The sequence below is a fragment of the Shewanella waksmanii genome (assembly GCF_043643685.1).
Lineage (GTDB): Bacteria > Pseudomonadota > Gammaproteobacteria > Enterobacterales > Shewanellaceae > Shewanella > Shewanella waksmanii_A.
The window spans coordinates 1-115,343 of sequence record NZ_JBHZSN010000009.1; the positions used below are offsets into that span (position 1 = coordinate 1).

General features: G+C 43.6%; 97 protein-coding genes, 3 tRNA genes and 1 other RNA gene (1 of these 101 running past the window's edge). 57 read left to right on the plus strand and 44 right to left on the minus strand.

Features of this window, described 5'->3' with window-relative positions; genetic code table 11:
- Positions 1 to 86: 86 nt before the first annotated feature.
- Positions 87 to 683 (minus strand): Yip1 family protein, encoded by a 597-nt coding sequence (locus tag ACHUFW_RS14155; RefSeq protein ID WP_394203995.1) that lies wholly within the window; start codon positions 681 to 683, stop codon positions 87 to 89.
- Between the two features lie 254 nt (positions 684 to 937).
- On the opposite strand from ACHUFW_RS14155, the gene miaE reads away from it, so the two are divergent.
- The gene (gene miaE / locus ACHUFW_RS14160) at positions 938 to 1,705 is read left to right on the plus strand and encodes a tRNA isopentenyl-2-thiomethyl-A-37 hydroxylase MiaE (RefSeq protein WP_394203996.1); all 768 of its coding nucleotides are present in this window, start codon (positions 938 to 940) and stop codon (positions 1,703 to 1,705) included.
- 105 nt (positions 1,706 to 1,810) lie between these two features.
- Here miaE and ACHUFW_RS14165 read toward each other — a convergent pair whose 3' ends face one another.
- Both ACHUFW_RS14165 and ACHUFW_RS14170 read right to left on the minus strand, forming a co-directional pair.
- On the minus strand, positions 1,811 to 2,527 hold the full coding sequence (locus ACHUFW_RS14165) for a UDP-2,3-diacylglucosamine diphosphatase (RefSeq protein ID WP_394203997.1): 717 nt from the start codon (positions 2,525 to 2,527) through the stop codon (positions 1,811 to 1,813).
- A 6-nt stretch (positions 2,528 to 2,533) separates the two neighbouring features.
- The gene (locus tag ACHUFW_RS14170) at positions 2,534 to 3,028 is read right to left on the minus strand and encodes a peptidylprolyl isomerase (protein ID WP_394204141.1); all 495 of its coding nucleotides are present in this window, start codon (positions 3,026 to 3,028) and stop codon (positions 2,534 to 2,536) included.
- A gap of 247 nt (positions 3,029 to 3,275) precedes the next feature.
- Here ACHUFW_RS14170 and cysS point away from each other — a divergent pair, with 247 nt between their 5' ends.
- The gene (gene cysS / locus ACHUFW_RS14175; protein ID WP_394203998.1) at positions 3,276 to 4,655 is read left to right on the plus strand and encodes a cysteine--tRNA ligase; all 1,380 of its coding nucleotides are present in this window, start codon (positions 3,276 to 3,278) and stop codon (positions 4,653 to 4,655) included.
- A 64-nt stretch (positions 4,656 to 4,719) separates the two neighbouring features.
- Here the strand turns inward: cysS and folD are convergent, their stop codons facing one another.
- Positions 4,720 to 5,574, minus strand: a complete 855-nt coding sequence (gene folD, locus ACHUFW_RS14180) for a bifunctional methylenetetrahydrofolate dehydrogenase/methenyltetrahydrofolate cyclohydrolase FolD (protein WP_394203999.1) — start codon at positions 5,572 to 5,574, stop codon at positions 4,720 to 4,722.
- Between the two features lie 346 nt (positions 5,575 to 5,920).
- Between folD and ACHUFW_RS14185 the strand changes: the two genes are divergently transcribed.
- From ACHUFW_RS14185 to ACHUFW_RS14225, 9 genes are all read left to right on the plus strand, one after another.
- Positions 5,921 to 5,997 (plus strand) — tRNA-Pro (locus tag ACHUFW_RS14185).
- Between the two features lie 63 nt (positions 5,998 to 6,060).
- Positions 6,061 to 6,137: transfer RNA gene (locus ACHUFW_RS14190), tRNA-Arg, on the plus strand.
- A 9-nt stretch (positions 6,138 to 6,146) separates the two neighbouring features.
- A tRNA-His gene (locus tag ACHUFW_RS14195) sits at positions 6,147 to 6,222 on the plus strand.
- Between the two features lie 254 nt (positions 6,223 to 6,476).
- Positions 6,477 to 7,781 carry a trigger factor gene (tig, locus tag ACHUFW_RS14200; RefSeq protein ID WP_394204000.1) on the plus strand — a complete coding sequence of 435 codons (1,305 nt, stop codon included), beginning with the start codon at positions 6,477 to 6,479 and terminating at the stop codon, positions 7,779 to 7,781.
- Positions 7,782 to 7,870: 89 nt separating this feature from the next.
- A complete protein-coding gene (gene clpP, locus ACHUFW_RS14205) occupies positions 7,871 to 8,482 on the plus strand; it encodes an ATP-dependent Clp endopeptidase proteolytic subunit ClpP (protein ID WP_028772353.1) in 612 nt (203 codons plus the stop codon).
- 84 nt (positions 8,483 to 8,566) lie between these two features.
- Positions 8,567 to 9,844, plus strand: coding sequence for an ATP-dependent protease ATP-binding subunit ClpX (clpX, locus tag ACHUFW_RS14210; RefSeq protein WP_394204001.1), 1,278 nt, complete (start codon positions 8,567 to 8,569; stop codon positions 9,842 to 9,844).
- Positions 9,845 to 9,972: 128 nt separating this feature from the next.
- The gene (lon, locus tag ACHUFW_RS14215) at positions 9,973 to 12,330 is read left to right on the plus strand and encodes an endopeptidase La (protein WP_394204002.1); all 2,358 of its coding nucleotides are present in this window, start codon (positions 9,973 to 9,975) and stop codon (positions 12,328 to 12,330) included.
- Positions 12,331 to 12,592: 262 nt separating this feature from the next.
- On the plus strand, positions 12,593 to 12,865 hold the full coding sequence (locus ACHUFW_RS14220; protein ID WP_028772356.1) for an HU family DNA-binding protein: 273 nt from the start codon (positions 12,593 to 12,595) through the stop codon (positions 12,863 to 12,865).
- A 221-nt stretch (positions 12,866 to 13,086) separates the two neighbouring features.
- The gene (locus ACHUFW_RS14225; RefSeq protein ID WP_394204003.1) at positions 13,087 to 14,952 is read left to right on the plus strand and encodes a SurA N-terminal domain-containing protein; all 1,866 of its coding nucleotides are present in this window, start codon (positions 13,087 to 13,089) and stop codon (positions 14,950 to 14,952) included.
- Between the two features lie 67 nt (positions 14,953 to 15,019).
- On the opposite strand, the gene ACHUFW_RS14230 is transcribed toward ACHUFW_RS14225, so the two are convergent.
- From ACHUFW_RS14230 to pspF, 8 genes are all read right to left on the minus strand, one after another.
- On the minus strand, positions 15,020 to 15,229 hold the full coding sequence (locus ACHUFW_RS14230; RefSeq protein WP_394204004.1) for a TOBE domain-containing protein: 210 nt from the start codon (positions 15,227 to 15,229) through the stop codon (positions 15,020 to 15,022).
- A gap of 162 nt (positions 15,230 to 15,391) precedes the next feature.
- Positions 15,392 to 16,594 (minus strand): enoyl-ACP reductase FabV, encoded by a 1,203-nt coding sequence (gene fabV / locus ACHUFW_RS14235; RefSeq protein ID WP_394204005.1) that lies wholly within the window; start codon positions 16,592 to 16,594, stop codon positions 15,392 to 15,394.
- A gap of 105 nt (positions 16,595 to 16,699) precedes the next feature.
- A complete protein-coding gene (locus ACHUFW_RS14240; RefSeq protein ID WP_394204006.1) occupies positions 16,700 to 17,485 on the minus strand; it encodes a peptide ABC transporter ATP-binding protein in 786 nt (261 codons plus the stop codon).
- Positions 17,460 to 18,473, minus strand: coding sequence for a peptide ABC transporter ATP-binding protein (locus tag ACHUFW_RS14245; protein ID WP_394204007.1), 1,014 nt, complete (start codon positions 18,471 to 18,473; stop codon positions 17,460 to 17,462). Before ACHUFW_RS14245 ends, ACHUFW_RS14240 begins: the two co-directional genes overlap by 26 nt.
- A gap of 12 nt (positions 18,474 to 18,485) precedes the next feature.
- A complete protein-coding gene (locus ACHUFW_RS14250; RefSeq protein WP_394204008.1) occupies positions 18,486 to 19,376 on the minus strand; it encodes an ABC transporter permease subunit in 891 nt (296 codons plus the stop codon).
- Positions 19,363 to 20,394, minus strand: coding sequence for an ABC transporter permease subunit (locus ACHUFW_RS14255; RefSeq protein ID WP_394204009.1), 1,032 nt, complete (start codon positions 20,392 to 20,394; stop codon positions 19,363 to 19,365). Before ACHUFW_RS14255 ends, ACHUFW_RS14250 begins: the two co-directional genes overlap by 14 nt.
- Positions 20,391 to 22,025: an ABC transporter substrate-binding protein gene (locus ACHUFW_RS14260; protein ID WP_394204010.1), complete on the minus strand. Its 1,635-nt coding sequence runs from the start codon at positions 22,023 to 22,025 to the stop codon at positions 20,391 to 20,393. Before ACHUFW_RS14260 ends, ACHUFW_RS14255 begins: the two co-directional genes overlap by 4 nt.
- A gap of 82 nt (positions 22,026 to 22,107) precedes the next feature.
- The gene (gene pspF / locus ACHUFW_RS14265) at positions 22,108 to 23,175 is read right to left on the minus strand and encodes a phage shock protein operon transcriptional activator (protein WP_394204011.1); all 1,068 of its coding nucleotides are present in this window, start codon (positions 23,173 to 23,175) and stop codon (positions 22,108 to 22,110) included.
- Between the two features lie 180 nt (positions 23,176 to 23,355).
- On the opposite strand from pspF, the gene pspA reads away from it, so the two are divergent.
- The 6 genes from pspA (at position 23,356) to ACHUFW_RS14295 (ending at position 28,539) form a co-directional block, all read left to right on the plus strand.
- The gene (gene pspA, locus ACHUFW_RS14270) at positions 23,356 to 24,045 is read left to right on the plus strand and encodes a phage shock protein PspA (protein ID WP_394204012.1); all 690 of its coding nucleotides are present in this window, start codon (positions 23,356 to 23,358) and stop codon (positions 24,043 to 24,045) included.
- A gap of 20 nt (positions 24,046 to 24,065) precedes the next feature.
- The gene (gene pspB, locus ACHUFW_RS14275) at positions 24,066 to 24,302 is read left to right on the plus strand and encodes an envelope stress response membrane protein PspB (RefSeq protein ID WP_394204013.1); all 237 of its coding nucleotides are present in this window, start codon (positions 24,066 to 24,068) and stop codon (positions 24,300 to 24,302) included.
- On the plus strand, positions 24,292 to 24,687 hold the full coding sequence (gene pspC, locus ACHUFW_RS14280; protein ID WP_394204014.1) for an envelope stress response membrane protein PspC: 396 nt from the start codon (positions 24,292 to 24,294) through the stop codon (positions 24,685 to 24,687). The genes pspB and pspC overlap by 11 nt, the downstream gene beginning before the upstream one ends.
- Before the next feature lie 49 nt (positions 24,688 to 24,736).
- On the plus strand, positions 24,737 to 26,173 hold the full coding sequence (locus ACHUFW_RS14285) for a YcjX family GTP-binding protein (RefSeq protein ID WP_394204015.1): 1,437 nt from the start codon (positions 24,737 to 24,739) through the stop codon (positions 26,171 to 26,173).
- Positions 26,174 to 26,201: 28 nt separating this feature from the next.
- The gene (locus ACHUFW_RS14290) at positions 26,202 to 27,254 is read left to right on the plus strand and encodes a YcjF family protein (RefSeq protein WP_394204016.1); all 1,053 of its coding nucleotides are present in this window, start codon (positions 26,202 to 26,204) and stop codon (positions 27,252 to 27,254) included.
- 112 nt (positions 27,255 to 27,366) lie between these two features.
- Positions 27,367 to 28,539 carry a trans-sulfuration enzyme family protein gene (locus ACHUFW_RS14295; protein WP_394204017.1) on the plus strand — a complete coding sequence of 391 codons (1,173 nt, stop codon included), beginning with the start codon at positions 27,367 to 27,369 and terminating at the stop codon, positions 28,537 to 28,539.
- A 44-nt stretch (positions 28,540 to 28,583) separates the two neighbouring features.
- Here ACHUFW_RS14295 and ACHUFW_RS14300 read toward each other — a convergent pair whose 3' ends face one another.
- Positions 28,584 to 29,972 carry an SLC13 family permease gene (locus tag ACHUFW_RS14300; protein WP_394204018.1) on the minus strand — a complete coding sequence of 463 codons (1,389 nt, stop codon included), beginning with the start codon at positions 29,970 to 29,972 and terminating at the stop codon, positions 28,584 to 28,586.
- A gap of 385 nt (positions 29,973 to 30,357) precedes the next feature.
- On the opposite strand from ACHUFW_RS14300, the gene ACHUFW_RS14305 reads away from it, so the two are divergent.
- The 3 genes from ACHUFW_RS14305 (at position 30,358) to ACHUFW_RS14315 (ending at position 31,518) form a co-directional block, all read left to right on the plus strand.
- Positions 30,358 to 30,654 carry a ComEA family DNA-binding protein gene (locus tag ACHUFW_RS14305; RefSeq protein WP_394204019.1) on the plus strand — a complete coding sequence of 99 codons (297 nt, stop codon included), beginning with the start codon at positions 30,358 to 30,360 and terminating at the stop codon, positions 30,652 to 30,654.
- Between the two features lie 166 nt (positions 30,655 to 30,820).
- An RNA gene (gene ffs / locus ACHUFW_RS14310) (signal recognition particle sRNA small type) lies at positions 30,821 to 30,917 on the plus strand.
- 412 nt (positions 30,918 to 31,329) lie between these two features.
- Complete coding sequence (locus tag ACHUFW_RS14315; protein ID WP_394204020.1) at positions 31,330 to 31,518, plus strand: hypothetical protein; 189 nt, start codon at positions 31,330 to 31,332, stop codon at positions 31,516 to 31,518.
- A 69-nt stretch (positions 31,519 to 31,587) separates the two neighbouring features.
- Here ACHUFW_RS14315 and ACHUFW_RS14320 read toward each other — a convergent pair whose 3' ends face one another.
- The 6 genes from ACHUFW_RS14320 to dinG all read right to left on the minus strand — a co-directional run bounded on the left by ACHUFW_RS14320 (position 31,588) and on the right by dinG (position 37,215).
- Positions 31,588 to 31,863, minus strand: coding sequence for a late competence development ComFB family protein (locus ACHUFW_RS14320; RefSeq protein WP_394204021.1), 276 nt, complete (start codon positions 31,861 to 31,863; stop codon positions 31,588 to 31,590).
- Positions 31,864 to 32,050: 187 nt separating this feature from the next.
- Positions 32,051 to 32,965: a histone deacetylase family protein gene (locus tag ACHUFW_RS14325; protein WP_394204022.1), complete on the minus strand. Its 915-nt coding sequence runs from the start codon at positions 32,963 to 32,965 to the stop codon at positions 32,051 to 32,053.
- 1 nt (position 32,966) lies between these two features.
- Complete coding sequence (locus ACHUFW_RS14330; protein ID WP_394204023.1) at positions 32,967 to 33,692, minus strand: DUF2057 domain-containing protein; 726 nt, start codon at positions 33,690 to 33,692, stop codon at positions 32,967 to 32,969.
- A 9-nt stretch (positions 33,693 to 33,701) separates the two neighbouring features.
- Complete coding sequence (locus ACHUFW_RS14335) at positions 33,702 to 34,364, minus strand: primosomal replication protein (RefSeq protein ID WP_394204024.1); 663 nt, start codon at positions 34,362 to 34,364, stop codon at positions 33,702 to 33,704.
- Complete coding sequence (locus tag ACHUFW_RS14340; RefSeq protein WP_394204025.1) at positions 34,361 to 35,134, minus strand: sulfite exporter TauE/SafE family protein; 774 nt, start codon at positions 35,132 to 35,134, stop codon at positions 34,361 to 34,363. Before ACHUFW_RS14340 ends, ACHUFW_RS14335 begins: the two co-directional genes overlap by 4 nt.
- An 8-nt stretch (positions 35,135 to 35,142) precedes the next feature.
- Positions 35,143 to 37,215: an ATP-dependent DNA helicase DinG gene (gene dinG / locus ACHUFW_RS14345; protein ID WP_394204026.1), complete on the minus strand. Its 2,073-nt coding sequence runs from the start codon at positions 37,213 to 37,215 to the stop codon at positions 35,143 to 35,145.
- A gap of 142 nt (positions 37,216 to 37,357) precedes the next feature.
- Between dinG and ACHUFW_RS14350 the strand changes: the two genes are divergently transcribed.
- The 11 genes from ACHUFW_RS14350 to ACHUFW_RS14400 all read left to right on the plus strand — a co-directional run bounded on the left by ACHUFW_RS14350 (position 37,358) and on the right by ACHUFW_RS14400 (position 52,039).
- Positions 37,358 to 39,784, plus strand: coding sequence for a DNA polymerase II (locus ACHUFW_RS14350; RefSeq protein ID WP_394204027.1), 2,427 nt, complete (start codon positions 37,358 to 37,360; stop codon positions 39,782 to 39,784).
- 231 nt (positions 39,785 to 40,015) lie between these two features.
- Positions 40,016 to 41,233, plus strand: coding sequence for a porin (locus tag ACHUFW_RS14355; RefSeq protein ID WP_394204028.1), 1,218 nt, complete (start codon positions 40,016 to 40,018; stop codon positions 41,231 to 41,233).
- Positions 41,234 to 41,907: 674 nt separating this feature from the next.
- A complete protein-coding gene (locus tag ACHUFW_RS14360; protein ID WP_394204029.1) occupies positions 41,908 to 44,805 on the plus strand; it encodes a TonB-dependent receptor domain-containing protein in 2,898 nt (965 codons plus the stop codon).
- Positions 44,806 to 44,864: 59 nt separating this feature from the next.
- Positions 44,865 to 45,113 carry a hypothetical protein gene (locus ACHUFW_RS14365; RefSeq protein WP_394204030.1) on the plus strand — a complete coding sequence of 83 codons (249 nt, stop codon included), beginning with the start codon at positions 44,865 to 44,867 and terminating at the stop codon, positions 45,111 to 45,113.
- A gap of 634 nt (positions 45,114 to 45,747) precedes the next feature.
- Complete coding sequence (locus ACHUFW_RS14370) at positions 45,748 to 46,029, plus strand: hypothetical protein (protein WP_394204031.1); 282 nt, start codon at positions 45,748 to 45,750, stop codon at positions 46,027 to 46,029.
- A 1,054-nt stretch (positions 46,030 to 47,083) separates the two neighbouring features.
- Entirely contained in the window at positions 47,084 to 47,866 is a 783-nt protein-coding gene (locus ACHUFW_RS14375; RefSeq protein ID WP_394204032.1) for a DUF3450 domain-containing protein, read from the plus strand.
- Positions 47,866 to 49,221 carry a MotA/TolQ/ExbB proton channel family protein gene (locus tag ACHUFW_RS14380; RefSeq protein WP_394204033.1) on the plus strand — a complete coding sequence of 452 codons (1,356 nt, stop codon included), beginning with the start codon at positions 47,866 to 47,868 and terminating at the stop codon, positions 49,219 to 49,221. Before ACHUFW_RS14375 ends, ACHUFW_RS14380 begins: the two co-directional genes overlap by 1 nt.
- The gene (locus ACHUFW_RS14385; RefSeq protein WP_394204034.1) at positions 49,221 to 49,748 is read left to right on the plus strand and encodes a MotA/TolQ/ExbB proton channel family protein; all 528 of its coding nucleotides are present in this window, start codon (positions 49,221 to 49,223) and stop codon (positions 49,746 to 49,748) included. The genes ACHUFW_RS14380 and ACHUFW_RS14385 overlap by 1 nt, the downstream gene beginning before the upstream one ends.
- 14 nt (positions 49,749 to 49,762) lie before the next feature.
- Positions 49,763 to 50,167, plus strand: coding sequence for an ExbD/TolR family protein (locus tag ACHUFW_RS14390; RefSeq protein ID WP_028773523.1), 405 nt, complete (start codon positions 49,763 to 49,765; stop codon positions 50,165 to 50,167).
- Between the two features lies 1 nt (position 50,168).
- Entirely contained in the window at positions 50,169 to 50,789 is a 621-nt protein-coding gene (locus ACHUFW_RS14395) for an energy transducer TonB (protein ID WP_028773524.1), read from the plus strand.
- Positions 50,790 to 50,791: 2 nt separating this feature from the next.
- Positions 50,792 to 52,039 (plus strand): tetratricopeptide repeat protein, encoded by a 1,248-nt coding sequence (locus ACHUFW_RS14400; protein ID WP_394204035.1) that lies wholly within the window; start codon positions 50,792 to 50,794, stop codon positions 52,037 to 52,039.
- Between the two features lie 87 nt (positions 52,040 to 52,126).
- Here ACHUFW_RS14400 and ACHUFW_RS14405 read toward each other — a convergent pair whose 3' ends face one another.
- Positions 52,127 to 52,636: a diguanylate cyclase domain-containing protein gene (locus ACHUFW_RS14405; RefSeq protein ID WP_394204036.1), complete on the minus strand. Its 510-nt coding sequence runs from the start codon at positions 52,634 to 52,636 to the stop codon at positions 52,127 to 52,129.
- 80 nt (positions 52,637 to 52,716) lie between these two features.
- Here ACHUFW_RS14405 and ACHUFW_RS14410 point away from each other — a divergent pair, with 80 nt between their 5' ends.
- The 6 genes from ACHUFW_RS14410 to ACHUFW_RS14435 all read left to right on the plus strand — a co-directional run bounded on the left by ACHUFW_RS14410 (position 52,717) and on the right by ACHUFW_RS14435 (position 58,220).
- A complete protein-coding gene (locus tag ACHUFW_RS14410) occupies positions 52,717 to 54,546 on the plus strand; it encodes a DUF885 domain-containing protein (RefSeq protein ID WP_394204037.1) in 1,830 nt (609 codons plus the stop codon).
- Between the two features lie 79 nt (positions 54,547 to 54,625).
- Entirely contained in the window at positions 54,626 to 54,904 is a 279-nt protein-coding gene (locus ACHUFW_RS14415) for a peptidylprolyl isomerase (RefSeq protein ID WP_394204038.1), read from the plus strand.
- A gap of 13 nt (positions 54,905 to 54,917) precedes the next feature.
- Positions 54,918 to 55,454 (plus strand): GNAT family N-acetyltransferase, encoded by a 537-nt coding sequence (locus ACHUFW_RS14420; protein WP_394204039.1) that lies wholly within the window; start codon positions 54,918 to 54,920, stop codon positions 55,452 to 55,454.
- Positions 55,455 to 55,513: 59 nt separating this feature from the next.
- Positions 55,514 to 55,741 carry an RNA-binding S4 domain-containing protein gene (locus tag ACHUFW_RS14425; RefSeq protein WP_394204142.1) on the plus strand — a complete coding sequence of 76 codons (228 nt, stop codon included), beginning with the start codon at positions 55,514 to 55,516 and terminating at the stop codon, positions 55,739 to 55,741.
- Between the two features lie 10 nt (positions 55,742 to 55,751).
- A complete protein-coding gene (locus ACHUFW_RS14430; RefSeq protein WP_394204040.1) occupies positions 55,752 to 56,138 on the plus strand; it encodes a ribonuclease E inhibitor RraB in 387 nt (128 codons plus the stop codon).
- A 111-nt stretch (positions 56,139 to 56,249) separates the two neighbouring features.
- Positions 56,250 to 58,220 (plus strand): NERD domain-containing protein kinase family protein, encoded by a 1,971-nt coding sequence (locus ACHUFW_RS14435; protein WP_394204041.1) that lies wholly within the window; start codon positions 56,250 to 56,252, stop codon positions 58,218 to 58,220.
- A 39-nt stretch (positions 58,221 to 58,259) separates the two neighbouring features.
- On the opposite strand, the gene ACHUFW_RS14440 is transcribed toward ACHUFW_RS14435, so the two are convergent.
- Positions 58,260 to 59,147: a LysR substrate-binding domain-containing protein gene (locus tag ACHUFW_RS14440; protein ID WP_394204042.1), complete on the minus strand. Its 888-nt coding sequence runs from the start codon at positions 59,145 to 59,147 to the stop codon at positions 58,260 to 58,262.
- A gap of 132 nt (positions 59,148 to 59,279) precedes the next feature.
- Between ACHUFW_RS14440 and ACHUFW_RS14445 the strand changes: the two genes are divergently transcribed.
- Complete coding sequence (locus ACHUFW_RS14445; RefSeq protein ID WP_394204143.1) at positions 59,280 to 60,059, plus strand: TSUP family transporter; 780 nt, start codon at positions 59,280 to 59,282, stop codon at positions 60,057 to 60,059.
- 97 nt (positions 60,060 to 60,156) lie between these two features.
- Here the strand turns inward: ACHUFW_RS14445 and ACHUFW_RS14450 are convergent, their stop codons facing one another.
- Positions 60,157 to 62,139 carry a TonB-dependent copper receptor gene (locus ACHUFW_RS14450; RefSeq protein WP_394204043.1) on the minus strand — a complete coding sequence of 661 codons (1,983 nt, stop codon included), beginning with the start codon at positions 62,137 to 62,139 and terminating at the stop codon, positions 60,157 to 60,159.
- Between the two features lie 341 nt (positions 62,140 to 62,480).
- On the opposite strand from ACHUFW_RS14450, the gene ACHUFW_RS14455 reads away from it, so the two are divergent.
- From ACHUFW_RS14455 to ACHUFW_RS14475, 5 genes are all read left to right on the plus strand, one after another.
- Positions 62,481 to 62,879 carry a hypothetical protein gene (locus ACHUFW_RS14455; protein WP_394204044.1) on the plus strand — a complete coding sequence of 133 codons (399 nt, stop codon included), beginning with the start codon at positions 62,481 to 62,483 and terminating at the stop codon, positions 62,877 to 62,879.
- Positions 62,880 to 62,935: 56 nt separating this feature from the next.
- Positions 62,936 to 64,081, plus strand: coding sequence for an exonuclease SbcCD subunit D (locus ACHUFW_RS14460; protein WP_394204045.1), 1,146 nt, complete (start codon positions 62,936 to 62,938; stop codon positions 64,079 to 64,081).
- On the plus strand, positions 64,078 to 67,134 hold the full coding sequence (locus ACHUFW_RS14465) for an AAA family ATPase (RefSeq protein ID WP_394204046.1): 3,057 nt from the start codon (positions 64,078 to 64,080) through the stop codon (positions 67,132 to 67,134). Before ACHUFW_RS14460 ends, ACHUFW_RS14465 begins: the two co-directional genes overlap by 4 nt.
- Before the next feature lie 683 nt (positions 67,135 to 67,817).
- Positions 67,818 to 69,077 (plus strand): peptidoglycan DD-metalloendopeptidase family protein, encoded by a 1,260-nt coding sequence (locus ACHUFW_RS14470; RefSeq protein WP_394204144.1) that lies wholly within the window; start codon positions 67,818 to 67,820, stop codon positions 69,075 to 69,077.
- A gap of 390 nt (positions 69,078 to 69,467) precedes the next feature.
- On the plus strand, positions 69,468 to 72,053 hold the full coding sequence (locus tag ACHUFW_RS14475) for a glycoside hydrolase family 3 C-terminal domain-containing protein (protein ID WP_394204047.1): 2,586 nt from the start codon (positions 69,468 to 69,470) through the stop codon (positions 72,051 to 72,053).
- A gap of 44 nt (positions 72,054 to 72,097) precedes the next feature.
- Here ACHUFW_RS14475 and ACHUFW_RS14480 read toward each other — a convergent pair whose 3' ends face one another.
- On the minus strand, positions 72,098 to 73,129 hold the full coding sequence (locus ACHUFW_RS14480) for a helix-turn-helix domain-containing protein (protein ID WP_394204048.1): 1,032 nt from the start codon (positions 73,127 to 73,129) through the stop codon (positions 72,098 to 72,100).
- A gap of 712 nt (positions 73,130 to 73,841) precedes the next feature.
- On the opposite strand from ACHUFW_RS14480, the gene ACHUFW_RS14485 reads away from it, so the two are divergent.
- Entirely contained in the window at positions 73,842 to 74,615 is a 774-nt protein-coding gene (locus tag ACHUFW_RS14485) for a substrate-binding periplasmic protein (RefSeq protein ID WP_394204049.1), read from the plus strand.
- Between the two features lie 9 nt (positions 74,616 to 74,624).
- On the opposite strand, the gene ACHUFW_RS14490 is transcribed toward ACHUFW_RS14485, so the two are convergent.
- The 3 genes from ACHUFW_RS14490 to ACHUFW_RS14500 form a co-directional block, all read right to left on the minus strand.
- Entirely contained in the window at positions 74,625 to 75,134 is a 510-nt protein-coding gene (locus tag ACHUFW_RS14490) for a M48 family metallopeptidase (protein WP_394204050.1), read from the minus strand.
- A 45-nt stretch (positions 75,135 to 75,179) separates the two neighbouring features.
- Positions 75,180 to 75,620, minus strand: a complete 441-nt coding sequence (locus ACHUFW_RS14495) for a DUF3010 family protein (RefSeq protein WP_394204051.1) — start codon at positions 75,618 to 75,620, stop codon at positions 75,180 to 75,182.
- Positions 75,621 to 75,752: 132 nt separating this feature from the next.
- A complete protein-coding gene (locus ACHUFW_RS14500; protein ID WP_394204052.1) occupies positions 75,753 to 77,093 on the minus strand; it encodes a DEAD/DEAH box helicase in 1,341 nt (446 codons plus the stop codon).
- Positions 77,094 to 77,373: 280 nt separating this feature from the next.
- Here ACHUFW_RS14500 and rssA point away from each other — a divergent pair, with 280 nt between their 5' ends.
- From rssA to ACHUFW_RS14535, 7 genes are all read left to right on the plus strand, one after another.
- Positions 77,374 to 78,312: a patatin-like phospholipase RssA gene (gene rssA / locus ACHUFW_RS14505; RefSeq protein WP_394204053.1), complete on the plus strand. Its 939-nt coding sequence runs from the start codon at positions 77,374 to 77,376 to the stop codon at positions 78,310 to 78,312.
- A gap of 100 nt (positions 78,313 to 78,412) precedes the next feature.
- On the plus strand, positions 78,413 to 79,087 hold the full coding sequence (locus ACHUFW_RS14510; RefSeq protein WP_394204145.1) for a hypothetical protein: 675 nt from the start codon (positions 78,413 to 78,415) through the stop codon (positions 79,085 to 79,087).
- Positions 79,088 to 79,383: 296 nt separating this feature from the next.
- Positions 79,384 to 81,501: an anaerobic ribonucleoside-triphosphate reductase gene (gene nrdD, locus ACHUFW_RS14515; protein WP_394204054.1), complete on the plus strand. Its 2,118-nt coding sequence runs from the start codon at positions 79,384 to 79,386 to the stop codon at positions 81,499 to 81,501.
- Positions 81,502 to 81,585: 84 nt separating this feature from the next.
- A complete protein-coding gene (gene nrdG / locus ACHUFW_RS14520) occupies positions 81,586 to 82,047 on the plus strand; it encodes an anaerobic ribonucleoside-triphosphate reductase-activating protein (protein WP_394204055.1) in 462 nt (153 codons plus the stop codon).
- A gap of 95 nt (positions 82,048 to 82,142) precedes the next feature.
- Positions 82,143 to 82,499, plus strand: coding sequence for a YibL family ribosome-associated protein (locus ACHUFW_RS14525; RefSeq protein WP_394204056.1), 357 nt, complete (start codon positions 82,143 to 82,145; stop codon positions 82,497 to 82,499).
- A gap of 227 nt (positions 82,500 to 82,726) precedes the next feature.
- Positions 82,727 to 83,353, plus strand: coding sequence for a GTP cyclohydrolase II (gene ribA, locus ACHUFW_RS14530; RefSeq protein ID WP_394204057.1), 627 nt, complete (start codon positions 82,727 to 82,729; stop codon positions 83,351 to 83,353).
- Between the two features lie 99 nt (positions 83,354 to 83,452).
- On the plus strand, positions 83,453 to 84,262 hold the full coding sequence (locus ACHUFW_RS14535) for a hypothetical protein (protein ID WP_394204058.1): 810 nt from the start codon (positions 83,453 to 83,455) through the stop codon (positions 84,260 to 84,262).
- A 63-nt stretch (positions 84,263 to 84,325) separates the two neighbouring features.
- Here the strand turns inward: ACHUFW_RS14535 and ACHUFW_RS14540 are convergent, their stop codons facing one another.
- From ACHUFW_RS14540 to ACHUFW_RS14605, 14 genes are all read right to left on the minus strand, one after another.
- A complete protein-coding gene (locus ACHUFW_RS14540; protein ID WP_394204059.1) occupies positions 84,326 to 84,661 on the minus strand; it encodes a VF530 family protein in 336 nt (111 codons plus the stop codon).
- Between the two features lie 208 nt (positions 84,662 to 84,869).
- Positions 84,870 to 85,259, minus strand: a complete 390-nt coding sequence (locus ACHUFW_RS14545) for a rhodanese-like domain-containing protein (RefSeq protein WP_394204060.1) — start codon at positions 85,257 to 85,259, stop codon at positions 84,870 to 84,872.
- 202 nt (positions 85,260 to 85,461) lie between these two features.
- The gene (locus ACHUFW_RS14550) at positions 85,462 to 86,178 is read right to left on the minus strand and encodes an SIMPL domain-containing protein (RefSeq protein WP_394204061.1); all 717 of its coding nucleotides are present in this window, start codon (positions 86,176 to 86,178) and stop codon (positions 85,462 to 85,464) included.
- Between the two features lie 90 nt (positions 86,179 to 86,268).
- Positions 86,269 to 86,661, minus strand: a complete 393-nt coding sequence (locus ACHUFW_RS14555; protein ID WP_394204062.1) for a VOC family protein — start codon at positions 86,659 to 86,661, stop codon at positions 86,269 to 86,271.
- Between the two features lie 119 nt (positions 86,662 to 86,780).
- On the minus strand, positions 86,781 to 88,091 hold the full coding sequence (locus ACHUFW_RS14560; RefSeq protein WP_394204146.1) for an OmpP1/FadL family transporter: 1,311 nt from the start codon (positions 88,089 to 88,091) through the stop codon (positions 86,781 to 86,783).
- Between the two features lie 365 nt (positions 88,092 to 88,456).
- On the minus strand, positions 88,457 to 89,908 hold the full coding sequence (gene putP, locus ACHUFW_RS14565) for a sodium/proline symporter PutP (RefSeq protein ID WP_394204063.1): 1,452 nt from the start codon (positions 89,906 to 89,908) through the stop codon (positions 88,457 to 88,459).
- Between the two features lie 136 nt (positions 89,909 to 90,044).
- Positions 90,045 to 90,749 carry a DUF3379 family protein gene (locus tag ACHUFW_RS14570; protein ID WP_394204064.1) on the minus strand — a complete coding sequence of 235 codons (705 nt, stop codon included), beginning with the start codon at positions 90,747 to 90,749 and terminating at the stop codon, positions 90,045 to 90,047.
- Positions 90,742 to 91,305 (minus strand): sigma-70 family RNA polymerase sigma factor, encoded by a 564-nt coding sequence (locus ACHUFW_RS14575; RefSeq protein ID WP_394204065.1) that lies wholly within the window; start codon positions 91,303 to 91,305, stop codon positions 90,742 to 90,744. The genes ACHUFW_RS14570 and ACHUFW_RS14575 overlap by 8 nt, the downstream gene beginning before the upstream one ends.
- A 248-nt stretch (positions 91,306 to 91,553) precedes the next feature.
- A complete protein-coding gene (locus ACHUFW_RS14580) occupies positions 91,554 to 93,179 on the minus strand; it encodes a BatD family protein (RefSeq protein ID WP_394204066.1) in 1,626 nt (541 codons plus the stop codon).
- Positions 93,173 to 95,152 (minus strand): vWA domain-containing protein, encoded by a 1,980-nt coding sequence (locus tag ACHUFW_RS14585; protein ID WP_394204067.1) that lies wholly within the window; start codon positions 95,150 to 95,152, stop codon positions 93,173 to 93,175. The genes ACHUFW_RS14580 and ACHUFW_RS14585 overlap by 7 nt, the downstream gene beginning before the upstream one ends.
- Positions 95,152 to 96,150, minus strand: a complete 999-nt coding sequence (locus tag ACHUFW_RS14590; RefSeq protein WP_394204068.1) for a vWA domain-containing protein — start codon at positions 96,148 to 96,150, stop codon at positions 95,152 to 95,154. Before ACHUFW_RS14590 ends, ACHUFW_RS14585 begins: the two co-directional genes overlap by 1 nt.
- Positions 96,143 to 96,622, minus strand: a complete 480-nt coding sequence (locus tag ACHUFW_RS14595) for a DUF4381 domain-containing protein (RefSeq protein ID WP_394204069.1) — start codon at positions 96,620 to 96,622, stop codon at positions 96,143 to 96,145. Before ACHUFW_RS14595 ends, ACHUFW_RS14590 begins: the two co-directional genes overlap by 8 nt.
- On the minus strand, positions 96,623 to 97,552 hold the full coding sequence (locus ACHUFW_RS14600) for a DUF58 domain-containing protein (RefSeq protein WP_394204070.1): 930 nt from the start codon (positions 97,550 to 97,552) through the stop codon (positions 96,623 to 96,625). It lies immediately after the preceding gene.
- A gap of 3 nt (positions 97,553 to 97,555) precedes the next feature.
- Positions 97,556 to 98,512 carry an AAA family ATPase gene (locus ACHUFW_RS14605; RefSeq protein ID WP_394204071.1) on the minus strand — a complete coding sequence of 319 codons (957 nt, stop codon included), beginning with the start codon at positions 98,510 to 98,512 and terminating at the stop codon, positions 97,556 to 97,558.
- A gap of 400 nt (positions 98,513 to 98,912) precedes the next feature.
- Here ACHUFW_RS14605 and fadI point away from each other — a divergent pair, with 400 nt between their 5' ends.
- Complete coding sequence (fadI, locus tag ACHUFW_RS14610) at positions 98,913 to 100,223, plus strand: acetyl-CoA C-acyltransferase FadI (RefSeq protein ID WP_394204072.1); 1,311 nt, start codon at positions 98,913 to 98,915, stop codon at positions 100,221 to 100,223.
- Positions 100,224 to 100,227: 4 nt separating this feature from the next.
- Entirely contained in the window at positions 100,228 to 102,348 is a 2,121-nt protein-coding gene (fadJ, locus tag ACHUFW_RS14615; RefSeq protein ID WP_394204073.1) for a fatty acid oxidation complex subunit alpha FadJ, read from the plus strand.
- A 629-nt stretch (positions 102,349 to 102,977) separates the two neighbouring features.
- On the opposite strand, the gene ACHUFW_RS14620 is transcribed toward fadJ, so the two are convergent.
- The 3 genes from ACHUFW_RS14620 to ACHUFW_RS14630 form a co-directional block, all read right to left on the minus strand.
- Positions 102,978 to 103,706, minus strand: coding sequence for a hypothetical protein (locus tag ACHUFW_RS14620; protein WP_394204074.1), 729 nt, complete (start codon positions 103,704 to 103,706; stop codon positions 102,978 to 102,980).
- Between the two features lie 117 nt (positions 103,707 to 103,823).
- Entirely contained in the window at positions 103,824 to 108,128 is a 4,305-nt protein-coding gene (locus ACHUFW_RS14625) for an EAL domain-containing protein (protein ID WP_394204075.1), read from the minus strand.
- Positions 108,129 to 108,410: 282 nt separating this feature from the next.
- Positions 108,411 to 111,200, minus strand: a complete 2,790-nt coding sequence (locus ACHUFW_RS14630) for an insulinase family protein (RefSeq protein WP_394204076.1) — start codon at positions 111,198 to 111,200, stop codon at positions 108,411 to 108,413.
- A gap of 446 nt (positions 111,201 to 111,646) precedes the next feature.
- Between ACHUFW_RS14630 and sixA the strand changes: the two genes are divergently transcribed.
- A complete protein-coding gene (sixA, locus tag ACHUFW_RS14635; RefSeq protein WP_394204077.1) occupies positions 111,647 to 112,117 on the plus strand; it encodes a phosphohistidine phosphatase SixA in 471 nt (156 codons plus the stop codon).
- A 35-nt stretch (positions 112,118 to 112,152) separates the two neighbouring features.
- On the opposite strand, the gene smrB is transcribed toward sixA, so the two are convergent.
- Entirely contained in the window at positions 112,153 to 112,674 is a 522-nt protein-coding gene (gene smrB / locus ACHUFW_RS14640; protein WP_394204078.1) for an endonuclease SmrB, read from the minus strand.
- 81 nt (positions 112,675 to 112,755) lie between these two features.
- Here smrB and prmB point away from each other — a divergent pair, with 81 nt between their 5' ends.
- The 3 genes from prmB to ACHUFW_RS14655 form a co-directional block, all read left to right on the plus strand.
- The gene (prmB, locus tag ACHUFW_RS14645) at positions 112,756 to 113,703 is read left to right on the plus strand and encodes a 50S ribosomal protein L3 N(5)-glutamine methyltransferase (protein WP_394204079.1); all 948 of its coding nucleotides are present in this window, start codon (positions 112,756 to 112,758) and stop codon (positions 113,701 to 113,703) included.
- Positions 113,704 to 113,826: 123 nt separating this feature from the next.
- Positions 113,827 to 114,921, plus strand: coding sequence for a chorismate synthase (gene aroC, locus ACHUFW_RS14650; RefSeq protein WP_394204080.1), 1,095 nt, complete (start codon positions 113,827 to 113,829; stop codon positions 114,919 to 114,921).
- A gap of 78 nt (positions 114,922 to 114,999) precedes the next feature.
- Positions 115,000 to 115,343 carry the beginning of an MFS transporter gene (locus ACHUFW_RS14655; RefSeq protein WP_394204081.1) on the plus strand. Its footprint extends 817 nt past the window's final position, so the window shows 344 of its 1,161 coding nt (coding positions 1-344); it begins with the start codon at positions 115,000 to 115,002; its stop codon lies beyond the right edge, outside the window.

Sequence of the window (115,343 nt, forward strand, 5' to 3'; positions counted from 1 at the left end):
TTAAAATACAAAACGCCCGATGAAGTTCATCGAGCGTTTTAAACTGAAAAAGTGTCAACCTATTTCAGGACTAGTCATCATTAAAGCTATTGATACATCGGGCCGAAACCCCAGCTCCATAAAATAACGCTTGATGCCATCAAAGCAACCAGCAGCACAAGCCCGGCAGTAACCACAGAGCTTGCATAAATAAAGCCTTTCTCTTCTGGAATGTTCATGATAATCGGAACGCCAGTGTATAACAGATACACAGAATATGATAAGCCGGCTAGGCCAACGACCATAATAAACCAGAGTGAAGGATACAGTGCGGCAAATCCGACCATAAACAGTGGTGTTGCGGTGTAAGCGGCTAACTCAAGCGCTTGAGTAAAGCTAGGTGTGGCATCGAATGTTTTTGCCATCCAAAACGCGAGGTAAGCTAGGCCAAAGACTCCGGCTATCAAGCCAAAGTACATACCAACCGACATCATTGCGGCGCTATTAGTGGTTAAAAACAGTGGGTCAGAAACTCCTAAATCCCAACCAAATTGTGTTGATGCAAAATAGGTACATACAGCAGGAATAAGCGCAATTAACAGGATATGACTGAGACTGCTCTTTACTGCTTCATGGTTTTGCTCAATAGTCTGCCACTCTTCTTTAGGATGAGTGTATAACCCCATTAAGTGATTCAATATCATTATTGTTATCCTTGTTTAGCTTGATCTTGTGCTCGCCAAACTTCAGACGAACCTCTTGTGCCTTTTGGTCATGTCCCAAATAGACCAGTTAGGCTCCCTACAGTTACAAAATTGTTAACTGTTATGGTTTATTTATTGAACAAAAAAGCACCCTAGTCAAGCTAACTTTGTAACAACGCGCGTTATTAATGGGGCTAAAGCGTAAAAAACTGATAAAATAACTCGCTAAATCAGATTAATACCTTGGGTTTTTTATGCAGCAACTTTTAGCCCCAATCGAGCAGTTTTTGGCCTGTTCAACCCCTGAACGGTGGATAGATAAGGCGAAGCAGAACGAAAGTCTAACGACTTTACTGATCGATCATTGCAACTGTGAGCTTAAGGCAGCACAGACAGCGATGTTTTTAGTGCGTAAATATGCGGTGGATAAAGCCAGTGGTGAACAGCTATTGCAATGGGCTAAGCCTTTTGAGGATTTTGTCTATAAAAAAGATCGCGATATTGAAGCATTTTTAAATAGGGATGTGAAAAAGAATGATTTGATAGGCGAGCTTGTGTGTAAACCTGGTTTTGCTCATGGCGCTGATCTTGTCGATAAAATGGTGCGTCTGATTAAAGAAGAGTTTCATCATTTCGAGCAAGTTTTAGCCATCATGCATCAACGGGGCATTGTCTACGAGAATAGACGGGCAGGGCGCTATGCTAAAGGGTTGATGAGACAAGTACGCACTCACGAACCTGCCACTTTAGTTGATAAGCTAATTGTTGGTGCGTTTATAGAGGCTCGTTCATGTGAGCGTTTTGCTAAGTTAGCGCCATACTTAGATGATGAGTTAAATCGATTTTACGTGTCACTATTGCGCTCAGAAGCTCGCCACTATCAAGATTATTTAACCTTGGCTGAGAATATTGCCAATGCTGATATCAGTGAAAGAGTGGCGCACTTCGCAGCTATTGAGGCTGAATTGATTTCAAGTGAAGATAGCGATTTTCAGTTTCACAGTGGTGCTCCTGCACAATGAGTTTTTGATGAGTAAACATCAAAGAAAGTGACAACTTCGCAGTGATAACCTTTGTTGTTACGGTCGCAGCGATTTCAACACGCAGGTGTTTTTCACAAATTATAGTTATTCAAATGCGCTGGCGATCAGTTCTACGCCTTGAGGGGTGACCCTTAATACACTGCTTTGTTCATACCAATCACCGACGACAATACGTTGTTTATCATTGGCGAGATGGTGAATATAAGGGCGATGGGTGTGGCCGTGAATCATTTGCTTGCATTGAGACTGGGTCAGTAGCTTATCGACCGCGTCGCCTTCGACATCCATGATGGTATAGCTTTTTTGTTGATTGCTTTGCTGGCTTTTAGCTCGAAGGTTTTTCGCTATATTAAGCCGGGTTTTTCGAGGTAGTTGTCGATACAGGAATTTCACCCATGACCAGTTTCGAAACCGTCTGAAGCGCTGATAACTCTTATCGAGTGTGCAAAGGCTATCACCGTGCAATACAACCGTTTTTGTTTGATATAAGTCAATTACTGTAACTTCAGGCAAAAGCACCATGCCTGCGCGATCTGCAAATGCTTGGCCTAACAAAAAGTCGCGATTCCCATGTATAAAGTACACTGGGAAACCAGCGGTGTGATAGTTGATCTTATCTGCAACTTCGAGCGCAAAAGGCTCTGCGATATCGTCACCAACCCAGACTTCAAATAGATCGCCGATAATGTACAGCGCGTCGCATTCGTCCAGTTGTGTGGCTAAGAAATGATAAAAAGCTTGGGTGATATCAGGGCGATCTGCACTTAAATGCAGATCGCCAATAAACAAGGTTTGTGTCACTAGTGGTTATTCAGCAATGATAGCTTTTTCAATGATAACAGCTTCTAGTGGTACATCTTGGTGCATACCGCGATTACCAGTGCTAACCGCTTTAATTTTATTGACTACATCCATGCCTTCGGTCACTTTACCAAATACACAGTATCCCCAGCCTTGGCTTGTTTCCGATTTGAAATCAAGGAAGGTGTTGTCGTTTACATTGATAAAAAACTGTGCGGTTGCAGAGTGTGGATCAGAAGTGCGCGCCATGGCGATGGTGCCAACTGTGTTAGATAAACCATTATTAGCTTCGTTTTTAATGGTTTCTTTGGTGGTTTTTTGCACCATATCTTCGGTGAATCCGCCGCCCTGAACCATAAAGCCATCGATGACACGGTGGAAAATAGTCCCATCGAAGAACCCGTCTTTTGCGTAGCTGATAAAGTTTTCAGCGGTAACAGGGGCGTTCTCTGTATCAAGTTCTAGGATGATATTACCGTGGTTGGTTTGCAATGTGATCATGTTTTGTATTCTCAACATAGTTGTCTTTCAAGATTGCAGGCGATTTTAGCTTAAATGTGCCATAGCTTAAAGCGCTAACTGGGTCTCGCTATAGTTTGCTGCTTAGCAGACAGGATATTTAACTATTTTCCAAGCCTGTGAACTTAGGTTAAAAAAACGCTGACAACATGGCTGTAGCCCCTAGCAGAGTCTATTTTCAGGTGATAGACTGTTCTTTTTTATTAATGTAAAACAATAGAGAACATCAATGTTGAAGATCTACAACAGTCTTACCCGCCAAAAAGAGGAATTTAAGCCATTAGTGCCTGGTAAAGTCGGCATGTATGTGTGCGGGGTAACCATATATGACTTGTGTCATATCGGCCACGGACGTACGTTTGTATCTTTTGACATGATTGTCCGTTATTTGCGCTATCGTGGATACGAGGTTAACTTCCAGCGCAATATCACCGACGTTGACGATAAAATTATTAAACGCGCTGCAGAAAATAATGAAACCTGTGAAGCGTTAACAGAGCGCTTAATCGGTGAAATGCATGCTGATTTTGACGCGTTGAACATGAAGCGTCCAGATTTCGAGCCCCGTGCCACTTTGCACATTGCTGAAATCATCGAAATGGTAGAGCTACTGTTAGCGCGTGGTCACGCTTACGTTGCCGCTGATGGAGATGTGTTGTTCAGTGTGTCGTCGTTTCCAGAGTATGGTCAGTTGTCAGGCCAAAACTTGGAACAGCTACAAGCAGGTGCCCGAGTTGAAGTGGACGAAAACAAGCGCGATCCAATGGATTTCGTATTGTGGAAAATGTCTAAACCCGGAGAGCCTACATGGGATTCGCCATGGGGACCTGGACGCCCAGGTTGGCACATTGAATGTTCTGCAATGAACTCTAAACATTTGGGTAAACATTTTGATATTCATGGTGGTGGTTCAGATCTGCAATTCCCACACCATGAAAATGAAATCGCCCAGTCTTGCTGCGCCCATGACACGCCATATGTTAATTACTGGATGCATACCGGTATGGTGATGGTTGATAAAGAAAAGATGTCAAAGTCGTTGAATAACTTTTTCACTATCAGAGATGTGCTAAGCCACTATGATGCAGCGACCGTGCGTTATTTCTTATTGTCTGGTCATTATCGCAGTCAACTTAACTATTCAGAAGATAACCTGAAACAAGCGCGTTCAGCACTTGAGCGACTCTATACAGCGCTTAAAGGTTTAGATTTATCTGTTGCAGCTGCGCCTGCTGAAGCTTTTGTGGCAAAATTCAACCAAGCCATGGATGATGATTTTAACACCCCAGAAGCCTATTCAGTGCTATTTGATATGGTACGCGAAATCAATCGTCTTAAAGTTGATGATGTCGCAGCAGCTTCAGCACTAGGCGTGGCACTTAAACAGCTAGCTGATGTCTTGGGCATTTTAGAGCAAGATGTGGACGCATTCTTCAAAGGGGAAGGCAGTGATGATGAGGTCGCGCAAATCGAAGCATTAATCGCTGAGCGTAATCGCGCCCGTGCTGAAAAAGATTGGCCTGCGGCTGATGTTGCCCGTGACGGGTTAAATGCCTTAGGTGTGGTGCTTGAGGATGGCCCAGAAGGAACCACTTGGCGTAAGAAGTAGTGACTCATGTTTGAAACAAAAATGCCTGCTAATTAGCAGGCATTTTTTTGGACCACGATATGCGCTAGTCGTGATATTGCTCAGCAGCATATAAAGTGTTTTCTAGCAGGCTAGCAATTGTCATTGGGCCAACACCACCGGGAACTGGCGTAATATGGCTAGCATTTTGCTCTGCTATATCATATTGCACATCACCAACCAGTTTGCCATCGTCTAAGCGGTTGATGCCGACATCAATCACAATTGCACCGGGTTTGATCCATTCACCGGGAATAAAACCGGGCTTACCGACAGCCACGACAACCAAGTCAGCTTGGCGAACTTTCTGCTCTAAATTCTTGGTAAATCGGTGACAGGTTGTAGTTGTACAGCCGGCAAGTAGTAACTCAAGCGTCATCGGTCTGCCAACAATATTAGATGCACCAACCACGACGGCATCTAATCCATAAGTATCAACCCCTGTTGACTTAATTAGTGTCATGATGCCCATTGGTGTGCAAGAACGTAACACTGGGATACGTTGTGCAAGGCGACCCACATTATAAGGGTGGAAGCCATCAACGTCTTTATCGGGGCGGATACGCTCAATCACTTTTGACTCTTCAATGTGATCGGGCAGAGGCAGTTGCACTAAGATGCCATCGATTGTGTTGTCTTCATTGCATTTATCAATTAACGCTAAAAGATCACTTTCACTGGTGTCACTCGGTAAATCAAAAGACTGGGAAAGAAAACCAACTTCTTCACAAGCCCGTCTTTTGCTGCCAACATAAACTTGTGAAGCGGGATCAGCTCCGACAAGTATTACGGCTAAACCGGGGACGCGTTGTCCTGCCTCTTTGCGGGCAGTGACTTTCTCAGTTAGCTGTTTTCGAATGGATTGAGCGATTGCTTTTCCATCGATGATTTGGGCTGTCATGGGGGTAGGCTATCCTTTATCTGGCGCGATATAAAAAACGGCGCCATTTTAACAGGGCGGCCAGCAACTGTCATTTAATTACCTGTGCAACAAACCGTTTTGTAAAACGGATAATCAAAGAATGTGAGCTGGAACCTGTCGCAGTATTTATCAGTATTGCCGTGCAAATGATGCCAACTAGACTAAGATGAGAGCTTGCTTTGCCACAAAGGCCAAAAAATTTGCGATTAGTCGTTAAAATGAGCAAGCAGATAAGGTTTATTAAAAAAGTCATTGACGGGTTTTATGTGAGGGGATAAGATGCGCTCCGTTCTCGACGATGGCAACATCGTCAGTAAGAATGACTCGGTGATTAGCGCAGCCCGGTAGCGCATCTGGTTTGGGACCAGAGGGTCAGAGGTTCGAATCCTCTATCACCGACCAAATTATTAGATAATGCAACGCGTTATCTCGCCCAGTTAGGATATGAACTTAGTTCATAGCGAAGCGCCCGTAGCTCAGTTGGATAGAGCATCCGCCTTCTAAGCGGATGGCCGCAGGTTCGAATCCTGCCGGGCGTACCATGTTCAGTGGTGATTGTAGCTCAGTTGGTAGAGCCCCGGATTGTGATTCCGGTTGTCGTGGGTTCAAGTCCCATCAGTCACCCCACTTCTTTTGAAGAAAATAAAAAAAGCGACCTATGGTCGCTTTTTTTACGTCTGTAATTGGTCATTTGAGGTCGACTCTGCCTTAAAGCATCGCTATAATGTCGCGTCTTGATAAATTACAACACAGTGCGATGACTGCCAAAATTCAGAATTGATGGGCATTCTAGTCGATTTTTAAGATCAAGAAACGAATACCTGAATAGTTGATGATTCGACTATTCCTAAAGGACGTTTGACATATTTCGAGGTAAAACAATGCAAGTTTCTGTTGAAACAACCCAAGGTCTAGAGCGCCGTCTGACCATTTCTGTTCCTGCTGAACAGATTGAAAAAGCTGTAAGCGATAGTCTTAAAAATGAAGCAAAGCGTGCGCGTCTTCCTGGTTTCCGTCCAGGTAAGGTACCTGTAAGCGTTATCAACAAGCGTTATGGTAAAGCCATTCGTCAAGACATCACTGGTGAAGTGATGCAGCGTAACTTCGTTGAAGCAATCATTGCTGAGAAGCTAAACCCAGCGGGTACTCCAACTTTCGCTCCAGGTGAAACTGAAGGTGAAAACTTTAAGTTTGTTGCTACGTTCGAAATCTACCCAGAAGTAGAACTAAAAGGTCTAGATACGATTGAAGTTGAGCAACCAACTTCAGAAGTGACTGATGCAGACGTTGATGCAATGATCGAAACACTTCGCAAGCAACACGCTACTTTTGAAGCTGTTGAGCGTGAAGCTGCAGAAGGCGATAAAGCTAAGATCAACTTCGTTGGTTCTGTAGACGGCGAAGAGTTTGAAGGCGGTAAAGCTGAAGACTTCGAACTAGAGCTAGGTAGTGGTCGTATGATTCCAGGTTTTGAATCTGGTGTTGAAGGTCACAAAGCGGGTGAAGAGTTCGAAATCGAAGTGACTTTCCCTGAAGATTACCATGCAGAGAACCTAAAAGGTAAGGCGGCGAAATTCGCTATTACGCTAAATGAAGTTCAAGCTGCTAACCTACCAGAAGTTAACGACGAGTTCGCTTCACTATTTGGTGTGGCTGAAGGTGGTTTAGAAGCGCTTAAAGCTGAAATCCGTAAGAACATGGGCCGTGAGCTTGAGCAAGCACTTAAAGCCAATGTTAAAGAGCAAGTATTAAACGGTTTGCTAGCTAACAATGAAATTGAGCTACCAAAAGCACTTATCGATGGCGAAGTTAACGTACTACGTCAACAAGCTATGCAACGTTTTGGTGACCAAGCAGCTAACATGCCTGAGCTTCCAGCTGACCTATTCACAGAGCAAGCTGAGCGTCGCGTAAAAGTTGGCCTATTACTTGGTGAAGTGATCAAGACCAACGAACTAAAAGCAGACGATGAGCGTGTACAAGCACTTATCGCTTCTATGGCTTCTGCTTATGAAGATCCAAGTGAAGTTGTAGAATATTACAACAACAACCAAGAGCTAATGCAGAACATGCGTAATGTTGCATTAGAAGAGCAAGCAGTAGAAGAAATCTTAAAATCTGCTAAATTGACCGAAAAACCAGTCAATTTCGAAGAATTTATGAACAAGGCTACTGCTGGCGCTTAAGCTTAGCTTGACTTAAATGGCAGTTAGCCATTTATAATGGCTCGTATGAGGTTCCTCATGCGAGCCGTTTTTATTTAGGGAAGTCAATAATGCAAAATGCACCAGAATCAGTACTAAATGCACTCGTTCCAATGGTTGTTGAACAGACAGCTAAAGGTGAACGTTCATATGATATCTATTCAAGACTACTAAAAGAGCGCGTAATATTTTTAGTGGGTCAAGTTGAAGAGCATATGGCTAATCTTATCGTCGCTCAGTTACTGTTTTTGGAATCAGAGAGTCCGGATAAAGATATTTACCTGTATATCAACTCGCCAGGCGGCTCTGTGACTGCAGGTATGGCTATCTATGACACCATGCAGTTCATCAAACCTAACGTAAGCACAGTATGTATTGGACAAGCTGCAAGTATGGGCGCATTCTTGTTAGCCGGTGGTGCAGAAGGTAAGCGTCATTGCTTGCCAAATTCACGCGTTATGATTCACCAGCCATTAGGTGGTTTCCAAGGCCAAGCATCGGATATTGCAATCCATGCTCAAGAAATCTTAGGAATCAAAAATAAACTTAATAAAATGTTGGCTGAACACACAGGTCAACCACTTGAAGTCATTGAACGTGATACCGATCGTGATAACTTCATGAGCGCTGATGAAGCAGCTGAATATGGTCTTGTTGATTCTGTATTGAGCAAACGGGGCTGATATTTGTTTATAGCTGGGCTATGATTCAGTAATAAGCAATAAGATGATTTAAGCAGTTTCGGTGACTGCGCAAGAGGTAGTGTAATGGGCGACAACAAAAGTACTGGTGATGGCGGCAAGCTGCTGTACTGCTCTTTTTGTGGAAAGAGTCAACACGAAGTCAGAAAACTAATTGCTGGACCATCAGTATATGTATGTGACGAGTGTGTAGAGCTTTGCAACGATATCATCAGAGAAGAGATTAAAGAGATCTCACCGAAGCAAGAGCAAGATAAATTACCAACACCGCACGAGCTTAGAGCACACCTAGATGATTACGTAATTGGCCAAGAGAAGGCTAAAAAGGTGTTGTCGGTTGCGGTATATAACCACTATAAACGGTTAAAGAATGCATCGCCGAAAGACGGTGTCGAGCTTGGCAAGAGTAATATTCTGTTAATCGGTCCAACAGGTAGTGGTAAAACATTACTGGCTGAAACCTTGGCTAGGTTCCTGAATGTGCCGTTTACCATGGCGGATGCCACTACGCTGACAGAAGCGGGTTATGTAGGTGAAGATGTCGAGAACATCATTCAAAAGCTACTGCAGAAGTGTGATTACGATGTAGAAAAAGCCCAACGCGGTATCGTTTACATTGATGAGATTGATAAAATCAGTCGTAAGTCTGATAACCCTTCAATTACTCGCGATGTGTCTGGTGAAGGCGTGCAACAAGCACTGCTGAAATTGATTGAAGGTACGGTTGCAGCAGTACCACCCCAAGGTGGCCGTAAGCACCCTCAACAAGAGTTTTTGCAGGTTGATACCTCTAAGATTCTGTTTGTCTGTGGTGGCGCATTTGCTGGCCTTGAAAAGGTGATTGAACAACGCTCTCATGTGGGTACCGGAATCGGCTTTGGTGCAGAAGTAAAAGGCGAAGATGATAAAGCCACTATCTCTGACACCTTGATGCAAGTCGAGCCAGAAGATCTGGTTAAGTACGGTTTAATCCCAGAATTTATTGGCCGATTACCAGTACTTGCCACGTTAGCAGAATTGGATGCTGATGCCTTAATTCAAATCCTATCGCAACCTAAGAATGCGTTGACCAAGCAATTTGCGGCGCTATTTGATATGGAAGGGGTAGAATTAGAGTTTAGAGATGACGCCCTTAAAGCGATAGCGCAAAAGGCGATGACGCGTAAGACGGGTGCTCGTGGCCTGCGCTCTATCGTAGAAGGCATTTTACTCGATATCATGTACGATCTGCCATCAACGGATAATGTTGCCAAAGTCGTGATTGACGAGTCGGTGGTAAATGGCGAGTCTTCACCGATTTTGATATATGAAAATAGCGACAACCAAGCTGCCGGCGCTGAATGATTTTTGTTCGGTTAGCATCGAGTTAATTAAAAAGGAGTCCGAGTGACTCCTTTTTTTATTTTTGCCATTGAAACCGCGTAAATCATCCCAATATACTTCTAAGTATTGTTATCAAACGGAATCGAGCTATGACCTTAGAGCGTGAAGCGCGAATCGAACTCCCCGTACTACCACTGAGAGATGTGGTGGTTTATCCCCATATGGTTATTCCGTTATTTGTTGGACGGGAAAAATCTATCCGTTGTTTAGAAACAGCAATGGAGCAAGATAAACAAATTATTTTAGTGGCTCAACGCGACGCTGATTTAGATGAGCCCACCAGTGACGACATTTTTGAGGTCGGCACGGTTGCTTCTATTCTTCAGTTGCTGAAATTGCCAGACGGTACGGTAAAAGTCCTAGTAGAGGGCGGTCAGCGTGCCCGCATTGAAAAATATACTCAAGAAGAGGAATTTTTCGTTGCTACGGCCCAATACCTTGAATCAGCTCAAATGGCTGAGAAAGAAGAAGAGGTATTAGTGCGTTCTGCCGTTGGGCAGTTTGAAGGCTACATCAAACTCAACAAGAAAATTCCTCCAGAGGTACTGACGTCGCTTTCGGGTATCGATGAAGCGGCACGCTTAGCCGATACGATGGCTGCGCATATGCCGCTCAAGCTTGATGATAAGCAATCTGTGTTAGAGATGGTCGATGTTGCAGAGCGATTAGAGTATTTGATGGCTATGATGGAAGCCGAAATCGATTTGCTGCAAGTTGAGAAGCGTATTCGCTCTCGCGTTAAGAAGCAGATGGAAAAAAGCCAGCGTGAGTATTACCTCAATGAACAGATGAAAGCGATTCAAAAAGAGTTGGGTGATATTGATGAATCCCACGATGAGTTTGAATCGTTAGCGAAGAAGATCGAAGAAGCGGGTATGCCACAAGAGGCACAAGAAAAAGCGACTTCAGAGCTAAATAAGTTAAAAATGATGTCCCCTATGTCAGCAGAAGCTACGGTTGTTCGTAGTTATGTTGATTGGATGGTATCAGTACCTTGGCGTCAACGTTCTAAAATCAAGCGTGATTTAAGCAAAGCACAAGATGTGTTAGACACTGACCATTTTGGCCTAGAGAAAGTTAAAGAACGTATCTTAGAGTACCTTGCGGTACAGAGCCGAGTTAAGCAACTTAAAGGGCCTATTTTATGTCTTGTTGGTCCACCAGGTGTGGGTAAAACATCACTTGGGCAATCGATTGCTAAAGCGACTGGACGTAAATATGTACGAGTAGCCTTAGGTGGCGTTCGTGATGAAGCTGAGATCCGCGGCCATCGTCGTACCTATATCGGTTCTATGCCTGGTAAAGTTATTCAAAAGATGTCAAAAGTTGGGGTTAAAAACCCATTATTCTTGTTAGATGAAATCGACAAGATGAGCTCTGACATGCGTGGTGACCCATCATCGGCGCTACTTGAAGTTCTCGATCCAGAGCAAAATGCCGCTTTTAGCGATCATTACTTGGAAGTGGATTATGACTTATCTGATGTGATGTTTGTTGCAACGTCTAACTCGATGAATATTCCAGGCCCATTATTAGATCGTATGGAAGTGATTCGTTTGTCGGGTTATACCGAAGATGAAAAACTCAACATTGCTAAGCAGCATTTGTTGCCAAAACAGATTAAACGTAACGGACTTAAGGTTAGCGAAGTTAACGTTGATGACAGCGCCATTATTGGCATCATACGTTATTACACCCGTGAAGCCGGTGTGCGCGCGTTAGAGCGAGAGCTATCTAAGATATGTCGTAAAGTCGTTAAGCAAATTCTGTTGGATAAAAAGCTAAAGCATATCGAAGTGACCGATGAAAACTTAAAATCGTTCCTCGGTGTACAGCGTTTTGATTATGGTAAAGCTGAATCGAACAACCAGATTGGTCAAGTAACCGGTCTTGCCTACACTGAAGTTGGTGGCGATCTGTTAACCATTGAAGCGACATCAGTACCAGGTAAAGGCAAATTGGCTTATACCGGCTCTTTGGGCGATGTGATGCAGGAGTCGATTCAAGCGGCCATGACTGTGGTAAGAGCGCGAGCTGAGCAGTTGGGTATTAATCCAGATTTCTACGAAAAGCGTGATATTCATGTGCACGTACCAGAAGGTGCAACACCAAAAGATGGTCCATCGGCAGGTGCAGCAATGTGTACGGCATTGGTATCGAGCTTAACCGGTAATCCTGTTCGTGCAGATGTTGCCATGACGGGTGAAATTACCTTACGAGGTGAGGTGCTCCCTATCGGCGGATTGAAGGAAAAATTACTTGCGGCTCATCGAGGTGGGACTAAATTGGTACTGATTCCTAAGGAAAATGAGCGTGATTTGGAGGAAATTCCAGCAAACGTGATTGCAGACTTAGAAATTCGTCCAGTGAAATGGGTCGACGAAGTTCTTGAATTGGCGCTAGAGCGACCAGTTGAGGGCTTTGAAGTAGTTAAAAATTTGGGCTAACGCAAGAAATTGCAGAATTGCCTTAAAAAAAATGCAAAAAGGGGCTTTTTCTAGCCGCTAGCTGTGGTAGCCTAGGTCTGTGGAGAGTTTCAACGCTACAGCCCTTGAGGCTGCTGGTTTTGAGGCAATTTCCAATTTTATTTCTTAGGTTTTCCTATTTGGCTTGAACTTTGTTTTCAAGCTTGTTATAAAAAGCCTCCGCAGACCGCTCTAGCGAAGGATTTTGGTTGCGGTGCAAAAAAATTACATTCAAGGGGATGACATGAACAAATCTGAACTAATCGAGAAAATCGCTTCTGGTGCTGACATTTCTAAAGCGGCTGCTGGCCGTGCACTAGACTCTTTCATTGACGCTGTAACTAACGGCCTAAAAGATGGCGATAAGATTTCTCTTGTTGGTTTCGGTACTTTTGAAGTTCGTCAACGTGCAGAGCGTACTGGTCGCAACCCACAGACGGGTAAAGAGATCAAAATCGCTGCAGCGAACATTCCAGCTTTCAAAGCCGGTAAAGCGCTGAAAGACGCCGTAAACTAAAAACCAGTTTAAGGTGTGGCCTTTGTAAGGCTTACTCGTAATATATACAAGCACTGTTTTAACAGTGCTTTTTACGAGTTATAGAGAAGAGAAGTTTGTTTCATTCTCATGATGCGAAATCCAAACAGGACCGACTTTGGACTCGCAACAAATTACAAAAAGGCGCAATCAATTATTGATGCGCCTTTTTATTTTATTAATCGCAACGAGCGAGATGGCAGATGTTAGAAAAAATTCGCGAAGGCTCCCAGGGCGTGATAGCCAAAAGTATTCTAGTTCTGGTAATACTTTCCTTTGCATTTACTGGTGTAAGTAGTTATTTAGGATCTTCAACTGAGCAAGCCGCAGCGACGGTTAACGGTGAAGAGATTGGCGTTAGTGCGTTAGAAAACGCCTATCAAAATGAGCGTGCTCGCCTAGAGCAGCAATTAGGCGAAATGTATCAAGCCCTTGCTGCTGATGAAACTTATCAAGCCAGTATTAAGCAAAGTGTGCTAGAGCGATTAGTTGGTGACAAATTGCTGGATCAAGCGGCCAGTGAAATGGGACTAACTGTTTCGGATCAGCAAATCCGTGATGCGATTATGCAAGAACCTGCTTTCCAAACTGACGGTGTGTTTGATAATGACCGCTATCAGCGCATTTTGATGCAACTTGGTTATCAAGCAAGTGACTTTAGAGACATGATGCGTGTTGATATGACGCGTCGCCAATTGGTTGCATCGCTTGTAGGATCAGAATTTGTGCTGCCAGGCGAAGCGAATTACATTGCTGAGCTACAAGGCCAAACTCGTGATATTCGTTATCATGTGGTAGATGCGACGCCATACATAGGCAGCGTCAGCGTTTCTGATGAAGAAGTGAAGGCGTATTATGATGCTAATCAATCTCAATTCATCCAACCAGAAACAATCAGCCTTGAATATGTTGAGCTTAATGCCGCTGACATGGCCAATGATGTGACAGTTAGTGATGCAGATGCTCAAGCTTATTATGATGATAACCAACGTCAATACCTGCAACCAGAAAAGCGTTTAGCCGGCCATATCTTAGTTAACTTAGGTGATGACGAAGATGCAGCCAAGACAAAAGCTGATGCGATTTATGCCAAGTTGACTGCGGGAGAAGATTTTGCTGAGTTGGCTAAAGCTGAATCTGAAGATACTTTCAGTGGTGAGCAAGGTGGTCAACTAGATTGGTTTGAGCAAGGCGTAATGGAGCCTGCGTTTGATGAGGCACTATTTGCGCTTGATAAAGGTCAGTATTCAGGTGTTGTGAAAACAAGCTTTGGTTATCACATCATCAAAGCGATTGATATCCAACAAGGCAAAACCGCGCCTTTTGCTGAAGTAAAAGACAAAATCTTTGCCGATTTGAAAAACAAAAAAGCCATTGATAAGTTCTTTGGTCTACAACAAACACTGGCTGACGTCAGTTATGAAGTGCCAGATACCTTATCTGAGACCGCTGCTGAGCTCGGTGTTAAAGTGAAAACTTCGCCAGTATTTACCCGAGATAATGCACCTGAGCCACTCAATAACCCAGATGTCATGAAAGAAGCATTTTCTTCATCAGTGTTAGTTGACGGTATGAATAGTGAGGTTATCGAGGTAGCACCTAATCATGTTGTGGTTGTGCGTGTGAAGAGCCATACGGCTGCTGGTACGGTTGAATACGACAAGGTTAGGGATGGCATTGCCCAGCGTCTAAAACAAGATAAGGCAATTGATAAAGCCCGTGAAGAAGCGCAAACTTTGATGACTGCAGTTAAAGCCGGTGACGCCGGTGTGGAGCTACAAGTTAAGACAGGCCTAACGCGCTTTGATTCAGACGTTGACGGCGCTATTGTTAATAAGGCTTTCCAAATTGCGCACCCTCAAAGTGAAGCCATTGTCGATACTGTTGCATTAGGTAATGGTTACGCTGTGGTGGCTTTGGATGCGGTTCACGCTGCACAAGATGTTGAACAAGCTGTTGTTGATTCAATGAAGCAACGCCTAGCATCTCAGTACAGTGAGAATGATTACCGCGCTGTGGTAGCAACCTTAAAAAGCAAAGGCAAGGTTGAGTATCCGGTTGTTGAGTAACCGAATGTAATCCAAATAAAAAGGCCAGCATATGCTGGCCTTTTTATTGATTAATTTAGTTAAGCAATTAATCTACAGCAACCATTACGTTGCTTGCCTTGATGATGGCATAAGCACTACCGCCAACTTCTAAACCTAGTTGTTCACAAGAAGCTTTAGTCACAACAGATGTGATCTCTACACCTGGTGCTAGCTCAATGACGACTTCGTTGTTGACTGAGCCTACTTCAATGGCTTTAACTTTACCAACTAGATTGTTACGTGCGCTAATTTTCATCATATTTCCTTTTAGCTAAATGGTTTACGCAGCAATATTCTAGTTTGTTTAGCGGTAATTACTAATGTTTGGTCAAAAAAAAGCGCCACTTTTTGAAGTGGCGCACATAGATAAAATTTCTTTTATTTACAGTTGGTTAATTAATAACTTTACTGCTGTTTTTTAAAACTGTTCTACATCGAAGTTAACTTCTGGATTAACATCTGCATCGTAGTCAACGCCTTCAACGCCAAACCCAAACAGCTTTAAGAACTCTTGTTTGTATTCGCGGTAATCGGTTAACTCTGCCAAATTCTCTGTTGTTACAGACGGCCATAGGTCGCGGCAATGCTGTTGAATTTCATCTTTAAGTTCCCAGTCATCAAGGCGCAGGCGGTTAGCATCGTCAACCGCAGGTGCTTGACCATCTGCTCGGTAAAGACGATCGTTAAACATGCGGTTAATTTGCTCCATGCAGTCTTCATGTAAGCCTGCTTCACGCATCTTCTTAAATACCATTGCAATATACAGAGGCATTACTGGAATCGCTGAGCTAGCTTGAGTGATAACACTCTTTAGGACCGCAACATTTGCACTACCGCCAGTTTGGGCTAATTGGCTATTTAAGGCTTGCGCCGCACGGTCTAAGTCCATTTTGGCTTTGCCAAGTGCGCCATGCCAGTAAATTGGCCAAGTAATTTCTGTACCAATGTAGCTGTAAGCCACAGTTTTGCATCCATCGGCTAATACACCAGCTTCAGACAGTGCTTGGATCCATAGTTCCCAGTCTTGGCCGCCCATGACTGTTACAGTATCTTCAATTTCCTGCTCTGTAGCAGGCTCGACACTGGTTTCAATGATCAGATCTTTGTTGGTGTCTACTGCTGTGGCGGTATAGGTTTCACCGATAGGCTTTAATGTCGAACGGATAACCTCACCAGTGTCGGGTAATTTACGAACAGGAGAGGCTAATGAATAGACCACCATATCCACTTGGCCAAGGTCTTGTTTGATGATCTCAATTGCCTTTTGCTTAGCTTCATGACTAAATGCATCGCAATTTAAGCTCTTTGAATATAGGCCTTCGGCTTTGGCGAATTTATCAAATGCCGCCGAATTGTACCAACCTGCAGTACCGGGCTTCTTTTCAGTTCCTGGTTTTTCGAAGAATACGCCTAATGTAGCAGCTTGGCTGCCGAATGCTGCGGCGATACGAGATGACAGGCCATAACCACTTGAAGAGCCAACGACCAACACCTTCTTTGGACCATTATGTACAGGGCCATTAGCTTTAGTAATATTAATTTGTTCAAGTACATTGGCTTCACAACCAAAAGGGTGAGTGGTTGTACAGATAAAGCCGCGTGTTTTAGGTTTGATTATCATGTTTTTCGCTTCTCTTGAAAAAGTGTCCTAAGGATAAATAAACAACGCCTAAATGGCACATGTTTTTTAATATTTGGATCTGATATAGCTAGTGGTTGGAGCAGTTTAGCGCTTATACGAGAACATTTCTTGCTCTTGTATTAATCTTTGGGTGTACTCATGCTCAGGGGCTGCAAAAAGCTGGTTAGTCGGTGCCTTTTCTATCATCTTGCCGTTGTGTAATACCATCACTTTGTCCGCAAATTGACGAACGATATTCATATTATGGGATACAAAAATATAGGATAACCCCATCTCTTTTTGTAGCTTTAACAATAGATTGAGAATTTGCGACCGGACTGACAGATCTAACGCCGTTAATGCTTCATCCGCAATAATGATTTTAGGGTTTAGCATCAATGCGCGAGCCACCGCTACCCGCTGCTTCATACCTTCGGAGATCATGTGAGGGTAAAAGTCGACATGCTCTGGTAATAACCCAACCTTACGTAATCGGTCAATCACTTGCTTACGTCGCTCTGCATCGTTGAGGTCGGTATTGAACTTTAATGGCTCATCAAGTAATTCACCAATGGTCAGTTTCGGATTTAATGAGGTGTTTGGGTCTTGAAATATCATCCTAATTAGCTTGCATCGCTGTTTTAGGTTACGGCTTTCAAGTGCTTCGCCTTCAAACAGTATTTCGCCACTTGTGCGTACTTCTGCCCCAACAAGGACGCGGGCTAGGGTACTTTTTCCTGAGCCTGCTTCACCGACTATCGCGAGGGTTTCTCCTTTGTTTAGCTCAAATGAGATAGGCTCGAGTGCATGGGTATATTGACGCTTAAAACGCTTATACCCTGTGTAATAGGATTTACTCAGTTGATCAACTTTTAGCAGCGGTGTCGTCATAACATGGCTCATCGTGATACGGGAAGTGGCAGGCAAACTCGCGAGTTTTCTTACGGCATAGTTGTGGCTGGGCAACACAGCGCTTTTGTGCTTCTGGACAGCGTGGGCCTAATCGGCAGCCAATGGGTAAGTGCTGCAAAGCTGGGGCTGAGCCGGGCAAAGTTTCTACCATCATTTTATGGTATTGAGGATTGGTATGATCAGGAATATTGTCCAAAAGTGCCCGTGTGTAGGGGTGGTAAGGCGTCTCTATGACTTCGGACGTAATCCCCGACTCCATGATTTGGCCACAATACATAACAGATAACCTATCGCTCCAGCGAGATAACGTATCGAGTTCGTGGCTAATCAATAATATAGATACATTGTGAAGCTGATTGAGTTTACTCAGTAGGCGATATATTTGCGCTTGAGTTCTTAATTCCATCGAGTTGGTTGGCTCGTCAGCAATCAAGAGTTTTGGTTGGTTAGCCACAGCAATGGCGATCATGACTTTTTGACAGATCCCATCTGACAGTTCCCATGCAAAACTCGACATCACCTTTTTGGGGTTTTTAATGCCCACTTTATGCAGCCACTTTTTGGCATTGAGCTTTTTGTCTTGGCCTCTGCGCCACCAGGACACCTCAGGGTTGTCTGGCATGGCTTCAATGATTTGGCTACCGACAGACTTGGCTGGATCGAGACTACTTATTGGATCTTGGAAAATCATCGCGATTTCTGACCCCATCAGGCTACGGCGCCGTTTGGTGCTCATATCCATTAAATTTTCGCCATTCCACATCATGCGGTCAGCGGTAATTTTCCAGTTATGTCCACCAATGCCTAATATGGCTTTGGCAAGCAAGCTGCGCCCAGAGCCAGACTCTCCCATTAAGCCGTGTACTTCACCTGGGTTTAGCGTCAAGCTGACTCGTTCAAGGGCTTTAACACGGCCGTGAGGGGTGTCAAGTTCAATGGTGAGGTTGCGTATATCAAGTAATGGCATCTGATAACCTCACTAATGTTTGATGGGGGATAATGCTGAGCGTAAGCCATCACCCACTAAGTTAATGGCTAACACGCTACAAAGGATTGCCACACCGGGAATGGTGACAGTCCAAGGCGCAGTTAACAAATTATCCATCCCTTGAGATACCATGGCGCCCCATTCGGGGCTAGGTGCCTGGGCACCTAAATTAAGAAAGCCCAGTGCTGCTATGTCCAATATCGCCGCAGAAATCCCTAATGTAGTTTGAATAATGACGATATCCCAGACATTGGGCATGATCACGTACCAAAATACTTGTAGCGGGTTGGCCCCGTCTAGCCGCGCTGCCGTAACATATTCCTTTTGCAGTTCTTCATGTACCGCTTGATGAATTGCGCGAATGAACTGTGGCGTAAGTGCAATCCCCACCGCCCAAAACACATTGCTAAGTCCTGGCCCCATCACCGCCACCACTAGTATTGCCATTAACAGCGAAGGAATAGAGAGTAATGCATCGAGTAAATGGCTAAGAATACTGGACTTTAGGCCTTTCATCATGCCAGAGATAGCACCAATGACAAAACCGACTAACAGTGAGGCTGCGACGATGCCTAATGCCATGCCAAAGGTTAGATGCGCGCCGTGAAGCAGACGACTAAAGATGTCTCGTCCTAAATCATCGGTGCCAAGAAAGTGATCGACTGTGCCGGCTGGATCCCACGATGGTGGCAGCAGCAATGCATTGGGGTCTTGGGCTTCTGCACTATAGGGGGCGATAAACGGGCCAAAAATAGCCAGCAGCACAAACGCACAGACTACCCATAGACCGGCAAAAGCGAACGGGTTATTAGCAAATGCATGCCAAATTCGGTGCATCGGTGACGGTATATCGTCTTCTTGATAGATGTTAACTTGAGGCATACATCTCCTTACGGCTAATTGGATTGATTGCCGTATGCATGACTTCAATAAGAATACTTAAAAAGATAATAATCAGGGCCACGCTTAAAATGCCACCTTGGATCACCGTATAATCCCGTTGATAGATGCCTGAGACTAGCCAAGCCCCCACACCAGGCCACGAAAAGATAACTTCAACTACCATGGCGTAACTGGAAAAAGCCCCTAACATTAATCCCATGTTTTTTAATACTGGAATTAGCGCATTAGGGAGCGCGTGGCGTAATACTATTTTTGAAGTTTGCAACCCACGTGCTTCGGCGGCTTTAATATAGGTTTCTTCCATAATACTTAACATTGCGGTGCGAGTAATACGTACCACCACGGTAAAAGGAAGGACCGCTAAGGTAATGGCCGGTAAAATAATGTGTAGCACTGCGTCGATAAAGGCCGACATGCGATACTGAGAATCAGACAGTAATGTATCGATTAGCAGTAAGCCGGTGACAGGCTCAATTTCATATAATAAATTGATTTGTCCTGAGATAGGCAACCAACCAAGCTCAACCCCAAACCATAATGACAGAGTGAGTCCCAACCAAAATACCGGGATAGAATATCCGGTTAGTGTGATAGCCATAATACTGTGTTGGGTGATTTTGTTTTTGCTTAAAGAGGCTATTACGCCCAGTGGAATACCACACAGTAAAGCCAGAATTGCTGCAACGCCAGCTAGTTCAAAGGAAGCTGGTAGTACTTGCATTAACTCGTCGATGACGGGTTGGTTAGAGGTCGCCGAGACACCCAAGTTACCACTTAAGCGTTGTGATAGATAAGCGACAAATTGGCTCAGTTGGCCTTCATCTAATCGATAATCGGCATTGATCTGTTCGATTTGTGCTTCTGTTGGGGAATGAATTCCTGTTAACGCAAATTTGTGTTCAACCGGAAACTGACTGGTTGCAAAAAACAGTACCAAAATCAGCACTAGAGAAGTAGCTAGAAACAGATTGAGGCGTCGCAGTAAATAACGGGTCATGGTTGCGTACTCTCAGTGCCATTGGCTTGGCTGGAGTGATTAAAAGAGATGCCACCAAATGGCGTCAATTTAGAGTTATGGACCTTTTTTTGTTTAAAGACTAATCGTGTTGCATGGGCAAAAGGTAACACTGGCATTTGCTGAGCAAGGTATTGCTCAGCTTGTTGATATAGCTCTGTTCTAACTTGCTTATCGGTGGTGGCTTTTGCTTGTTGCAGTAAGCTATCGAACTGACTGTCACACCAACGGGAACGGTTACTATTATATTCCACAGATTTACAGCTTAATATCGGGGTGAAAAAGTTGTCTGGGTCACTATTGTCAGCGTTCCAGCCGATCAACACCGAATCATAACTGCGGCTAGACAGCTTTTGATTAAACACACTCCAATCATAGCTAACAATATTGGCTTTAACATTGATGTTGGCTAAATCGGCTTGAATAAGCTCCGCTGTTTTATGGGCATTGGGGTTATAAATTCGGGCAACCGGCATGGCCCAAACATCAATGGTTAAATCGGTTACTCCAGCCTCTGCAAGCAGGGCTTTGGCTTTTTCAGGGTTATAGTCAATCATGCTTTCGTTAGCATGGTAGGCCCATGAGGGAGGAGGTAGCATGCCTGTCGCAGCCACCGCTGTTTTTTGATAAACGGCTCGTAGAATGTTTTCACGGTCAACGGCATGGGCAAGGGCACGACGGACACGTACATCATTAAAAGGAATACGCTCAGTATTGAAGGCCCAAAATGCCACATTAAAGCCAGGTAGTGAGTCTACTTCTAAATCATCTTTATCAAGGATGACAGGGATCTCGCCGGCTTTTGGAAGGGCTGATACATTACAATCGCCTGTGATGAGTTTGGCTAACCGGGAGGTACTTTTAGGAGTGATATCAAAAACGAGCCGCTCAGCATCGGGCTGGGCTTGCCAATAATGTTCGTTACGATGATAGCGAATAAAATCGTTTTTAACGTATTGGACTAATTTAAATGGCCCAGTGCCGATGGCAAGTCTATCCAGCTCTTCTTGTTGATCAGCTTGGGTAAGCTGCTCGGCATACTCCGCGGATAAGATAACAGCAAAGCCTGTGGCAAGGTTAGCAAGGAAAGAGGCATCAGGCTGGCTAAGGTGAAAGCGCACTTTATCATCGGCCACTTTTTCAATGTTATCTATCAGTAGGGCAAAACCGATACTTTGGAAAAATGGGTAACCTGTTTTAGAAATAAAATGATAAGGATGGCCTTCATCAATAATACGATTGAATGAAAACAGCACATCGTCGGCGTTAAAGTTGCGCTTTGGCGTGAAGTAGTCAGTGTGGTGAAAGTTAACATCACGGCGTAAATTGAACGTATAAGTTAAACCATCATCACTGATTTCCCAGCTATTGGCTAATGCGGGTTCAACTTCACCGGAAGCTGCGTTGTAGTTGACTAGTCCATCATAAATTTGCTGTGAAGTCGCATCAACAGTGGTCCCAGAGGTGACCAATTGTGGGTTAAAAGACTCGGGGTTACCTTCCGAGCAATATACTATTCCGCTGGGAATTTTCTGCTGATCACAGCCAATAAGCTGCAGGGCTGACACACACAGAGCTAGACCAAGAGGTAAACGCTTTCGCAGCACTTTCATCAATTGATGTACATTTTTTGAATTTATTGCAGCATTTTAACAGTGTGATTGTGTTAGTAGCAAACCTGTTGTCAGCTGCTGTTTAGCTTTTGTCCAATAAATTGTACTTTTTCAAAATACCACGCAGTTGATGGTAACTTAAACCAAGTAACTCTGCGGTCTTTTTCTGATTAAATTGTCCAGCTTCTAATGCTTGCTGAATTAGCTCCACCTCTTTAGATTCACAATGCTCCTTAAAATCAATTGGAAAGTCGACTTTTGCACTAACAGTTGCCGCGACTTCTTGTGGAGCTTGAGTACTCACTTCTTCTGGCTTTTCGGTATTGCTTGCTTGGCGAGATAGGGTTTTGACTCGCTTAGTAGGTCTAAATGGAGATGCAAATGGATCAATGACGATATCGTTAATGGGGTTATCAATGTCGGTATTTCGATATACGCTCCGCTCAATCACATTTTTGAGCTCACGAATATTGCCTGGCCAAGCGTAGTCCATAAGTTGCTCTATCGCAGTGGGGGAGAACCCTTCGAAAAATTCATGTTTTAATTGCCTTGCCATGCCAACCGCAAAATACTCTGCCAGCGGCATAATGTCTTCTTTACGGTGTCGCAACGGCGGCAGTGTGATAACGTCAAAGGCTAAACGGTCAAGTAAGTCAGCGCGAAACTCGCCAGCTTCAGCAAGTGAGGGAAGATCTTCATTGGCGGCACAAACCAGTCGCACATCGGTTTGTACTGTTTTACTGCCACCGACACGTTCAAATTCACCATATTCAATAACACGTAATAGCTTTTCTTGAATTAGCCCTGAGGTATTGGCTAGTTCATCAAGAAACAGTGTACCGCCATCAGCTCGCTCAAAGCGGCCTTCATGCTTTTTACTGGCGCCGGTAAATGCCCCTGCATCATGGCCAAATAGTTCGCTTTCAAGTAAATTTTCACTTAAGGAAGAGCAATTAAGCTTAATAAAGCTTTGATCCCAGCGCTTAGACAGATAATGTAGGCGCTCAGCAATGAGCTCTTTACCGGTTCCTCGTTCACCAATAATCAGTACTGGCTTTGATAGGGGCGCGATTTTTGAAACATGTTCAAGGACTTCGAGTAATGCGTTCGATTGTCCAATCAGATTGTCTTGCTGAAATTGATTAGCCACTTTATTTTTTAGTCTTTCACACTAATAATTGGTGAAAATTATAATAAATGGCTCTGTTAATAAAATAAAGAAAAAGTTAAAATCTAGGTTTAGCTGTTGAAAATAAAGGATTTGTAAAAGTTGGCACGGAAGATGTATTAAATAACTTCGAAACCAACATTATAAATTGAGGACACTATTATGGGAATTTTCTCTCGTTTCGCAGATATCATTAATTCAAATATCAGCGCACTGCTAGATAAAGCAGAAGATCCAGAAAAAATGGTACGTCTTATCATTCAAGAAATGGAAGACACGTTAGTTGAAGTAAGATCGACCTCAGCCAAGGTCTTAGCAGAGAAGAAAGAAATTCTGCGTCGCATTGGCAAAGTGCAAGAGCAAGTTCAAGACTGGCAAGACAAAGCTGAGTTAGCACTGTCGAAAGAGCGTGAAGACCTAGCGAAAGCAGCGTTGGTTGAAAAGCAAAAGGCCAGTGAGTTAGCGGCAACACTAGAGCAAGAGCTTGTAGTAGTTGAAGAGCAAATTGCTCGCTTGAAAGAAGAAGTCAATTTGCTACAAGAAAAGCTTGCTGATGCAAAAGCTCGTCAGAAAACGATTATCATGCGCAAGCAGACAGCAAGCTCTCGTTTGGACGTAAAACGTCAGTTAGATTCAAGCAAGATAGATAGTGCGATGAGCAAGTTCGAGCAATATGAGCGCCGCGTTGAAGGCCTAGAGTCTCAAGTTGAAGCTTACGATCTTGGTAATAAGAAAACATTACAAGATGAGTTTGCCGCACTGGAAGCAGAAGATTCAGTGAATGCAGAATTAGAAGCGTTGAAAGCTAAAGTTAAGGGCAACCAAACTAAAGCAAAAGCGAAAACAGAATAACAACGATTCAGAGGTGAGTTATGGATATGGATTTACTGATGGCCCCAATCATTATTTTTATGATTATAGTGGCACCGATTTGGCTAATATTGCATTACCGCAGTAAACGCCAAGTGAGCCAGGGACTCACTGATGAAGAGTATACCCAGCTCAATGAGTTAATCGCTAAAGCTGACAAAATGGCACAGCGTATCGATACATTGGAAGCGATTTTAGACAATGAAGCACCACAATGGAGGAGTCGAGATGACGGATGATAGTCGAAGAACTTTATATCGCATTCCTCAGCAAGGTAAGATAGCCGGAGTATGTGCAGGGATTGCAGATTACTTTAACTTTGAAACTTGGCTTGTAAGAGTGGTGGCAGTATCTATCTTTTTACTTGGTGGCTCAGGGATTGTTCTGATTTTATACATAGCTTTATGGATGATTTTAGATATTAAGCCTGCGAGCAATACCACTACACCGGAGTATAAGGAAATCGAAGTTAAGAAGAAAGTTTGGCAAGCAGGGGAACCCGCAAGAGCAGCGCTTAGAGATGTCAGCAGTCAATTTAGAGCAATTGAAATTAGACTGCAAAATATAGAACGACATGTCACTTCTGATAACTTTGATCTGAAAAGAGAAATTAATAATTTGTAAATCCTTTCAATGGGCGGTGTAATCCGCCCTTAATCGTTTTGGTACGCCGATGAGCCAATTCAAGCAATCCTTAAAAAAGCTTTCTAAACACACCCAGTCTCTAGCCCATAGAACTTCAGATCGTCACATTCGCCTAGCGGTCACCGGCCTATCTGGCGCAGGTAAAACCGCATTTATTACTGGCCTAGTTAATCAATTACTCAATAGTGGTAACCAAGATGAAGCCAACAATTTGCCTTTATGGCATGTGGCTAGAGAGGGAAGATTATTGGGCGTTCAGCGTAGTTTGCAGCCGGATCTAACCATTGCCAGTTTTGACTACCAACATGCAATGGATACACTTTGCCAACAATCACCTCGTTGGCCCGCCTCTACGCGTAACATTAGTGAGTTACGACTTGCTATTAAATACCAACCACAGCGAGGCTTGTTAGCCAAGTTGACCGACAGCGCCACACTCTATTTAGATATTGTGGATTATCCAGGTGAGTGGCTGCTCGACCTGCCGCTATTAAAACTGGATTTTGTGCAATGGTCGTTACAACAATCAGAGCAATTAACTACATTTGCAGTAAGTAAGCACTACCCAACATTTAAGCAGATGCTGAGCGACCTTGCATTAAGTGAGCCAGCCGATGAGCAGGTGTTGCAACAATTAGCAGATGCTTATCAGCGTGTGTTACAAGATTTAGTTCAGCAACATGGGTTTTATTATGCCCAGCCTGGGCGGATGTTATTACCCGGTGAGTATGAAGGGACACCAGTTTTAGCATTTTTCCCTTTACTGGGCTGCAGCCCATTGACCTTGTCTGAGTTAGAAGCTTCTTCAAAAGACTCGGTTTATCATGTACTAAAGCAACGCTATCAAGCCTATACCCTGCAGGTAGTGAAACCCTTTTATCGAGATTACTTTGCTAAATTTGATCGGCAAGTGTTGTTGGTCGATTGCTTTACGCCGCTCAATAACGGCAAAGCGCAGTTTAATGACATGACCAGAGCCCTTGAGCAAATCATGGAGAGCTTTAAGTTTGGTCAATCCAATTTGCTTAAACGACTTTTTTCACCGCGAATTGACAAGTTGTTATTTGCAGCCAGTAAAGTTGATCATGTGACTCGTGACCAGCAAAGTCATGTACTTGCGTTGCTAACCCAACTGGTGAAACAAAGTCAGCACAAAGCCAAGTTTGAAGGCTGTGAAGTGGAAACTATGGCCATTAGTGCAATTAAAGCGACTCAGCCTGGTATGGTTAAAGATGGTAATCAGCAAGTTGAAGTGGTCAGTGGTACTGAACTGACTTCGGCTGAGGCTATTACACTGTATCCGGGCGATGTCCCCAAACAGTTACCTGATGAGCAGTTTTGGCAGCAACAAGGATTTAATTTCAGACAGTTTGCGCCGCAAGCGGGCATAACTAAACATACCGTAATGCAGCATGTGCGTTTAGATCATCTATTGCAATATTTACTGGGAGATAAGCTCGCTTAGGCGAGTTTATAGATTGAGGTAACTATCAATGACCAATGAGCCAATAAAAGCTGCTAAAGTGTTTGAACATCAACAACAAGAGCCAGCTAGTCTAAAAGGTGCAAGTCAATATAATGCCAGTGAATTACTGGATGAAAATACGATAGAAGTCATTGTTGGTGCAGATCCGCAGTCAGTAGAGCAGCTGAAACCACGCAAGCGTAAATGCTCTTTATTAGCGAAACTGGCTATGGCCGGTGTCGGAAGTTTATTGGTCGTGGAGTTGCTGCTGTCTTTATATGGCGCTTGGCAACAAAGCGGTTGGTTATTCGGATTTTATGCCACAGTGATAACCTTAGTGGTGAGTTGGGCCTTATCAATTGCGGTCAAAGAGTGGCGCCAACTTAAACAGCTAAAGAAAGTACAAGATAATCAGCTTATCAGCGAACGCTTATCTCAGAGTATGCAAATGGGCGAAGCGGAGCCATTTATTGATAATCTATTGCAGTACCAAAGTGAGCAAGCTCGTAGCCGTTACGCTAGTCATGTACGAGATGACCATAATGATGCTGAGCGTATTATCTTGTTCGAGCAAACCGTCATAGCACCTGCAGATGAGATCGCTAAAAAGCGGGTTCATAAATATGCAACCGAGTCAGCGTTATTATTGGCTGCAAGTCCAGTCGCCGTATTAGATATGGCTATCATTTTGTGGCGCAATCAGACGATGATTTATGATATCGCCAAATGTTATGGGATTGAACTCGGTTATTGGAGTCGTATTAAACTTATCCGCGCTGTCATCATTAATATTGTTTACGCTGGCACCAGCGAAATAGTCACTGATATTGGTACGCAACTATTGTCGGTTGAAATGACCGGCAAGCTGTCAGCTCGCCTTGCACAGGGGATGGGCGGAGGAATATTAACAGCACGATTAGGTTATCAAGCTATGTCACTATGTCGTCCGGTTAAGTTTTCTGACGATAAACGTCCAAAACTCGCGCATATTCATCGGGAGCTGTTAAGCGAGTTAAAGGATTTTTCGGCGTTAGTATTGGCGAAAAATACCGAACGTAACAAAGATTTTACAAAATCGTAGCTGAAATTTTCTTTAACTAGGTTTACTCAGTTAGATCCACAGTCCAAGTTAGTCTGCACTCGTCACTATCAAAACCAACAACAGACGAGCAACAAGACCTTGGAGAAAATCTATGCAACAACGCTGGAAGCAAGCAACCCAGCTGGTGCACGCCGGACATGAAAAGGATCCGTCAGGCGCATTAGTTAGCCCACTTTATCAAAGTGCAACTTTTACTTTTACCAGTGCAGAGCAGGGAGGACGCCGGTTCGCTGGTGATGAACCTGGATATATCTATACCCGCTTGGGTAATCCAACAACTAATGAGTTAGAGCGTAAACTTGCTGTACTAGAAGGAGCTGAGGCCGCCGCTGCCACCGCTTCTGGTATGGCAGCGGTCTCAACGGCATTGTTAACTCACTTGAGCCAAGGCGATCATATCGTCGCATCCCATGCCGTTTATGGCTGTACCTATTCTTTTCTGACTGAGCATTTACCGCGCTATGGGGTTGAAGTGACTTTAGTGGATTGTAAAGATGCTGACGCGGTAAAAGCGGCAATAACGTCAAAGACGAAAGTATTGTTTTTTGAAACGCCTGTGAATCCGCACCTTGATGTTTATGATATTTCAGCCCTTAGCGCCATCGCACGCCAACAACAGGTGGTTACGATTGTTGATAACACCTTTATGACCCCTTTGCTGCAGCAACCAATAAAATTAGGTGCGGATATGGTGATTCATAGTGCCACTAAATACCTAAACGGCCATGGCGACGTTATTGCTGGCATGATTTGTGGCAGTGAAGCGGTAATTGAAAAAGCCAAGTATGAAGTACTCAAAGACTTTGGTGGAGTGCTGTCGCCACATGATGCTTGGCTAATATTGCGTGGGATGAAGACGCTTGATGTGCGTTTAAGTCGCCACTGCGCAAGTGCACAACGTATTGCTGAGTATCTTCAAAATCATTCTCAAGTCGAAAAAGTTTATTATCCCGGGTTGAATGACCATCAGGGCAATAGCTTAGTTGGCAAACAAATGAAACAAGCTGGTGGAGTGATTGCATTTGAGCTTAGATGTGACTTGGCTGGTTCAATCGCATTTGTGAATCAATTGAAACTGTGGACGATTGCAGTCAGTTTAGGTGATGCCGAGTCGTTGATTCAACATCCGGCGTCTATGACTCATTCTCCATATACTCCTGAGCAGCGGCTGGCAGCAGGTATCAGTGATAATTTGTTGAGAATCTCAGTTGGGTTAGAAGACAGTGAGGACTTAATCGCTGATCTTGAGCAAGCCTTCACCTAATAAAAAAGCGCCAATAGGCGCTTTTTTATTACCTTGATAACAACTTAGAAGCTCCAAAAAGTGTGAGAGATGACATATAGCACTAACATGCTAATAAAGTTGATGATGACACCTGCACGCATCATTTCTGACTGCTTGATATAACCCGAACCATAAACGATGGCATTGGGGGGCGTGGCTACTGGCAACATAAAGGCACATGATGCCGCGATACCGATAAGTACAGATAGCATTACAGGAGATAGCCCCAGAGCTTCGGCAATGGCCGCAAAAACTGGAACTAGCAGGGCAGCACTGGCTGTATTACTGGCAAACTCAGTGAGCATCACAACAAAGAAGATAACTGCTAAGGTAAACAGCGCCATATGAGTATTGCCGAAAATGTCGGTAACCCAATGGGCTAGAAATACACTTGTGCCGGTGGCTTTTAATACCGCACTTAGGGTTAGACCGCCACCAAATAAAATCAACACACCCCAGTCTGTGGTTTTTTCAATTTTTTTCCATTCAACCAACCCCAGTCCTGCTAAAACCACAACGGCACTTAACGCGACAATAGTATCAAATTGGGCAATGCCGCCTAAAGCTGCAGAGATAGGCTTACTAAATATCCAGCAGCAAACCGTAGTTAAAAATACCAACAAAGTAAGCTTGGCAGACAGCGTCATCTTTTGCTGCTGAGATTCAATTTTGCAGCTGACATTTAAGTTAGGTCTAAAGAACAGGTACAGTGCCAGTAGCATTGCAGGTAACATGAGTGCGACTGTGACCAAACCAAACTCTAACCAGTCACTAAAACTCAGACCCGCTTGTGCTGCCGCAATTGCATTAGGTGGGCTACCGACTAGTGTACCGATACCACCGATATTAGCTGAGTAGGCGATACCTAACAGCATAAACAAGTAAGTACTTCTATGCTCTTTGAAGTCCAGCTGTTGCAAAATTCCAAGCGCCAAAGGCAGCATCATCGCCGCAGTTGCGGTATTACTTATCCACATCGACAGCAATGCAGTAATTCCGAATAAGAACATACAGGCTAGGCTTAACTTGCCTTTTGAAGCAGTAAGAACTTGCTGGGCGATTAGCCTGTCGATGCCTTGATGGTTGAGCGCTGCGGCGAGTACAAAACCACCAAAGAACAAGTAAATAATGGGATTGGCGAAGTTACCCATTGCGGCTTTTGTTTCAAACACACCAAGTAATACGGCTAACACGGGTATCATGATAGCGGTAATACTTAAATGGATAGCTTCGGTTAGCCACAATATGGCGGCAAAAATGAGAATAGATAGCCCTGTATTTACCCCAGGTTCAAATGGCAAAAAGTTATATAGCAAAACAAATAAAGCGATATCAGCAAACAAGATGATTAGCTTCTTTTGCTGTTTTGTCACACTGCTACTGGCAGGTTGTTGTGCGGCATCCAACGACATGTAGGGCTCCTTTTTTATTATTTGACGGCCAACATTATCTTAGTGAATTAGTTTCGCAAAACATTTTATTTTGTAATTTTTATGCTATATAAACAAAAGCTTAATAAAATCTTGGTCACATTGCCGATTAAAAGTGTGATGCAGGCTGCTTGTTTTCGATGAGCGTCGATCAACATGGGTTTCAATTTGGTAATTAATCAGGGGATGAAATTGATTTTTGGAATTTTGGTACAGTCAGTTTATGTGATCTGAGTCTGGTTTTTTGTCGGTGTAATATGTTTGTAATCAAAAATTGGCGCTTTGTTTGAGCTTGATCTACCTTATTAATGTGGCCACGGAGAAGGATCGCCGGCCACATTAACCAAATGGAATAAAAGGAGAGATTATGAAAAGCATGCTTTTGTTAGCAGCGCTCGCTGCTGCGTCTATTATTTATACCCCAGTTGAGGCTAAGGATAGCCAAGTAACTGCCGAACAAAGTGTGATTGTACAGCCTGTCAATATTAATACTGCATCGCAATCACAGTTAGCGATACTTAACGGGCTGGGTGAAGTTAAAGCGCAGGCAATTGTCGATTATCGCAGTAAACATGGCGCGTTTACTGATATAAACCAATTGACCAATGTTAAAGGTATCGGCACTAAGTTTATTGAGAAAAACCGCACCAACATTCGACTGTAGCAGTAAAAGCGTCACAAAAGCCCTTTTATGAGGGCTTTTGTTTACAGAATCAGCAGTTAGTCGCTCATTTTTCCACTTACTTAGATAATCACTTGATTGCGTAGTCACCTTAGTAGATAATGCTCGCCGTCTTAAGCAGTAAGCTGCATAAGAATCTATGGTGACCCTAGGGTCCCCCCGCAATGATAACTTGTGAACTCGGCCAGGCCCGGAAGGGAGCAACCGCAGCAGGCGACTCATGTGCCGGGGTGTGGCTCTAGGGGAACCTCCAAATCTCTAAATCTCCAAGTACAAATCCGACTTAGTTTATTTCTGAAGTAATTAATGGGGCTTACTCATCCCGAATTGTAACTCATGAACTCGGCTAGGCCCTGAAGCTAACAACGGCAGCAGGCGACTCATGTGGCTTATATCGTCAATGTGTGGCTCTAGGGGAACCTCCAAATCTCTAAATCTCCAAGTACAAATCCGACTTAGTTTATTTCTGAAGTAATTAATGGGGCTTACTCATCCCGAATTGTAACTCGTGAACTCGGCTAGGCCCGGAAGGGAGCAACCGCAGCAAGGGACTCATGTGGCTTATATCGTCAATGTGTGGGTCTACGGGAACTTCCAAAACTCTAAAACTCTAGATTTCCAAATACAAATCCGACTTAGTTCGTTTCTGAAGAGTTAATGGGGCATACTCATCTCGCCATGTTAACTCGTGAACTCGGCCAGGCCCAGAAGGGAGCAACCGCAGCAGGCGACTCATGTGGCTTATATCGTCAATGTGCGGCTAAAGGGGAATCTCCAAATATTCATTCCCCCATATCAATGACTGAACAACTGACTACCGAAAAGAGTTCGTTATCCGCCTTTTGATTGTAATCACATCGCGTCTCATCACTTAAAAGCAACAGGTTTAAAGTAACAGCTATCGAATAACACGCGCTAACTGGATTCTTGCTCTTTCTTTAAACTGGCTTTTAAAAACGCTCGAGAGCGTTCAAGTGCGGTTTGGATCTCTTCTTTCATCTGTTTTAGTTCGTTATAGTCTTCAAAAAAGTAAGTATCGACTAAGTGACGAATATAGCGTACGGGTAATTGATTGAGCGTCACGCAGCACAAATCTGCTAGGTAGTCTTCCGGTAACTCGTCTAATAATCCTTCATCAGACAATAATTCCATTAGTAGCACTTCATAATAGTTACGAATTTCTAATTGCATAATCACTCCATGAGTTCGTGTTACTTAGTTGTTTATACCAATTAGTATAAACATTTAGTCGCCATTTTGGCGCGTTTTGGGCAGCCTACTTCTCTTTAGAAGGGAATAACCATTATTGCAACTATTCGCCTTGAATTAGTTTGCCAAAAATCGCGCTGAGCAGATCAAACTCTTATACTAATCGGTATTATTTATCAGTTTGCAACCATATTTGTTTAGCAGCAATAAAAAGTTGACTATGCCTGATAGATAATTCTAATGGGTCTTTGCTATAACCGCCGCCAATAACACATGCTATGGGTATTTTATGGTTTTTGGCGAGTGATAAAACTTTCAGATCTCGTTGCAAGATACCTTCAGTTGAAATGGCCAAATGTCCGAGGTCATCGTTTTTGTGGATGTCGACACCGGCATCATAAATGACTAAATCAGGGCGATGCAGGCGCAGTAAGTAACTAAAGACCTGCTCGAGAGTATGTAAATATTCACCATCACTGACTCCCACTTCAAGCCCTATATCATGATCTGAATTTTGTTTTCGGGCTGGGAAGTTATTTTGACAGTGGATGGAGCAGGTAATGATGTCACTTGAATCTTGTGCCATTGCGGCAGTGCCATCTCCTTGGTGAACATCACAGTCGAAAATAAGTACCTTGTATTGGTGCTGCTGATGTATCTGTTGTGCGGCGATAATTAAATCATTGAAAATACAGTAGCCACTGCCAAAGTGATAGTGAGCATGATGATACCCGCCACTTAATTGAATCGCGATACCATGCTGTAGTGCCTGCTGAGCGGCCAATATGGTACCAGATACCGAGTAGCAACTGCGGTTTACGATGGCTTTTGTTTGTGGAAAGCCGATGCGTCTTTCTAGAGATTTTTCTAAGCTTAGCGTCAGCACTTGATCGACGTAGTTGTGGTCGTGGTTTTGATAAAGAATTTGCTTATTAAGTGGTTCTGGTGATAGAAACTGACTGGGCTCAGCAATACCTTTCGCTAATAAATACTGCTGAAGGTGTTGGTATTTAGTTTGTGGGAAACGGTGTTTTGAAGGTAACGCCAGCTGAGAGTAGCTGGCGTGATATACCAAAGGGAACATATTATAGCTGTTTAATTGCCCAGCTCATGAACTCTTTTCGAGTCGCTTCATCAGCTTGTAACCACCAATACTGCAGCATTTGCTCCGCATGGCTAGCATCGCCATTGGCTTTAGTATTTGCAGGTGTCGCTGCTTGTGGCTGCGCTGCTTGAGTTGTTGCTGTCGCAGTTGCGGCAACCGTAGCACTTTGTGGCTTAGGTTTGCTCACTGGGGCCGTCGGTTGACTCGCGACTGCGGCTCCGGTAGCTGCTGCGGCTACAGTATCGATATCTTGACTGTTGCCTCTAGAGAATAAGCTATCGAAGAAACTGTCTTCAGTGTAATCGGTTTGAGTGACCTTATAATTCACAGTACCTTTGTCTTCGCGGGTGATCACTACTTGTGGTGATTTGGCGAAGCTTTTGGGGCGTTTAACCACGCCATCGGCTGGCGCTAACGTGTAGTTATAATCACCGTCTACATCGATAGTGACGATAAAAGGTGAGGATTTAATGAAGCTTTCGCTGTCACTAAAGTCATCTTGAACCATATCATGATATCTAATTGCAATTTTATGTGAGCCTTCAGTTAGGGCTAGATCAGACTGATGGCTAAATAGGCTAGTATCAATCTTTTTACCATCAACAGCTAAATATTCGAAAGCCATAGGTATGGTTAAGTTAGCAGCCATAGCTGATGAGGCACCAAGCAATGCGACGATAGCGGTGATTGGTAGTAGAGATTTCATTGTTGCTCCTTAACGATTGTAACTCTTATATGGACGTTCGAATGCTTGAATGCGATCTTCGATATAGCTAATCGCTTTACGACATTTTCCTAAGCGGCGATGAACTAAAAGTATCTCATTTTGCAGCGCAATTTTGTCAGCACTATGACAGCTTTCTAATTGACTTTGCAAACTTTCAATTTTCTGTTCGAACTTTAAAACCCAGTTATGATGCTTTTTAAGCTCATCATAAAGTTGGTGACTATTATGCATTACCCCAGCGGCTATCCAATCGAAGCCACTATCAGAGTGTGACTGCTGTCGCCTTTTTTTTGCTTTAGCGATTCGAGAGGCTTTAGTCTGCTGTGCTGCTTTTACATCTATATCAGTAGTGCTGAGAGCGCGTTTAACCGCAGTAAAACGATCTTGAATCTGTTCACAAGCAAGCATGATTGTGCCATTAGATATATTGCCTTTGAGCATTTTTTCTAAATGCGCAATACTATTGCTTATCTGCATAATGCATGGGCCTAGCTGAGCACCGGATTGATAAAATAATTGCTCGTTAAACCGTTCAGTGTCTTGCATCAGTTTTTTCTGACTTGCTGGCAAGCGACTGTCGTGCTGCAATACTTCTTGCTCTAATTGCTGCAACTGTTGTCGCAGACGCCGAATGACATCACTATTATTCATGCCCACGCCCCCCAAGCTAGGTTAGCGGCCATCACCACAACAACAGTAATAAATAACGGCTTGATAAATGGGATACCGAATTTTATCGCGGTTCTTGCCCCAACAAATGAACCTAGCATCATGCACAGCCCCATACTTAAGCCAATCATAATATTCACTTGGCCTAAAATAATAAATACGACTAAAGACGTGAGATTACTGATGAGTGTCATCGCCCGCGCTAATCCGCAACTATGTAATATAGGCAGTTTATGCAGCGAAGTACTGCTAATTGTCCAAAAAGCGCCGACACCAGGTCCAGCAAAGCCATCATAGAAACCTAGCGGAAAGCCTTGCAGCCACTGTTTACTTTGTTTGGGGGCTTTGGTCGGCGGACTGCAGTTTTTGCATCCCATAGCATTTGGGTTAAACAAGGTATAAAAGGCAATGGCGATGATTAAAATCGGCAGTAACTTTTCTAGCCATTGAGTATTAATAAGGTACACGGCAAATGTACCAACAATGGCACCAATAAATGTTGCTATTGTCGCGTGGTACCAAAATTTGGGATTAAATAGGTGCTGCCTATAATAGGTGAGGGCAGCCATTGAGGAGCCAAAACTGGCCGCCAGCTTGTTGGTCCCTAGGGCGATATGTGGTGGCACGCCCAACGATAACAAAGCTGGAATTGACAATAGCCCACCGCCGCCGGCAACAGCATCTATAAACCCAGCGAAAAAACCCACAGCAATAATAATGGCCCAGCTGCTTGGTTCAATTAAAAGCTCCAAATACTTTCCTACTCTATTACGCGGCGAAAAGGGGGTAGACCATCTAAAAGCGACTTTCCATATCTCTTAGTGACTAGGCGACGGTCTAAAATGGTAATGCGCCCGTAATCTTGCTCTTTACGAAGTAACCTACCACAACTTTGAATAAGTTTACGCGAAGCATCAGGAATTGTAAGTTGTAAAAAGGGATTTCCACCTTTTATCTTAATATATTCAGCATGAGCCTGCTCAACTGGCGAAGTCGGCACGGCAAATGGTAGTTTAGTGATGATAAGGTTGGTGAGGTAATCGCCAGGCAAATCGAGTCCTTCGGAAAAACTACCGGTACCAAAAATGATACTGACGTTGTCGCTGTCTATTTTTTGCTTATGTTGCTGGAGAATCTCTTGTCGTGACAGTTCGCCTTGGACCAAAATTTGGCTATTTACTTTAGGGCGAACGATATCAGCGACTTTTTCCATCTGCCAATAGGAAGCAAATAAGACTAATGTGGCTTGTTCCCCTTCAATGTGCATTAAGATCTGTTCCGCTAATTCGTCAGTGTAGCGGTCATCTGTTGGTTCAGTGCGCATCTTGGGGATAAATAAAGTGGCGTTTTGTTCAAAATCAAATGGGGAGTCCATAGCTAAATAGCGACTTCCGTCATTGATTGACAGCCCCACCTGATGGGTGAAGTGATTAAAGTTATTTAGGGCACGCAAAGTCGCACTGCATAATACGACTCCAGCAGCTTTCTCCCAAAGCAAGGTTTCTAGCATAAACCCGACTTCGATGGGGGAGGCGCTAAATAGGTAATCGCTTTGCTTACCGGTAAGTTGCTCAACCCATCGAGCCATTGGCGCCCCTTTGCTGCTGTCCTCTTTCGCCATCATCTTCCACAACTTGGTCAGACTCTCAAGACGCTGCAACATAAAGCCTGTTTCGCTTAGTAGCTGCTCTGATTGATGTTTCGGAAGCTCGCCATCTTTAATTGATTCATTGAGTAACACCAGCATTTTGTTAAATTGCTTAAGTGCTTGGTTCGAACTGGTGGCGAGATTTTCTGCAAAACGTAATAGATTGTCTGGCAGTTTTCCGTGTTCAAAACGAATGCGGCTTTCAGGATTATCAAAGCGGCTTTGTTGACTGTCACAATATTGAGCTACTTGATTAAGTGTACTGGTAAGGTCAACGATATGATCTTGCATCGCCTGAGAAGGCGAGATGATATGCGTACTCTTTAATTGGTTTTGTAGTTTTGCACTGGTTTTATTAATTTTTTCAAGCCAATCAATTGCCCCTCTTAAGGTTGATTGAGCGCTAGAAAAGTCTCTGGCAACAACAGGTAAATGATGAGCCTCGTCTATAATGTAATAGAGATCTTCAGGTTCTGGAAGGATCACGCCGCCACCTAACTCTAAGTCGGCAAATAGCAAGCTATGGTTAGCAATCAAAACATCCCAGTTATCGATATCTTCACGCGCTTTGTGGAATGGGCAATGGCGATGATTAGCTAATTGACGATGACAGCTATGTTTATCACAAGCTATTTGCTGCCAAATATGGTCAGCTATGGGGGTAGATAAGGTATCACGTTCTCCATTCCAACGGCCTTCATGAAAATCCTTTTTAAGTTGCTGCAATTCTTCTATCTGGCTGGTGTCAGGTTTAGTTTGCCACATGGCCATTTGGGTGCCGTCATCACCACCTATCAGCATGTCTAACTTGGCTAAACAAACATATCGCTGACGCCCCTTAACCAACCCAAAGGTAAAATCTAATCCAGAATGTTGCAAAAAGAACGGCAGGTCCTTATTGAGCAATTGCTCCTGCAACGCGACTGTTGCTGTCGCAATACAGATTTTTTTCTTGCTTGCGAGTCCAAGTGGAATCGCGCCTAAAATATAGGCTAATGACTTACCAATACCAGTACCGGCTTCAACAACAATGATGCGGCGATGTTTGTCATACTCACCCGCAAGCGTCTTTGATATTTCAGCGACAATATAGTTTTGCTCTCGGCGGGAACGAAAGTTAGGTAGGGCATTGGCAATCGATTTATAGATAGTGCGAATTTCAGTTTTTACGTTGGCCGATAGCATTCAGAGTACAAAGCAGGTAAATAGAGCTGTACATAATAACAGTGATTACTTAGCCTAAGAAGTGAAATGTGGCATTTTACTGGTAATTTACTCGGTATTAGAAACTTGCTGAAGATAAGACAAGCAAAAAGGGTTGATGGTGATGTTAAGTAGTGAGCTTGGGGCGGCAGTGCAACTGAAAGGTCGCATTCTGTCCCGTCATCTCGTTCCTAATACAATGGGTGGCGCGGATATACACATTTATATCCAGACAGATACCGGCCCAGTGCGTGCGGAACTGTCCCATGTCGACTTGGTGTGTTTTTGTGCTGAGCAACATGCTGCCAAGATAAAAACTATCCCCGGTTGTCAAAGCGTGACTGTAAAGCCTGTAGCGCTTCAATCATTTAATCATGAACCTGTAGCGGCGATTTACTGTAAAAATAGCCAAACTCATCGCAGTTTAATGCGCGGTGCGATTGATTTGGGCATTGCCTTATTTGAGAGTGAAGTTCGCCCCGAGCATCGATTTCTTATTGAGCGTTTTATTGCAATGGATATTGAAGTGATTGGTCAGCGTATGGCTAATATCGACACCACCGCGAGAGTCCAAGTTAATCGTGCCAGGAAAACAGATATCGCCATTAACTTAAGTGTGGTTTCACTGGATTTTGAGTGCGCAATGGATGGTGAGCTTTATAGCGTTGCACTTTATGGTCAAGATAGGCATGGCAATGAGCTTAAGCACATTATCATGGTTGACCCCGATAGTCTGATGAGCTCGAACGACCATGGCGAGCAATCATTGGCCAATGCGATGAGGCAGCAGGTGGAGCAAGTTGCCAGTGAACATTTACTTATCGAGGCGCTGATACGTTGGTTTAATCATTATGATCCTGACGTCATTATCGGCTGGGCAGTGGTGACATTTGACTTGGCGTTACTGTTTCGCCGCGCAAGGGCTTTGAACATTCCACTGATTATTGGCCGAGCAGGTAGTGAACTTAGCTGGAAGGTTGCCGATAAATTTCGACCTGAGACGCTGGTCCTGCCGGGACGGGTAGTTCTAGATGGCATTGATTGGTTGAAAGCCGCATTTTATCAGTTTGATAGTTATTCACTAGAGAGTGTGTCACAAAAGCTATTAGGTGAGGGTAAGGCTATCACTAATGTGACTAGCCGCGCTGGTGAAATCAATACGATGTTTAGTGAAGATAAATGGTCACTTGCGCACTATAACCTTACTGACTGCAGACTGGTATGGGATATTTTTAAGCACACGGATCTACTTGAATTCGCACTTGAGCGTGCTCGAATGACTGGGTTAGAGCTCGGGCGAGTAGGTGCTTCGGTCGCGGCATTTAACAATCTCTATCTGCCACATCTGCACCGAGCTGGCTACGTTGCTCCGAGCGAACCCGCGAGTGATGGTATTGAGAGTCCCGGTGGTTATGTCATGGACTCTATACCAGGGTTATATCGCAATATTATTGTGTTGGACTTTAAAAGTTTGTACCCCTCAATTATTCGTACTTTTTTGATCGACCCTAAAGGGCTCGTTGAAGCGGCGAAGGGGCAACAAAGCAATACGGTTGCTGGGTTTTTAGGGGCAGAGTTTAGCCGCAATGCACCAATATTGCCGGAGTTAATTAAAGAGCTAACCGATAAACGCGAGCTGGCTAAGCGTGATGGTAATAATCCGTTATCACAGGCGATAAAAATTATAATGAACTCGCTTTATGGTGTTCTGGGTTCTAGAGGCTGCGTATTTCATGATGCTAAGCTTGCCAGTTCTATCACCCTACGCGGGCACCAAATTATGCAGCAAACCAAAGCATGGATTGAAGAGGCGGGTTATCAGGTTATCTATGGCGACACCGATTCGACTTTTGTGTGGATTGAACAGGAGTCAGATCCTGAAAAAATTGCATCGATAGCCTCGCGTTTAGTTGAACAGGTAAATAACCGTTGGCAACAAAAGCTATCTGAAGAGTTTCAATTGCCTAGTTTTCTTGAATTGGAGTTTGAGCAACATTATCAGCAATTTTTAATGCCTACTCTAAGAGGTAGTGAGCTTGGTTCGAAAAAACGTTACGTTGGCGCCTATATTGATAGCGATGGTGAGTTGCAAATTAACTTTAAAGGCATGGAGCAAGTAAGAAGTGACTGGAGTCCGCTTGCCAAAGAAGTTCAGTTGGCACTGTATCAGCGTCTATTTAGTCAGCAAGATCCAGTGGACTATCTAAAACAGGTTGCTCAATCACTGTTTGCTGGTGACCTTGAAGATAAGTTGGTTTTCAGTAAACGACTGCGCCGCAACGCTGAAGACTATACCGCTATGGCTGTGCGCCATGTTAAAGCTGCAATGTTGGCTTATGAGGCAAGTGGTGAACAGCGATATCTAAAAAAAGGCACCAAAATAGACTATGTGATCACAACCCAAGGTGCACAACCGCTACAATATATAACCTCGCCGATAAATTACGACTATTACCTCGATAAGCAGATAAAACCGATTGCTGATCCTGTGCTCTCAATATTGAAACTAAATTTCAGTGAACTGACTTCAAACCAAATGTCGTTAATTTAGCTCGATAAAGTTTAAGTTCGTCTTGATGAAATGTTAAAATTTGGTGCAAGTGTTGGTGTGTAAGGGTTTATCTAGTTAATCTGATGATAAAGTATCCTTTTTTTGTGACATTCGTCTTTGAGGGCTTGCTAATCTTTTGCTAACCTCAGTTTCAGTTAGGAGTGAAATGAAACAACGGAATGGACATAAGTATAATTACGCAAACTGAAAACAGACAAGGTTAGGCATCACATGAAAAAGAGTTTAATAGCGACGGCGCTTTCTGCTGTCATTTTTGTTCCAGCGGCATCTGCAATCGAGATCTATAAAGATGATAAGAATGCAGTCGAGATCGGTGGTTATGTTGATGCACGTATTATCAACACCCAAGGCGACACTGAAGTAGTAAACGGCGCTTCTCGCATTAACTTTGGCTTTACTCGTGAAATGAGTGATGGCTGGAAAGCGTTTACCAAACTTGAGTGGGGTGTAAATCCATTCGGTAATTCAGAAATCGTTTACAGTAGTGAAAGTAACTTTGAATCTCAAAGCAGTGACTTTCTTAATAACCGTTTAGGTTATGTTGGTCTAGCCCATGACGTCTACGGTAGCCTAACTATCGGTAAGCAATGGGGTGCATGGTACGATGTTGTGTACAACACCAACATGGGCTTTGTATGGGATGGTAACGCTTCTGGTACTTACACCTATAACAAAGCAGATGGTGCAATCAACGGTACAGGTCGTGGTGACAAGACTGTGCAGTACCGTAATGCCTTTGGTGATTTCAGTTTTGCACTTCAAGCTCAGCTGAAGCAAAACTCGTTCACTATCATCGAAAGTGATGTTGATGGTCAGAATCCATTCCCACAAAAAGATTTTAATGTTACTAATGCATTAGCAGCATCTACAACTGGCGAAGCAGTAACAGAAGTTGAGTACAACTACACCTATGGTGGTTCAGCAACTTATGCTGTGACTGAAAAGCTGACACTAACAGCTGGTTTTAACTTCGGTGAATTTGACGCAGTTACCTCTAAAGGTGAGCGTTTTACCGAAACTGACTATATCTACGGTGCAGGTATCACTTGGGGTAGCTGGGACGGCGCAGGTTTATATGCAGCGGCTAACGTCAACAAAAACGAATTCCACGATACTGATAACCTAGGTCGTATGATTCCTGAGTCAGTGGGTATCGAAACGCTGGTTTCTTACAAATTCGACAACGGCCTTAAGCCTTTTGTTTCTTACAACATGCTTGAAGCTGGAGATGAGTACAAAGCACAATACAACGGTGATGTATTCAAGCGTCAATTTGTTGTAGCTGGTTTGCACTATGGTTGGGATGCAAACACGGTACTATACATTGAAGGTCGTAAAGATTTCAGTGACTTTAAGGGCTCTGAAGAAGCAGCAATGTCAATTACTGAAGATGACGGCGTAGCAATCGGTATCCGTTACTACATGTAAGATACTTATTTGAAGTGACAACATAGTTCACTTTAAGTCTTTTTAAAAAGCCCACACTACGCAAGTAGTGTGGGCTTTTTGTCTCCAATCATTAGATCGACCCTCTCATCCAATAAAGTTTCGTGCATTTTAATTGAAAGCTTGACTCTTTAGGTCATTTTTAAACAGGTGCGTGTTTAAAGCTAGCTTATTGCAAGTTGCTCAATTATCGATTGGGTAACTAGTCAATAGCTTGAGGATTCTGTGTTTACCATCGAATAACAGACGCTTGTGTACAAGTAAGTTTACATTGAGTTAACAAATGTCATTTTGATCGGAACTGCAATTCTAGGCCTACTTTGTATCGGAAAATACCAACGTCACTCAGGTTAATCTCTATAGTTTGGTAAAAACTAATATTGCTTTACGTAGACTTAATAATGTATTGACCGCATTTTCAGGGAATTATCCATATTAATAATTCGACTATTAGATTTCTATTCTATGTTTCTTTTTTAATCTATGTGGTCTTTAAATACTCACTTGTTACAGCTCAAAAGCCCTCTTTGTAAAAAAATGGATGCAAATGTTGAAAAAATGTATCCAATGTGATTTATTTGGTTGCAGGAATCGCAAGTGTTTCCTTTTTGTAACATTTGCATTTCTTATAAAAATATAAAAGTCCAGGGAGAAACATGATGTATAAGAATAGCTTTCTAGCTAATTCAGTGCGATTTGCGCTGGTTAGCGGTGCTGCTGCAGCTGCGTTTACTGCCCCAACAGTGTACGCTGCTGAGGAAGAGAAAGTAGAGCGAATAGAGGTAACTGGTTCGAGAATTAAACGAACTGATATGGAAGGGGCAAACCCTGTTACCACTATCGATGCTGCTGCAATCGAAAAAATGAGCGTAAATAACGTTGGTGACCTACTTCAAAACCTAACGTCTTCAGCGGGTGCTGCGGTAAATACTCAAACTAACAACGGTGGTGACTCGAGTACTCGTTTCTCACTACGTGGTATTGGCTCTGAGCGTACTTTAGTATTGATTAATGGTCGTCGTGTCGTTGCCGGTGGTGGGGGTGCGAACTCTTCTGTCGACTTGAACACAATTCCTACTGCGATTGTTAAACGTGTTGAAATTCTGAAAGATGGTGCGTCAGCAACATACGGTTCAGATGCGATTGCAGGTGTTGTTAACATTATTACCAAAAATGATTTTGAAGGCTTTGAGCTTAAGCTAAATTATGGCGGTAGTGATAAAGGCGATGCGAAAACTAAAGGTGTAGATGTTACTTTTGGTGCTGAAAGTGATCGCGGTAATGTTGTCGTTGCGCTAGGTTATAGTGACCAAGGTGATGCATTCATGGGCGATCGTTCGTTCTCTGAGTATGAGCTACGCGCATATGAAGATGGTACGACACAACAAGGTGGTTCTTCTGCGCCACCATGGGTAAACGCTAATACAGCTGATGGCCGTGTGACTCGCGGACCTGAGTATGGAGATTGGAGAGCTTATGATGGTTCGACTGATTCATACAACTATAACCCAGTAAACTATCTACAAACACCAAGCAAGCGTCGCTACGCTTCGGTATTTGCAAACTACACATTAGGTGAATTTGGTTTCTTAGGTGAGGTTAACTCATTTGCTGAAGCTAACTATGTGCAAACAACCGGTAACCGATTAATTGCGCCTGAGCCTCTAGCGCCATTAGTTTTCTTCGGTTCTCCAGCACCTTATTCGCCAAATAACTATTACAACCATACAATGGGTCCTAAGGACGCGAACGGAAATGCTTATGAAATAGCAGACTGGCGTCGTCGTATGTTGGAAACTGGTGGTCGTGCTAATGAGCGTGATTATAAGACCTTCCGCACAGCTGTAGGTTTCAACGGTGTATTCACAAACGGTTGGGATTGGGAAGTTTCATATGTATGGGGTCAAAGTGACTCTGTAGAAAAAGCACAAGGTTACTTCAACCTAGATCGTGTTGCAGAAGCTGTAGGTCCAACTGGTTGGTTAGACGGTAATGGAAACCTTATTGTTGATGGTAACGGCGATGCTGTTGTCGATGCAGCTGGTGACCAGCTTGTATGTTTGGATGCTGATGGTGGTGTTATCGCGGGTTGTGTACCGTTAAATATCTTTGGTACGCCAGGTTCTGATGACCAAATCTCGCAAGATATGCTTCAGTATATTTCTGGTGATTACAACACCACTGAAACAGGTCAGAATAAGCAAGAAGTTATTTCTGCAATCGTTTCAGGTGATTTATTTGACCTACCAGCAGGTTCTGTTGGATTTGCGGCAGGTTACGAGCACCGCACAGAATCAGGGTCTTACACACCAGACTCACTTATTCTTCAAGGTATTACTACAGCAGGTTCTGCAGTAGGTACTAGTGGTGGATATCAAGTACAAGAGTTCTTCGGTGAGGTGATTGTACCTATTCTTTCTGATGCGCCTTTTGCGCATATGTTGGATTTTGAAGCTGCTGTACGTTATTCAGATTATGACACCTTTGGTGACAATACTAGTGGTAAGCTAGGCGTTAAGTGGATGCCAGTTGAGTCGTTAATGGTTCGTGCGACATTATCTGAAGCGTTCCGTGCACCAACAACATCTGATCTATTTGGTGGTGCGTCAGTTGGTTTCCCTGAAGCAATCGATCCATGTGACGGTAATTTCTATACTGATGCAGAATATGCTGCAATTAAAGCATCACCTAACTGGGCAAATTGTACAGGTACAGGTGTTCCAGTCGACGGATACGATTCAGGCGGTGTTGAGCAGATCCCAACTAACGGCGGTGGTTCAGAAAACTGGAATGGCGCAGTTACGTTAACGCCAGAAACTGCAGACGTATTAACTGTTGGTCTAGTATTTAACCCTGACTTCATTGAAAACTTTTCAATGAGTGTTGATTACTGGAAAATTGAGTTGGAAAACGCAATTTCAACAGTGGGTACTCAAACTCGTTTAGATGGCTGTTTCAATTCAGGTGAATACTGTGAAACTATTACTCGTTTTGGTGCTGATAGTGCTGCAGCCGGTGGTATCATTACAGTAGATAACTATACTGTTAACGTTGGTGGAATTGACACTGCTGGTGTAGATTTCGACTTCCGTTATACACTTGAATCTGGTTTTGGTGATTGGGGCTTCGGTCTTGATGGTACCTACCTTCTTCAGTATGACAAGTACCTAGCTGATGGTTCAGTGATCGATCATGTTGGTCGTTTCGAAGGCAACCATGATGGCATGTTTGCTGAGTGGAAGACTAACTTCACCATTAACTGGTCTATTGCAGACTTCGATACATCATTGATTACGCGTTATATCAGTGGCGTAACTGAAACAGAAGCTGGTTGGTGGACTGACCCATTCGAGCGTGACGTTGATTCGAATGTTGTTGTTGATTTCCAAACTAACTATGCATTCAATGATCACCTAACGCTTACTGCGGGTGTTGATAACGTCTTTGATGAAGAGCCACCATTTGTTTACTCTGCTTTCGGAGCTAACACAGATGTATCTACATACGATGTTATTGGACGAACCATCTATGTAAGAGCTGGTATTAGATTCTAAAATATAGTGATGTACAAAGGGCGCTTAGCGCCCTTTTTTATTGGACCAAGGAGATAGGTATGAAGAAGTTATTGATTTTATCATTGTTTTTATTTGCCGGCTGTGAATCATCACAAGATATGTTCAAGAACCAGCAAGATGACGGAGAGATGGCAATTGCGGGTATTCATTGTGAGATGATGTCGCGAACAGGGTCGAATAGAAAAACGAAAGTATGCAGAACCACCGAACAAATAGAAAAGGAAAAAAGGGAAGCTTACAATTCTTTGAATCGCAAACAAAGAACGGGCTATACCTCAAACAACTAGCTGAATTACCTGAACCGTAATTAGGGGAGACAGTAAACAACTGGACAGAAAGCAATGGAATTATTGAAGCTTGAAGTCCACTAAATCTTTCTATTTACGGGTTTAAACCACCTGCTTTTATAGGTGGTTACTATTGAAGCTTCTTTTAGTATATAGCCCATGATTTAATGTCTTATTTTGAAGAACTACTGAATTAAAGAAACTATTGTACATCGATTAATTTGTGAGATATCACATCGTTAAAATGACCTACGTACAGTATCAATAGATTAGAAGTTATTATTGAAAGGTATGTAGCGTTCTGTAACCGCCTTGAGTTGTAAGTTACGGATTTTTATTAAGTTATTTATAATGTTATGTTTTAAATTAACGAGTTGCTTTCAGAAGTATGGTTGTGTCTCGGCTGTTAGGTAAAGTTACCTATAAAGAAGCTCAAAAAGGCTAGCAATTTAGGTTATACGGATATTAATGCAGCCCAAAGAATTTACATAATAGTGGGTTTTCAGTTCCGAGGCTAAGTTGAAAAGTCGCAACCGTCACAGTTTGATTCGAAGTAGATTGGGCCCTTCTTAAACGGGCTATCACAAAGCCCCTTGCAATGAGGCGGCTTCTTTACTTGACCAAGGAGATAGGTATGAAAAAGCTGTTGATTTTAACGTTGTTTTTCTTTGTAGGCTGCGAGTCTTCGCAGGATATGTTTAAAAGTCAGGGTGACGATGGTGAAATGATATTAGCTGGTATTCATTGTGAAATGATGTCACGTACAGGGACGAATAGAAAAACCAAAGTATGTCGGACCACCGAGCAGATGAAAAAAGACCAAGAGAACGCGTATAGTTCTTTAAATAGAAAGCAAAGAACTGGTTATACTGTACCTAGAGAGGGAGGCTTCTCTGAAACAAGAAATAGCCTTTAAAATAAGTACCAGCTCCAACGCCTTTTAAGCCCTAGGTTACTAGGGCTTTTTTGATACTTATAGTTTGACGCTTTATAAAACGATAAAGGTGGCTTTACTCTAAGTGCCAAGGTCTACTGGCCGCGCTAACTTAGCAATAACACCGATTTAATTTCCTTTTAGCTTGATTTAATTTAGTTGAAACTAAGCGTTATACTTTACTTCACGATCATGCCTGTATCGCCTTCTAATTTTAAATGGTCAAATAGTTAACTGTAAACCTATAAGCTTGGAGTTACTCTGCTTCTTTGCGAGAGCGGTTTGCTTATCGGCTATAGTCGAAATTTTGGAAGCTTTACAGAGAACAATAAACTGCTACAAAAGCTTGAAACTGCTTATCGAATTAAACTCTAGCTGTCGACTTTTATCATATCAATATCAAATAGTGTTAGCCTGCTTTTAGAACGTCTGATTAACCTTCTGGACAGACCTCTTAAAGTGCATATTTCCCAAATCTTTTAATTTAGTTCATTAACTTCTAAGCGTTTCAATGCACTAGGAAATCTGCATGAAAATTATATGAATCTGGCTAAGGCTGATGGTGTTTATTGTTTGCATGTAAATTATTGATTATTCGAGGCGTTATGATAAATCTTATGTTTACTACGCATGTTATATGCATGTTGTTAATATTATGTTAACTCATGCCTGTTTTGAACGTTGGTTTTAGTTATTTTTAATCAGTAAGTTAGTGTTAAGTTGGGTTTTTCTTGTTACATAAGTTACCACGATCAGCAATATGCTTTTGGTCAAAAAAGGCGCTTTTAACCATTTTTAGTAACTAAAGTCTGATTTCTACTACTTTTAGGCATTTTCAAATGTTGACACAGGTCAACATTTTGTGAAATGATGCCTGCGGGTCTACATCTTCGGAGGTGTAGAAAAGGGAAGATAATAATTAACAATCACAAGAGAAATACACACTTATAGCCGTGGCAGTCTTGCAGAATAAGCAGAAACCACTGGTTAATTATAAGTTAAACCTTTTATTTTCACTTCAAATTGGTTGGGAACTATGTCCAAGGTAAGCAATAGAACTAAAATCGCTACAGCGCTCGTTGGAGCTCTGGCCTTAGCAGGCAGTAACTTAGTGGTTGCAGATCCACTCTCTGATCTTCAGAAGGCGGATTCAAAAATTCATCAAGATGCAGCAGCATCTCAAGAGAAAGTTAATAAGTATTTCGACCAAGCGCAAGATATGGCGTTTGAGTACGCTCAAGTAGCCGATACTCGTGAGTCAGTTAAATCTTATAATGACTATGTAGCTGGATTAGTTGCAGACCAAGAAGCAACAATGAAACTGATCCAAGATGATATCGATGGCGTTGATAAGCTTCGCCAAGGTGTTGTTCCATTAATGTTTAAAATGGTAGATGCACTTGAGCAATTTATTGCTTTAGATCTTCCATTCAACCTAGAAGCTCGCCAAGAGCGTGTACAGCGTTTACGCGATATCTTAAACACTGCTGAAGTTACCCTAGCTGAAAAGTATCGTCTTATCCTTGATGCTTATAACATCGAGCGTGAATACGGTACTAAGCTTAACGCGCAAACAGGCCAGCTTCAGTTAGACGGTAAAGAGATCCTAGTTGATTTCTTAAACTTCGGTCGTGTAGCGCTTTACGCTCAGAGCCAAGACCAAAAACAAGCTTGGATGTACAACGCAGACACAAAAGCATGGGACAAGTTAGAAGCGACTTATCTTCGTAACTTGAACAAAGCAATCAAACAAGCAAGGGGTCAAGGTGCTCCTGATATGTTTGCACTACCAATCCCTGCTGCGGAGGCTGCGCAATAATGAAAAAGTTTATCTCTACAGCAATCGTTGCTGCCACTCTTTCTCTAACTTCTGGCATGGTTAGCGCTGCTGATGCACCTAAAACTATTGACCAACTGTTAAAGCAAGTTCAAACGGATCGTGCAAACGCTGCTAAAACTAATAAAAACCGTGAAGCTGAATTCCGCGCAGAGCGTGGTGATAAAGCTGCACTTCTTAAGCGTGAAAAAGCGGCACTAGCTGCTGAAGAGCAACGCGGTAAAGATCTTGCACAAGCTTTCACTGATAACGAGCGTAAAATTGCGCAGTTAGAAGAAGACCGTAAAATTGCTCAAGGTGACTTGGGTGAAATGTTCGGTGTTGTTAAAGGTGAAGCCGGTGACTTCGCGGGTAAGCTAGTTGCGTCAAACGTAACTGCTCAATTCCCAGGTCGTGACCAGTTCATCGCAGAGCTTGGTGCTCGTAAAGAACTACCAAAAATTGATGAGCTAGAAAAATTCTGGGAAGCACAGCTTTTCGAAATGGCTGAGTCAGGTAAAGTTGTATCTTTCGATGCATCAGTGACTGGTCTTGATGGCGGTGTTAAGAACACAACTGTTACCCGTGTTGGTGCGTATAACCTACTTGCTGATGGCGAGTACGTTGTGTACAACGCAGACCTTGGTCTAATTCAACAACTTTCTCAACAGCCTGGCGGTGAGCAAGTTGCAAGTGTTAAATCGTTTGGTCAAGCAACTTCTGGCTATGAAAAGCTGTTTGTTGACCCTGCGCGTGGTGTTCTACTAAGCGTATTCACTCAAAAAGCAACCATTGAAGAGCGTATCGAAGCTGGTGGTCCAATTGGTTATATCATTATTGGTCTATTGGTTCTTGGTGCTCTAATCTCAATCGAGCGTCTAATTACACTATACTTAGTAGGTGCTAAAGTTAATGCTCAGCGTAAAAACATTGATAATCCAGGTAACAACCCACTAGGTCGTATCCTGACTACTTATCAAGAAAACAAAGACGTTGACGTTGAAACGCTTGAGCTTAAGCTTGATGAAGCGATTCTAAAAGAAACGCCTGCACTTGAAACTCGTATCTCTATCATCAAGGTTCTAGCGGCTATCGCACCTATGATGGGTCTACTAGGTACAGTAACCGGTATGATTGCAACCTTCCAAACAATTCAATTGTTCGGTACAGGTGACCCACGCTTGATGGCTGGTGGTATCTCTATGGCATTGATGACTACGGTACAAGGTCTAGTTGCTGCACTACCACTAATGTTGATGCACGCGATTGTTATTGCACGTAGCAAGTCTGTCGTACAAGTGCTTGAAGAGCAAAGTGCAGGCATTGTTGCAGCGCACGCTGAGAAGAGGAACGCCTAATGATGCTATACCTGATGGACATCTGGGATTCCGTCAGGGGCTTCATGGCCACCGGGGGCGACGTCCTCTGGTTGGTAGCGGCAGTGCTATTTATCATGTGGGTGTTAATGCTTGAGCGCTATTGGTACTTAAATTTAATTGCGCCAAAAGAGCACAAGAACATTATCAAAGCATGGCAAGACAGAGAGGATTCTACCTCCTGGTATGCACACCGTATCCGTGAAGCTTGGGTATCCCAAGCGAAACAAGATATGAATGCTCGTATGCTGATTATCAAAACTCTAGTAGCCACATGTCCAATGATTGGTCTACTAGGTACCGTAACCGGTATGATACAGGTATTCGATGTGATGGCAGTACATGGTACGAGTAACGCTCGTATGATGGCAGCTGGTATTTCAATGGCCACCATGCCTACTATGGCAGGAATGGTAGCGGCACTATCTGGAGTATTTTTTAGTACTCGACTAGATGCAAAAATGAAAATCAGTTTAGAAAAGCTAAAAGATAGCTTGCCACACCACTAGAGAGAGTATTTAAAATGGCACGTAAAAAGCATTCAAGTGTAGAAGAAGAAGCACAAGTAGATATGACGCCGATGCTCGACATCGTGTTTATCATGCTTATCTTCTTTATCGTAACAACGTCGTTCATTAAGCCTTCTGGTCTTGATTACAAGAAACCAGAGGCCTCAACAGCGACACAAAAGAAATCTGCAAACATCTTTATTGGTGTGAGTAAGACAGGCGTAATTAAGATGGAAAACCGTCAGGTTGACATCGAGCGTGTAACAGCAAACGTTGAGCGTATGTTGGCTGAGGCACCTGAAGCGGCTGTATTAATCGAAGCAGACCAAGAAGCTGAACATGGCCTTGTTGTTAAGGTAATGGACAACGTTAAGAAAGCGGGTATCGATAAGATTTCGATCTCTGCGGGGAAAGACTAATATGCTGAGAGCAATAGTATCACTCATTATTGGTGCTGCTGTTACTTTCGCCCTGTTTGTCTTTATGGCCTTCTTGGTCGGTGGCGGCGCTAAACGCGCCGACACCAAAACTGATTCTCCTATTATTGAGATCAGTATGGATAAGCAGGATACGAAAGTTCAGGATAAGCCTAGGGTTAAACCTAAGCCACCAACACCGCCTGAGCAACCACCTCTGCCGGATACACCTCCGCCAGATAGTTCATCTGACATTGATACCAATATGTCATTTAACATGGGTGGGGTAGCTGCTGGTACAGCTAACACTGGCTTTAAGCTTGGTAATATGATGACGCGTGATGGCGATGCAACGCCAATCGTTCGTATCGAACCACAGTATCCAATTGCCGCTGCTCGTGATGGCAAAGAGGGCTGGGTACAGCTAAGCTTTACTATTAACGAACTTGGCGGTGTTGAAGATGTGAAAATCATCAAAGCAGAGCCAAAGCGATTGTTTAACAAAGAAGCTCGTCGTGCACTTAAAAAGTGGAAGTACAAGCCGAAAATTGTTGATGGTAAAGCGATTAAGCAACCAGGTATGACAGTTCAACTTGACTTTAGTTTAGATAAAGGAGGCAAATAACAATGCGTAAAGTAAATGCTATCGCAGCTGCTATTTTGCTTTCTGTTGGTGGAAGCGTTGTGGCAGCACCAGCAGCAATGGCTGCTGAAAAGTGCCCAATTGAAAAACGCCAGTCTAAAGCTGTGGGTCAAAGTGCAGCTAAGAAAGTGCAAAAGTCTTTTGAAGCTTATCAGGAAGGTAATGTCGACGAAGCCATCGCAATTTTGCTAGAAGCAAACTCGCGAAATGATTTCGATAAGGCATATATCGCGCGTATGTTGGGTAACTTTTATGCTGAAAAAGGGCAAATGTCCACAGCAATTAAGTACCTCAAAACCGCAGTTGATGCCGACATTCTTGGTGGAACAGACCACGGTGCAACCTTACGTCTTTATGCGGATCTCTTGATACAAGAGAAGAAGTTTAAAGAGTCAATTCCAGTTTATTTTGACTGGATGGCATTCACCTGTAAGGAAGATGCTCAGGTATACCGCAGAATTGGTATTGCCTATTCAGAGCTAAAGCAGTGGGATAAAGTTCTTGAAGTAGCTGATAAGGGTATTGGGTTATCTGATAAGCCAGATAAAGGCTTATATCAGATGAAGCTGACTGCTTACTTCAATAAGAAAGACTACAAAAATGCCATTAACGTATTAGAAACTATGGTGCCGCTGTTCCAAGACGATAAGCGTCTATGGGTACAGTTAGCACAATTTTATCTAATGACAGAAGACTTCACTAACTCATTAGCAACCTATGATTTAGCGTATCGTAATGGCTTTTTGGAAACAGCAGGAAATATCACTCGCTATACTCAATTGTTAGCATCAAACGGTTCAGCATACCGTGCAGCTAATGTTTTTGAGAAGCATCTGAAGTCTGGATTAATCGAAAAGAAAGAGAAAACATACTCTATGCTTGCCGGTTTCTTCCATAATGCTAAAGAGCTAAGCAAAGGTGCTGAGTACTATGGTAAGGCTGCCGAAATTAATAATGACGGTAAACTTTATCTTAGACAAGCCCGTTTGCTAACCCTACAGGAAAAGCACAAACAAGCGATTCCTGTGTTGAAGAAAGCACTTGAAGCAGGTGATGTTAATAAAGGCCAAGTACAGTTTGAACTTGCGCTGGCTTATCTGGGTATTAAGCAATACAAAGCTGCATATGAGCGTTGTAAGCTAGCTGCTAAAGATAAGAAAACTGCTAAAACAGCAAAAAGTTATCTCGCTTATATTGAAGAAAAAGCCCGTATTTATAACGTAGCGCTTTAACTGTAAAAGTAAGCATTTGAAAAAGCCCCTCTTAAGGGGCTTTTTTATTTCATAGTTAAACCACTTTTTTGCTTAGTTCAAGGTATGTTAATTGAGCTTCCGTAACGCCATGTGTTGATCTTTTTGCATCTCAAGCTCATGTGTTAAGGCTTCCACATCCTTGAACAGTGACTCTATATGTAGATCTTGCTCTGGTTGGCAAACATAGGCGGCAAGTTCGTAGTCAACATGGCTCGTGTGTTTCCGTCGATACTCATCATTAAATTCGGCAATTTTTTGCTCTATTCGTGAAATCACTACTTCGGTGCCAGGTTCGTCAATATTAAACAACCCAAATGCAAAGTTATTGTGATTGAGCCTGGCGACTAAGTCAGTATTACGTAATATAGCTTCTTGAACTTGTTTCATGAAAAATTCCAGTAAATGAGGTTGCTTTACTGTTTCATGAATGTGTGGGCACAGATACAATAGGGCCAGACTTTGGTGTTCCCGGATGTGGCGGTGCCACTCTCTGTTGAACACTTCCATAAAGTAGGTTTGATTGTAGACGCCAGTTTCTGGATCTCGAAAACCTGAGTTACGAAATGAATAGATCATTGACTAGCTCCTTTATTGGTCCTGAAGTTAAGTATAGAAAACTAAACGCGATCGCACAGAACAAGAGGGATAAAATAACAATGAATAAGAATATACTGACGCTCGCAATGGCCTCAGTGCTAGCTTTATCAGCTTGCTCACAGGATAAAACAGTTACTAGCAGTGCTAATACTGCTCAAAAGCCAGTAGAAGCCGCAGCTGAGCAGTCAGCAGAACAGGCATACATGGCACTGGTTGATCAATATTTTAAAGACGTGCTAAAGCTTAATCCCATTTACGCCACTTATGTTGGCGTAAATGATTATAACGATCAGTTTGGTGGAACCCTGACGGAAGAGTATTTAAAAGCACGCCATGAGTTAAACACTCAGTACTTAAAGCAAGTTAAAGCGATAGATAGAGCGGCATTGCCTGCAAATCTTCAACTTAGCTACGACATGTTTAATTACGATAGAAATATCGCTTTGGTTTCAGAAACCTTCCCAGAACATTTCATGCCAATGAATCAGTTCTACAGCACCGTGATTAGTATGGTGCAGCTAGGTAGTGGCGAAAGTGCGCAGCCGTTTAACACAGTTGACGATTATAATAATTGGCTGTCTCGTCTAGATGGCTTTATTAATTGGACTAAGCTTGCGCAGCAACGTATGGATGAAGGTATTGCAAGCAAGGTTGTATTACCACGTGTATTAGTTCAGCGTATTATTCCTCAGCTAGAAGCACAGTTAGTCGATAGTGCTGAGCAAAGTTTATTCTATGCTCCAATCACTAAACTTCCAGACAGTTTATCAGAGCAAGACAAAACCGCGTTAACCAATGCATATAAAGCCAAAATTGAACTTGAATTGTTACCGGCGCTGACGAGCTTGAAAGACTACTTTGCTAATACCTATTTGCCCGCAGCACGTGCCAGTGATGGTTGGTGGGGGCTGCCCAATGGTAAAGTTTGGTATCAGCATCTAGCCAATCAACATACGACTACGACGATGTCAGTCGATGAGATTCATCAAGTTGGATTATCTGAAGTTGCTCGAATTCTTGCCGAAATGGATGAGGTTCGTCAGCAAGTTGGCTTTAAAGGCGATTTGAGTGCTTTCTTTGATTCATTAAGTTCTGAGCCACAGTACTTCTTTACCGAGCGCCAAGACTTAGTTGACGGCTACATGGCATTAAAAGACAGCATTAACGCGGTGCTACCAAAGTACTTTAATGTTATGCCTAAGGCTGACTACGTCGTTAAGCCTGTTGAGAGTTTTAGAGAGCAGTCTGCGGCAGGCGCATCATATCAATCACCAGCAGTAGATGGTTCTCGTCCAGGTGTGTTCTATATCAATACCTATAATCTCAAAGCGCAGCCTAAATGGGGCATGACAACGCTTTCTCTACATGAAGCTGCACCGGGTCATCATTTTCAAATTGCGATTAAGCAAGAGTTAACAGATGTACCCCAATTCCAACGCTTTGGTGGCTATACCGCATTTGAAGAAGGCTGGGCTTTATATGCTGAGTACTTGGGGATAGAAATGGGCTTGTTTACAGACCCGTACCAATATTTTGGTAAGTTGTCCGATGAAATGCTAAGGGCAATGCGTTTGGTCGTTGATACCGGTTTACATGCGAAAGGGTGGAGCCGTGAGCAAGCTATTCAGTATATGAAAGACAACTCGCCAATGGCCGAGTCAGATATCGTTGCTGAGGTTGAGCGATACATGGCGATTCCTGGGCAAGCTTTGTCTTATAAGGTTGGTCAGCTGCAAATCTTGTCTTTACGAGAGAAAGCCGAAAAAGCCTTAGGCGATAAGTTCGATTTAAAAGCGTTTCATGACCAAATCATTACCACGGGTTCGTTACCTATGGCGGTAATGGAGCGTAAAATAGACACTTGGATCGCCACCTTGCAAGCCAGCTAATATCATAAAAAATACACTAGGTAATCCCAGCTAATGTGGCATACTGGCTGGGATTCATTTTATTTAAAGAGGATAAACCATGGTTCAAGCAACAGCACGACATCTACTAGTGAGCAGCGAAGAGCAGTGTGAATCGCTAAAGCAACAAATTTTAGAGGGAGCTGATTTTGGCGATGTGGCTAAAGCACACTCATCTTGCCCATCTGGTGCGCAAGGCGGTGATTTAGGTTCATTTGGTCCTGGTATGATGGTACGAGAGTTTGATGAAGTCGTATTTAGTGCGCCTTTAAATGAAGTGCAAGGTCCGGTAAAAACGCAGTTTGGTTACCACCTGCTTGAAGTAACAAGCCGCGGTTAATCGTTATAGATTGATGATAGAGTTATATACCGAAAGGTTAAAAATTCGCACACTTGATGCACGAGATCTCGATAATTTTCTGCTTGTGCATCAAGATCCAGATTTAAACAAGTTCGTAAGATCTCTCGATGATATTCCCTTGTTAAAGCAAAAATTTACCGAGCGCCTAGCGCCGTGGGAATTTGCTTCAGGTGACTGGTTGACCTTAGTGATTGAAGAGGTTCATAGCGGTACCTTTATTGGCTTTACGGGGTTTTATGCTAATAAACCTGAGCTGAAACAGGTTGAGGTTGGCTATATGCTAGTGTCCTCTGCTCATGGGCAAGGTTATGCGAGTGAGAGTTTGGAAGCGGTGATTGACTGGGCTTGTTTGCAGTTTGATGTGCATAAATTTGTTGGCGTGTGTGCCAAAGATAATCTGGCTTCGGGCAGAGTACTGGAAAAGTGCGGATTTCAACTTGAGGGTATACTGCGGCACAACATGAAGATTGATTCGCAGTGGATTGACGATAGTTACTATGGTTTGTTAGCTGCTGAGCGTGCACAATAGTCAGCAAATGATATAATCCTGCTAGTTTTAAAATTAAGGGTTTTAGTGTGACTGCACAAATGGAAACGCTGGCGCTTTTGCCAGGTGATGAATACATCGAGCTATACAAGATTTTAAAAGTACAATCGATGACTAGTGGTGGTGGCGAAGCGAAATTTGTCATTAGTGAAGGTCAAGTGAGTGTCAATGGTGAAATTGAAACTCGCAAGCGTAAAAAAGTTATTGCTGGAGATATTGTCAGCTTTAATGGTGAGTCGGTACAAATTGTTGCCGCTTCAAACGAGTAAGGAGTAGATAATGCAATTTCCAGATGATGATAACGGTAAAATGCTCGCGGCAATGCAAGAAGCAGGCATCGATTTAAGCCAAGCATTGGATGTGGATTACTTTCTTTTGTTTGAAGACCAACGTGATGCTGAGTCAGCTTTGCAAGAGTTAACCGAGTCTGATCTCTCCGGTGAGGTTGAGTTGCATTTGAATGATGAACTCGGAAAGTGGGAGCTGATTGTTTGCCTCAATATGGTACCCGAATATGACGCTATTGTTGCTCAAGAGATTGCATTGAATGAGTTTGCCGGTGAATTTGGCGGTGCAACAGATGGCTGGGGCGTGATGCAGCATCAAGAAGGTGACGATGAGTTTGCCGATGATGATCACGAACACTCAGATAGTTGTAACCATTAGATTGACTTTTAAGCCACTCCTGTAGTGGCTTTTTTATGTCTAAAAAATACTAACAGGCCTGTCCGCATTCGACGACATTTGACAGGTTAATGCCACGAGAAGGAGATAAGAATGGCAAAGTTAATTAGTTTTGGCACCCCTGTAAACGATGCCGAGCGTTGGGCATTTTCTTTGCTCGCGGACGAACTCCCTGAAAACTATATCCTATTAACCAATGTTGAAATTCCGACTAAATCTGGCCAAGCCATGGAAGTTGATGCATTAGTTATCGGCGAATGGGGCGTGTATGTGGTCGATGTTAAAGGGTATATCGGCAGACTTGATGCCGGCTTACATGCGTGGTCACTAGATGGACGTCAGGTTGACAATAGTCTGGCAAAAGCCAATTACGTTGCAAGAGTGTTGGCTGGCAACGTCAAACATAAGATTCCAGTTGGCGTTTATGCACCATGGTGCCAAGGTATGGTATTTGTCACTGGGCGCAAAGGCGAAGAGATTGAATTAGAAAAGCAGCAAGGCTCACTGAGTATTTACACCCCAAAACAGATTGTTGCAGCGTTAACTAAAGAGTGGGGGCTGACAGCGCCCCATAAACACCAAGTCACCGATAAGCAAAAAGAGATGGTACTAGAAACCATTGGACAGGTGGCATTGGTCGAACAGCGAAATAATAAAATCCAAGATTTTATCAAGCTTAAGTGCTTGTTTATTCAAAGTGGACTTGAGGTTTGGCAATCGGAATACAACCCCGGTGATTGGACCGCGCCATGGTTATTAAAGGTTTTGGTGCCAACCCAATTTGACAGTGCAGACGAATGTAATAGTTATGAGCTTAGATTAAGAGATGAGTTTAAGCGCCTGCAAGGGTTGGCAGGCTGCAGCGGCGTGCCTCAGTGTGCACCTTTGATTCAAGATGGCGAGCAGTTGGTGTTACCGATCCGTATGCCGCGAGGCGTGCCTCTCAATGTGCTTGAACATGAATCATTAACAACCTATCAATTACTTGAAATACTTCGTCGCTCGGTGACTGGCTTACAACAAATCCATCGTCGTGGTTACACCGTTGGCGGGTGGACAAGTAATTGTATCTTTATCTCCGATATGGGCGATGTTGAGTTTATCGATATTAAAGATAACTTGAACAATAGTCAGGATATCCAAGCTTACGCTAAGGGCTTTTTAACCTTAGCCGAGCAAACCAAGCAACCACGAATTTATCAATGGTTTAGGCTTGCAGCAGCTGGTGGGACCATTGATTTAGATGCGCTACGTTGTGACTTGTCGGCGCTTATCGACAACGGAGTGTGTGACACGTTACCCGAGAAAATTGATATTGCCACTGGTGCGATTATCGATCATCACTACCGCTTGGAGCAGTTTATTGCGGCTACTGAAAGTAGCCAGTTCTGGCGCGCCAAACATATCCAAGGCCAATACAATACTGGGGTTTCTATTTATCACAAGGTAGAGGCTAAGTGGCCACAGTTAAGTAACCTGTATCGTAGTTTGTCTAAGCTTTATCATCCTCATGTTGAGAAGGTATTGGCTTTTGGGCAGTTACCGCAAAGTGAAACCCTGTTTATTGCTAGAGCTTGGGAGTACGGGGTGTCGCTTGATGACGTGCCGGGTATTAAGCTTGGTCAGCCCATTATGTGGTTTACCCAGCTACTTTCTGGTTTACAGTTTATGCATCAAATGGATATTTACCATGGCGCAATCTGCCCTAAAAACATTATTTGTAATCGCGAAAAAGCCATTTTAGTGAACTTTGGGATTGGGTTGGATATTGCCACAAGCCATTATGCGAGTCGCTATGCCGATCCCGAGCTTTGGGCGGCAGAAGGTGATGCAGAAAAAGATCTTTATGGCTTAGTCGCTAGCTTTATCGCCACGCTAACACCAAACAACTTGCAAGGGCAAGGCGATCAGCAGGGGATCATTAGCGCATTACATGCTTTTGATAAAACCTGGTTTGGTGAGAAAACTTTTGAGACCTGTCTAAAAGTGTTGAATTTTGAATTTGATGCTTCACCAGGGGTAAACTATCTTGAAGCCTTTGATGTAGTTGAAGAGTTAATTTAACCGACATGCTCGCTGCTTTGGGTTGTGAGGAGCGAGCACTTAATGCCGGTAAGGTGAAAATATTTCTAGTAACCAATCGATAAACGCCTGCACTTTTACTGGCCGCTTAGCCGCACTGGGAAATTGCAAATAATAGCTATATGGGCTGGTGAATTGGTTATCAAATGGAATAACTAAACTGCCATCGCTAAGCTGCTCTTCAATGAAAAAACGCGGGATCAAAGCGATTCCCATGCCACTTACTGCAGCTTGACTCAGCATATAGAAATGCTCCATACCAAAGTTCTTTTCATTGAAAAGCGCGATCCCAACTTGTTCCGACCAAAAAGGCCATAGCTCAGGCCGGGTGGTGTGCTTTAACAAGGTAACACGATTAATATCTTCGAGAGATTGAAGCTGCTTAGCAATGTGAGGGCTACAAACTAAACAAAGATCCTCATCCATTAGTTTGACATATTGGCAATCTTTGGGGGGCGTGGTTGCGCTTCGTATTGCGATATCATATCGATGCAAATTAAAGTCGACCTTAAAATCACCGATGGACAGGTCAACATATAAATGCGGGTAGCGCTGCTTAAATTGCTCCATTCGAGGAATTAGCCAATTAATCGTTAAGCTTGGAAGGACGTTAATTGATATCGATTGCCGGTCCGTTTCTGCCGCTCTAAGCTCTTCAGTTGCACGGCTAATGGTTTGCAAGGCTGCTTGAATATTGACCAAGTACCGTTGTCCGTTAGTCGTTAAACTTACCTGCCTGTGCTGGCGAACAAACAAAGCACAGCCAATATCATTCTCCAGCTGTTTAATTTGTTTACTTACTGCACCATGGGTAAGAAATAGCTCTTTGGCCGCTAAGCTAAAACTTAAATGCCTAGCGGCGGCTTCAAAGATCCGCAAGGTATTCATTGGAGGTAGAGAGTAAGCCAATATTTTGCCCTCAAATTATCGTATTAGTGTGAGAATATCTCACACTAGCAAGAGAATATATCCTTTGAAATCGCCATGCAAACCAAGTCTAATAGCAGCCTCGCTTTACTAACTAACCGTCGAGAATATTTCATGGCCATAGAGCTCTCATACCAACTTATCGCTTTACTGTTTTTTGTTGCAGTATTGGCGGGATTTATTGATGCGATTGCCGGCGGCGGTGGGCTACTAACCATACCCGCACTCATGTGGGCAGGCTTACCCCCCACAGCTGCACTGGCAACCAATAAACTACAAGCTTGTGGTGGTAGTTTTTTTGCTAGCCTTTATTTTGTTCGTAAAGGTATGGTGAAGTTATCGCAGATGAAGTTAGCCATAGCCTGTGCATTTGTCGGCTCTGCGATTGGTACGGTTGCGGTACAACTTATCGATAGTTCTGTGCTGGAATTGCTGCTGCCGTTTCTGATATTGGCCATAGGTGGCTACTTTTTATTTTCAAAGAAAGTGAGTGAAGAAGACCGGCATCAGGTACTAACGCCTACCGCTTTTGGTTTTACCGCGGCATTAGGCGTTGGTTTTTATGACGGATTTTTTGGTCCAGGTACTGGGAGCTTTTTCGCGTTAGCTTTTGTGTCTTTAGCCGGTTATGGACTGGCTAAAGCAACGGCACACGCCAAGATATTGAATTTTTCCACTAACATTGCCTCGTTAATCTTCTTTGCTATTGGTGGTAAAGTATTTTGGTTGTTAGGCTTGATTATGTTAGCTGGACAAGCGATAGGGGCGACAATCGGTTCGCGTTTGGTTATTACCAAAGGAAGCAAGATAATTAAGCCCTTGGTGGTGACGATGTCAATTGCGATGAGTATTAAGCTCTTGTCTGCTCAATATGACTGGTTTGCTTTTGTATAACGCCTTACCATATCGCGATAAGGCGTTATGATGCATTTTTAACAAGTTTAAAAGTCTAACAAGTTATAAAGTCTAATAAGTTATAAAGTCTAACAAGCTAAAAAGTTAGGTCGAGCTTGACCCAAGCAGTGCGCCCAGGTTCGTTAACTTGAAAAAGCGGCTCAGAGCCAGGGATGTCATTCCCCGCGCCGGAACGACTGATATGCTCGGCATAGGTAATATCAAATAGGTTCTCTATACCAAAGCTTATTAGTATGTCATCGTGTTGCCATGAGCCGTTAATTGCCAAGGTACCAAAGCCGCTGCTTTTCGCTAAGTCTTGTCCTGAGATGTTACCTTGCCCGAGTGCTATCCGGTCTTGCGCTGCGACTAAGCGCCACAATAAACCTGCCGTCCAATTGTCATTTTCATAATTAATCGAGATGCGTCCTTCTAAAGGAGAGATCTGTCCAAGTGGTGTGCTGTCGGTGTCATTGTCGCCGTGGCTATAACTGATGGAGCTGATAGTTGACCAGTTGTCATTAAACTCATAAGTTACCCCAATCTCTGCTCCCCAGATGGTCGCATCGATATTATATGCCGAGGTTTTTTCGGTATTGGCGTCGATGAGAATATAGTCTTTTACTTTGCCATAATAAAATGACGAAGCAATTTCCACGTCCGCTTGATAAATCCAACCAATATCAAGTTGAGTGGTTTTTTCTGGCTCTAAATCAAAGGCTTTCTGTGCTGGATTATTCACATCAGCTTTCATCAACTCCCAATAATCGGGAATGCGCGCTGCGTGACCGGTACCAATATAGTATTGGCTGTTACCCGTTATATATTCATAACGTAAAAAGCCACTCAATAAATCATCATCGCGTTTGCCTTGTTGAGCGACAAAAAGTTCTGTCTGCCACTGATCGATGCGGGCACCTGCCAATAACTTTCCTTGATTAATTTGATAGCTGGACTCAACAAATAAACCCAAGTTTTTATGGCGCATGTTATCTTTAAATGGTTTAGATAAAAGATCATCTAAGCCATTGTCGATAGCTGGATTGATACTACGCCCCTCGTGGAGACTATCCATATAGTCAACACCGACAGTGGTTTGCCAGTCAGTTGAGCTTGAGATATCCAGCCATAGGTGACCACCGGAGGTTGTTCTTCTTACATTCGTTCCTGAGTTTTTTCCTTGGTCAAACTGATCCATGATATGGTCATTTTCATTGCTATAAATTTGCAACTCTATGCTATTAAGCCAATCGTATTGCAGATCGATTTGGGTTAATAATGTCAGGTTTTCATTACTAATTTCCCGGGCTTTATTTGCCCTATCAGCATATTCCGCTTCTCCGCTAGAGCGCCCATAGGCCAGTTCAACCACCGTATCATCGTCTGGCGTCCAACCAAGGGCAAAGTTGTAATTGTTGCGATCATAGCTAGATTGAATGGTGTTACCGTCTCCATCTTCATAGTGGTCGCTTTTGGACTGATTGATATCCATATCAAGATAGTGTGTCTCGGTGCCAGCTTTAAGTTCGACAAGGTAGTCTTGACGGCCAAAACTGCCTCCGGTCACACTGGCTCTACCTTGCAGATCTTTCTCAGTAAAACTGTGTCGGTCTTTTTCAAAAAGTACCGTACCGGCAGACCCGACTGGGCCATACTTTACGGTTTGAGGGCCTTTGATAACGGTAATGTTGTCATAGGATTCGGGATAAATATAAGCCGTTGGTGGATCCATCCGCCCGCCGCAGGTTCCGGCAATATGTTGGCCGTCATCTACAATACTGACTCTTGAACCGCCCATGCCCCTTAGTGTTGGGTCGCCGCCAGCGCCGCCTTTTCGACCAACATTAAAACCTGGGATTGTTTTTAGGAATCCTGCTCCATCATAGGCTGGTAGCGGCAATCTTGGTTTCTTGGGATCGGTATTGACCTTGGTAGGTTCACGCATTAGCTCGCCAGTGATGACGATATGGTCATCACACTGCTTGCCTTCGCAGTCGGTGGGAGTTTGTCCATAGGCATGGCTCAACGGCATTAATATGGTGGTGATTAACAGGGTTAATTTATTTAGCTTGTGATTCATTGATTTGTTCTACCCGCATTATTTGCGCTCTTTTTCGCAAATATCTAACGCTGCCACAACGGCAAACTCACAGGTTGCGACACTGTGTCACACCCTGAAGTGATAGGTGTCGCAAAACTACACATTTTAGCCGCGATTTTTGAAACATTATGAGGTTTGAAATGCATGCGGCTTATTGTAAAAACAGCGATATCCATTTGTTTGGGCTATCGCGGGATTAGATCATTGATTGAGTTAGCATTTGAGTGATAATGACCTGTATGATAGCGTCAAACAAATTACCACTATCAACTAAAGTCGCGGCATATAGTCGCTTGGACTGAGTCAACAGGGAGGCAGGTGTGGAGTTAGCTGGATTGCTAGTTGCAGGTATTAGTGCATTAGGAACCTTAGTTCAAGCGTATTATGCGGCGAAAAGTAACGATCAGCCCATATCGAAAAAGGCGATTAATAAAGCGGTTAAGCGAGCGGGCTCCCCTTTAAAAACCGGAGCTAAAACCGTAGATGCAGTGATAGATCAGCAATTACTTTTGCATTTGTGCAAACAAGTTGAACAACACAATAATCAACTTGTTGCGGTATTTCGTCACCCTGATTTAACTGAAGCTGAAAAACAGGATCAGGTTGAGCAGGCTAGGGCACAGATTTGCCAAGTTTTACTTGAGGTAAAGCGGTTTAATCAGCAAGTTTTACCCACCAAGCGCCTGCGTGATCTGTGGTTATCAAATGGGTGCCCCTAAAGCACAAAAGGACCTGTAATGTTGCGTTTAATAGGGTTAAGTGAACACATAAATAAATGAAATTCATTCATACATCTGATTGGCACATCGGCCGCCAATTACACAGTCAAAGCTTGTTAGAAGATCAAGCACACATCTTAGCGCAAATCGTTCAGTTGGCTGGTGAGCACCAAGTCGATGCGGTAGTGGTTGCAGGGGATATTTACGATCGCTCTGTCCCGCCGGCAAGTGCCGTGGCTTTATTGGATGATGTGGTTAACCAATTAGTCAACGAACTACAAATAAACGTCATCATGATTGCAGGCAACCATGATGGTCACGAAAGGCTGAGTTTTGCAGCTCGGCAATTGCAAAGTACCGGGTTATATATTCAAGGGCCATTAACTCGTGAAATCAATCCCATTACACTAACTAGCTCGAGTGGCGGCGCTGTATTTTATCCACTCCCTTACGCTGAGCCGGCAACCGTACGGTATCTATTTGACTGTGATGTCAGCACCCATGAACAAGCGATGCAAGTTTTACTTGATGAAGTCAGCAAGCATGACAGCGAAGGTTTAGCTAAGGTCGTTATTGCACATTGCTTTTTAGATGGCGGGAGTGAGTCTGACTCTGAGAGGCCTCTGAGCATAGGTGGTGCAGATAAAATCTCCCCAAGTTTATTTACCCCATTTGATTATTGCGCTTTAGGCCATTTACATGGGCCGCAATATAAGGGCGAGTCACATATTCGCTATTCGGGTTCGATATTGAAATACTCCTTTAGTGAGCAAAAACAGAAAAAGTCAGTGACCTTGGTGGAAGTGGCTGCCAATAAACAGCCTGAAATCACACTACTGCCATTAACACCGCTGCGTGATGTTCGTATTATTGAAGGGGCTCTGGAACAAGTGTTAACCCAGGGGATCAATGACCCAAATCGTGATGACTATATTATGGTTCGCCTTAGCGATAAGCAGGCGATATTAGATGCTATGGGTAAGCTGAGAGATGTTTACCCGAATGTGTTGCATTTAGAGCGAACTGGATTAATGGCAAGTAGCGAGCAATTAGCGATTAGAGCCGATCATATCAAGAAGGGTGAGCTGGACATGTTCAGTGATTTTTTCCAGCAAGTCTCCGGTCAGTCACTTTCTGCTGAACAACGCAGCTTGATGGTCGACACCATTAATGGCCTGCATGATGTTGAGGAGAACCAATGAGACCACAAGTGTTAACCATGGTCGCGTTTGGCCCATTTGCGACTAAGCAAGTCATTGACTTTGAATCTCTTGGTAAAAATCCGCTGTTTTTGATCAACGGTCCAACAGGCGCAGGTAAAACTACCATCTTGGATGGGATTTGTTTTGCTTTATACGGTAAGACAACAGGGGATGAGCGAGAAGGCAGCCAGATGCGTTGTGATTTAGCGCAGGATGACTTACTTACCGAGGTGAGTTTTCAATTTGAATTGGGCGCTAAGCAGTATTTGATTCGTCGTGTACCCGAGCAACCCAGATTAAAAAAGAGTGGTGAGGGTTATACGGTTCAAAAGAGTGAAGCTCAGTTATATCGTCTAGAGCAAGACGGTCAACCAACGCCGCTCGTCACTATGAAAGTATCTGAAGCGACCGCTGAGATAGAGCAGCTGACCGGTTTAGATGTCGATCAGTTTCGTCAAGTTATGGTGTTGCCGCAAGGTAAGTTTCGTGAATTACTGATGGCTGATTCCAAGTCGAGGGAGAAGATCTTTAGTCAGCTTTTCCAAACTCATATTTACCGTAAAATTGAAGATAAGTTGAAACACCAAGCGGCCATTATTCGTATGGCTGTGAGAGATCACCGTAACAAACGTGACGGTATCATGCACAATGCCGCGGTTGAATCCGATGACGCCATTAATGTTGAGTTATCTGAGCTTAGCCCGAAAGTGGCGGCGGCGCTCAATGATAATGAAGCGGCAAAACAGCAGCTCATCACTGCTAATAATCAACTTGAGCTGGCTAAACAGCGATTAAAAGATTTTGCTGAACTGGAAAAAGAGCTGCAAATACAGCAGCAATTATCAGCAAAGGATGATCTGCTAGTTGAACGTCAAATGCGGTTGCAACAAGGCCGTAAAGCTTTACAGTTGCACCCGCTGTTTGAGGTGATGCAAACAAGATCTGCCGAGTTTAGTCAAGCTCAGCAGGCGTTAACTACAGCCTTGAATTTAAAGACACTGGCTGAGCAAGCGCTCGGTGAGGCGCAACTGGCATTTGATGGTATTGAAGCGCAGGAAAACCAACTACAAATACTCAGACAGGATTTGCAGAACCTACAACAACTTGCCCCTCAGTTAACCCAAATAGAAGCCTTGCAGCAAAGTTTTCAGCAGCAAAACGAGACATTGCAACAAGCAAAGTTACAAGGTGGCAAGGCAAGGCAACAGCTGGATGAATTGCAAGCGAGTATCGTTAGCAACAAAGCGGATATAGCGCGTTTGGAGTTACTCGCTAATGAGCAGCTTAGTCAGCAACAAGCGGTCAATCAATACCATGATTTAGTGGAAGCCCACCAAAATTGGTCTAGTGCTTGTCAAGAAGTTGAGCAAACAGCACTGTTGCTCACCAGCGCTAAAGAGCAAGGTCAGATATTAAGAGACAAGCATCAGCAGGCACAACAGGCTCAGCGCCAGATGCAGCTGGTTTGGCACCGTGGTCAGGCAGCTAGCTTAGCGCAGCAATTAAATGATGGCATGCCTTGTCCGGTATGTGGCAGTGAGCAGCATCCAAGTCCTGCGGTAAGTGAGCAATCATTACCCTCGGAAGATGACTTGCAGCAAGCTCAGCAACAAGAAGAGCGCGCTAACCAAGCACTTAATCAAGCTCGCAGTGATTATGCCGGCTTGACTACTCGTCAACAAGAACAGCAAAAGCGACTAAATCAATGGCAGGAAAAACTGGGCCAATATAGTCAGCAGTCATTTGCACAATTACAAGCAGAGTATCAAAGCAGGCAACAAGCATTACAACAAACAAACCTTGCAGTTGAACAGCTCAAACAATTAAGAGCGACATTAAATCAGCAGGAGCTCGCCGCAGGGCAACAACAAAGTCAATTAGATGCCGAGCGAGAGCGCTTTCAACAGTTACAGGAGCAAGTTTCTGGGTTAAAAGGAAAAATCGATCAAGCACTAGAACGTGTACCTGCCGATTTCTTAAGTTTGCCTGCGCTGCAAGCCGCTATTGTTCAAAAGAGCGATAGCATTGATAGCTTGGTCAAGCAGATTGATGACGTTAGACAAAGATATAATCAATCGAAACAACAATATGCGGCCAATGAAGCGGCGGTTGAGGCGGCACAGAAAACTGAGCGTCATAACCATGAGCAACACCTTCAAGCAACGAAGGAGCTTAATGATGCGATGCTGCAGCAAGGTTTTGGTAGTGTGGATGAGTTAAAACAAGCGTTAATGGCGGAGTCTCAGTTAAATGCCATTGCTGAGCAGATTGAGCAAGAACAGCAGCAACGTATTGCCAATCAAGCGCGGTTGGCGCAATTACAGCAAAAACTCACCAGTGACTCGAAACCGGAATTAGTCAAGCTTGAGTCAGCGCTTGAGCAGGCTCAGCAACAGCAACAAACCACGGAACAACAGTGGCAGCGGCTTCAAGGGCGAGTCACTCAGCTAACCCAAACCATACAACAGCTAGCTGAAGCGGATGCTAAAGCTAAGCAGTTAGAGGATGAGTACGCGATTGTTGGGACACTTGCAGACGTTGCGAATGGCCAAACGGGTAATAAAATTAGCTTACAGCGTTTTGTCTTGAGTGTATTACTCGACGATGTATTGCTGGCCGCCAGTGAGCGATTGCAGATGATGAGTAAAGGGCGTTACCGATTATTACGCAAAGAGGAACGTGCTAAAGGCAATAAAGCATCTGGGTTAGAGTTGGAAGTGGAAGATGCCTATACCGCAAAGGTTCGGCCGGTTGCAACCTTGAGTGGTGGCGAAAGCTTTATGGCGGCACTTTCTATGGCGTTAGGTTTGTCTGATGTGGTGCAAGCTTATGCTGGTGGTATTAAGTTAGATACACTCTTTATTGATGAAGGGTTTGGAAGCTTAGATCAAGATTCACTTGAGCTTGCTATTAGAACCTTAATTGACTTGCAGTCGGCTGGCCGTATGGTGGGTGTTATCTCCCATGTTTCAGAAATGAAAGAGCAAATTAGTAGTCGAATCGACTTACTTAAAACTGCTGAAGGGAGTAAGGCTACTGTCCATGCAGCGTAGCTATCATAAACGAAGTTGATAAAAGCCAGCCTGTAGTGCTGGCTTTTTTTATGCTGCGGCCAAGTTTTCAGCGGGACTTTTATACCAATCGGCATATGAAAGTGATCGACTCAGAGCTATTTTTGGCAAACGAGTTCGAGACGAATAACTTAAGTAATAGTGGTTCTATTGGGAAGTGATTCAACGAAGAAGTAGGCAGCCCAAAAAGCTCCAAAGGGCGAATTTTAGCACTTCTGATACTGTGTAAACGAACTTGAAGGTAGAGTAACTATGCCCTTCATTCGTTGCAAGCCACATGGTCTTGACTGTTCCAGACAGTCATAAGACATTTCCTCCATCCCTGGAGGTCAGATGTGGTGAATGTTATTAATGCACGACTAAAGGGATATAGGAGGTAGAGTAACGTAGGAGCAGTTACCGAGGAGCATTTAATGGCCTTGTCTCAAAAGCGCTAAATTCTCGCCAAGCGATCACCTCTTTATGCTGATGGGGATTACCACACGAGATAACAAATAGCGGTTACTTTTATCCAAATTTGCAGGCTTGCCTAGTTTGTATATGCGATAAACTCTGATATAAAAGGACGTTTAATTCCGCATTCAGCGGATTTTTAGCTTAATTGATAATAACGATGACAAGAATTGAGGCGCAGGTTGTTAGCAAGTAAATTTTCCTTTTTAAAAATGTCGCCAAATCGTTTGCAGGCGTTGCCAAGCCCCCACAAAAAAATTCTTATGGGTGCGGTGTTGATGGTTGGAGCGGCTATTTTATGGCCCAACCAACAGGAGTATTTACCTACCCGTATTCCTGTTGAACTTGATATTGATGCAATCATCGCGCAGATCGCGCCAAGTGAACATGTCGAAGAGGTGATCAAGTCACCAGACTTTATTAAGACCATCAGTAAAGGTGACACCTTAAGTGGCTTGTTTGAACAAGCGGGTGTGGATCAGCAAACCATGTACCGGGTATTAGAAGCTGATTTAAATGTATTGGCGTTAGATACCTTAATGCCCGGCAATAAAATGCAGTTTTGGCTAGATGAGCAAGGGCAACTGCTTAAACTTGAATTGTATTTCAATGCTGCACGGCAAGTGGTATTTAGTCGTTATGATGACGGTGAGTTTAAAGTTGATGAAATTAATATTGAAGGGATCTGGCGCAATCGCAGCGTAACCGGCGAAATTCAAGGTTCATTTTATTTGTCAGCCCAGCGTATGGGATTGAACGCGGGAGAAATTCAGCGTATTGAGTCATTACTTAAAGAGAAACTCAATTTCGCACGAGACTTACGCGCGGGCGACAGATTTTCTGTTTTGATGAATGATCAGTTCATTGATGGCTCAGCCACAGGTAACAGTGATATTTTAGGCATCCATATTCAACGTGGACGCAGCAGTATTAATGCTTATCAAAACAGTGATGGTAACTTTTATGATGATCAGGGGCGAAGTTTAGCCCGAGCGTTCCAACGCATCCCATTGCAAAAAAACTATCGTATTAGCTCGCACTTTAACCGTCACCGCCATCATCCTGTGACAGGTCGTGTCTCACCCCATAATGGTACAGATTTCGCTACGCCAATTGGAACAAAAATTGTTGCACCAGGTGATGGTATTGTCTCTCTGGTGACCGAGCATCGTTTTGCTGGAAAGTACGTGGTGATCGACCACGGTAAAAAGTACCGTACCCGGTATCTACATTTGTCTAAACCTTTAGTACACAAAGGGCAGCGTGTGAGCCGCGGCCAGGTGATAGCACTGTCAGGAAATACCGGACGTATCACTGGGCCACATCTACACTATGAATTTCATATCAACGGCAGACCTGTTGACCCAATGAAAGCCAATATTCCGATGGCCAGTCAGCTAACAAAAGCTGAGATGACTGACTTTAAACAGCTTGTTAAAGTTAGGCAGATGATGATGGGGCAAGATGCTTAATTAAAATACCAGCGAAAGCTGGTATTTTTTTGTCTGAAATGCAGTATCACGGCGAACACCCAAGCAAAATATGGTTAGACTAGTCAATGAGGACTTAAATTTAAGGTGTTGATATAAAGAGGCTTAAAAGTTCAAACTTCAGTATACCTAAATTTGAACGTTCAAATTTGAGCAAATAACTTAAGCTTGAACCCACAGGCGGTTAATCCTTGATAGTCTAGGTGGGTTGGCCTTACGAACTAACCTCAACCTGCAAGACTTAATATGCTCTGCCATCACTAAGCGATAAATGCTCAGATGTGGAATAGGGTTGGAGCGGCATAAATTGACGCCAAGTATTTTGATGGGGCTGTTATATCATTTCGACAACAAAAAAAGGATTGAAATTTGATGAAGCATAATCGGTTATTTTTATCTATGTTACTCGTCTCTGTGGTGGGTTGTCAGAGCGCTGCAAAGGACAGTGAAGCGACCAATGTCTCTAGTGACGTTGGTGCTAATGATTCAAGTTATGCCGCATTGAAACAACAACGATTGGCGACTGTTGAGCAGGATATTGAACAGTTATTGTCGCAAATGACCTTAGATGAAAAAATCTCCTTAACCCATGCTAACGCAAAATTCTCTATCGCAGCCATTGAGCGATTAGGGATCCATGAAATGTGGATGTCCGATGGTCCCCATGGCGTGCGCCATGAAATTGAACGCTACAGCTGGAATTCTGCCAATTGGCAAGACGACCAATCTACCTATCTGCCCCCGTTAACAGCCGTCGCGGCGAGCTGGAATCCTGAAATGGCGGCGCTGCATGGTAATGTGCTAGGCAGTGAAGCGAGACAGCGTAATAAAGATGTGATTCTCGGTCCTGGCGTCAATTTAGCAAGATTGCCTTTGTATGGCCGAAATTTTGAGTATTTAGGCGAAGACCCCTATCTCGCAGCTAAGCTGGTGGTTCCTGCAGTTAAAGCGATTCAATCGAACGATGTTGCCGCGTCGGTAAAACACTATGCACTGAACACCCAAGAACTAAATCGAATTGGTGTGGATGCTAAGCCCGATGAACGCACCTTACGTGAAGTCTATCTGCCTGCATTTGAAGCAGCGGTTAAAGAGGGCAACACTCACACGATTATGGGCGCTTACAATCGATATTACGGGACTAATGCTAACCAAAGTAAGCACCTAGTGATGGATATCCTCAAAGGTGAGTGGGGTTATAAAGGGGTTTTACTGACAGACTGGAATGTCGATATCAACACTTATGATGCCGCGATGAATGGGCTTGATATTGAAATGGGCACCGCAGTTGACAGCTTTGATGATTATTTTCTAGCCCAGCCGCTTAAAAAGATGATTGAATCTGGCAAAGTGCCCATGTCGGTATTAGATGACAAAGTCAGACGAATTTTGCGGGTACAGTTATCCATTGGCATGATGGACAAATACCGTTTATCTGGTCAAAGAAACACCAAGGAACACCAACAAGCTGCCAGACAAATTATCAGCGAAGGGATTGTGTTGCTAAAGAACGAGCAACAAGTACTGCCTTTGGCCCAAGATAAAATTAAAAATGTGCTGGTGTTAGGTCCCAATGCGGAAGTGCTGCACAGCCAAGGTGGCGGTTCATCCGAAGTTAAACCACTTTATGAAGTTTCGCCATTACAAGGCTTAAAAAACAAGCTGGGCGATGAGGTTAATATTACCGTTATGCGTGCTAAAAATAGTGCTGCTGTTGCCCCTATTGCGACGGATTATATGGCGACGCGACACTGGACTGGTACACCGCAGTGGGAACTTGTTCGTTACCAAGATGATGGTTTTAGCCAGGTTCAGCGTCAAGACGATTGGGTGGCGAACTCCAGTTACAAAGTTACCAATGCTTCACAGCCAGAGTTTGTCCGTATGATGACGGATATCAAGCCGCTTGCTTCCGGTGAGCATGTATTAAAGTTAGAGCTGCAAGGACAAGCTAGCCTGCGAATTAATGGTGAACAAGTGATCACCGAGCAATCTGAGCAAACTAAGGTATTTCATAAAACCGTTCAGCTGGATAAATCACAGGTTTATCAGTTTGAACTACAATATGCTGGCAGTGGTCATGTGACGTTGGGCTGGGATGCGCCTGGTGCATTGTTTACTCCAGAGGCAGAATATCTTGCGGCCGCTAAACAGGCCGATGCCGTTATCTACTTTGGTGGTTTGTCACATGCTGATGATCGCGAAGCCATTGACCGCTTGGATATGAAACTACCAAACGGCCAAGATAGTGTGATTGCTAAATTACTGACGGCCAACCCTAATACTATTGTGTTCCTTAATGGTGGTTCGGCAGTCGAAATGCCATGGGCAGAACAAGCGCGAGCCATTGTGTGGGGCTGGTACGGTGGTATGGAGGCGGGTAACGCCTACGCTGATGTGCTATTTGGTGATGTTAACCCGAGCGGTAAAATGCCCATTACTTTGCCGCAGTCATTACAAGATACCGCTCCCATTAAGTTAGATGACTATAACGCGGTTGAATCATTGTACAAAGAAGGCGTGTTTATTGGTTATCGCTGGTTTGAGCAACAAAACATTGCACCGCTATTTCCATTTGGGCACGGCTTGTCATATACCCAATTTGAGTATAGTGATATTCGTTTGTCGACCAACTCGTTAGCCGCTGGGGAGACCATCACAGTAACGGCGAATGTTACCAACACAGGTAAAACTGCAGGTAGCGAAGTTGTGCAGCTGTATTTACATGATATGCAGGCGAGCGTACCGCGGCCAGCAAAAGAGCTAAAAGGATTTAGTAAAATCTTTTTACAGCCAGGACAAACCGGTAAGGTGACTATGACCCTTAATCAACGAGACTTATCATTTTGGGATATCGAAAGCGCTAACTGGTTGGCCGAACCTGGTGAATATAATGTGATGCTAGGTGCATCGGTGGGCGATATACGTTTGGATAAAACATTTACCTATCGAGATTAATCGATAATTGCATTATTGGGGGAGCAAAGGCTCCCCTTTTTCGTTTAGGTGAGTTGCTGTTTACGGAACTGACTTGGCGTCAGCCCTAAGCGTTTTTTAAACAAGGTATTGAAGGTGGCCTTACTGTTAAACCCTGACTTATCCATAATATCGATAATATTGATGTGTTTTAAATCGGGATCACTTAACAAACGTTGACTTTCACTGATCCGATATTGATTGATAAACTCGAAAAAGTTTTGCTGAAAATGACGATTGATGATTTGCGACAGCGTGCGGGGCGACAAGTGCAATTGCGTGGCAAGGCTGTCTATGGTTAGTAGTGGGTTAAGGTAGGGCTTATGCTCAACCATGTAGCTTTTTATGTGTTGTATGCTTGCCTCGTCCGGTAGTTGCTTGTCAGATTCGGCCGAACTGGCCGCTGGATGCTGCCATATGCCACTGAGCCCAGTTTGAAAGCGCAAGCTAAAGAATATCAACACACTGATTAATATTAACACGGTGTAATTGGAGATGAGTCCAAGCAGCTCGTAATCAATCTGGTGATTGAATTCGAAAGAGGAAAACAGCGCTAAGGAGACTAAAATCGCATCGGCACGGATAAATAGAAACCCGAACACCAAGATCGCTAACCAGTTTAGGTCGACACTCTCTAAATCGGCGAAATTATCTTTTAATTTAGATTGATAGCGCCACAACTCTTGCAAACACAAGATGGCACAAAACAAGCGAAAGCACTCGCGACCAAGGCCAATAAAGCGTTGGGACAGCGCCTCATTACCTAAGTAGTTTTGTTGTAGCTGTAGCAGCTTATCGGCATCGGACAGGAAGTACCATGTATCAAGGTGGTATAGGACATAGGCCAGTAAAGGCAGTAGAAATATGAGATCCTGACGCTTAAGCCTAAAGTCTTTATAAATTAATGAGCGCACATAGAAAAGCAAAAATACCGATTCTAGCCAATAGGCATAGCCAAATAGATAAAACAGATTGACCGAGGTTGCTAAGGCAAAATCTCGAAACGCTTCACCATAATTGATTAATGTATCCAGTGGAATGGCTGCATAACTAAACAAAAACAATGCCAACAAAAGGTGGCTGAGCTTGTTGCCTTTTTTAAATGTAAGTAAACAAAGCCCAAATAAAATGCATTGATATAAAGTGATTAGTAGCACTAAATCATGGGTGTTAAACAGGACATTTTTCATTTATTGATGGCGTTGATTATAGTTATTGTCACAGTATCCTACCTTGAAACCGCTTACATGTCAGTGCTAGGTAAGTAATAAAGAGTACTGCACAATGGCCAATATTCTAAACTTGGCTGATTCACCTATAATGCCAATCGGTATAAGAAAGTGATCTACTCAGCGCTATTTTTAACAAACAAGTTCGAGATGAATAACTTAAGTAATCGTGGTTCTATTGGGAAGTTATTCAACGAAGAAGTAGGCAGTCAAAAAAGCGACCCAAGGGCGAGTTTTAGCACTTCTGATACTGTGTAAACGAACTTGAACCTAGCGTAACTATGCCCTTCATTCGTTGCAAGCCACATGGTCTTGACTGTTCCAGACAGTCATAAGACATTTCCTTCATCCCTGGAGGTCAGATGTGGTGAATGTCATTAATGCACGACTATAGGGATATAGTAGGTAGAGTAACGCAGGAGCAGTTACCGAGGAGCATTTAATGACCTTGTCTCAGAAGTGCTAAACTCTCGCTGAGCGATCACATCTTTATGCCGACTGGTATAATGATAACTAAGATTGGTTTAGGAATAACATTTCAATGACAACGGACTGTGTAAGACTCTATATTTTATTAATATTTTTCAGTTTGCTCATGTTGTCACCTCAAGCGTATGCTGAATCAAAGTCGTTATTGATTGTCAGCAGTGAGGGCCCGCCTCATACCATTGATGGTGATCCCCATGGTATCGATCTTGATGTTGTGGCCTCGGTATTGCGCCGTTTGGGTTATACCGTGAGTTTTCAATTTATGGCGCTGAACCGCGCGAGTCGAGAGGTGATAAAGGGGCGAGCAGATGTAGCCGCGCCTATTTTTGATGGCGTCGATATGCACAACTATTACCTTTCTGCGCCTATAGTGCACTACAAACCTATGGTGTTTTCCCTGAAACGCGCCAAGCTTAATGTGACAAAAATATCCGATCTGCAAGGTCATAGTCTTGTGACTTTTCAAGGGGCGCCGGGTTACTTTGGTGCTGAGTTTGCCAAGCTTGCAACGGGTGGGTATTACAAAGAGTTGACTGAAATGGCGATGATACCTGAGCTGCTGGCAAAGGGACGTTATGAGTTTGCTGTACTCGATCGTGATATCTTCTACTACTTCTACCGACTGGAAAACAAGCGCCGCGATTTGACCCTTTTCGATGAACACGCCATCATCCCGCCGGTGACCGCAAGCGCGGTGTTTAAAGACCCTAAGCTGAGAGATGCTTTTAATAAGGAGCTAGTGCTATTTCTACAGACGCCGCAATATCAGCAGATTTATGAACACTACTTGGGGGTTACGCCGTATCGTGGCCAAGTCTCCCAATAAGAGAGGGGATTATTCATAAGGATTAAGCTCTAAGTCTACCAAGGTTAACAGCAGCCGCAAATCAAACTCTAACTGGTGGTACTGGGGCTCCATGTGACAACAAAGCTGATAAAAGGCTTTGTTATGATCTTTCTCTTTTAAATGTGCCAGTTCATGGACCACCACCATGCGCAGTAAAGGTTCTGGTATGCGTTTTAAGCGAGAAGAAATTCGAATTTCATTTTTAGACTTGGTTTTACCGCCATGATTTTTGGCAATGTAACTGTGTAAGCCTAACGCTTGCTTTTTGAGGGTTATCTTATCATCCCATAACACCTTGTTAAGTGGCGATGCGCGCTTTAGATAACGTTGCTTAAACGCCATGGTGTAATCGTATAGCGCTTTATCACTGCTAAGCTGATGTATATCTGGATAACGATTTTGTAAGCTAGTCGCCAGCTTATTTTGCGCTATTAGCTGTTGTACTTGTTGAATTAACTCAGGGGAGTAGCCTTGCAGATACGGTAAGCTGGGCGCCATGGGAGACCTGTAATAAAGAGGCGAGCTAGGCTCGCCTTTATGTGATTAGCTTTCTTTAGTAAAGATCAGCTTGTTTTGATAAGCATAAGCGACTTCAAAAGCGCTTTTTTGGAAGCGCTTTAGGTTCAAACCTTCAAAGTCCACATGCGGCGGGTTACGCTTTAATTGCTCTTTGATGGTCGTTGGTGCTAACAAGCTTACTGGGACACTACAAAGTTGAATTGCTGTTTCCATCTTAAAGCTGGTTGCACTACCTGCCAGTTTGCCTTTTTGCTCGCGTTCGATAATGACAATCTCATCGACTTTATAATCTTGCATCAATTTATTAAACGCAAAATGAAAATCACGAATAGATTCGGTTTTTGCTGAATTGGAAATCGTTAATGACCGTGTTCTGCACTCTGGCACATTAAAGGTTTCGCCTTCGTAACTTAAAAGACTGATGATGGCTTCGCCACCTTTTAACTCTACGCCACAAACTCTCATGTTGACCCTAATTTTAATTTCTATTCATCAAGGTATTGCTCACCCTGATTTGAACTGAAGCAGCGACTAGATACTCGCCACCTCACGGTTAATTGGACTATGACAGGTTTTCTCTGCCACAGTGTTGTTTCGCTATTCTGGTGTTTCCTGAAGTTTTGATTTTGGCTTACGCAACATCGGCGCGTCGCCCACATCTACACCAGTAATAAAGCGCTTGTCTCTTTGGTCTTTGCTTTTCGCTTTGGTGGCCTTTACACCTTTAGTCGGTTTAGTGCCTTTGTTAACGGTTTTAGTGGCTTTAGCGGATTTACTTTGCTTATCTTTAAAGCCTTTAAATTTACCTGTTAACCCATCTATTTCACTGAGTTCAAAGCGCTTTTTAAGAAATAGCTGGACCTTTTTAAAGTTATCCCAATCTTTTGGACCTACAAAAGAGATGGCATCGCCTTTAGCGCCTGCACGGCCAGTGCGGCCAATGCGGTGAATATACTCTTCGGCAAACTTGGGCATATCAAAGTTGATGACCAATGAAACGTTCAGTAGATCAAGCCCTCGTGAAGCCACGTCGGTAGTCACTAATATTTGCTGTTGCCCACGGCTAAACTGATCCATGATCTGATTACGCGCGGCTTGTTTTAAGTTGCCACTAAGTGAGCTGGTATTAAAACCTTGCTGTGCTAACTTACCCGCAAGCCTGTCGGTATCATCGCGGGTGGCGGTAAAAATAATCACCTGTTTATGTTGCTGTTTTAACACATGGTTAAGCAGTGCTTCTTTATGGTCTAGGTGATCAGCTAAATAGATTTTCTGGGTTATATCTTGGTTTTCAACGTGTGACTCACCAATGGCGACATGCTCTGGCTCATTAAGTAGCTCTGCAGCGATATCATTAATCTCGCCGTGATCTAAAGTGGCTGAAAACATCAAGGTTTGGCGGCGACGATGGTCAGCAGCTTTGTTGATTGCACGCAGCTGCTCAGCAAAGCCCAAATCTAGCATACGATCAGCTTCATCTAGAATCAGCAGTTCAAGGCCGTTAAGGTATAGATGCTGTTGTGAAAGGTGATCAGCTAGTCTACCTGGTGTCGCGACAACAAAGTGAGGGTCTTTTGCCAAAGCTTTAGCTTGGTCATTAAAGTTCTCACCGCCTAAAATTTTCATCGCCTTGTATTGGGTGTTAGCCACGAGAAGACGCAGCTGTGCGTAGACCTGATTGGCTAATTCACGGGTAGGCAACAAAATGAGTACTCTTGGATCGCGTTTGCTCAGTGCTTTAGTACTGATCACCCGCTGCATTGCTGGAAGCAAAAACGCCAAGGTTTTACCTGAACCGGTTTTTGATGATGCCATTAGATCGCGACCCGATAACCCAACCGGAATCGCTTTTGACTGGATCTCTGTAGTTTGATTGATCCCCATGTGCTCAAGGCTAGTCACTAGGCGTTTATCAAGTGAAAATTCGGTAAATTGCAAAGGTGTACTCCAAAAAATATCAGCCTACCACGGCAGGTATATACGCATTATAGCGTGAAATTAATTTGCCTTTTGCTTTCCTGAAGTAGGAAGCCATCGTCGTTAATCTCATATTCGAATAATATGATAAGAATAAAGCGTTTTTAACGGGCAAGTCGGCTATTATACCGTGACATCGACAATTCAGCTATGCGCTAAGTACAATCTGATTAAATTTTGTGGGGCTAATTCCACGGTTTGTCGAGTTACAAGATAGGTTATTTGCTGTAGGAGAAACAAAATGGCAAGTATCGGTATTGCCCTTGGTAGTGGGGCGGCGAAAGGTTGGGCGCATATTGGTGTGCTCAAAGGACTATTAAAGCTAGGGATCGAGCCAGATAAAATTGCAGGTTGCTCCATTGGCGCTTTGGTTGGCGCTGCGTACGCGCAGGACCACCTTGATGACTTAGAACAATGGGTGCGTAGTTTTTCAAGTTGGGATGTATTGGGTCTGCTAGATTTAAGCTGGCGTAAAGGTGGGCTGATTGGCGGCGAGAAAGTGTTTGATGTTATGCAGAACAAAATGGGTGATGTCAGCATCGAGCAGATGAAGCGTCCATTTGCCGCCGTGGCCACTGACTTGTATTCAGGGCAAGAGATCTGGTTTCGTGATGGTGACTTACGCCACGCTGTAAGGGCATCTTGTTCAATGCCGGGTATTTTGCCGCCGGTGAAAATAGGTGAGCGTTGGCTAGTTGACGGTGCAGTGGTCAATCCCGTGCCTGTCTCGGTGAGCAGGGCAATGGAGGTCGACATTGTTATTGCGGTTGATCTTAATGCGCAGCGCCGTACTAGAATGCAAGCCGTTCCAGTGTCATTAACGAGTAACAAGCCAACCTCAGACGAGCTTGCCAAAGCAGATGAGCATCAGCAGGGCGGCTTTATGGATCTGTTTGCGCGAGGCAAAGATTATGTCAGCAGTCTGACCGATAAGTTTACTATGTCGCATGATAATGCGCCTGGTATGTTGGCGGTAATGTCACAGTCGATGGATATTTTAGAGCAACGCCACAAACGAGTCCGTTTAATGGGCGATCCGCCAGATGTGATTATTACCCCAGATGTGAGTGACATTGGTACTATGGAGTTTCACCGAGCCGAAGAGGCGATCCTTGCTGGAGAAAAAGCGGTGGAGCAAGTGGCACATCTGTTAGAAATGGCAATAGTGGCAAAGAATTAGCCATTGCATAAAAAAGCAACGAATAGAATCCAATACGGCTAACTAGGCACACTTCATGCTTGGTTAGCCTTATTATTTATCTAAAGACAGCTTTTTGACGATGAACGGTATTGCTTCTGTTGCCAATCAAATAACCAATCAACCTGCACTTGCCGAACAATATGGTTTAGCAACCCAGCAGCAACAAGCCGTGAACTCAACGGCCAAAACTGCGCAAGGGAAAGTCGATAGTGAACATGTCAGTGCTAATGACGCGACCGTATCTTTATCCCCCCGTGCTCAACGAGCACAAAAAATTGAAGCGATGGCAAAAGATTTCTTTGCCGGTGGCAGTTTTGATGCCACGCAATTTCCAAAATTAATTCAGCGCCTTCATCAAGACGGAATTTTGTCTGATAGTCAGTTAAATCGGTTATCGCAAGCGGGATTTGATATTCCGACCCCAGAAGCAAATCAAGCGGATTTAAAGCAGTTTATTGATACTCAACGTGGGTTGCTGGGGCAAGAAGAGGGCGATCAAATCATGGCGCGTTTGTTAGATGACGCTCAAAGTGTACTCAATCAGATGGATCAAGCGGGCAGTAAGCAAACTAGTCAAACCGCAGCAAGAGTCTCTGCACAGTTGTCTGTGTATATTAAGGCCGATGTTGAGATGAGCGAGCAAGACCGTCAGCAATGGCAAACCTTGCGTTCAGTGATGCAGTTGGCCAGCTCAATGGGAGAGAGTCAGCAAGAGGTTGGACAGCTAAATAGTTACTTATCCTTAGCGCGGTAGACTCTTATAGGTAAGCAGGTATTTACTTACCGGCAAAATGTTGTTTTTTATCCACAGTTTTTACCATTTTTTTCCTGCATCTAGCCTGCTTGCAGGCTATCGTCAAGCCACTATTTTCGGTTAAGAGGCATTGTTTGCAGTAATTTTTCGTAGTTAAAAACCATCCTCAAAACTATGATCTGGATCAATGTACTTATTCTCACTTTGTAGCTTAATGCGCAATATGTTGTGCCAAGTATAGTTTTAGACACTATATATGGTGTTTAAAAAGCTTCCAATTGAGGAGAATAATCGTAATGCCAGTAGTTATTAAGCGGGATGGTTACCGCACGCCATTTGACGAAACAAGGATTAGAGACGCTGTTATCGCAGCAGCAAACTCAGCAGGTATTGAAGACGATTGTTATGCACAGCTCGTGGCTAAAACAGTTGCCGAAGCATTACAAGATGTGGCTGAAGTCGATATTCATGATCTGCAAGATGCGGTTGAAAATCAATTGATGGAAGGCCCATATAAATCACTTGCACGGGTGTATATCGAATATCGTCACGACCGCGATAAACACCGTGAAAGTAATAGCCGACTCAATCGAGAAATTCGCGGCTTGGTTGAGCAAAGTAATGCTGCGCTACTGAACGAAAACGCCAACAAAGATTCAAAAGTGATTCCAACTCAAAGGGATCTGCTTGCGGGTATTGTGGCTAAACATTACGCCACCCGCCATATTTTACCTAAGGCCGTTGTTTCAGCTCATGAGGCCGGTGAAATCCACTACCATGATTTGGACTACGCGCCATTTTTCCCAATGTTCAACTGTATGCTTATCGATTTGAGCGGCATGTTGACCCAAGGCTTTAAGATGGGCAATGCCGAAATTGAAACGCCAAAGTCGATTTCGACGGCGACGGCGGTGACGGCACAGATCATTGCCCAAGTAGCAAGTCATATTTATGGTGGCACCACCATTAATCGCATTGATGAAGTATTGGCACCTTATGTGGCTAAAAGCTATGACAAGCATTATCAAACAGCACTCACTTGGGGCATTACCGATGCCAAAGCATTTGCCACTCAGCAAACAGAAAAAGAGTGTCATGACGCATTTCAGTCTTTAGAGTATGAAGTTAACACATTGCATACTGCTAACGGTCAAACACCTTTTGTGACATTTGGCTTTGGTTTAGGGACATCTTGGGAGTCTCGTTTAATTCAATCATCAATGATGAAAGTACGGATAACCGGCCTTGGTAAAAACCGTAAGACTGCTGTGTTTCCAAAGCTTGTCTTTGCTATTCGTGACGGTATCAACCATAAGAAGGGTGACTGTAACTACGATGTCAAGCAATTGGCGTTAAAGTGCGCTTCTTTGCGTATGTATCCTGATATTTTGAATTATGAGCAAGTCGAGAAAGTCACCGGGTCGTTTAAAACCCCAATGGGCTGCCGTAGTTTTCTTGGCACCTACGAGCAAGATGGTGAATTGGTCCATGAAGGTCGCAATAACTTAGGTGTAGTGAGCTTAAATTTACCTCGCGTTGCTATTGAGGCCCAAGGTGATGAGCAGCAATTTTTCAAACTACTTGATGAAAGGTTAGCGATTGCCAAACAGGCACTTGATACCCGTATAGCTAGGCTTGAAGGGGTGAAAGCTCGTGTTGCGCCTATTTTGTATATGGAAGGGGCTTGCGGTGTGCGTTTACGCGCCGATGACGACATTTCTGAGATCTTTAAGAATGGTCGTGCGTCAATTTCACTTGGCTATATTGGTTTGCATGAAACCATTAACGCCCTATATGGCAATCAAACTCATGTTTACGATTGTGACACGCTGCGCGCCAAAGCGATTGCGATTATTGAACATATGAAAGCCGCAACCATACGTTGGCGTGAACAAAGTGGCTATGCCTTTAGCTTATACAGCACGCCAAGTGAAAATCTGTGTAGTCGTTTTTGTAAGCTCGATACCAAAGTGTTTGGCTTAGTTGAGGGTGTTACTGATAAAGGTTACTACACCAACAGTTTCCATTTAGATGTGGAAAAGAAAGTTAACCCATACGATAAATTGGACTTTGAGCAGCCTTATCCTGCATTAACCAATGGTGGCTTCATCTGCTACGGTGAATATCCTAATATGCAGAATAATATTGAGGCATTGGAAGATGTATGGGATTACAGTTATAGCCGTGTGCCATATTATGGAACCAACACGCCGATTGATGAGTGCTACGATTGTGGCTATACCGGAGAATTTGGCTGTACAAGTAAAGGCTTTACCTGCCCTAAGTGCGGTAACCATGAGCCAAGTAGGGTATCGGTGACTCGTCGTGTTTGCGGTTATCTTGGTAGCCCTGATGCAAGGCCGTTCAACTATGGTAAGCAGGAAGAAGTGAAGCGCCGTATTAAGCATCTGTAACCTGTTTGAACGCCACTTGTATTGGCAATAAACCGTAAAAGAGGCGCTGATGCGCCTTTTTTGATGTAATTAGAGAGTGTAAACATGAATTATCATCAGTATTTTCCAGTCGATGTGGTCAATGGGCCTGGCACTCGTGCAACTTTGTTTGTCTCCGGTTGTGAACATCAATGCCGCGGTTGCTATAACCAGTCGACTTGGAGCCCTGATAAGGGCCATCACTTTGATGAGGCTATGGTTAATCGTATCATTGCAGATTTAACTGATAATCGTATTAAGCGCAGAGGTCTGTCTATTAGCGGTGGCGACCCGCTGTTTCCTGCCAATGTGGCTGCCATTTTGGATTTGGTCAAACGGGTTAAACAAGCGGCGCCAGATAAAGATATTTGGATGTGGACCGGATATGTTCTCTCTGAGCTTAACCAACAACAGCAAGCGGTATTGGCTTATATCGATGTATTGGTTGACGGTAAGTTTGAGCAAGAGTTAGCCGATCCCAGTTTACCCTATTGTGGCAGCAGCAATCAGGTTATCCACCATCTGTAACATTAGTGGTATACTAAGCAGATTAGGCTCTCAATGTAGGTTGGAAAAAGCCAACCAATAGCAGAGAGAAACAGACGTCATTGTTAAGGCAAGTCATGAATTTAAAGCAAGAACTGCAACAGTTAAACGATAAACTCGATAAATTTCGCCGTAAGCTTGATGCCGCTGAAAAGCGTGGTGATCAAGGGGTTATTTTACAGTTTAAACAAGAGATCGCGGCGTTGACGAAGCGCATTGCTAACGTCAAGGGCCAACAAACTCGGCAGTTGAATAAGAAGGGCGCTGATGTGCGTTCACTTGCTTTTAATCGACCACTGACCAAAGCTGAACAAGCCGACATGGGCAAGTTAAAAGCTGCGGTACGTGGTTTGGTGGTTGTTCACCCTATGACGGCGTTAGGCCGTGAGATGGGCATCACCAAAGTGACTGGTTTTGCACCAAAAGCTTTTTAAGCCATAAAGCGGTCACACGTTGCGTGAGCGATGTCATAGTAGTTTGGCATCGCGAGGCGTATGCTTGAGCCTCAACTGTAGGTGGTAATGCAGTCAAACAGACCGCTAAAGTATTTCCCTCCAGTATAAAAACCAATAGAATACGTCGCCTAAACACGAAATCTCGATTATTTCGTCAAGTGTCGCATAACTTCGCTAGTTTTTTAGCGAGCTGTAAAGGTTATTTCATGTCGATTAAGTATGTTGCTACTTCGAAACTACCCACCCCTTGGGGTGTTTTTGCTATGCATGGTTTCGAAGATACAGAAACTGGCAAAGAGCATGTTGCGCTCACCTTTGGTGAAATGGCGCCAGACAAGCCTATGCTCGGCCGTATTCATTCCGAATGCCTAACGGGCGATGCGTTGTTTAGCTTACGCTGTGATTGTGGATTTCAGTTACAAACTGCAATGCAGAATATTGCCGAAAATGGCAGTGGTTTTATTCTTTATCTTCGCCAGGAAGGCCGTGGCATAGGCTTATTGAATAAAATTCGTGCCTATGAGCTGCAAGACTGCGGTGCCAATACCGTTGAAGCCAACGAAAAATTAGGTTTCGCTGCCGATATGCGCAAGTATGACATGATTTTACCTATGATGGAGAAGATTGGTGTTGCGCAGGTTAAGTTGATGACCAACAATCCACGCAAAGTTAAAGCCATGCAATCTATGGGGTTACAGGTTGTAGAGCGTGTGCCTCTGCAAGTGGGAAAGAATCGCTACAACGAAGATTACTTGAAAACCAAGTCAACCCAATTAGGACACATGATGTCGGAGCATCACTTTAGTGAAGATGATGCTAACTCTGCTACCTAACTACTTTCCAGCATTTCAAGTATCGCAATAAAAGCGGCTAGATTTTCAATAGGCTAGCCGCTATATTCATAGGCATATCAACATCACTTATTAGTGAAGGTGCCATTGAAGTTAGTCGCTCTGCTCTTACTTGTTTTTACCGTTTCAGCGGCCGCTGAAGAAGATTTTACCCATTATGCATTTGCCAACTATCTTGGTAGTGGTATTTATCGTACCTCGAGCCAAAACGCGACCGTTGTCAATGTACCTTTAAGTTGGCGTATCTCCGGTGATGAGCTTGAGTCACTCACGTTAAAAACACCGGTGTCTTTTGGTTTTTTCAATTTCAAATGGAGCGATTTACCTCAAGAAGGCTTGCCTGATAGCGTCGGCACCATGACGCTGACGCCAGGGATTGAATACCGTAAGAAAACTTCCCCGGATCATGAATTTCAAACCTATTTCGATCTTGGTTATGGCAATAATTTCAGTACCGGAACCGATGTGGCTATCATGTCTGCCGGTATCTCGAGTTTGTTAGATATTGACTATAAGCAAAACACCCCAGTATGGGTTAATCGGCTGTTCTTTGCGGGTTATCGCAGTTTTGATGGTAAGCAACATGAAACTTATTCAGCGATTCAATCAGGTTTTGATATAGGCACGAATGTGCGTTGGCGCTGGGATTGGCTGGGGGTTGATGTCGAGCCGAGATTTTTTGCTGTGGGTTATTGGTACTTTGATAAACTCAGGTTCGTGATGCCATTTGGCGATGATGTGGTGGTATCTCATAGCTTAGAGGTGGGGGCAACCTTAGCATTTTCGAAACCCATTCTATGGGAGTGGATGGGGATTGACCGTTTGGGGCTCAGTGTCCGTGCTGGTGATGGCGTGCAAGCTTGGCGTCTTATCTTTGAATTTCCAATTTAATGCAAGCCTAATAGCTGGCTATCACTTACTCATACAAGCCCCATCATCTAAGATAAACAGCCTTTATGATTTATCGCCCCATATATGGCTGTTGACTTGTGGTTTTGCCGCTGACTTGTTCTCTGAGGTCTGTTTAGGTGCTGCTTGCGGCTGCCTAGCCTGAGTTTGCTTAGGTTTTGGTAAAGGTAACTTGTTCATTTTCAAATATAAATATTCAACTTTCTCCCTCGCCCATGGGGTTTTTCTTAAGAACTTTAAGCTAGATTTAATGCTGGGATCGTGATTGAAACAGCGGATATCAATACGTCGCCCGAGCTCTTCCCAGCCATAATGGTCTACTAAATCATTTAACAGGTTTTCTAATTTAACGCCGTGAAGCGGGTTATTTACTTGAGTCATGGGGATATGATATTGCTGAAAGTAAACTTGATTATATCACCGTTGCTAGCGCTGTGGGGCGACAAATTTTCGACCTAGGGGCAATACTGCATGAAACAGCTCTTCTGGATAACAGTCTAAGTAGGATAAAAGCAGCATGGGATATTCGATGAGCCCAGTGTTTGTGATAGATCTACTACAAACACTGGGTAACCACATTTAACGGTGGTTATTTGCTGCGTGCTTGCTGCAGCTGTACTAGCCCGCCACCATTATAGGTGTTGGTGTATCCCGCATCGGCGAGTGCCTGATGAGCTATGCCGCTGCGACGACCACTTCGGCAGTACACGACGACGGCGCGTTGCTTGTCAATCGCTTGATTGCTAAATTCTGCGGTGATCTGTTCAAAGGGAATATTGATGGCGTTATCTAAGTGACCTGCTGCGAACTCTTCTGCCGTTCTTACATCAACAACCAGCGCCCCTGCATCTATCATTTTCCATGCATGAGCAGGATCTTTATCTTGGGCAACAGCATTTGTTGCGATTAAACATAACGCCAATATCGTAGCAAACAGGCTGATAAGGCGTGCTTGATTGGTTGCTATTAAGGTTTTCACTGTTACATCCTTTATTATTTAATCTTATGTTTTTACGATTGTTTTCGAGTTTATTTGTTTAAATGGCATCGTAGATTTCTAAACGCTTGCTATCGCTTGCAATGTTAGTTGTTAATGCTGCTTATACCTTGCTTTAAAGCGGCGATACATAGCTTAGCCTAGATTTATAAGCTATACGCACCGCTTCAAAGTGGCGATCAATTTAATCATTTAAGTAATAGGTTAACGTTGATACTACACGGACTTTCTTGATGTAGGGGGTGTTGCTGTCTCTATCTCGAATACTAAATTGGCCTTGTGAGGCATTTTTAATTTTGCCCAGTTGCGATTCTGAATCAATGGCAAATTTAGTGGCGATTTCTCGGGCATTTTGGGTCGCTTGCTGCACCATTTCCGGTTTGACCTCATTTAACCCGGTAAATAAAAACTGCGTGCGGTTGTCATAGTCTTGGTTTGATATCGCAATACCTTCTTTGGCTAAATCGAGCATCCTTTGTTGCGTCGCTAACAGTCTTTCTACTTGTTTGGTATATAACGAGATGGTGACTTTCGCTGCATAGCGATATTTAACATTTGGATCAACATAACCTTGTGCTTGTCTATCTTCTATTGAAGGCAATGATTGCGATATTTCCTGCTCGGTGAAGCCTTGCTTAATCAAAAAGGCGACTACTTTATCGGTTTTAGTTTGTACACTTTGATAAAGGTTATCTAAGCTATTGTCGACCTCGATGAAACGCACCGGCCATATGGCGACATCGGCTTTAACTTCTTTTTCGGCAAGCCCCTTTACTGTGACTGTACGGTCCATCTCGCGCATTTTTAGCAGGCTGGTGCCGATACCTTGAGATAATAACACTAGACCTACGACAAACAGTAAACCAAATAGTGTGGCGGCTAGGGGAAGGTTTTTCTGCATGACATCCTCAATTGATGAAAGTGTGGCAAATTTGGTTTCAGAATAATCCGCTATGTTAAACAAAGCTATAGATAAGTGGTGAGTTGCTAATTAAATTTTGTTTATTGGTTGTGTTTGCCACAATTCGACTTTATTGCCTTCCGGATCGATAAACCAACCAAATCGACCAAATTCAGACTCTTCGGTTTCCGCAATCACTTCAGCTCCACCTTCTGTGACTTGTGCTAATGCGCCGTCAAGATCATCGACTACTAGATTGAACATAAAATGGTTATTACTTGGGTGTATATAGTCGGTTTCTTTGGCGAGAGGTGTCCAAACACTGTAGCCTGCACTGTTTTCGGGCGTCATTCTATCAAGGTAAAATGCCGCGCCACCCCATGGCTCGATAGGGATGTTTAAATAGGTTTTGTACCATTGTGCTAGCGATGCGGGATCCTCACTTTTAAAGAATATACCGCCCAAACCAATTACTTTTGCCATGTTGATGTTCTAATTATTTCGGTGTAACTATAACTTTAGAAAACAAATGGCATAAGTACAAAAAAGCCGCCTTAATTCGGCGGCTTTGTATTAAACGCGTAAACGTACTTAGCTACAAATTAGAACTTGTAGTTGTACTGCATTGAGTAGTAAGTGGCGTTTGACAAAGTCGTGGCGTGAACGGTACCCAAATCAGCTCCTAATATCGGCATCTGTTGAGATACCTGATCTAATACCGCGCTGTATTCTGTCAGCTGGGTTTCTTCACCGCGTACAAATGCTAGACCGAAGTCAATACTAGAATTTTTAGACAGATTGTAGGTAGCGCCCACAGTGTACCATTGACGGTCTGAGTCTGGGATAGAAATAGAGCTCACTTCACCCACTACGCCTTGGTCAAACATATAACCGGCACGCAGTGTCCAGTTAGCATTGAGGGTGTAGGTGCCACCAACACTGAATAGCCATGAATCGTCCCAAGCGTATTTTTTTAGCTCGACATCTGCAGGATCTGATACAGTGATCTGATGGAAGTCTCCCCAGGTGGTCAGCTGTGCGGTGTAGTGCAGTGCGAACTTTTCAGTTAACTGGTGAAAACCTGCTACCTGGAAGATATCCGGCATTGGAATATTGATCTCTTTGAACTCAGTTCCGCCATAGTTTACACGACCATCAGCGGTAAACTCTGGGCTGAATCGGTAGCTCAGACCAAGACGGTGATCGGCGTTGAACTCATAAACCGCGCCGACGATACCACCGAATGCCACACCGTCAGCCTCAACATCAACTAGGTCAACGGGAAGGTAAGAACCATCAGGTGCAACCGGCAATTCACCTGAGCGAGTGAGAACGCCTTCACCATAAATAACATCTATACCGGCCCCGATACTGAAATGGTCGTTGAATCGGTAAGAAGCGCTGAGGTTGAAATTAATGGTGGTTACCTCTGTTTTGCCGAGCAGATCAACAGGGGCTGGGATTTGGCTTGTACCACCGAGAATTGGTTTTGGATTAGATAAAGAGCCTGTGTCAGTGCCCGTACCGAAGTTACTGAACATGGCCACACCATAGGCAAACTTATCATTGACTGGGCTGACATAGTAGAAGTTAGGAATAATTTTTGACTCAGCGGCATCGTCGACACTGCCATAATGCAACTCACCCAAATTAGAGTTAACGTAAACATCTTTGACTTCGACTTCAACGTCTGCATAGGTTAGGCCCATGGATAGCTGTTTGTTATCGAACAGTGCCATTGCTGCAGGGTTACGTGAGAGTACTGAAGCGTTATCAGCAATAACCGCATCACCGGCGAAAGCACGGCCGATACCGGTAGCTGATTGGCTATTTAATTGGAAGCCAGCGGCCATTGATTGGGTGCTAGCCAGGGTAACGGCTGCCGCTAAGAGCGTCTTGTTGAAGGTTTTCATCATTATCATCTCTGTAATTTTAGGCTTAAGCGTGTTGTTTAAATTAGCTCAGTTTGGCTAACTTGATCGCTTGCCACTTGTTTGACCAGTGCATCTTAGGGATGTGACAGCCTGCCAACAACTCCGACCAGAAGGGCTTAAGGGTTGCATATTTGTTAATTGTTGAGGAGAAAAATAGGCGGTAATTCACAGGCAATTTTAATCCTAACCTATAAGGCTTATGTGTCGGCTAATTAAGGCTTTTACGTTATTTGAGTAAAGGTTAAGGGTTTGTAAATTTGACTGGGGAAAATAAATTAAAAAAATAGCGTACATGTGTACGCTATTTGGTCTTTTCATCCTTCTGGATGTCTGAATAGAGCTGATTATAGTTTTGAAGTAAATACTCTAAACTGTTGTTTTGTCTCATCAGATGGCGCTGATAGTCGGCTGACAATGACACCGGCTAATGTTGCAAATATAAAGCCTGGCACAATCTCATAGAGTTCAAAAATTCCGCCGCTTAGTTGCTTCCATATCACAACGGTTAATGCGCCGACGATAATAGTGGTTACTGCACCATTGCGGCTGTAGTCTTGCCAAAATAGTGATAGTAGGACAACAGGTCCAAATGCCGCACCAAATCCTGCCCACGCATAGCTGACCAAACCAAGTACGCTGCTTTCAGGGTTTAGGGCGATGATTCCCGCAATAACTGCGATTGCCACCACACCAATACGTCCTATAAGCATGAGCTCTTGGCTTGAAGCTTGTGGTCGAAGCCATTTTTTATAAAAATCTTCGGTGATCACACTCGAACAAACCAGTAGTTGTGAATCAATGGTACTCATAATCGCCGATAATATTGCGGCGATAAGTATGCCCCCAATCCAGGGGTTAAACGCGGCGTGGGCGAGATGAATAAATACGGTTTCTGGGTTACTAAGAGGCTCAGAGGCAAAATAAAGGCTACCAGCAATTCCGGTTGCTAATGCGCCAATTAGGGCTACTACCATCCAGCTCATTGCGATACGACGTGAGACAGCAATATCTTTTGCCGCTTTAATCGCCATAAAGCGAGATAAGATATGAGGTTGACCAAAATAACCTAAGCCCCAGGCCAGCAAAGAAATTAGGCCAATGGCTGTGGTGTTGCTACTGAACATCTGTAGCATTGCAGGATCGATGTTATCAAGCCCATGTTGGGTTTCTGGTTGACTAAAGATGGCAACTGGGACGATTAACAAGGCAATGAGCATTAAACAGCCTTGGAAGAAGTCGGTCCAACTGACAGCAAAAAAACCGCCAACAAAGGTGTAAGCCACGATGATGGTGGATCCGATAATTAGCGCTAAGGTGTAGTCTAGGCCGAATACCTTTTCAAATAATATTGCGCCGCCGACCATGCCTGATGAGGCATAGAAGGTAAAGAACACCAAGATAGTGATGGCGGATACTAACTTTAGTATACCTTTAGTGTCGCTAAATCGTTTTTCAAAGAAATCTGGCAGTGTGAGGGCATTGTCGGTGAACTCGGTATAAACCCTTAAGCGCTTGGCAACAAATAGCCAATTTAAATAGGCACCTAAAACCAAACCAATACCAATCCATGCTTCTCCTAAACCGCCCAAATAGACCGCACCGGGTAAGCCAAGTAATAACCAGCCTGACATATCTGATGCGCCCACACTAAGGGCGGTAACCCCTGGGCCCATGCCACGGCCACCTAGAATGTAATCATCGACTGAGTCTGTGGCTTTGTATGCCCACAGGCCAATAGCCATCATTAATACAAGGTAACCGATGAAGGTGATGAGAATAGGAAGTTCAATTGTCATGCAAGCGCCATATTTTGTTATTCTTTAAATTGTGGCTCACATGCTAGCATGTTTGATAAATACCTCAATATTGAATCAATTTGTGATCGAGATCTGTGCCGTAACCTTGAGGTATTGTTACGGCACTGTTGAGCTTTTAAATGAAGCTTTGCTTGATTTCAGTTTTTATGTTGGTTAAATCCTGTTGGTTTTCGCCCACTAACAACATGTAGGTATTGTCAGTTTCAAAGCCTAGGCCTTGATAGCGTTGATCGGCAAACTGCTCCTGCATACGCATGCGTTTTTCAGCTGGCACGATGAACACTGTCACTTTACCTTGCTCGCCCTGCATCACAAGATGCAAGCTTTTCACGCCTTGAAAGTCGCAATAGGTACTATAAAGCACTCTACCTGGTTGTTGAGTAAAGTGACGCTGACCGTTTTGGCTCATTGAGGCGAGCTGAATATTTAGCTGCTCAAAACCAATTCGTTCATTGCTCGTCATCGCTGCATCTTCATGATAAACATGGGCGAGGGCATGCTGATTTAGATCAACAGGGGCAATTCTTAGCAGCGTAAAGCTAATGCCAGCAATAAAGGCAACAGAGGCAACTAACGCCAACGTGAAGCCGGTTTTACGTCGCTGCTGTTGATGTTGATGCAGTTGCTGGTTCAACAATAACTTCGCTTCCAGTCCTTCTGGGACTGGCACCTTAAACGCTTGCTCAAGCTGGTCGTCTAACTGTTTCAAATCATTGACGAACGCCTTACGATCTTCTGACCCTTGCATGGCAGCAATAAATTCTGCGTCATCACTATTTGGGTTCTCATAGGCCTGGCGGCGAAATTTCAGCTCATCCATTGGATTGACCTCTTACTTGGGGTTCATCGAGTAAATCTTTTAACTGGTTACGTGCTCTAAATAAACGTGTCATCACGGTGTTACGGTTTAACGACAGAATATCTGCGATTTCTTCGCCGCTAAACCCACCAACGACTTGCAGAATCAGCGGCTCTCTGTACTCGACTTCGAGTTTCGCTATTTGGCGACGAATTAAATGCTGCTCTGCGTTATCTTCAGTTGAGACAGAGAAGCTGTCTTCCAATGTCTCTTGTTCAATGTCTGAGTAATCAAATTGCTTGCGTTCAAATCGCCTCGCATTCTCACGACGCAATATGGTAATTAACCAAGCTTTGGCAGCTTTGTTATCTTTTAAAGACTCCAAAGAGCGCCACGCCCTTAAAAAGGTTTCTTGAGTGATATCTTCCGCGATATGTTTATCACCGCATAACCAGTATGCGTAGCGATAAATATCTCCATGAAGTGCCCTGACAAGGCTATCGTATCGTCGTTGTTTACTTAGCATGTCTGAATTGACCGAGGATTCAGACTTTTTATTTCGCCCAAAGTTAAACATTTTTATTATTGTGACCCCGCGAGTGAGCGTATACAGCGATAAACGTATAATAAACGCAATGACAAAGAATTCATAACATCTTGTTTATCATCATATTTGCTAAGCTAGCTTAAGTAGATTTTGGTGGTACGTGCTAACTCTTTGAGCAACATATTGTTTTGCTCATCAAACTATTAGCTTAACGGTTAGCGCTGTAATGGCAAGCAATAACATCAGTTATCACTTGCCATACGTTGTGGGTTACAGCGTTAACGGGGGTTGAGTGGCGCTAAAGATGCAGTGGAACCAGTGTTAGTGTGCTCACTGATACTGGCAATCGCCTGCAGTAAAGCATGGTAATCAGGTTTGATTGGCTTAGCACTATAGCCTGCAGATTGTAACTGTGAAATGGCTTGGGCTAGCGCTGGTGAAAGCTTAGCTATGTCAGCAAGGTTGACCTGATAGCCAAGTTGTTTCGATACCGTTTGTTGCAACGCATTGAGTACTTGACCAATATCGCCATTATCGCACGCCTGTTGAAGGCTGCTTGAGCTGTTATTGCTGTTGATGGTAGGGCTTTCTATCTGCTCAACAGGTGCCTTGGGTTTGTTATATTGACGCCACCAAGCTAGCAAGGTGATTAACCACAGTGATGCAAACCCAGCTGTAGTCCATATCCATACAGATGATGTTTGTTGTGGCTGGCTTTGTGGGACTTGATATTGCTCAGGTTCGGTACTGTTGGTATTGGCGATGACATTTATTGTCCGTGATGGAATCACTGCCATTTCTTGACGGCGCGTTTGTGCATTCCACCAAGGGACTTCGATGGCTGGCAGAGTATATTGACCCGGCTGAGTTGGCACTATAGCAATTGATTGGCTTAGCTGAGACACAACTTGTTTGTCTCTGACAATCGTTTGTCGCTGTGCTTTTTCTGGGTAACTTTTTAGCCCTTGGGGTAAATTGAAAGCTAACTCAGGTAGACTAGTTTCATCGGCATTGGAGGCGATTAAATTGAAGTTACGGGTAATAGGTGTACCCACTTCATAATTGTCCTGTTGTTGCCAATCTTCATTTAATGCAACCAGATCGCTGACAAGCCAGTGGCCATGGTATTGCTCAGGTATTGGCAGTACCTTGAGAGTTGCAGGGCTTGATTTAGCTTGCATAGGGCGACTTTCATTAAATGAGAACATGCCACCTCGACGTTGCGATTGCATTAACACATCACCTTGAAAATCGGCGCCGCTGATTTCAATATCACCGGGTTTGTCCGCGATAATCGCATAGGTACGTTCAATAACTCGAAAGCGGCGTCCATCGACAAGTTCGGTGGTGTCGACATCTTCACCGAGTTGCTTGATTGATGCGCCGTCAATGTTGGGGGCACTTAGCACTCCACGCTGCAGCTCTACCGCTAAAAACAGTTTAACTTTGTAGGTGATTAGCTGACCAACATACGCTTGCTCAGTTGATAAGCTGGTACGTATGAATAGGTTTTTCATTTGTTGAGGTTGGCTGCCTTGTGGAGCAACTTGTAAAACAATTGGCGATGATGCAACACCATCAATCGTCAAAGACGGAATTTTTACTTGGCCTGTGGTTTTCGGGGCGATGAGAATTTGCCAACGAGTTTCTTTACGAGAATCGAAGTTGACGATTTGAGTGTTGCGACTAACACTGGTGCGACCGACAATGAAATCGCGCAATAGTGCTGACGTATCCAGTTTGGCCGTTTTTACGTCATCATCAGCTTTAACCGTCAGTACAAGGTACTCGCCTTCAATGGCTGGATTTCTATCTACAGAGGCTTCTATACTAGTTAGCGCCCATGCAGGGGAGGTGACAAACAGCGTCAGTCCTACCAATATTAATCTTAATTTGTTTACCACTGTTCATTGTCCTTAGAAGTTTGACCTTGTTGACGACGCTTTTGATATTCCAATTGCATCTTATTTCTCAATAAGACCTGTGGATCATCAGCTAATGAGCGCAATACACGTTCCATTTCTGGCGGTAGAGGTTCATCGCTAGCTTGAGTTGCCATGATTTGCGGCGTGGCATTGTCATCTTCTTTATTGGCTACCGATTCACTTTGTCCAGCGCTTGACTGAGGTTGCGCTGCTTGTCCTTGCTCTGGTTGCTCGTCAGCGGGCTGACTGTTAGCTTGCATTTCTGCTTCGTTATTTGGCTGTTCACTGTCTTGTTGTGACTGAGCATCTTGACTTTGGCCATCTTGATTTTGCTGATCATTTTGTTGCTGGCTATCTTGGTTTTGCTGGCCATTTTGCTGCTCATCATCTTGTTGCTGTTGGCTATCTTGGTTTTGCTCGCCATCTTGCGGTTGACCATCTTGCTGTTGTTGGCTGTCTTGGTTTTGCTCACCATCTTGTTGCTGGCCATCTTGGTTTTGATCACCATTTTGGTTTTGTTGGTTATTTTGCTCGTCTTGACCTTGTTGATTATTTTGGTCCTGCTGATTGTCTTGGTTTGACTCGTTTTGCTGATCTTGTTGCTCGGCAAGCTTTTTTACTAGCTCGAGATTATGTATGGCATCGTCAAAATCTGGTTTTAATTCAATAGCCGTTTCGTAACGTTTAATCGCTTCGTTATACTGACTTAGCCGCGTCAGGCTATTGGCTTGATTGTATAAGCCTTGTGCACTGTCATCTTGCTCAAACAAAGACAAGGCTTGCTCATAGTTGCCTGCATTATATTGCGCACTTGCTTGCCAGCTGGGATCACTGAATAGTTCTGCTGCTTGCTGGTATTCGCCATTTTCAAAGAGCGCCATTGCTTGCTGGTTTTGGGTTTGCCACAAGCTATTCCAAGCACTGGCTTGTACAGGTTGAGCGACGCTGAAAAGCATAGATACGGTTAATATCGGTAGCAGGTAGGCATTAAGCCCGTGCTTAAAGCTCATTAACAATGGCAGTACCAGTAACAATGCCAAATAAGGCCCTAAATCTTGCAGTACTTCACCATCAAGGTCGGTTTTTTTACTTGCATGGTGTTGATCTATATGTGTGATTAATGCATTCAGATCACTGTTGTCTGAACGGTATTGGTATAGCGAGCCGCCGGTACTGGTTGCGATTTCAGCTAACTTAGCGTAATCAGTTTTAGCCACCACCACGTTATCGCTTCTGTCTCTAAGTAACTGGCCATTAGGTAGCTTCACTGGCGCTCCTTGTTGACTACCTAACGCTAGTACCTGCAGTTGGTAATGGGTGTCAGCCAATATGGATTTAGCGCGATTTACCTGATCGATTTTCACGCCATCGGTAATCACAATGATATCGCCACGCAGGTGACCACCTTGAGCGAGAAGGGATTTTGCCTGAGATAATGCCGCCGGTAAATTTGAGCCTCGCACAGGCATGATTTCAGGGCTCAATGTGGGCAATAAGTTAAGTAGGGTAGATTTATCTCGCGTTAATGGGCTGATAGTAAATGCATCACCGGCGTAGGCAACCAGTGCGGTTTCACCTTCTTTAAAACCACTGATTAAATCAGTCGCTTTAAATTTAGCTTGTGTTAAGCGGTTGGGCGCTTGATCGGTGGCGTACATGGACAAGGACATATCCATCACAAGGATACGAGCTTGATCTGCTTGAAATACCGGTAAGGCTTGCTTACTAATAGCTGGGCCTGCTAGCGCTATAACAGTGATTAGCCACGCAGTGGCAAGATAAGCAATGTTTCGTTGTTGCTTCTGTTCACCTTCACTGACTAATAGTTTGGCTAAGTGTGGTGCAATATAGCGGTTCCAGTTGGAACTAGCACTGCCAGAGCGCCATAATGCCAGCAAGATGACGGCTAAAGGTAGTAAAGCCAAAAGCCATTCAGGACGTAAAAATTGCATTAAGCCGCCCCCTGTTTACGTGAGGTCAGTTGCTGAAAAATTGGTAGAGTTAGCAGCACTTTGAGAACAGTCAGTAGTAATGCGATAGCCAGAGGGTAATAAAACAGATCGGCCTGAGGTCGATAGCTAAATTGCTCACGACTGATGGGCTCAAGTTGATCAATCGCTTGGTAAATTTGCTCAAGCTCTTCACTGTTACGTGCTCTAAAGTAGCGGCCACCGGTCATTTCAGCAAGTTGAGTCAATTCAGCTTCATCAAGATCCATCGATGGGTTTACACGCTCAGTACCAAATATGGTGCGCCTTTCTAACACATCAGCACCGACACCGACAGAGTAGATGGTGACGCCTCGTTTAGCTGCAATCTCTGCAGCTTGTTTGGGAGTGACACTGCCTGAGTTATTTGAGCCGTCGGTTAATAAGATTAAGATCCGATTACTTTCATCGACCTGCTCAAAACGTTTTACGCCCAAAGCAATGGCTTCACCAATGGCGGTTTGTTTGCCGACTAATCCAATTTCTGCTTCGCGTAAAAATTGCGCAACTGAGCGTCTATCTTGGGTCAGCGGCGCTTGTAAATAGGCATGATCGGCAAACAGTATCAGTCCCAATCTGTCACCTTGGCGCCGCTCAATAAACTCGCTCAGTACGTGTTTAATTAGCACTAATCGGTCAACGGGTTTACCATCAATGACCATATCTTCAATTTGCATACTGCCAGAGAGATCGACGGCCATCATCAAATCTCTCCCCTTGCTTGGAAGTTCAATAGGCTCACCGACCCATAATGGCCGACAAACTGCACTGATAAGGCAAACCCAAACAAGCCATAATAGCCAAGAGGGGCTGGTTTTACGTTGCTGCACCTGATTTAGACTGGTTTGTCCTACGCCAGGTAATTGCAGATGGCCTGTGACTTTCTGTTGCTGTTGAGCGCGACGAAAAATAAGCGGCAATGGCAACAACACTAACAACCAAGGCCAAGCGATACTAAACATTAGCGCTCCCTTTTGTCAGTGGCAGTGTTTGACTTAACCATTGTTTTGTTTCATCGAGCAGTCGCTGTTTGTCTTCGGGACTATAAGCAGTGTTTTGGTAGCGCTTTTCGATTAAGCTTATCAGTTGAGGACTTGCTTGTTGCGCCAACAGCCAGTCGAGCCAGCGTTGACCCTCTAACTTTGCCACTGAATCTCGTCCTAAATAACTCATTACTGCACGTTTAATTAGGCTATTCACTTCGATGGGTAAATGTGGCATATCGGTATTCATCTGACTTAACTCTTTGATTGCCATTCGTTTAGCAGCAAGTTTGTGCTGTCTTTTTTTCCAAAGTCGCAAGCACCAAAGTAGCAAGATGACCACCGCTGCCAGCAATAACCAATATCCGGGGGCAATTGGCCATTGATGTATGGCTTGCGGTAATTGAATATCGCGTAAGTTGGCGAGAGCGGGGTTCGTCGCGGCAACCATCTATCTCAATGCTCCAAGTTGTTGATTGAGGTTTTGTCCTGCGTCGATAAACCGTGTTTGTACACTTAATTTGTTCATCATTCTGACAAAGCCTGCTTGTTGTTGCTGTTGCGTATTTAGCCAGGTTTCGTAACTTTGGCGGTTAAGGGTGAGCTCTTGGTTACCCTCTTTTACGGGGAGGGCAAAACGTTTTGGTAATGGCAACTCACCTTGTCTGAGGGGGTCGGTGACCAAATAGGCGCCAATGTCGCAATGACGCTTAAGATCGAGTAAAGGCCCGACACACTGTTCATCAATATGTTTGCCATCGGATATAATCCAAATCAATGATCCCGGTTTTGCTAGACGCTGCAAGCGTTGACAAGCGCGGTACATGTGCTGAGGTTCATTGGGCAAAGAGTGAATGTGTTGCAGTTGTTGTTGATGAACCTTTTCGATGGATGCAACCAACTGCAATATACCGTTCTGACGGCTTCGCGGTTTGAGTTCAATATGTTGATGCTCACTGGCGATGATGGCTCCCAAACGGTCACCATGGGCGATGGCACTCCAGCCCAAAGTCGCTGCTAAATGGGCAGCTTGCACAGACTGCAACAGTAAGCTGGAGCCGAAATATAAGCTGTGGCTCAAATCAAGCAGGATGATGACCGGGCGTTCTCGTTCTTCAACAAAGAGTTTGGTGTGGGTTTTTCCCGTTCGAGCTGTCACTCGCCAATCAATGGTGCGAACATCGTCACCGGGTTGATAGTGGCGTACTTCGGCAAACTCCATACCGCGGCCTTTTATATGGCTGGCACGGTGTCCAGCCAGCGCAGCTTTCGCCTTACTGCGATGCTCAGGTATCGCTTTGGCTAAGTTTTGGCAAGCGAGTAGTTCTTGCTGCGATAAATGAATGCCATCAGCAAAAAGAGGTAAGTCCTGACTAACCATAAACTAGGGAACCGCAACCAAACTGAGTATATGATTGATAACCTGATCGCTATTGACGCCCTCAGCTTGTGCTTGGTAACTAAGTAATAGTCGATGACGTAATACGTTAGGGGCAACAGCTTGAATATCTTCAGGTGAAACAAAGTCTCGCTCTTTTAACCAAGCTCTTGCTCTGGCGCAACGTTCAAGTGCTAAGGTTGCACGAGGGCTAACACCATATTCTAACCATTTCGCCAGTTCATCACTGTACTTTTCCGGGGTTCGCGTGGCCATGACCAAATCAACAATGTACTTTTCCAACGGCTCAGCGAGGTAGATTTCGAGTGCCTGCTCGCGCGCAGCGAAAACTTCTTGCTGCAATATGGGAGTGACTTCAGGTAAGGCATGATTGAGCGCTTCATTGCGAGACATGCGCATGATGGCAAACTCTGTATCTGCACTTGGATAATCTAAGTTTAAGTGCATGAGAAAACGATCTAGCTGTGCCTCTGGTAAAGGATAGGTCCCTTCGTTTTCAAGTGGGTTTTGGGTCGCCATAACCAGAAACAGATCTGGAAGTTTATAGCTATTTTTGCCTACCGTGACTTGACCTTCAGCCATCGCTTCTAACAGTGCTGATTGCACCTTTGCGGGTGCACGGTTAATTTCATCGGCCAAGATCAAGTTGTGGAATATCGGCCCGGCCTCAAATTCAAAGCTGGCAGTTTGCGCGCGATAAATATCCGTGCCGGTTAGATCAGCTGGGAGTAAGTCAGGGGTGAATTGAATTCGATGAAAGTCACCCTCAACACCATCACATAAGGCTTTAACCGCGCGAGTTTTAGCTAATCCTGGCGGGCCTTCTACTAATAGATGTCCATCGGCTATCAATGCGATGAGTAGGTTTTCCGTCAGCACGGGCTGACCAAGAATAACTTGGTCTAGGTATTCTCTTAATGCGTGAAATCGACTTAAAGGCATGGGGTTACTCGTATTTTTCTGTATGAGCTGTAGGACATCAAATTATCAGATAAATTCCGAAATAAGTTTGTTAGTTGAGTGAATTTAAACCAAACCCTCTATCCTCGCTCATCAATTAGCGTTCAGGATTCGGCTCATATTCAGATCGACTATGACGTAATTCGACACTGTTTTTCAAAATATATTCAATTAAACATTGTTAATAAAGCAGTTTTTCAATATTTAACGATTAAAAACCAAACAGGTGTTTAAAACTTTAACATAAGAAGTTAGAATCAGATCACACTTTGATGGTCAGACCTGTTTGTTAAGCAGGTGAGATAAGACAGGTTTTTGTTAGGGATACAATAATAGTCGCGTTGATTTTTTTGATGAAGCGATGTCAATAAGAGGGGTAATAATGAGTAAGCTACAAAGGGTGACCAACGCCAATGGTGATCGCGTTGCGATTGTAACCGGTCTACGAACACCATTTGCGAAACAAGCCACCGCCTTCCATGGCGTATCAGCCTTGGACATGGGGAAAATGGTGGTCAATGAGATGCTTTCTCGCTCTGAAATTGATCCTAAAGAGATAGAGCAGCTGGTTTACGGTCAGGTTGTACAGATGCCTGCTGCGCCAAATATTGCTCGGGAAATAGTGTTGGGCACTGGCATGGATGTGGCGACAGATGCATACAGTGTGACGCGGGCTTGTGCTACCAGTTTTCAATCTACAGTGAACGTCGCTGAATCTATAATGGCGGGTAACATTGATATTGGTATTGCAGGTGGTGCCGATTCATCGTCAGTATTACCCATAGGTGTTTCGAAAAAGCTGGCTCACGCATTGGTTGACTTAAATAAGGCGCGCTCATTCTCTCAAAAGCTTGCGATTGTTAGACGCTTAGGCTTAAAAGACTTATTACCTGTGCCGCCCGCTGTTGCTGAGTATTCTACGGGTTTATCGATGGGACAAACCGCAGAGCAAATGGCGAAAACTTATGGCATTAGCCGCGCAGATCAAGATGCGCTCGCGCATCGCTCGCACACTTTGGCAACAGAGACTTGGAATGCAGGTAAGTTGACCGATGAAGTGATGACCGCTCATGTCCCTCCCTATAAAACCTTTATAGATCGAGACAACAATATTCGTGAAAACTCAGCCATCGAATCCTACGCTAAGTTGCGCCCCGCATTTGACCGTAAGCATGGTTCAGTCACTGCGGCAAACAGTACGCCACTAACCGATGGTGCTTCGGCGGTATTGCTGATGAGTGAAAGTCGTGCCAAAGCGATGGGCTACACGCCGATTGGTTACATTAAGAGTTACGCGTTTAGCGCCATTGATGTTTGGCAAGACATGTTAATGGGGCCTTCATATGCAACGCCGATGGCACTGGCGCGAGCTGGTATGGAGCTAGAAGATCTTACTTTGATAGAAATGCATGAAGCTTTTGCTGCTCAAACGCTCGCCAATATGCAGATGTTTGCCTCGAAAAAGTTTGCCGAGGAGAAGCTGGGTCGTAACCGCGCAATTGGCGAAATCGATATGAGTAAATTTAACGTGTTAGGTGGCTCTCTTGCTTATGGCCATCCGTTTGCTGCAACAGGCACACGTATCGTTACTCAATTGTGTAGAGAATTACAACGCAGAGGCGGTGGGACAGGGCTTGCTACCGCATGCGCTGCGGGCGGCTTAGGTGCAGCGATGATAGTTGAAGTGGAGTAAGGTAATGGATAACAGTTTTAAATTAACGCGAAACGATAATGGCATTGCCGTGTTAACGATGGATGTGCCTGGCGAAACCATGAATACTTTGCGCGCCGAATTTGGTGAGCAGATCACAGCCATGCTGGATGAAATTAAAGCTGATAACCAGATAACCGGTTTGGTTGTTACATCAGGCAAGCCTGATTCATTTGTTGCCGGCGCAGACATTAGTATGCTGGATGCGTGTCAAACAGAGCAGGATGCAAAAACACTTTCGCAGCAAGGACATCAGGTTTTTCTTGCACTTGAAGGGCTAAAAATTCCCGTTGTTGCAGCAATTCATGGCCCTTGTCTTGGCGGTGGCTTAGAGCTTGCTTTAGCCTGTCATCAGCGAGTATGTACTGATAGTAAAAAAACCATGATGGGCCTGCCTGAAGTGCAGCTGGGATTGTTACCTGGCGGCGGTGGAACCCAACGTTTACCTCGGTTAGTTGGCATTACGAAAGCGCTCGACTTGATGCTAACAGGCAAGCAAGTGAGACCTAAACAAGCACTTAAAATGGGCTTGGTTGATGATGTGGTACCTGAGTCAATTTTATTGCAGACCGCTATTGATATGGCATTGAAAGGTAAAAAATCACCGAAAAAGCCCAAGCTTTCAACGTTGAACAAGATATTGGAAGGCACCGGTGCTGGTCGCAATATTATATTTGATCAAGCATTAAAGCAGGTCAACAAGAAAACTCAGGGGAATTATCCTGCTCCTGAGAAGATCATTGACTGTGTACGCCAAGGCAGTGCTAAAGGACTATTGAAAGGGCTTGAAGTTGAAGCGAGTCATTTTGCGCAGTTGGTGATGACCAGCGAGTCGGAAGCGTTACGTAGCATCTTTTTTGCGACCACAGAAATGAAAAAAGAAACCGGGGCTGGTGACGTAGAGCCACGTGATTTAAATAAAGTGATGGTGCTAGGCGGTGGATTAATGGGTGGCGGCATTGCGTCAGTAACCACAACCAAAGCGAAACTGCCTGTTCGTGTTAAAGATATCAACGAGACTGGACTAAGTAACGCACTTGCTTATGCCTATAAATTGTTGAATAAGAGTGTTAAACGCCGTCATATCACACCAGCTGTTCGTGACAACCAAATGGCATTGATGACAACGACCACCCAATACCAAGGTGTTAAAGATGCTGACATTGTGGTGGAAGCGGTGTTTGAAGACTTAGCTTTGAAACATCAAATGGTCAAAGATGTTGAGGCGCATTGTGGTGAGCAAACCATCTTTGCCTCAAATACCTCATCTCTTCCGATCGGTCAGATCGCTGAAGCGGCGACTCGCCCAGAAAATGTCATTGGTTTGCATTACTTCTCTCCGGTTGAGAAGATGCCATTAGTTGAAGTGATTGCCCACGAAAAAACCTCTGCGGAGACAATTGCAACGACCGTTGAGTTTGCAAGAAAGCAGGGTAAGACCCCGATTGTTGTGCAAGACGGTGCCGGTTTCTACGTGAATCGAATCTTAGCGTTATACATGAATGAAGCAGCCAATTTATTACTTGAAGGTAATGGGGTAGAGCATTTAGATAAGGCGTTAGTTAAATTTGGATTCCCAGTAGGACCCATGACCTTGCTTGATGAAGTCGGTATTGATGTTGGTGCCAAAATTGCGCCTATTCTTGAGGCGGAGCTAGGTGAGCGCTTTAAAGCACCACAGGCGTTTGATAAATTGCTGGCAGATGATCGAAAAGGCCGTAAAAACAAGAAAGGATTTTATCTTTATACTGGTAAACCTAAAGATAAGAAGGTTGATGAGAGTGTTTATCGGGTGCTGGGATTATCACTTGGAGCTGGGAAGTTGCCGGAGCAAGTTGCTGAGCAGTGCGTGGTGCAAATGCTCAATGAGGCAGTTCGCTGCCTCGAAGAAGGGATCATTGCTAGCCCACGTGATGGCGATATTGGTGCCATTTTTGGTATCGGTTTCCCACCGTTCTTAGGTGGTCCATTTAGATATATTGACCAATTAGGTGCACAAAATTTAGTTGATAAATTATCGCATTATCAATCTCAGTATGGCGACCGATTTGCGCCATGCGAGAGATTGAAAACGATGGCGCAGGAGCAATCTCGCTTTTATCCATAAGCGTCATTAATTCATAGTCTCTATATTAGATATGCGGCATGTTGATGCCGCATTTTTTTATCTTATCGGTAACAATTGGTAATTTATTGACCGCCTTTAGTCTGTTTAGTGTACAATGAATAGTGAGCGTTAGGCGGTTTCTGCTAGTTAGCTGGTTGTAGTCGAAGACTGATAACCCGGTTAATTAGTAGGTGTAGTGGCAGTATGAGGTATACACTCAATGATTTTGTTCGTAGTATCGGGCTTGTTTTTATCCTCAATTGTGATGGGGAATTTAGCATTTAGAGCAGGATTAGGCGTCAAACGCTGGGCTTTTGTTGGGCTGCTTTTTGGACCATTTGGTTATCCACTACTAAGCACTCATAAGCGTTTTGCTTGGAAAAAAGCCCAAGGGCGTGGAAACGTAAATATCATCCTTTGACTTAAAAATTATTTGGATGATTTGATGAAACAAAAAAGGAGCCGATGGCTCCTTTTTTATGACTATGTGCTGAGGTCTACTTCCACCAGACTTTGGCAGGAATGACTTCTAATTGATTAAGACCTTCAGGTAGATGAACACGCTTACGTTCTGATTTTTGAGCGATACCAAGGGCTTTCTTTAGTGAATTTAACATAGTCACTTCTCCTTACGCGTTAGCTGTATTGATGAATTTGATGTTTGGCGAACCAGCAAGCTCTACAGGCTTGAACTTGATGTTTGGCGAACCAGCAAGCTCGACAGGTTTGAACTTGATGTTTGGCGAACCAGCAAGCTCGACAGGCTTGAACTTGATGTTTGGCGAACCAGCAAGCTCAACAGGCTTGAACTTGATATTTGGCGAACCAGCAAGCTCAACAGGCTTGAACTTGATATTTGGCGAACCAGCAAGCTCTACAGGCTTAAATTTGATGTTTGGCGAACCTGCAAGCTCTACAGGCTTAAATTTGATGTTTGGCGAACCAGCAAGCTCAACAGGCTCAAATTTGATGTTTGGTGAGCCAGCAAGCTCAACAGGCTTGAACTTGATGTTTGGCGAACCAGCAAGCTCAACAGGCTTGAACTTGATGTTTGGTGAACCAGCAAGTTCTACAGGCTTGAACTTGATGTTTGGTGAGCTAGCAAGTTCTACAGGCTTAAACTTGATGTTTGGTGAGCCAGCAAGCTCGACAGGCTTGAACTTGATGTTTGGTGAGCCAGCAAGCTCAACAGGCTTGAACTTGATGTTTGGCGAACCTGCAAGCTCAACAGGTTTGAATTTAATGTTTGGAGAGCCAACAAGACTGTTATCAGAAGTAAAGTTAATAGTGTCCAGTGCGTTAATAGCTGTAGTAGCGGTTAAAGTAAGGGCGATGGCAGTAACTAGTCCGTTAATCATGGTTATCTCTCTCAGGGTTAATTCATTTTTATGTCAAACAAAATGTTGACGTTTGAGAGAGTAGATGCAGACGTTATGCCAAGTTTTAAATTTTGCTATAAATAAATAGCTGTAGAGTTACATTATTCGCCCTGAATTAGCTTGTTTAACCTCTTTTTGCGGTTCAATATTATCCTGAATAAGTAGTTTGGAGAAGGTCTCTTCTGTTACTGCTTTACTATAAATAAAGCCTTGTATTTCTTCGCAATTTAGTGCTTTCAATATATTGAGTTGAGAGGGCTCCTCGACACCTTCACCCACCACAGATAAGCCCATGTTATGCGCGATGGTGATAATAGAGTCCACCATCTTCAAATCACGGTCGGATTTATCGATGTCATCAACAAAGGCTTTATCAATTTTCAGCGTGTGGATAGGGAATCGCTTCAAGTACGATAATGACGAATAACCGGTGCCAAAATCGTCTAGCGCAAGGCTGACGCCCATTTGCGACAGTTGCTCCATGACTTTAATTGCCTTTTCCGGCTGTTTTATGACGGTACCTTCAGTAATTTCTAGCTCTAAGTTGCTCGCAGGTAGCTGTGTGAGACGTAAAATTGACTCTATACGTTGATGAAGGTCGGGTAGCGCAAATTGTTGCGATGATAAATTGACGGCAACCCGTCCATTGAAGATTCCTTGACGGCGCCAATTTTGTGCCGCGAAGCACGCTTTCTTTAAAACAACCTCGCCGATATCGATGATTAATCCAGTTTCTTCTGCTAAGGGGATAAAATCTCCCGGCGGTATCAATCCATGCTGTGGATGATTTAAGCGAACTAGCGCTTCCATCCCGGCTAGTTTACCTGACTTAAGATCAATTTTAGGCTGATAGTAGACTTCAAACAGATCTTCCTTTAATCCTTCGCGGATTAGATTTTCAACTTCAAGTTGTCTTATTGCATTACGGTTTAAGGATTCTGAATAGAATTGATAGCGGTTACCGCCGCCTGATTTCGCGTGATACATGGCAATATCAGCTTTGCGAAGCAGCGCTTGCTCATTTTGATCATCTTCAGGGTAAAGCACAATACCAATACTCACCCCAACAACAACCCGATCTTTAGAGAGCTCAAATGGGTTATTAAAGGCGTCAATTACACTATTCGCTATTACTGCCGCAGACCCTATATCAGGATTGTTATCAACAAGAATGGCAAATTCATCACCACCTAGGCGATAGATACTGGTGTGGTAAGGCACGGCGCCTTCAATACGCAATGCAACCATTTTTAGCAGCTCATCACCGACTTGGTGGCCAAGTGAATCATTGATCTTTTTGAAGTTATCAAGGTCTAACACCATTAAGGTATGGTGAGTGTCCTTACGGACTAAGTTGCCTAAGGTAACCATCAAGCTTGAGCGATTTGGTAAGCTGGTGAGTATATCGTTATTGGTTAATTTACGTAACTCTTCTTCTTGTTGCTTACGTCTGGAGATATCGGAGAATACACCAACATAATGAGATAAGATGCCTTGTTCATCATAGATGGCATCGATAGTAAGCTCCATTAAAAAGCTGCTGCCATCACCTTTGGAGGACTCTACATCATTGCTCCAACTACCTTGTTGTTGCAATATGGTACGGATTTGCTCTGAATAGCTGTCAGGGTAAAGATCAAAGGATAATTTTGTTCCGATAAAATCGGTGCGGCTCTTCTCACATAAATCACAACAGGCCTCATTAACCTCGACGAAATCGAATTTACTGTCGAGAATGAACATGCCTTCTGAGATATTTTCAATTGCCCGCTCAAACAGGCGCAGTTGTTCTTCAGCTTGTTTGAAGTTGTTGATATTTTTGATGGTACCAGTCATTCGGACTGGCTTATCATTTTCGTCTCGTTCAACGATTTTGGCGCGGTCTAATATCCATACCCAGTCGTTGGTTTTGCCTTTAACTCGGTAAGCGGCTTCAAAGTGGTCTGTTTCACCAATGAAATGTTTATTGAGTGTGCTATTGACCCGCTCTTGATCCATTGGGTGAATATTACTCTCTTCTACACCGTCACCTGAGCGTTGACCATCGCGAGGAAACTCTAAAGAGCCCCAGATATTGGAACGGTATATTTGACCCGTTTCGATATCCCAGTCCCACATTTCATCACCGCTTCCCCAAAGGGAAAGTTTTAATCGTTCTTCGGACTTAGCTATTTGTCGTTGTACTTCACGGCGTCTTAACAGCGCTTTAGTGATAATTCCGGCAAGTAAAACGATGACGAGAAAGTAAACTAATTTTGATTCGGTAGAGAGCCACCATGGTGGAGTAATATGTATTGTAAGTGACTTTTGCTTACCCGGCTCACCAAGCAAGGCGCTTTGTGCGTAAATATTAAAGGTATAAGTGCCTGACGATAGATTGGTGTAGGTCGCTGAATGGGTGCCTTTCGCAGCAATCCAATCATCAGAAAGCCCTACTAGTTGATAGTAATATTCAATTTGCTCAATAGAGGAGTTTGGCGTATCGAACTTAATCGTAAATGGATAGTCGGAGTATTTTAATGTTATTTCATCTGAGTAACTTAATGGTGCTTTAAGGTGCTCACTCCCCATATTTACTGGCGTATTGAAAATGAGTAGATCGGTCAGTGTCGTTTCAATAACGGGTATGCTAGCGATATAACTATCTAACCTATCAAGGGAAATTAAACTGGCTCCCTCAATTCCGCCAAATATCACTAAGTTGTTGCCAAAATTGATGCCGCTAGGCGTATTGTATTCGTGTTGGCTACCATATTGCGTTGAAAATACGTATGCACGCCCTTCAAGCAAGTAGACAATTTCATTGATTGAAGAGGCGATGATGCGATTGCCATCTGTTACGATGGAGTAGATGCTTTTATTGTTACTAAACAGAACCTTGGAGGCCTTGCTGTTACTATTAAATGATTTTATAGCGGTTGCTGTTCCGTATATGATTTCATTTTCGCCATGGGTCTCAATGCTATAAACCAACTCGTCATCGATGAGCTCTACGCCATTTTCACTTGCTAAAAACAGACCTGTTTGGCTACCTATAAAAAATGTGTCCGCGGAATTTTCAATAACGCTTAGTATGGGGGATTTTAATTTTAAGTTTATTAATTTATTGACACCTGTTTGAGGTTCATATTTCGCAATTTGACCAGTCGCAGTAGCAATAAGTATCGAGTTTGTGTATTGGCTCGCCTTAATAAAAGTAACAATGCCATTATAAAGCTGCTCTATTTGGTGGGAGTTACTATCTATTCTATATAAGCCTTGGTGGTTACCAATATAGATGTCACCTTCAAAAAAGATAGTGTTTTTGTAGCCTGAGTGAGGTGTTGTGTGTGTGGCAACCAAATTTAAGCCAGCATCATACTCATTTATGATGTTACTGTCTGATGACAGCAATAGGTTTCCATTGGGTTTCTTACTTAAATTCCAAATATTTCCTGAAGTGCCGACAATGGTGTTTACCAGATTGGCAGAGTTACTAATGCTAATTAGACCATCATTAACTAAGCCGATATAAACGGCATTATCATTAACATATAATGCAGAAACGATAGAGTTATTTTCTTCTTTCAAGCTGCCAAATAATGTTTCTTTACCATCTTCTATTAAAAATATTTGATGGTTAGTTAAGCCATAAAGGTGATCATCCCTTACAAAAATCCTGGCATACTGTCGATTACTTTGGATTTCTTTTTCGAATTCTTTGTTGACAATTTTTATGCCTGAACTGGACAAGATATAGAGGTTGTTGTCGTCTGTGACTACATCAATAATATTACTGCTAACTAGCTCTGGAGTTTGTTCAAACTTCTCGATATTGAGTTTGTATAGTTCTCTGCTGTAATTTCTTATGTATATATCGTCTTGATATAAAATGATTTTTTTCGCTTCGTACAGTGACTTCTTTGTATTTGCAAGAGTCGACTGCCCATTAACTAAATATAAGCCTGTATTTGAACCGATAAGCAATCCTAATCGAGTGCTTAGTACTGACCAAATCGCTGATTGGTTAAACTGTTTGGCTTGTTCTACTTGTTTGAAATTGTCATTACTCTTGTCATATACCATTAACCCTTGATCAGTACCGACAAGTAAATCACCGGATTCATTAGTCGACAAACTTCTAATGAAAGATGAGCTGAGGCCGCTGTTATCTCCAGCCAAAAAGGTTTTAAATCTTTTGCCATCAAAGCGATTTAATCCATTAAGAGTACCTACCCAAATATAACCTTGTTGGTCTTCGGCGATGGAAGTCACAGTGCTTTGTGACAATCCTTCGGGAACATTGAAGTTTTTGCTATTAAGCTCAACGGAGTGAGTAATGGACTCATGTGCATAGGCCATGGTCGCATACAGGCACATGGTGAAAAAGGTCAGGATTAGCTTTATCAGAGCGTTAGGCATAATTATTTGTTTGATTATTAGCCAGAAAAGCGTAGGCAACAGTTGATTAACCTCACTTTTTCAGAAACAAAGGTGTTTGTCAAAGTTGCGGCTAGTTTTTCTAGATGAAAATCATTTACATCTCCTGTTGCCTTAAAGCAGAACGTTCGAAAAATACGTCTTAGTCAGTTAATAAGTCTGTTTGTTGCTACCTTTGTGGTTAAACAGCCTGAAAAATCTGTTGTTTTAGCATTAAGTTAGTAAATAATGATATTGCATTTTGCTATTGTATAATTTATCACCTTAGTAACTGAATTTATTCGCTTGTTGTTTGAAGGATCTTAAGTCGGTGATCATCTTATCTGATGTAAGCCGCTCTTGATGTCGGTGCTGCTCTCCTGTGGTAAACAGCACCAAGCGGTCGCCATGTTTGGTGCGCATCTTACTCATCATGAACTTAATCAGATCGGAACGTGTGATCGACTCTATTTGTTCAACCACTAATTCGCGCTGGTTAAATTGGTAGTCTTTGTTGCCAATGCTGGACCAATATCTTTGACCTCGGGTTTTCAAATTTGGGTCGTGTTCCATAACTTGATTAATTAATCCGAGCTTGGTTTGTTCCCATTGCTCATTGGTAATTTGCATGACGGCATAGTTAAAGTCAGCGATAAACTCATCAATAGCTTCAAGTAGTTGTAACGGTCCTGCAGTGGGCGATTGAATATAAAATATCATCCCAGGGTAGCGATTAAGTGGCAGATAGCCTGTTCCGACCATATAACCTAACTGACGTTGAGTCCGCAGCTCATGGAAGAATGTCGATGACATTGTATGATTGAGCAGGCTAAACAATGCCATTTTTTCTGGTGTGGCTTGCTGGGCTTGATAATAAACGATGATGCTGCTGTCTTGATGGGAAACGGGTAGCTCTCGCATTAAGGTGCCGCGACCACTTAGGTTCACTAACTCCCTGTCAGACTCGCCACTGGGGGAGGTGACTAAAGATAGAATATGATCAAGTCGATTGCCGAGTTGTTTGACTTCTTCGGTCAGCCAGTCGCCATAGACTAACCCTTCAAGATGAATTTTTTCGTAAAAACTGCGCACATGATCATGTAAGTCTTCTAATTCGATTTCCTCTAGCAGCTCTGCCATACGACTCGGCTCATAACTGCGCTTTTGTAAGGTCACGGTTAAGCTAGTAAACAATTGTGAAATTGGCTTAGCTTGGCTTTGGTTGTACCAAGTTCGTAAAATTTGCCGTTTGATAGTATTAAATCTTGCTTGGGTAAAATTTCGCTCACGTGCTTTGTTGATAAGCAGCGAAAGCAATGCCTCTTGTTTACCGGTAAAGCCCGTTAGGTGCAGTGTGATCCCACCTTGATGAGGGTAAATGTTGTAACTCAGTCCTGCGACTTCAGCAGGATAAGTATATTCAGTAAGATAATCGAGCAGCATTTCAACATACAAACGAGTTAACGCCGCATGGCGGGGCGTTTTAGATGCTTGCTCAGAATCTAATGATAAATACATATGTCCTTTAGGCACATTAAATTCATCATCTTTACGGTGCCAAAGCCGATAGCCTTTTTCTTGGCAAACAACTTCCGGGATACTCGAGCTGCTTTTATCAGGCCGTGCGATAGAGTCTGATATGATAAACGGGTTTTTATCGGGTAAACGCAACTCTTTACGCGGCTCCACCTGTCTCCAAAGATTAAGTCGCTCTGTCGAGATAGGTTTGGTTTGATAGGGGGAGTGATACCAAGCGGCCTGTTTCTCCGTATCAAGGTCGGGTGCAATTAGCTGCAAACGCATGTTATCTGGTGTGAGCAGCTTTAATAGCGCTTTGGTTTCCGCTATATCTAGCCCATCCATACGATAATCACCGTAAATCATGTCATCGACTTCGTAGTGATGCATGTTAATGCTGAGATGGCTGGCAAGATCGAGAGGCTTAATTTGCTCTTGATATTTAAACGCCAAGTACAACAAATTAGCGCGCTCTTGGTAACGCCAGGACTCCAAACCCTGGCTTACAATAAGGTCGATATATTCAAAAGCGCAGCGAATGACTTCATCAAGATTTCTTAATCCACGCTCGGTTAACTGGATACTAATATTATAATCTTTGAAGTTGTAGCCATTAACTCCGCCGCCAGCAGAAAGGTTCAGAGCCCACCCGCGCTCTTTTAGGTAACTGAGTAAACTTCCTTGGCCTTCATAACCGATCAAATGGCTAATAAAGGTAAGTGGTTTACGTTTATAGAATGTGTCTATGGCCGGTAACGCAAAGGTAATGGCAATGCGACGTTGTTCCTTTAAAGGTACAATATTGGTTTGCTGTTTAAGGTGTTGTTGATGGTATAAAGGAACATCGGGATACTGCTTGATTAAATTAGCATTGTTGATCGGGCTAAAATAAAACTCGGCAAGTCGTTGAAGCTCTGCTAAAGGCAGCGGCGCAACTAGGCATAGCGTCATTAAGTTTGCGCTATAATGGCGCTGATAAAATTCAATTAACTCTTGGCGTAATTGTGTTTCATCACCATGGAGGGTGGTGAGATTGCCCACTGAGAATTTGCTAAATGGATGCGCTGCATTAACTGATTCTTTTTGAACTTGATAGGTACGTCTTACATCGTCTTTGAGCTTTAAGCTAAACTCAGATTCAATCGCATGGCGCTCTCTGTCGACAAGGTCTTCATTAAACAGTGGTGCAATAAAAAATTGGCTGAATCGGTCTAAAGATTGTTCAAACACCTCTGCATCAATCGAAAAGAAAAAATTGGTTTGTTCAGTTCCTGTCCACGCGTTATTGCTGCCACCATGTTGATTAATGAACGCATGATACTCACCAGAATCTGGATACTTCTCTGTGCCAAGAAATAACATGTGCTCCAGAAAATGAGCCATGCCAGGGCGCGCAATCGGATCATCAAAATGGCCGACATTCACTGCCATCGATGCCGCAGCTTGTGTTGCTAAGCTATCCTCGACCAACATCACTCTTAAACTATTGCTTAAGGTGATAAACGCATATTGACGATGGTCATTGGGGCTTTTAGTTATCGAAGTCTGTGTTTGCAACAGGTGTATCCATCCTAGTTGGTAACTGAACTAAATAATCAGTCTAAAGTCTCAGCTTAGCAAGTTATACGGTGATAATACATATTGGTAGTGAAACTCAACTTTAGCAAATTTCATTTTGTAATTCTTATAGATATCAACGTATCCCGTCTGCCAAGGTTTACAGTTTTTGAAATGATATGCCCCTTTGAACGCATGTTAACTTTAAACAACTGAATTATCCCTAACGCGAATCTTAGCTGACATATCGAAGCGGACTTAATTTACTGTTTGTTGTTGATTTATTGTTGAGTTTAGCAAGGTGGCTTAACCTGAAGTTTACAATACCATGTGACGGTGTCAGATTTTTAGCTATTCGACTAATTATTGAGTCATCAATGGTTTGTTGGTTGCTAAATTAAGGCTACAATTGGCAAAAGCAATGATAAAAAGTAGCGAGATGTTGTATGCAGCTATTCTTAATGCGCCACGGTGAAGCCGGATATGATGCTCACTCAGATCGAGAACGTACGATAACTGAGCTAGGCCGTCATCATACCGAGCAAATGAGCAACTTTTTAGCTCGCAGCGTGACCGAGTTTGATTTAGTTTTTGTCAGTCCCTATCTTCGTGCACAGCAAACTTGGCAGGAAGTTGCTAAACATTTTCCTGAGCCGCGTAAATGGCTAGTACTTGATGAACTCACGCCTTCAGCAGACCCTTGTACAGCGGCAGATTTAGTCTGTGCGTATGCCGAACAATATCGCGCGGATAAAGTACTGGTTATTGCCCATATGCCATTACTTGGCTATATGGTAAGCGAGTTAGTCCGTGGTATCGAGCCACCGCTATTTGCCACCTCAGGCGTCACTTTGTTAGATAAACATGGTGAGCAATTGTCTATTAGCTGGCAACACTCACCTTATACGATCGCCTGATAGCTGCAAAAAATAGCTGCATAGTTGTCGCAGAACTATATTTGTAGTTCTGCGACATCCACTAAGACCAGCAACGCCGCGCTACCTCCCCATTCTTTTGGTGCTTGGTGAAAAGCTTGAACATGGGGGTGCTGAGCCAGCCATAATGGAATACTTTGTTTTAATACGCCACTGCCATGACCATGCATGATGCAGCAACAATGAATATGTTGTTTACTGCATGCTTGGATTAATGCAGCGATTTCAAGTTTTGCTTCAGTTTGACGCATGCCATGAAGGTCCAACAGTAATTCTGGCTGGTAATCACCACGTCGTAAACGTTTTAATTCATGCTTATCAATATCCTCTCGCTGCCAACGCATCGCGCCTTCATCGGGAAGGTGAGGCTGATAAGTGTCTGAAAAATAGCTGTCTGCATAGAGTTGTTGCTGTTTCTCTACGATTTGCCGTTTTTGTTTTTCGGGTGCCGCAAAGTGGCGCTTATCTTGGGTAAGCGGCTTAATATCGGCCATTAACGCTTGAAATAGCGTCGAATCATTGTCTTTTTCATGTTTCATGCTGGCTATTTTATTGAATCCGATGCCATATGAATAGAGTTCAGTTACAATGATGCCGAACAATTAAGTTGGAGTACCCTTGTGGACAAGATTTTTGTAGATGAAGCCGTCACTGAGTTAAGAACTGTAGGTGACATGTTGCGCTGGGCTGTGAGTCGTTTCAATGATGCCGATATTTATTATGGTCACGGTACCGACAATGCTTGGGATGAAGCCATTGCCTTAGTATTCCATGCGTTACATTTACCGGAAGAGCTTGGTCAACAAGTGGTACATGCCAATTTAACCAGCAGTGAAAAGCACAAGATTGTTGAGCTAATTATTCGCCGTGTTAGAGAGCGCCTACCAGTACCTTACCTTACCAATCGTGCGATGTTTGCAGGGCTTGAATTTTACGTCGATCAACGGGTGCTAGTTCCTAGATCGCCCATTGCCGAGATGATTGCTAATCGGTTTAGCCCATGGTTGTACAACAAACCAGTAAATCGAGTGCTTGACCTTTGTACTGGCAGTGCGTGTATCGCCATCGCTTGTGCCTACGAGTTTGATGAAGCTGAAGTCGATGCGCTAGATATTAGTACCGACGCTTTGGAAGTTGCACAAATAAACATTGAGTCATTAGGGGTGATGGATCGTGTTTTTCCTATAGAGTCTGATCTATTTTCAGCGATTCCACGTGGGCCACAATATGACTTAATCGTCTCCAACCCGCCTTATGTTGATGCCGAAGATATTGATGATATGCCGAATGAATATCGACATGAGCCTGAGCTAGGATTAGCTTCGGGACGCGATGGGCTGGATCTCACTAAGCGTATTCTAGCCAACGCTGCCGACTATCTCACTGAAGATGGTTTATTGGTAGTTGAAGTCGGGAATTCCATGGTGCATTTGATTGAGCAGTTCCCTGATGTACCTTTTACGTGGGTGAGTTTTGAAAATGGTGGTGACGGTGTATTTGTGTTAACTCGTGATCAGCTAGTTGAAAATGAATCACTTTTCGCCATCTATAAAGATAGTGGACAATAGAGACAAAGTATCTGGTCGGTTAATGACTGATCTTAAGCTAGTTGATTTGGGAATATGTCATAGATTAACTTTTGGGTTAATCTCTTAAACTGATTGAAATTAAAGACGAGGTGTATAAAGCGGATGTCGGGAAACAGTATTGGTCAAAATTTTGTAGTTACCACTTTTGGAGAAAGCCACGGTAAAGCACTGGGGTGTATTATTGACGGTTGCCCTCCAGGCTTGGAGCTAACCGAAGCAGATATGCAACACGACCTTGACCGACGACGCCCAGGTACTTCTCGTTATACCACTGCACGTCGAGAGCCGGACGAAGTCAAAGTGCTTTCCGGTGTGTTTGAAGGCAAAACGACGGGCACGTCAATCGGTTTAGTCATTGAGAATACTGACCAGCGCAGTAAAGATTACTCAAATATTAAAGACCAATTTAGACCTGGCCATGCTGATTATACCTATCAGCAAAAGTATGGTTTACGTGACTACCGCGGAGGCGGACGCTCGTCTGCCCGGGAAACGGCAATGCGTGTTGCTGCAGGAGCAGTTGCTAAAAAATACTTAAAACAAGTACATGGAATTGAAATTACCGGTTATTTGTCTCAGTTAGGCCCTATTTGTGCAGAGTCATTTGATGCAGAACAAATCGAGCAAAATGCGTTTTTCTTTCCCGATGCCAGCAAACTTGAGCAGCTTGATGAGTACATGCGAGATTTGAAAAAAAGTGGTGACTCGATTGGTGCTAAGGTTTCTGTGGTTGCCCATAATGTGCCTGTCGGTTTAGGTGAACCGGTTTTCGATCGACTTGATGCCGATATTGCCCATGCATTAATGGGTATCAATGCGGTCAAAGGTGTGGAAATTGGCGATGGCTTTGAGGTTGTGAATCAAAAAGGCTCTGAACATCGTGATTTAATGTCAGCTGCGGGTTTTGCGTCTAATCATGCCGGTGGCATTTTAGGCGGTATCTCATCTGGTCAGCCAATTGTTGCGCATATCGCGATGAAACCGACCTCAAGTATCAGCGTGCCGGGTGAAAGTATGACTGTCACTGGCGAACCTGCGGAAGTGGTTACCAAGGGGCGACATGATCCTTGTGTGGGTATCCGCGCGGTGCCAATTGCTGAAGCCATGTTAGCGATTGTGTTGATGGATCATTTATTAAGGCATCGGGCGCAGAATAACGATGTGAGTAGCGTGACCCCTGACATCGGTATGCGTTAATGCAATAAAGCATTCAGTTGAGAGGGCACATTTTATGTGCCTTCTTTCGTTTTGGTGAGAGTTTACGAGTTAAGTTTAATGTCACAACAAAGTGCTATGCCATCACAGCTGGGCTGGATCGGTGCGTGTTACTTTTTCTTTTTTGCCATTCTCGGTGTTCTTATTCCCTATCTTGGTGTGTTTTTTGAACACCGTGGTTTTAATGCTCAAGAGATAGGTTTTTTGCTGGCCATATTAATGGCGACGCGTATCATTGCGCCGAATGTGTGGGCGATGGTTGCAGATAAAACCGGTATGCGTGGGCAACTGGTAAAATTGGGAGCGGCTTGTTCAGCCGTCACCTTCTTAACTTTTTTCTACCACGGTGGCTTTGTTTACCTTGCTATTAGCCTCAGTATTTATACTTTTTTCTGGAACGCGAT

What these genes read in the sequence shown, in the direction of transcription:
- ACHUFW_RS14400 (WP_394204035.1), top strand. Translation starts at nt 50,792, where the DNA reads ATGCGTAAAGTAAATGCTATCGCAGCTGCTATTTTGCTTTCTGTTGGT.
- ACHUFW_RS14395 (WP_028773524.1), top strand. Translation starts at nt 50,169, where the DNA reads ATGCTGAGAGCAATAGTATCACTCATTATTGGTGCTGCTGTTACTTTC.
- ACHUFW_RS14425 (WP_394204142.1), top strand. Translation starts at nt 55,514, where the DNA reads ATGGAAACGCTGGCGCTTTTGCCAGGTGATGAATACATCGAGCTATAC.
- fadI (WP_394204072.1), top strand. Translation starts at nt 98,913, where the DNA reads ATGAGTAAGCTACAAAGGGTGACCAACGCCAATGGTGATCGCGTTGCG.
- smrB (WP_394204078.1), bottom strand. Translation starts at nt 112,674, where the DNA reads ATGAAACATGAAAAAGACAATGATTCGACGCTATTTCAAGCGTTAATG.
- ACHUFW_RS14380 (WP_394204033.1), top strand. Translation starts at nt 47,866, where the DNA reads ATGAAAAAGTTTATCTCTACAGCAATCGTTGCTGCCACTCTTTCTCTA.
- ACHUFW_RS14155 (WP_394203995.1), bottom strand. Translation starts at nt 683, where the DNA reads ATGATATTGAATCACTTAATGGGGTTATACACTCATCCTAAAGAAGAG.
- fabV (WP_394204005.1), bottom strand. Translation starts at nt 16,594, where the DNA reads ATGATAATCAAACCTAAAACACGCGGCTTTATCTGTACAACCACTCAC.
- ACHUFW_RS14320 (WP_394204021.1), bottom strand. Translation starts at nt 31,863, where the DNA reads ATGCAATTAGAAATTCGTAACTATTATGAAGTGCTACTAATGGAATTA.
- ACHUFW_RS14335 (WP_394204024.1), bottom strand. Translation starts at nt 34,364, where the DNA reads ATGAATAATAGTGATGTCATTCGGCGTCTGCGACAACAGTTGCAGCAA.
- ACHUFW_RS14465 (WP_394204046.1), top strand. Translation starts at nt 64,078, where the DNA reads ATGAGACCACAAGTGTTAACCATGGTCGCGTTTGGCCCATTTGCGACT.
- pspB (WP_394204013.1), top strand. Translation starts at nt 24,066, where the DNA reads ATGGATATGGATTTACTGATGGCCCCAATCATTATTTTTATGATTATA.
- ACHUFW_RS14365 (WP_394204030.1), top strand. Translation starts at nt 44,865, where the DNA reads ATGAAGAAGTTATTGATTTTATCATTGTTTTTATTTGCCGGCTGTGAA.
- ACHUFW_RS14325 (WP_394204022.1), bottom strand. Translation starts at nt 32,965, where the DNA reads ATGTTCCCTTTGGTATATCACGCCAGCTACTCTCAGCTGGCGTTACCT.
- ACHUFW_RS14375 (WP_394204032.1), top strand. Translation starts at nt 47,084, where the DNA reads ATGTCCAAGGTAAGCAATAGAACTAAAATCGCTACAGCGCTCGTTGGA.
- ACHUFW_RS14260 (WP_394204010.1), bottom strand. Translation starts at nt 22,025, where the DNA reads ATGAAAGTGCTGCGAAAGCGTTTACCTCTTGGTCTAGCTCTGTGTGTG.
- ACHUFW_RS14600 (WP_394204070.1), bottom strand. Translation starts at nt 97,552, where the DNA reads ATGGTTAGTCAGGACTTACCTCTTTTTGCTGATGGCATTCATTTATCG.
- ACHUFW_RS14305 (WP_394204019.1), top strand. Translation starts at nt 30,358, where the DNA reads ATGAAAAGCATGCTTTTGTTAGCAGCGCTCGCTGCTGCGTCTATTATT.
- rssA (WP_394204053.1), top strand. Translation starts at nt 77,374, where the DNA reads ATGGCAAGTATCGGTATTGCCCTTGGTAGTGGGGCGGCGAAAGGTTGG.
- ACHUFW_RS14605 (WP_394204071.1), bottom strand. Translation starts at nt 98,512, where the DNA reads ATGCCTTTAAGTCGATTTCACGCATTAAGAGAATACCTAGACCAAGTT.
- ACHUFW_RS14290 (WP_394204016.1), top strand. Translation starts at nt 26,202, where the DNA reads ATGACCAATGAGCCAATAAAAGCTGCTAAAGTGTTTGAACATCAACAA.
- ACHUFW_RS14525 (WP_394204056.1), top strand. Translation starts at nt 82,143, where the DNA reads ATGAATTTAAAGCAAGAACTGCAACAGTTAAACGATAAACTCGATAAA.
- clpP (WP_028772353.1), top strand. Translation starts at nt 7,871, where the DNA reads ATGCAAAATGCACCAGAATCAGTACTAAATGCACTCGTTCCAATGGTT.
- ACHUFW_RS14550 (WP_394204061.1), bottom strand. Translation starts at nt 86,178, where the DNA reads ATGCAGAAAAACCTTCCCCTAGCCGCCACACTATTTGGTTTACTGTTT.
- ACHUFW_RS14295 (WP_394204017.1), top strand. Translation starts at nt 27,367, where the DNA reads ATGCAACAACGCTGGAAGCAAGCAACCCAGCTGGTGCACGCCGGACAT.
- ACHUFW_RS14575 (WP_394204065.1), bottom strand. Translation starts at nt 91,305, where the DNA reads ATGTTTAACTTTGGGCGAAATAAAAAGTCTGAATCCTCGGTCAATTCA.
- ACHUFW_RS14255 (WP_394204009.1), bottom strand. Translation starts at nt 20,394, where the DNA reads ATGACCCGTTATTTACTGCGACGCCTCAATCTGTTTCTAGCTACTTCT.
- dinG (WP_394204026.1), bottom strand. Translation starts at nt 37,215, where the DNA reads ATGCTATCGGCCAACGTAAAAACTGAAATTCGCACTATCTATAAATCG.
- miaE (WP_394203996.1), top strand. Translation starts at nt 938, where the DNA reads ATGCAGCAACTTTTAGCCCCAATCGAGCAGTTTTTGGCCTGTTCAACC.
- ACHUFW_RS14315 (WP_394204020.1), top strand. Translation starts at nt 31,330, where the DNA reads ATGGGGCATACTCATCTCGCCATGTTAACTCGTGAACTCGGCCAGGCC.
- tig (WP_394204000.1), top strand. Translation starts at nt 6,477, where the DNA reads ATGCAAGTTTCTGTTGAAACAACCCAAGGTCTAGAGCGCCGTCTGACC.
- ACHUFW_RS14410 (WP_394204037.1), top strand. Translation starts at nt 52,717, where the DNA reads ATGAATAAGAATATACTGACGCTCGCAATGGCCTCAGTGCTAGCTTTA.
- ACHUFW_RS14225 (WP_394204003.1), top strand. Translation starts at nt 13,087, where the DNA reads ATGTTAGAAAAAATTCGCGAAGGCTCCCAGGGCGTGATAGCCAAAAGT.
- ACHUFW_RS14245 (WP_394204007.1), bottom strand. Translation starts at nt 18,473, where the DNA reads ATGCCATTACTTGATATACGCAACCTCACCATTGAACTTGACACCCCT.
- ACHUFW_RS14415 (WP_394204038.1), top strand. Translation starts at nt 54,626, where the DNA reads ATGGTTCAAGCAACAGCACGACATCTACTAGTGAGCAGCGAAGAGCAG.
- cysS (WP_394203998.1), top strand. Translation starts at nt 3,276, where the DNA reads ATGTTGAAGATCTACAACAGTCTTACCCGCCAAAAAGAGGAATTTAAG.
- ACHUFW_RS14620 (WP_394204074.1), bottom strand. Translation starts at nt 103,706, where the DNA reads ATGATTAACGGACTAGTTACTGCCATCGCCCTTACTTTAACCGCTACT.
- ACHUFW_RS14355 (WP_394204028.1), top strand. Translation starts at nt 40,016, where the DNA reads ATGAAAAAGAGTTTAATAGCGACGGCGCTTTCTGCTGTCATTTTTGTT.
- ACHUFW_RS14370 (WP_394204031.1), top strand. Translation starts at nt 45,748, where the DNA reads ATGAAAAAGCTGTTGATTTTAACGTTGTTTTTCTTTGTAGGCTGCGAG.
- aroC (WP_394204080.1), top strand. Translation starts at nt 113,827, where the DNA reads ATGTCGGGAAACAGTATTGGTCAAAATTTTGTAGTTACCACTTTTGGA.
- ACHUFW_RS14300 (WP_394204018.1), bottom strand. Translation starts at nt 29,972, where the DNA reads ATGTCGTTGGATGCCGCACAACAACCTGCCAGTAGCAGTGTGACAAAA.
- ACHUFW_RS14510 (WP_394204145.1), top strand. Translation starts at nt 78,413, where the DNA reads ATGAACGGTATTGCTTCTGTTGCCAATCAAATAACCAATCAACCTGCA.
- folD (WP_394203999.1), bottom strand. Translation starts at nt 5,574, where the DNA reads ATGACAGCCCAAATCATCGATGGAAAAGCAATCGCTCAATCCATTCGA.
- ACHUFW_RS14285 (WP_394204015.1), top strand. Translation starts at nt 24,737, where the DNA reads ATGAGCCAATTCAAGCAATCCTTAAAAAAGCTTTCTAAACACACCCAG.
- ACHUFW_RS14555 (WP_394204062.1), bottom strand. Translation starts at nt 86,661, where the DNA reads ATGGCAAAAGTAATTGGTTTGGGCGGTATATTCTTTAAAAGTGAGGAT.
- ribA (WP_394204057.1), top strand. Translation starts at nt 82,727, where the DNA reads ATGTCGATTAAGTATGTTGCTACTTCGAAACTACCCACCCCTTGGGGT.
- ACHUFW_RS14170 (WP_394204141.1), bottom strand. Translation starts at nt 3,028, where the DNA reads ATGATCACATTGCAAACCAACCACGGTAATATCATCCTAGAACTTGAT.
- ACHUFW_RS14625 (WP_394204075.1), bottom strand. Translation starts at nt 108,128, where the DNA reads ATGCCTAACGCTCTGATAAAGCTAATCCTGACCTTTTTCACCATGTGC.
- ACHUFW_RS14390 (WP_028773523.1), top strand. Translation starts at nt 49,763, where the DNA reads ATGGCACGTAAAAAGCATTCAAGTGTAGAAGAAGAAGCACAAGTAGAT.
- pspA (WP_394204012.1), top strand. Translation starts at nt 23,356, where the DNA reads ATGGGAATTTTCTCTCGTTTCGCAGATATCATTAATTCAAATATCAGC.
- ACHUFW_RS14385 (WP_394204034.1), top strand. Translation starts at nt 49,221, where the DNA reads ATGATGCTATACCTGATGGACATCTGGGATTCCGTCAGGGGCTTCATG.
- ACHUFW_RS14350 (WP_394204027.1), top strand. Translation starts at nt 37,358, where the DNA reads ATGTTAAGTAGTGAGCTTGGGGCGGCAGTGCAACTGAAAGGTCGCATT.
- ACHUFW_RS14495 (WP_394204051.1), bottom strand. Translation starts at nt 75,620, where the DNA reads ATGAGAGTTTGTGGCGTAGAGTTAAAAGGTGGCGAAGCCATCATCAGT.
- fadJ (WP_394204073.1), top strand. Translation starts at nt 100,228, where the DNA reads ATGGATAACAGTTTTAAATTAACGCGAAACGATAATGGCATTGCCGTG.
- ACHUFW_RS14470 (WP_394204144.1), top strand. Translation starts at nt 67,818, where the DNA reads ATGTCGCCAAATCGTTTGCAGGCGTTGCCAAGCCCCCACAAAAAAATT.
- ACHUFW_RS14435 (WP_394204041.1), top strand. Translation starts at nt 56,250, where the DNA reads ATGGCAAAGTTAATTAGTTTTGGCACCCCTGTAAACGATGCCGAGCGT.
- ACHUFW_RS14560 (WP_394204146.1), bottom strand. Translation starts at nt 88,091, where the DNA reads ATGAAAACCTTCAACAAGACGCTCTTAGCGGCAGCCGTTACCCTGGCT.
- ACHUFW_RS14430 (WP_394204040.1), top strand. Translation starts at nt 55,752, where the DNA reads ATGCAATTTCCAGATGATGATAACGGTAAAATGCTCGCGGCAATGCAA.
- ACHUFW_RS14460 (WP_394204045.1), top strand. Translation starts at nt 62,936, where the DNA reads ATGAAATTCATTCATACATCTGATTGGCACATCGGCCGCCAATTACAC.
- ACHUFW_RS14360 (WP_394204029.1), top strand. Translation starts at nt 41,908, where the DNA reads ATGATGTATAAGAATAGCTTTCTAGCTAATTCAGTGCGATTTGCGCTG.
- nrdD (WP_394204054.1), top strand. Translation starts at nt 79,384, where the DNA reads ATGCCAGTAGTTATTAAGCGGGATGGTTACCGCACGCCATTTGACGAA.
- ACHUFW_RS14540 (WP_394204059.1), bottom strand. Translation starts at nt 84,661, where the DNA reads ATGACTCAAGTAAATAACCCGCTTCACGGCGTTAAATTAGAAAACCTG.
- ACHUFW_RS14485 (WP_394204049.1), top strand. Translation starts at nt 73,842, where the DNA reads ATGACAACGGACTGTGTAAGACTCTATATTTTATTAATATTTTTCAGT.
- ACHUFW_RS14240 (WP_394204006.1), bottom strand. Translation starts at nt 17,485, where the DNA reads ATGACGACACCGCTGCTAAAAGTTGATCAACTGAGTAAATCCTATTAC.
- ACHUFW_RS14585 (WP_394204067.1), bottom strand. Translation starts at nt 95,152, where the DNA reads ATGCAATTTTTACGTCCTGAATGGCTTTTGGCTTTACTACCTTTAGCC.
- ACHUFW_RS14570 (WP_394204064.1), bottom strand. Translation starts at nt 90,749, where the DNA reads ATGGATGAGCTGAAATTTCGCCGCCAGGCCTATGAGAACCCAAATAGT.
- pspC (WP_394204014.1), top strand. Translation starts at nt 24,292, where the DNA reads ATGACGGATGATAGTCGAAGAACTTTATATCGCATTCCTCAGCAAGGT.
- putP (WP_394204063.1), bottom strand. Translation starts at nt 89,908, where the DNA reads ATGACAATTGAACTTCCTATTCTCATCACCTTCATCGGTTACCTTGTA.
- clpX (WP_394204001.1), top strand. Translation starts at nt 8,567, where the DNA reads ATGGGCGACAACAAAAGTACTGGTGATGGCGGCAAGCTGCTGTACTGC.
- ACHUFW_RS14490 (WP_394204050.1), bottom strand. Translation starts at nt 75,134, where the DNA reads ATGGCGCCCAGCTTACCGTATCTGCAAGGCTACTCCCCTGAGTTAATT.
- ACHUFW_RS14475 (WP_394204047.1), top strand. Translation starts at nt 69,468, where the DNA reads ATGAAGCATAATCGGTTATTTTTATCTATGTTACTCGTCTCTGTGGTG.
- ACHUFW_RS14330 (WP_394204023.1), bottom strand. Translation starts at nt 33,692, where the DNA reads ATGAAATCTCTACTACCAATCACCGCTATCGTCGCATTGCTTGGTGCC.
- ACHUFW_RS14420 (WP_394204039.1), top strand. Translation starts at nt 54,918, where the DNA reads ATGATAGAGTTATATACCGAAAGGTTAAAAATTCGCACACTTGATGCA.
- ACHUFW_RS14450 (WP_394204043.1), bottom strand. Translation starts at nt 62,139, where the DNA reads ATGAATCACAAGCTAAATAAATTAACCCTGTTAATCACCACCATATTA.
- ACHUFW_RS14250 (WP_394204008.1), bottom strand. Translation starts at nt 19,376, where the DNA reads ATGCCTCAAGTTAACATCTATCAAGAAGACGATATACCGTCACCGATG.
- ACHUFW_RS14220 (WP_028772356.1), top strand. Translation starts at nt 12,593, where the DNA reads ATGAACAAATCTGAACTAATCGAGAAAATCGCTTCTGGTGCTGACATT.
- ACHUFW_RS14405 (WP_394204036.1), bottom strand. Translation starts at nt 52,636, where the DNA reads ATGATCTATTCATTTCGTAACTCAGGTTTTCGAGATCCAGAAACTGGC.
- ACHUFW_RS14445 (WP_394204143.1), top strand. Translation starts at nt 59,280, where the DNA reads ATGGCCATAGAGCTCTCATACCAACTTATCGCTTTACTGTTTTTTGTT.
- nrdG (WP_394204055.1), top strand. Translation starts at nt 81,586, where the DNA reads ATGAATTATCATCAGTATTTTCCAGTCGATGTGGTCAATGGGCCTGGC.
- lon (WP_394204002.1), top strand. Translation starts at nt 9,973, where the DNA reads ATGACCTTAGAGCGTGAAGCGCGAATCGAACTCCCCGTACTACCACTG.
- ACHUFW_RS14590 (WP_394204068.1), bottom strand. Translation starts at nt 96,150, where the DNA reads ATGTTTAGTATCGCTTGGCCTTGGTTGTTAGTGTTGTTGCCATTGCCG.
- sixA (WP_394204077.1), top strand. Translation starts at nt 111,647, where the DNA reads ATGCAGCTATTCTTAATGCGCCACGGTGAAGCCGGATATGATGCTCAC.
- ACHUFW_RS14230 (WP_394204004.1), bottom strand. Translation starts at nt 15,229, where the DNA reads ATGAAAATTAGCGCACGTAACAATCTAGTTGGTAAAGTTAAAGCCATT.
- ACHUFW_RS14595 (WP_394204069.1), bottom strand. Translation starts at nt 96,622, where the DNA reads ATGGTTGCCGCGACGAACCCCGCTCTCGCCAACTTACGCGATATTCAA.